Origin of the sequence: Veillonella sp. 3891 (assembly GCF_003992315.1) — a bacterium.
In the GTDB taxonomy this organism is placed as follows: domain Bacteria; phylum Bacillota; class Negativicutes; order Veillonellales; family Veillonellaceae; genus F0422.
Window position 1 is genome coordinate 1 of the sequence record NZ_RQVE01000003.1, and the last position, 115,343, is coordinate 115,343.

Below are 115,343 nucleotides of genomic sequence, written 5' to 3' on the forward strand. Positions count from 1 at the left end.
TTTAGATGTCTTTGCAAACACTATTTTATCAGAAAGCTATGAATCTTTTTTAGTTGCACTTAGATCATAAATTCAAGACTAAAAAAAATGTATAAAGCAGGGAAATTGGGTGAAGAACGATTAAAAGAGATAGTAGCATTAAATGAATCTGCTGTTAATGCTGAATTTAACAGCATTGTAAGAGTATTAGTAAAGGAAATTATAGAGGTTGAATTTTCTAAAAAAATTAATAAAATAAGTTCTTATGAGCATGTTGTAGAAAATTTAAACATGGCTGGAAATACAGCGGAGTTCTTTTACGAAAAGCTCATTCAATCTTTATTAGAAGTAGAAACTACTCGTGCTAATATTCAACCCTATGAATTAGATGTGCTACGAGATTTAAATAAAGGGCACTGGGATGTATATGAAATGTTACAACGTCAAATGGAAGCGGATGATGTATTAATTCCTGTACCTAAGGATCAAACTTTAGTAGCTCGAGATCCTCTGGCAGATGTGAATACAAAAGCCACTTGTGCTATCGACTTTGGTACAAAAAGTACCGTAGTGGTCTATCATGATGGTAAATCATCACTATTACGTATTGGTGCCTCAGATCAGTGGGTAGAACCACGTATGGAAGACTATGAAAACCCAACGGCTTTACATATTATTGACTACAAACAATTTATGGAAGATTATCGCAGTAAAGAAGGTAGACCACCCACACGCTGGGAAGATATGACTGTGTCCCATCATGCAGCAGAAAAAATCTATCAAAAGAATATCAGCACTGACGTATATTATTCTGTATTTAATGAATTAAAACAATGGGCCAATGCAGTAGGTCGTCGTCAATTGTTGCAAGATAGTACAGGTAGAAAAATAGAATTAAAACCATATACTACATTGAAAGACGGTGATTTCGATCCTATTGAAATATATGCGTACTATCTTGGTTTATATATCAACAATATGCAACGTGGTATATGTCTAAAATACTATTTATCATTCCCTGTAAATTATGCCTTAGATATTCGTAATCGTATCCTTGAAAGCTTTGAACGAGGTCTTCGTAAGTCCTTACCAGAACGTGTTCTAAACCATGAGAATACAATGAAACGTTTTAAAGTAAAAGCTGGCGCTAGTGAACCTGCTGCCTATGCATTGAGTGCGTTAAAAGCTTATGGTGTTGAACCAGATGAGAAGGAAAAAGTTGAAGCACATACCTATGGGGTCTTTGACTTTGGTGGTGGTACCACAGATTTTGACTTTGGCAGTGAATATATTCCAGATAGTAATGATTATTTTTATGAAATTAAGCAATTTAATAATGGTGGTGACCCATTATTAGGTGGTGAAAATATCATCAATATCTTAGCCTATGAAGTGTTTAAAGAAAACCAACAAGTCATGAGGGACAACAAAATTACTATTGTCATCCCTAATGATAAATGTAAACGATTTGATGGTAGCCAAATGCTTGTTAAGGATATGAATGATGGAGATCAAGTTTCTTTTTTAAATCTAAAACTATTAGCTAGTTTCTTGCGTCCAATTTGGGAAGAAAAAGGCGATTTACGTAATGATTTTGGTAGTAGTAATGTAGTCATAGATTTATACAATACTAGCGAAGAAAAGAAACCTGTATCCATTAAGGTGAATGTACCTATGTTACAAGGTGTCATTACAGAGCATATAAAAGATGGTATAGATAACTTTATGGGTACCTTTAAACGAGCTTTTAAAGCAAATGAAAGTGAATGGACATGGCCTTTACATATCCTGCTAGCAGGTAACTCCTGTAAAGCTCGATTGTTACAAGAGCAATTAATTATACGTCTCCTACAAGAACTAGAAGATATGTCTCGATATTTACAAAAAGATGTATCTGACATTTTTCGTTTATATCCACCATTAGGCGTTTCTTTCAATGTAGAGGCACTAGTGAAATCTATTACTGCTTCGGGTGTAGAAATCACAGATGAGCAACGGGAAATTCTTGATACCATGCTTTATAAAGAACAATAAGAGCTTTCAGATAAAAGGAGACAGTTATGCAAAATTTTGAAACAATGCGCACTGGTAAAACAGGTGTTGCTTTTGGGCTCATTCGTAGTCGAGACGGTGCAGGTGATGTACATATTATTCCTTATGAGGCAGATGCAAGTGGTGAGATTCCGTTCCCATACTTATTAGGGATTAAAAGTAGAAAAGATAATTTTGAATGTTTAATTGGTGAAAATGTTACCTATGGTACATGGGCTGAATTTAGACGTTGTCATAGTGATGAAATGGATATTTACTATACAAAAGAGGCTCGTGCTCATTTGGGAACTATGCCTATAAGCGACGCCTCTTACGAAAATTTGTTTATAGAAGAAGATCATGCAGGTATAGACGACGGCTACGTTTTCATCCGTAAAATAGACCCTACTACTATCGAATGTGTAGTAGCTACTCATGATGAAATGAGAAAGAATCCGAATGTAGATGCATCTCGGATTTACAAATTAACATTAAAGGGATAATTTCATCAATTTCACTCTACGCAGTGCTCTTTCTCTATGTTATAATGTATATTACGTATCGAAAAATGCATTGTATATTATTCACGTAGAAGGGAAGACACAGTATGCCACCAGAGTTAGAAGAACCGCATCAAGGGCTCGGTTCAAGACAGAAAAAACGTATTATAGGAGTCAAACCAGGTCAGTTTGTGAAAGGCCTTGACGGGCTAAAAGGATTAGCCATTCTAGGCGTCACGATGTTTCATTTATTTCCCCATGCAGCCAGTGGCGGGTTCATGGGGGTTTCCCTTTTCTTTTTATTGTCGGGATATTTATTAGCTTTCACCACGAATCAACAATGGAAGTTGGGGAATTACAGCGTTTCAAAATTCTTTCAACGTAGGGCAGAGCGGATTCTCATTCCTTTAGTGTTGATGGTGGCAGTGGTGCTAGGACTGTGGCATTTGCTGTTACCTGACAAGTTAGCGGGCATACGCCCAGAAGTAATTTCCATTTTGCTAGGCTATAATAACTGGTGGCAAATCGCACAAAATGCAGATTATTTCACCCGTTTAGTGAATACATCGCCATTCACCCATATGTGGTTTATGGGCGTAGAAATTCAGTACATTGTCATCTGGCCCCTCTTATATTGGACCTATACAGCACTGAAAAAACAGTGGAGTTATACCGTTGGCCTTGTATGGATGCTAGCATTGGCGTTAGGCTCCTCAGTCATTATGCCATTACTATATACAGAGGGCATGGACGTATCTCGTTTCTATTACGGTACAGACACACGATTATTTGCCTTGCTATTGGGCGCCTTTTTGGGATTGCACCGTAGTGAACAAAAACTATATCCGTTGGGCACTATGAAAGGAAATATCCTCAGCAGTGTATTCCTATTGGCAGGAGTCATTGCAACTGTGTTAGGGTACATCTATGTAGATGGGCAAAGTCCTTCTCTTTACACTTATGGCATGGTAGCCTTTACCTGCTTATTTGGGTTCATGGTGTGGTTAGTAGAACGTCCTAATACACCACTTGGAAAGATAGTAGATATGCCACTTCTTGCGTGGTTTGGTAAACATAGTTATGGATTGTTTTTATGGCAATATCCCATGATTTACCTCTTTGAACATATGGGCTTCATGGAGTACTTTGCATCGCCTATTGCCTACTACTTAGTCTTAGTAGCGGTTATCATCGGCCTTACACTATGGTCCGAAGTGGTTACGAATTGGTGTGTTCGTCAAGATAGTTTCCGTGCCATTGTGGACGTAATCCGTTCTTACTATGTGAAAGTGGTATCTGTTGTTGGGGCGGTTTGCATTGTCCTAGGCGTGTATGCTTTCGCAACATCACCAGCAGAGAAGCAACAAGATGTGACAGAGTTACAAACACGATTGGCGAAGAATGCAGAATCTCAAGCTGCAGAGAATGCGAAGGTCATCGATCTTTCTACTGTCAGTGATCCACAAGATATGGTGCATATGGCAGCTATTGGTGATTCCGTCATGCTTGGTTCTGCTCACGCATTGCGACAAGACTTTGCAGGCATTCAAATTGATGCCAAAGTATCACGCTATGTAGGGGCAGGCTTAGGGATTGCAAAACAAATGGATGCAAACCAACAATTAGGCAATGCGGTCCTCATTGGTCTTGGTACCAATGGACCTATTACAGGTTATTATGAAGATGAAACAAAAGCATTGGTGGAATATTTAGGATCAAATCGTCAGATTTTCTGGATCAACAATTATGCGCCAGGCATCCAGTGGATTGAAGCCAATAATGAGTACTTAACTAAGCTTGCCAAAGAACATCCGAATGTGCATATCATCGACTGGGCTAGTTTAGCATCGAAACATCGAGATTGGCTCGGAGATGATGGCATTCATCCGAATGATACGGGTGTGAAAGAATACTCTAAATTCATCCACGATGAAGTGAAAAAAGTATTACTTCAACAAGGAGATGCTAATAAAAAACAGAAAAAACGCTAGGAACTTATCTTGAGATAAGGAGATTAGCTAAATATGCCAATACACAAGGGCTGTAACGAAATGTAGATTTACATTTTGTTACAGCCCTTTTTGTTTTATCATTGATAGTTTACGCTCAATATTCTCGAAAGTTTAATATGTAGTATTCCCATAAAAGATAAGAGCCATATCTCTCAATAGGGCTCTCGCAAAAGTATGGTTACTTTTTCTATATATACATACTAACTTAGACTAAACCAATTGTCAATGACAAGAGTATTTGATTCATATCGCCTAAAATAGCACTACCAGTCAAGGTTGACTGGTAGGAGTGTTTTCAAGGATTTTAGCGGATACATAGAGAAATCCTAAGTACGCAAGTAAAGGAGGTGAAATGATGTACCATGTGGAGATTGAACTGGATCATTTCTTTCAGCGTGCCTATGAAAGTGGAGCCAGTGATATGCATTTTGATACATCAGAAAAAGAGGTGCAAGTACGATTCCGCTTGGATGGTCGTCTGCAAGAGATAGCTCGGATTCCCATGCCAGAAGGTGAGCAAGTCATGAATCGTTTGAAAGTGTTAGGGTCTTTAGATATTAGTGAGAAAAGATTGCCTCAAGATGGGCGTTATATGTGGACTCATGAAAATCACTCAGGAACGATACGCATGTCTTCCTTGCCGTCCGTGTATGGTGAAAGTCTTGTATGTCGTCTCTTTTGGCATGATGAGCAGATAAAATCCTTAGAAGAGCTGGGAATGCCCGTGGATATCAGTGCAGAGGTGCGCAGGTTATTGGCACGCCCACATGGGTTACTGCTTGTGTGTGGGCCCACAGGGTCTGGTAAAAGTTCTACCTTGTATGCATTATTGCAAGAACTCAATGGAGAAGAGGAACAAATCATTACATTGGAGCATCCAGTGGAACGTATCGTAGAAAAAGCCGTTCAAATTGGTGTACAGCCACAGATTGGTATGACTTTCAGTAAGGGATTACGTGCGATTTTACGACATGACCCAGATACCATCGTGGTCGGTGAAATTCGTGACCAAGAAACGGCGCAACTAGCGGTACAGGCGGCGTTAACGGGGCACCGTGTGCTATCCACGATTCATACGAACCATGCCATAGGCGTGGTGGAACGATTGGTGGATATGGGGGTAGAAGACTATCTCGTGCGTGCTACTTTGACAGGTGTTATTTCGCAACGCTTGGTGCGAACTCTAGTAGATGGAGCGTATCGTGGTCGATGTGGATTGTATGAGTTACTAGCCATTCCTAGTCATGATTGTCATTGGGAAGAGTTAAATTCATACTTGCTTTGTTCTTTGGAAAACTCCGCACGTCAAGCCATCGAGCAAGGGTTGACTACGGAAGAGGAAGTTCGTCGAGTGGGGGTAGTACTATGATTTGGTCACAGGTATTGCATGAAGCTATAGAGCACGGAGCTACAGACATTCATGTACAAAGTGGGACAGTCTTTTGGCGCTCAGGTATGGACGTGGTGCCTACGGAATACCAATTATCTGATGAAGATATGATAACGTTCCTAACCGACCAAGTACCTACCATATCGGATACTATGATGTCCTATGATGGAGCCATGACCTTTGAAGGCTTACGTATTCGGGTACATCTATTCCGTTGGCGTTCTGGTTGGGGCGGTACCTTGCGTATTTTGTATCCACCTAAAACGGGCCTCGATACATCGGAAGAGGGCAATTTATTGCGCCGTATTTCTTCTTTCAAAGAGGGGCTAGTCATCATAGCTGGTGCCACTGGTTCAGGAAAATCGTATACCCTTACGTCTTGTTTAATGCATATTAATGAAAGTATGCGCCGTCATATTATTACGTTAGAAGATCCCATTGAATATGTCTTAGACCATCAACTGTCCTTGATACATCAACGGGAATTGCATACACACTTTCATCATATGGCGGACGGTATCCGAGATGCGTTGCGAGAAGATCCAGATGTGATTTTAATCGGTGAGGTACGGGATAGGGAAACCTTGGAAGCAGCATTACATGCGGCGGAAACGGGGCATCTCGTATTTGCTACTTTACATACGCAACGTGCTACTATGTCCATTAATCGGATGATTTCCATGTTTCCAGCACACCAACAAGAGGAAGTGCGGACGCAGCTTTCACAGATATTGCGCGCCGTCATTTGCCAACGATTGGTTGTCATAGAAGATAGATTTATCCCCGTACGAGACATTTTGATTAATACCCCAGCAGTGGCAAATTTGATACGACAACGAAAGGAACCGCAAATTGTATCTTTACAAGAAACGCAAAGACCGATGAAAACATTGGAAATGGCAGTCGCTGAGTTGCGGGCTATCTATGGTTCATCGCCAGTATTAGAGTCTGTATTACAGGTAAATTAGTGGAGAACATCTATGAGTTGGTATACCTATGAAGGATTTTCGACGGACAAAAAAATAGTGTCAGGCAAAGTATGGGGTGATTCAGAAGAAGAAGTGCAGGCAAAGCTAGCCTATCAATCCATAACGCCGATTCACTTGGAATGTGTTGTGGGGAAGGAAAAAAAGAAACAATGGAAAACAGCTCATATGATTCACTTTGCCTATCGATTGCATATGTTGTTGGGTGCAGGTATATCGTTACGAAAAGCCTTAGATATGATGACCAATACGAAAGGATCTACTATCCCCTATGAAGATATTCATGAAGATGTAGGACGTGGTATGGCATTGTCAAAAAGTTTAGCTAAGTACCATTGCCCTGTCATTGTTACAACTATACTGGAAGCGGGTGAAGCATCAGGGACTTTAGTGGAGTCCTTAGGGATGATTCAAAGCATGTACGAAGAGGAGCACCGATTGCGCCAACAATTAGTATCAGCCATTACATACCCATCATTTTTGGTGGTACTTATGATAGTATTTGTAGGTGTTGCAGTGGGTTTTATTTTACCGCAATTTAAATCTGTCTTTGAGAGCATGCAAATCGAATTGCCACCGATTACAGCAGCCCTTTTTGCAGGAGGTACATGGTTACAACAAAAAGGAGTGTATCTCTTGGTTGCTTTACTAGTATTGGGGATTGTTTTGTGGAAATCGTACCAACGAGACTCTGTGAAGTTCAGTGTGCATCGTAAGGTTTGGCTATATATGGCACGAAGAGAATGGCTTATGGCGTATACGATGGTACGGATGTGTCAGATTTGGAAGCTACTTTTACAAAGTGGTATACCCTTGTTACAGCTATTGGGCATGACGGAATCGTTGTGGGGCAACCGTTGGGCAAGCACCTTGCAAAGAGAGGTGAAAATACGTATCTCTCAAGGGCATGGATTTACGGATTCATTAGAAGAGGTGCAATTAGGAACTTCTTTTGTATGGGATTTGCTTCGTATTGGAGAAGAAACGGGGGACCTAGAAAGTATGTTAGGCCAAGGACATGTGTATTATAAAGGCATATTGGAACGGACCGTAAAACGAGGAGAACAATTATTAGAACCTATTATGCTCAGTATTATGGGCGGTATGATCGCCTTACTTGTGGTAGCAGTAATGTTACCGATGTTTAATTCAATTTCAGCTATTCAATAGGAGGAAGTATGGAAGCATTTCGACAACGTTTGTCCTTACGGCAACGGAAGCAACAAGATGGATTTACATTAGTAGAATTGATGGTGGTTGTGGCTGTCATTGCTATTTTAGCATCCTTGGCAATGCCACAGTTTTTAAATGCCTCAAACAAGGCGAAGGAAGCGAAAATTAAATCAGATGTGACAACCATTTCCAACGCAGCACAGCTGTATATGATGGAACAATCTACCGATACAGTACCGACTGTAGATACATTATACAAAGAAGGGTATTTGACAGAACATGTGAAAACTCCTAAAGGGGGAGAGTACACAATTACTAGTGTACAAAATGAAGGTGGTAAAGGTAAACATATTGCTGTCACAGCACCTGATGCGGACAAGTAATTAGTAGAAGGAAGAGGGAAATATGGAGTATGTGCTAGGAGGTATTGCTGGTGTCACAGGAGTTGCAAGCCTCTATCTCATTGTTTCTTGGACCTACATGAAAACACATAGTATGTGGTGCCTTATGTCCATCTTTGCTCATATCATAGGGACAGTAGGGCTTTGCTATGCCTATCAAATTGGATACATTACCAATATCTATGAACTGGGACTTCTTTATATGCTGGAGGTAACGCTCTTTTGGGGATCAACCATCGATAAGCTATATTACATTCTTCCCGATGAGGGAGCGATTCTAATTTGTATATGTGGATTTGTTTACCAGTGGATAGGTAATGGTGATGTACTAATGATAGTAGTCAATGCCCTCTGTATGGGCGGATTGTGGTGGTCATTGCGGTGGTTTAGTCATGGTGGTGTGGGACTAGGTGACATCAAATGGTTGATGGCCATTAGTTGTTGGCTCACATCGGTGGAATGCTTGGCATTATGCGGCCTTTCCTCTCTCATTGGCATCTTGTACAGTTGTGTGTGTCGTGTTACATCTCCGAATCATGCCTATATTCCCTTTGGTCCTTCTTTCAGTATGGCAACGATGCTACTCTTCATCTATCCTTTTGAGAGGTGGTTATGATGAAAGTACCTAGGAACTCAGAAGGTGGCTCGTTGTTAGTGGAAATCTTGCTGTATATGACGATTTGTTCTCTTATTATCGGTATGGTGTTGTTATTACATAATGGAGCGCAACGAAAGTACCACCAATTTGATCGGGAAGGACGTATTTTATTTGCCCATATCAAGCGTATGCAAATAGCTACCTTGTATGGGAATTTACAGCGTATTAGTGGTGGTAATCGTATAGTATTAGATGGAACTAGATATGGATATATTAATGAGTCCAGTGCTATGGTCTATCGAGAGTTACCTCCCTCTATGCATATTGAATTTACGGGTACATCTCAGGTGTTGCGCTTTGCAGGTCATAAGGGGGTAGGGAAAGTGTTTACCGTTACCTTAGTGGATTCTGTGATTCGCTATAAACGCACCTTTATATTTGCTCGACAATCTGGGCGTATACGTTGGGAGGAATCAAAATATTGAAAGCACAACAAGAGGGATTTCTCTACATGGATGTATTAGCTTCATTGTTTGTGATGAGTCTATTATGCTCTACTTTATTTGTACTCATGATGAGTAGCATCCAGCAATATGGGAAACTGATGGAAGAGGATAAAACCTTGCAAGCTATGATTTTGTATATGGAAGAGGGAAAATCAAACTGGGCAAATGGAACTAATTCTGAGTCTGATGAACCTCCAAGTGTAGGGACTACAAGCTTTCAGAGGATAGTGGAAGAACATCGAGATGGAATACATGTATTGACGGTAATCGCTTATCGGCATGGAGCGGAAATACATCGGTTCACTACCTATTTGTTGGAACCTAGTCAATGAGTTACATAATCGTGTGTGAAATATACAACATAGTGGGAGTCAAATAAAGGAAATATATGATGTGCTATAGAGCGATAACAAAAGATAAGCAGAGAATTGCAGGTTTTCTACTGGTGGAGGCATTAATAGGAAGCCTATTGTTAGTGACTATTATAACAGGTTTTTTCCTTATCACATCACATAGTGTGAAGTGGCTACATATGTTGCATCACCGTCATGAATTACTGTTAGATGCTAGGTTTAGTCGCATACAGATTATGAATCGTCTTCGGTATAGTGAGAAAAAACCACGAGTCAGTGAAGATGGCTCCTGGTTAGTATCTCCTTCAAATTGGCGGATACGGGTCTATCAAGATGCGTTCGTGACTATCCTATCTGATGGACAATTACAGGATATTACGGAAAGTGAGATCAGTCCTAAGATAGGGAAAATACATGTATTTCCAGAAGGTTCTACATTTTTTCAGGAACGATCAGATGGTCTCGTTGACTTACATTGGTACTCAGAGGTACGACCTTACTGGAGACGAGATCACATTCAACTTATGGAAGGTGGACAGAACCGATATCATGTACAGACAGGTATTTTGCCGTATGCCACCTATCTTCAGAGATTACACCATACAGCAAAGTAAGGTGGTACTTTGTCATAATAGATAGAAATACGCATATGAGCAGAAATACTGAGCATACATGTTACTATGCATAATCTATCTATAGGGGTGTGAATTAAGTCAGAAGCCGTAAAAATATATGCAAAAAAACAGTTAGTTAAAAATAGATGCTCGTAGAGCACTTATATTAGGTAATGTATGCGAGGTTAACTATTATGTTGTGCTGGAAAGCGCAAAAGAAAAATGGGCGAGGAAAGCAGTTGTAGTTAGAAATAGATATTGTAGAACGGTTATATTGAGGAATGCATGAGAGGTTAGCTAGTATGTTCCACTGGAAAGGGAGAAAGAAAAATGGTTTTGTATCGTACATGATTTTGCTGATAGCGATCATGACCATTGGTACTTGGGTTGCTTGGCAACATACGATGCAGATTACCTATCAAAGTATGATGGATGAATATCGTTTTGTTCGTTGTCAATATGGCATAGAGAGAGGTATCGTCTTGGGCACAAGCAAAGACTTCTTTTTAGAGCATCAAAAGGAAATAACTGGTAGTGGTTCACCAAAGTATGTACTGGAAGAAACGGATACGGAACGAATTGAAGCCATTATATATAAAGAGCGAGATCCGCAACGGTATTGTTTACGGCTCATATGTATAGATGCAGGCACAGAAACAAATGTGAAGCAAGATGTATACTTTAGAACTATGTATAAGGATGATGTGCTAGATACTATATGCATAGAAGGGGTACAAGAATAAGGAGGTAACTATGAAAACAAACTCAGTGATGGCAATTGCCATTGGACAGGATGAAATTGTGGGGGTGAAAGCCTATAAAATTGAAGGTACCAATGTGCTAGAAGATATAATCGTTCAAAAAAGACATAGTGATATGGGAACGGATATGAAAGAGTTTTTTGACTATTATGGAGAAACAGGCATATCCATTGGGTGTGTTTTTACATCGCCATTACAATCTGTGTACATGGAGACACCGATGATGCATAAAATAGATCAATACTTATTTGCCCAACGTGAGGGAAAACGAATTTTTCAGAATGAAAAGTTTCCTAATGCTATCGATTTTGCCTCTAGACCAGGTACGACGGAGGAGTTGATGTTCATTCTTATCGTAGCCTTAGAACGAAAACAAGTTAAACAGGTGGCGCGAGGAATTCACCAAGGAGGGGGCGATCTTCGTGTTATTGACTATTGGCCAGCACCGCTTGCGTTTAGCCGTGGTCAAGAATCGTCTATGCTTTGTATTACTCCAGAAGAAGATAAGGTACGAGTATCCTTGTGGAATTATAAATTCTGTACCGCCCATGTCTTGGTGTCATTAGATGTAAACGAAGTATTGACTGCTTGTAAGAAAGTCTATGAAGATAGCAAACAATTTAACGTGCCCTATCCAAAGGGAGCTTTTGTAGTTGGTTTTGATGAAACGAGAACTAAAGAGTTTGAGCCTATCCTAGAAACCTATGGAACTATCGATCAGGTACCTCTCCATATAGTGGATAAAGGAGAAGGTTACAATCCGCAGAATATAAATCATGAAATGGCATGGGGTTTAGCGATTAGGTTACTTGTCGATGGAAAATGAAGAGAATGTTAATTTTATAGGACCAGATATACAGTGGATGTGTTGGTATATTCGGTATCAAAAAGCATGGTGGATCCTCTTGGCTCTAATGATTGTTCTTTTAGTAGGTTCTGTGACGATAGGTACAAAAGCGTATATACAGTATCAAGATATAATAGAAAAACAAACAGAGGTAACATCACACCATATTGATGCTAAAGAGGCTCATAGTGTGTATGAAGCTATAGTTCATGAAAATAAAAAAGATGAACTATCATCGCAGGGAACGTTGAAGGAATGTATATACTTATTAGATGCATCGAACACCTATCATATCCAATTGGTCGAGTGGTCTACCACGAATCAATGGTATGTGGAAGCTAGAGGGACTAATGAAAATGAATTACATCAGTTTAGTTCGGTGTTAGGTCGATTAGGAGGTCACCGTCACTATGATGAAGTGGTGGAAAAAGAATCCGGAACTACACTATACCGTAGTCGTATTACAGGCACTGTGGAAAGCCCTGCCCACTCCCAAAAGAAGTCTGCTCCTAGTCACTAGTGTATACAGTTGTGTAGTAGTTTTGGGCATCGGCATGACTGTGTACTTTCAAGGAGAAAGAGCGCGTATTTCCGCAGAGATTGATGAAGAAATACTTTCACAGGAGGCGGAAACAACATTTTTAAACAGTGAAAGTTATCAATTTGTCAAACAACTAGATGACAACATGTTAGATCTAGAAGGTTTGTATCATTTGGTGTTGTCCTCTGTAGGAGATACGCCTTTAGTGGTGGTCAGCACGCACAAAGAAGAGGAAGTCCTAGATGTGGTAGTGCAGGGGTCTACCATAGATATGGTGCAGTGGTTGGTGGGGATGCAAAAGGTACACCCTACCTTGCGTTTTAGGATGGAAAAAATAACTCACGCACAAGGTGTGACTACATTACAATGTAAGATTCATGAAAATACTAAAAAATAGCCTTAATGGTTTGTCAAAGTAAGTCGAGTATAGTAAAATAAAATTAAAATTTACTACTAGATGGAAGAATGAGATATTATACAACATGAAAACGACTATCAAGAGAAACATTATCCTCATTGGTTCGATGGGGAGCGGAAAAAGTCACTTAGGTCGAAATTTAGCGGATGCCAAAGGCTGGCAATTTGTTGACACGGATCGAATCTTAGAGAAACGATATAATATGCCTATTGCTGATATTTTTAAGACAATTGGTGAAAAGGCATTTCGTCGTGCAGAATTTGAAGTGATTAAAAAGGTGGCCATGTATCATGAAGCGGTGATTTCCGTAGGTGGAAATTTCCCAGTGGATATGCGTACACTACGATATATGCAAAAGTATTCCTTTATTGTGGGCATACGTGCCTCACACTATCGGATTGTCAATCGTGTGAATCGTTGGATTGGTAAACGACCAACTATGAATTATGATGATGTATCTGGGTATGTAGCATGGATGATGCGTAGGTGGAAACCATTGTATCGGAAATGTGACCATGTGTTAGATACCACATACAGCCATACCGATGAACTGGTGACAAGTATTGACGGATCTATAAAGTCTAAGGGCATATATTTTAAGCGGCGAAAAGTACACCAAGGTGAATAATATGAAACGTATAGCTATTTTGACAAGTGGTGGAGATGCACCAGGAATGAATGCAGTCATTCGTTCCATTACAAGAAGTGCAATATATGAAGGCCTCGATGTAGTAGGAATACAACGAGGCTTTTTGGGCGTTTTAGAAGAAGACTTTATTCCTTTGACTCGACGCAGTGTAGGGAATATTGTGAACAAGGGAGGAACGATTCTAAAATCTTCCCGTTGTCTTGAGTTTAAAGAACCTGAGCATCAACAGAGAGGTTATGATAATTTACGGCGTCATGGTATTGACGGGCTCGTTGTTGTTGGTGGTGATGGGTCCATGTGTGGTGCCAAAGTGTTGTCTGAGTTAGGGCTACCTACGGTGACAATTCCAGGTACTATTGATAAAGATATGAATGGTACCGATTATACAATCGGTTTTGATACAGCGCTTAATACCATCATTGATGGAGTGAGCAAAATTCGTGATACCTCTACGGCTCATGACCGTGTAGCCATTGTAGAAGTAATGGGACGACATGCAGGTCATATTGCTGTGTACGCTGGCGTTGCATGTGGTGCTGAGGTGGTACTGACACCAGAGGTGCCAATGACATTAGAAGAGGTAAAAGAATCATTAGAAAATACGACTCGTAATGGTAAAAAGAATAGTATTATCATCGTGGCAGAAGGCGCGTACAGCGCCTTTGAAGTGGCCCAATATATTAAAGAGCATACATCCTATGCACCTTCTGTTACTGTATTAGGGTATTTACAACGTGGTGGCTCACCGTCTGCCTATGATGCACTAATGGCTGCTCGTTTAGGAGAGGCAGGAGTACGTGCTTTATTAGAGGGGCATACCCATCATCTGATAGGCGTTCATTGTAATCATATTGATGCCATAGCCTATGAGGAAGCTGTAACGTGTGAGTATCCGTTAGATACGTCTTTATACCAACTAATACGTGTATTAGGACAATAATTTCATAGTAGTTTCATCATCGTATTGTATAAGATAAAGAAAACTAACCTTAGTTTTCTTTTCTTTTTATCCTTGGTATATTGCACTTTATACTATTTTTTAAAGCCTATTTATATTAAGAACTTATATCAGCAGATGTAAGCCAGTTTATGGAGATGAAAGTCTATACGCCATGTTCAAGCTTACGATTATTAGAGTAAGGGAACACTATGTTGGTGGTATTTTATATACAATCAATGAACGAAAGGAGATATTTCATGTGGAAAAATAAAAAATTATGGATTGCCATCGTAGCTATTTTGGTAGTAGCTATTGGTGGATGGCAATGGTACAGTAGTGCGCAAATAAAAGAGGCACCTACTTATACAACGGGTAAAGTAGGAAAAGGTAGTATTTCATCTACTATTAGTGCAACGGGAACAATTAATCCTGTTCGTTATGTAGATGTATCTACGAATATTCCTGGTAAATTAGAATCTGTGTTGGTGAAAGCCAATCAGCATGTAACTGCAGGTCAAGTGATTGCTACCATTGATTCTCGTCAACTACAGGCTTCCGTAGATAATGCAAGAGCTACATTGAATCAAACAGCTACAGATTTGGATCGCTATCGTACGCTAGTATCGCAAGGTGCCATTTCGCAGCAAACTTATGACAATGCCTTAGCTGCTTATGAAAAAGCGAAAGCAAGTTATGACCAGGTGGCAGCTAATTTAACAGATAGTACGATTACAGCACCTATGGATGGGACGATTATTGGAGAGCCTTTAAAAGCAGGTCAAACCATTGCTACAGGTATTTCTACACAAATGATCATTGCCACCATTGCGGATTTATCTGACTTGGAAATCTATCTAACAGTTGACGAAACAGATATTGGGAATGTAAAAGAAGGTGCCAAAGTAGATTTTACAGTAGATGCACATCCAGGTCAGACTTTTACAGGTACTGTTAAAAGTATTTCTTTAGGCACAAAAGGTAGTATGGGAACGACTAGCTCGTCCGTGGTGTACTATACAGTGCGTGTAGCAATTCCAGCAAGCGATGTAAGTCATTTCTTCCCATCTATGACAGCACGTGCTACGATTCATGGGGAAGAACGACAAAATGTGTTGGTAGTACCATTGGCAGCAGTACGTTCTGACAAAGTAGGAGAATTTGTATATGTCATCAAAGATGGAAAACCTGTTAGAACTAGTGTAAAAACAGGAATGACAGGGGATTCTACGATTGAAATTATATCTGGTGTAGAAGAAGGCGATGAAATCATTATCAGTGGTGATGTCAATGCGGCGAAAAAACAACAACAGAGAGGGCCATTCTAATGGAAACTTCTAAAAAAGCGGTTATCACCTTGGAGGGGATTACGAAAACCTATGTGAATGGAAAGTTGACGGTACCTGTCTTACATGGTATTGATTTGTCCATTTATGAAGGGGAGTTTACTTCTATCATGGGACCGTCTGGTTCTGGTAAATCTACGTTTATGAATATCTTAGGATGTTTGGATAGACCTACCAGTGGTTCCTATCGATTAGATGGGGAAGAAGTAGCTCACCTTGGTGACGATGAATTAGCCTATGTTCGGAATAAACGAATTGGGTTCGTGTTCCAAAGTTTTAATTTATTGCCGAAGCTAACAGCTTTAGATAATGTAGCATTACCTATGGTCTATGCAGGCGTATCCAAAGCAGAGCGCACAGCTAGGGCGAGTCAATTATTGACAGAGTTGGGGCTCGGTACTCGGTTGGATCATATGCCAGCAGAACTATCCGGAGGGCAACGACAACGGGTAGCCATTGCCAGGGCCTTGGCCAATGACCCAGCTATCATCATGGCCGATGAGCCTACTGGTAACCTTGATTCAAAAGCGAGTTTAGATGTGATGCATATCTTCACAGAATTATATCAAGAAGGACGGACCATCATTTTGGTTACTCATGAGCCAGACATTGCTGAATATGCAGGTCGCAATGTGGTCTTAAAAGATGGACTCATTGTGGAAGATAGAATAAATCTACATATGAAAGGATTGCAGCTAGGAGGTGAAAGCCATGTATAAAGAAGGCTTTTTAATGGCTTGGTCCTCTCTAATTGCCAATAAGATGCGATCATTATTGACGATGCTAGGTATCATCATTGGTGTCGCAGCTGTGATTGCTCTGGTATCAATTGGATATGGAGTACGTCAACAAATAACAGAATCTATTTCGAGTTTGGGTAGTAATCTGTTAATGGTCTATCCAGGAGCTCCGAGAACACCAGGGGTACGTCCTGTGGCAGGTGCTAATAAAACGATAAAATTGAGTGATTATGAAGCTATTTCTAAGATGGATAGTGTGCAAGCAGCTTCACCAGTAGCAGCTAACTCGTATTTGACAGTGTATATGAGCAAGAATTGGACCACAACGGTGAATGGTGCCAATGCAGACTTTCAGTATGTGAATAATTGGACTATGAAATCAGGTCGTTTTATTACAGATAGTCAAATTGAACGCCGTGAACGGGTAGCGGTTATAGGTGCCACAGTGGCAAAAAATTTATTTGGTAATGAAGATCCTATTGGCAAGGACATTCGGATTCATAAAAATTCCTTTAAAATTGTAGGCGTTCTTGATGAAAAAGGTTCTGGTGCTATGGGCAATGATCAAGATGATGTCATTGTAGTACCTTATACGACCATGATGGAACGAGTGATGGGTGTTGATTATTTGCGTATGATCTACATTCAAGCGAAAGAAGGTCAGGATTTAGAGCGTGTCCAAGCAGATATAGAAAATATTTTACGTGTCCGTCATGGTATCAAAAATCCAGACCTCGATGATTTTAATGTGAATAATATGGCGTCCATTATGAAGGCGGTAGAAGAAAATACAGCCACAATGACTTTATTCCTAGGAGCTGTGGCAGCGATTTCCTTATTAGTTGGTGGTATTGGTATTATGAACATTATGCTCGTATCTGTAACGGAACGGACTCGAGAAATTGGTGTTCGTAAAGCTTTAGGTGCTACGTATCGAACGATTATTACACAGTTTTTAATTGAAGCTGTCGTTATTTCTCTCGTAGGCGGTGCTATCGGTATTGTAGTAGGAATTGGTGCTTCACAGCTGATTGCTACCGTTGCTAAGCTAAAAACTGTAGTGACCACAGGTCCTATTTTATTATCCTTTGGATTCTCTATGTCTATAGGTCTTGTATTTGGTTTGTATCCAGCTAGAAAAGCGGCTAAGTTAAATCCTATTGATGCTTTACATTATGAATAGATGATTAAATACCAATATGCATAGGAAAGCAGGCCTTTTGTATATTGGTATTTTTCTTTTTCCCAGGAGAGTATGGTATAATATATAAATTGAAAGGATGTGTGTCTATGAAAATTAGTCAAGAGGAAATTAAGAATATTGCCTTATTATCCCGATTAGAAATTAAAGATTTAGAGGCTGCTGAAAAAGCCTTAAGTAATATCCTTACTTATGTTGAGGAATTAGAAGAATTAGATTTAACAGATGTAGAGCCAATGGCTCATGCAGTGCCATTACAAAATGTATATCGTCCTGATGAAATGAAACCATCATTGCCACGAGAAGAAGCATTGCAAAATGCACCAGAAGAAGAGAATGGGTATTTCAGAGTACCTCGTGTTGTACAAAACTAGGAGAAGATACATGACTCTTTTTGAATTACATCAAAAATTAGTAAATAAAGAAATTTCTGCCGTAGAGCTTACGAAAGCTGTATTGGCACATAAAGACAATGTAGAGCCTACAGTACATGCGTACTTATCAGACTCTCACGAAGCGGCATTAGCACAAGCTGAGGCTGTGGATGCTAAAATTGCAAAAGGAGAAACTATTTCTCCATTAGCAGGGATTCCTGGAGCGATTAAAGATAATATTTGCACGAAAGGTGTGGCCACTACTTGTGGATCCCACATGTTGGAAAACTTTGTGCCTCCGTACAATGCTACTGTTATCGAAAAATTAGAATCTCAAGATGCTGTTATTTTGGGTAAATTAAATATGGATGAGTTTGCTATGGGTAGCTCCACAGAGAACTCTGCTTTAGGCAAAACCACAAATCCATGGAATCCAGACTACGTACCAGGCGGTTCTTCCGGTGGTAGTGCAGCAGCTGTTGCCAGCGGTAGCGCTATTTGGGCATTGGGTTCCGATACAGGTGGATCCATTCGTCAACCAGCATCCTATTGTGGCGTGGTTGGTTTGAAACCAACTTACGGTAATGTATCTCGCTATGGCTTGATTGCCTATGCATCTTCTTTGGACCAAATTGGACCTGTAACGAGAGATGTACGTGATGCAGCCATCGTGCTAAATGCCATTACTGGGCATGATTTCCACGATTCTACATCCATCCCAGGGGATCGTGTAGATTATACAAAAGCTCTTGTGAAAGATGTAAAAGGATTACGTATTGGTGTTCCAAAAGAATATTTTGGTGAAGGCTTACATCCTGAGGTGCGTGCAGCTTTGGAGAAAGCTATTGAAACCTATCGCAATATGGGTGCCACTATTGTGGATATTTCCTTGCCAACTACAAAATATGCCTTGTCTGCATACTATATCATCGCCTTAGCAGAAGCTAGTTCTAACTTAGCTCGTTATGATGGAGTTAGCTATGGTCTTCGAGTGCCAGCTGACAATTTAGTAGAAATGTCTACAAAAACTCGTACCCAAGGCTTTGGCGAAGAAGTGCAACGTCGGATCTTGTTAGGTACCTATGTATTGAGCTCTGGCTATTATGATGCGTACTATTTAAAAGCCTTAAAAGCTCGTCGTTTGATTAAAAATGAGTTTGATGCAGCGTTCCAAGAATGCGATGTATTATTAACACCAACAGCTCCGAATACAGCTTTTAAATTTGGTGAAAAAATTAATGATCCTTTGACAATGTATTTAGAAGACGTATGTACAGTGCCAGTTAACTTGGCTGGTATCCCAGGTATCAGTATTCCAGCTGGATTTGGCTCTAATGGTATGCCTATCGGTATGCAATTATTGGCGCCAGCTATGGGTGAAAGTACATTGTTACAAGCTGCGTATAGCTTTGAACAAGAATGTCCTGAATTTACAAAATTGCCAACTATGGGAGAATTGAAACTATGAAATATGAAACAGTCGTAGGCCTTGAAGTTCATACTGAACTGAAAACAAATTCAAAAATATTCTGCTCCTGTACAACGGCCTTCGGGGGCGACCACAATACACATGTATGCCCAACTTGCTTAGGTTTGCCAGGAACTATGCCTGTGTTTAACCAAAAAGTATTGGAATATGCTATTAAAGTTGGTTTGGCATTGAATTGTGAAATTGTACTATTTAATAAATTTGACCGTAAAAACTATTATTATCCAGATTTGCCTAAAAACTGGCAAACATCTCAATTTGATTTGCCTATCTGCGTGAATGGTCATCTTGATGTAGAAGTGAATGGCGAAACTCGTCGTATTCGTATTAATCGTATCCATATGGAAGAAGATGCTGGTAAATTAGTGCATAGTGGTGCTACTATTTCTAGCTCTGATAGCTCTAATGTCGACTACAACCGTACAGGTGTACCATTATTGGAAATCGTATCTGAACCAGATCTTCGTTCTGGTGAAGAAGCACGCCAATATGTGGATAAAATTCGTGCCATTGTACAATACTTAGGCGTTTCCGATGGACGTATGGAAGAAGGTAGCTTGCGTTGTGATGCGAACATTTCTATCCGCCCTGTAGGGGAAATGAAGTTAGGTACAAAAACTGAAATCAAAAATATGAACTCCTTAACAGGAATCCAAAAAGGTATCGAATACGAAGCACTTCGTCAAGCGGAAGCATTGGAAGATGGAGAAGCCATCGTACAAGAAACTCGTACTTGGGACGATAGCAAAGGGATTACTCTTTCTATGCGTAAAAAAGAGAAAGAAAATGACTACCGTTTCTTCCCAGAGCCAGATTTGGTACCTATCGTAGTGGACCCTAACTATGTAGAAGAGATTCGTCAATCCTTACCAGAGTTACCAGAAGCGAAACAACAACGCTTTATGGAATCCTATGGATTGTCCAGTGAAGATGCTCGCACATTGACAAGTCAACGTGCCACAGCGGACTATTTCGATGCTGTCGTAGAGGCTGGAGCTGATGCAAAAACAGCATCTAACTGGATCATTGGTGATTTAGCAAAACTTGTGAATGATACTGGTATTTCCTATGCAGACAGCAAGGTACAGCCAGATCAATTAGCTGCAATGATTAGCCTAATTGAAAAAGGTACAATTTCTGGTAAAATTGCCAAACAAGTCATTGTAAAAATGTTTGAAACTGGTAAAAACCCAGATAAAATCGTAGAAGAAGAAGGCTTAGTTCAAATTACCGATACAGGAGCTATTGAAGAAATTGTAAAACAAGTCATTGCAGATAATCCTAAATCTGTGGAAGATTTCAAATCTGGTAAAGGTAAAGCTATCGGATTCTTGGTAGGCCAAGTGATGCGTGCCTCCAAGGGTAAAGCAAATCCTGGCGTCGTGAATGAATTGTTGGAAAAACATTTACAAGCTCTATAGGAGTTACTATGAGTCAAGAACAAAAGTATGAAGAAGGAACACGCGTTCTTTCAGAAGAAGAAGTACGTGATTTTGACGGAACAACTATTGATGAAGAGGGGCGTACATATGACGCTCCTCATCACCAATCTTCTCAACAGGAACAACAGGGTTTTCAAACTATTCCTAATATGAAGGTATTCTTGTGGAATGCCCTTAATTGGAAGTGGAAAGCAGGCTTAGCAGTAGGGGCAGCAGTGGTGATTTTAGTGCTATTCACGTTAGCTAAATTTATCATTGCTGGTGCCTTTGTGATTATCCTAGCTTGGTTAGTGATGCGCTTGTTGGGAAAACTATTTTTTTAAATCTGAATACAGAGGTTGTATTGCTATGGAACAAACATTTTCATGGAGACGGTTTGTATGGCTAGGGATGGGAACATTCTTGTTCTACCTGTTTATGGCATGGGCATTGCCTGTGACGGATACAGTGGAATCAAACTATGCTTTGTCTGCCGTGACCATGATGAAACATGGAGAGTTTTTGTCTCCTATGATTTATGACATGTATTGGTATGATAAACCAATTATGGCATATTGGGGGCTTATACTGTCCTACTCTTTGTTTGGTATCTCTGATTTGGCTGCTCGATTGCCATCCATTGTCGTTTCTACTTGTACAGTATTAGCGATGTATCGGATGGCTTTCAGTATATATCAAATAGAACGAGTTGCCATGTGGAGTGCCATTGCCCTAGGAACGGCGTTAGAATTCTGGTACATCGGTCACGCTGTCGTAACGGATGGATATTTATTTCTCTTTTCCATGGGTATTTTTTATTATGTTTACCGAGGTATCACTGGTGAAAGTCATCGCCATATGATCTATGCGTATATTTTTGCTGGATTAGCGGTGCTTACCAAAGGTCCTGTAGGAATTGTGTTGCCAGGGATTATTTTAATTCTTTACGTGGCCTTGAATCGCCGTATGGATTGGTTCAAATATGTTTTTTCTTGGAAAGGTATCCTTGCCTTTATTTTAGTCGTAGCACCTTGGTATGGCTATATGTACCATGTTCATGGTGATGCTTTTATACATGGTTTTTTAGGGCTCCATAATGTGACGAGAGCCACAGTACCAGAGCATCCTGAACATAATTGGTGGTATTTGTATTTTGCTTTGTTACCAATCTGCATGATGCCATGGACTAGTTTTGTGGTTCGTGGTATTAATGAACAGAAACATGCCTATATTTGGTATTGGTCTATTTTCTGGCTTGTAGGCACGGTTCTGTTCTATACGTGTATGGCCACTAAATATATTACGTACACATTCATTATGCTGATTCCGTTGGCATTATGGGCAGGCATGGGCATTCATGCTTGTATAGAAGGATACAAAGAACGTAAGATGACCTGGAAGGTGTTTATCCTATATGCGCTGGGTGGAGTTCCATTTTTACTAGGATTAGTCATAGCGGGATTGAGCATGTCTTTGTCACATAGTGCGTATCTTTGGATAAGTTTAGCGGTAACAGTGGTGAGTTGTATCTATGCCGCTAGTAAACGAACAGGGCATGTCTTAGTGTGTAGTATGGCAACTAGTGCTATCGTATTCTATTTAGCGTTAGTTCCTAATTTAGTACCAATTATGGAAGACCAATCTGGAAAAGTATTAGCTAATGAAGTGATGGCATTGGAGGGGGCTACGCCACTAGATGTGTATCAATATGGCAATTATCGCACGTCTTTGTCCTATTATCTAGGGCGGACGACTTCCTATATTCATTACAAAGAACATGAAAGTGTTTGGGAAGATGGGAAGAATATTATGCCTATGGTAAAACCTACTGAATTGGCAAAAGATAGAGAGAAACTATCTCGGGCTTTAATTTATGTGCCCAATAAATACACAACGTATTTTAAAGAAACAAGTATTTATGACCAGGTTCAGCCAGTAGAAAGAGATTCTCGAGGAGTCTTCTACAGAGTGAAATAATGATGATGATAGTATTGGGGATGCTCCTAACGAGTGTCCTCAGTATTTTTTGTGCATACAATAGACATAAAACAGGCACCAACTGCAATAGCTGGTGCCTGTTTTGCGCCTGTACATTTTATTTTGCCTCAGGATCTAAGGATAATGGTTGTGTACCTAACATTGTAGTTAAGTTATTCACATTAAAGCGATAAGCTTTGTTAGAGAAATCTCTTGTGGCATCGTAATTACCAGAAGGAGCATGTATGATGCCCACTAGCATATCATACAATAAGTCATTAGTAAAATATTGTTGCTCATGATTGCGTAGGGTATTTGCCGTTTCTGGATACGCAGTACGATACGTAGGAGATAAGTACACCCACATTGGGATCCGTGTCATTCCAAAGTTGAAAATATCTGGATTATGCGATGTTTTTATATTTTCTCCGTGGTCAGAGAAGTAGACCATGGCTTGTAAGTTTAAGTTATCTTTAGCATAGGTATAAATTTCTTGTAACAACCAATCTGTATAGAGTTGGCTATTAGCATAGGCCTCAATGCCTTCTGGATTTGGACCTTGTTTCCATTTGCTAAACTCGTGTGGATATCTATCATTGTAGTAAATATGGCTACCCATAATATGAATGACGATGAAATTATTTTGGTTCTTTGGTACGTCTTTTAAAAGTGGTAATAAAGCGCCATCATATTGATCGGAGAAGGCGTAGGATTCATGCGCCCATCGAGGGGTGTCACTAGCTTTTGCGATAAGGGAGATAGCAGTATCATACTCGCCATATACACCTTGGTTAGACAACCAAGAGGTATGATATCCAGCTTTTTTTGCTACATCGATAATAGTCGTAGCATCAAAGAATGGTTTATCATCATATTGATTACGCTCTGTTAAGGCTCTTTCTAAAGTTGGTACTGTTTGTACATAGGAAGAGTAAGCGTGCTTAAAGACATTGAAGTTTGGGTTTTGATACAAGGAACCTTGCCATGGCGTATCATCATAAGGGAAGTCTGGTGTGTACATTTTCATGTAATCTCTAGAAGAAGATTCTCCGATGACTAAGATGACAGTACCCGGTGTTTTTTGTGCCGCTGTTTCTGTAGTGCTTAATTGTAAATTGTTGAAGACACTCACATGCTTATCGTTATAAGATTGCAATTCTTTCATATAAGCTCTTACTTCTAACCAGTTGCTGACGATATCGGTACGAGGGAACAAATAATATCCACCATATACAATGAGTGCAATGGACACTATCCACTTCATATCATTTTGATAGCGCTGAAAGAAAGAGGAAATAAATGTAGTAGGCTCATCATTTATTTGAGCTTTCACATTGGCGAAGTAGAAAAGACCAAGAATGATAGCGATGCCAACGATAGCTCCTCCAATGCCACCTACGCCGATGATGTTTTTGACAAAGCCTAAGGCTTCCTCAGGGTTTGTTTGGTATAAAGCCATCATAGTTGCAGGCGTAATGCAATGCCAAGTGGATAGATAGTATCCGATTTGACCTGCTGGAATGAGAAGTAATACTACATCAAGAAGGCTATATAGACTAGCCCAAATTCGTTTTGCTTTTCCCCATTGTAGTAACCAATAGTGTGTAACACTAAGGCCACAGAAGAGAACGAGACCGAAGAGATAGTCGTTGGCAAATTCATAGAAGTAAAATGGTTTTTCATAGGACCAATGGAATAAGAGGGGAAATGTTAATGCCCAACTGATACCCACGATACCATGACCGATAAGATACCCTTTTGTAAAGGAACTACGAATAATCGATTGTAAGACGGTTAGACCTACAATAGTAGGAACGAATAAGGTAAGTACATCTTCTATGTCAAACCCTAAGGTTATAGGTTCGTAGATATAAAATAGTGCCACTGCGATGATAGTGGACACGATGGTATACAGTCCTAGCTGTTTCCATCTTTGACGATGCATAGTGTCGCCTCTCTTTCTGGGTGTAGCAATTTTTGCCTATTTCATTTATAATACATATAGATACATACGTTGGTATGTCTATGTATTATTCTAACTGTTTCTAATAGGAAATGCAATTTTTTCATACAAGGTGTGGTGAAAGCCATACCTTTATTTTTGGTAGAAAGGAGTTTTCATGAATACCTACGATTTTAAACTGGATATTTTTGAAGGCCCTTTGGATCTTTTGTTGCATTTGATTGAAAAGAATCAGATTGATATATACGATATTCCTATTGTGCATATCACTTCACAATATATGGACATTCTGAAAACTTGGAATCAATTCGATATTGCCTATAGTAGTGAGTTTTTAGTGATGGCAGCTACTTTGTTGCAGATTAAGTCACGCCTTTTGTTGCCTAAAGTCAATCATAAGGATGAAAGTGATACAGAAGATCCACGAGATGAGTTGGTGAATCGATTGGTGGAGTTCAAACGTATCAAAGAATTGACGGGTCTCTTAGAAGAACGTGTATCCGATGGTTCCTATGTATTCAATAGACCAGAAGAACTTAGCCAAGTGGGATTAGATCTTGTTTGCACTGTGGAGTGGGATGCTCTAGTGGCGTGCTTTCAGAAAGTGCAAGAAAGGTATCATCGTCCTGAGGTAGAAGCCCCTAAAGTCATGATGGAACGAGAAGAATATACATTAGACCGAGGAATTGAAGATGTATTACTAGCGACGAGACAGCAACAAGTGCCCTGTGTCAATTTGTTTGCAAAGGCACAAACAAAGGAAGAAAGCGTGGTTACATTTTTGGCGTTACTAGAGTTGATGAAACGTCAACTGTTGCGGATTATTGTGGGCAATCACGATGTATATAGTGTGATTGTAGAAGGTATAGAAGAAGGAGAGGCCCTGTGAGTAGCATTGAATTTCAGCAGTTAGAAGCCGTTTTATTTGCAGCGGCTACCCCTTTAACAGTAGATACATTAGCAGATATTTTTGAAGTCTATGTACCAGAAGTTGAAAGAGCTATCAAAGCTTATGAAGAAAGTTTGATACAAGAGCGACGAGGTATTCGGATTCGTAAAAGTGCATCAGGCATAGAATTGGTGAGTGCTCAAGAATGCAGTGAATTTGTTACCAAAATTCGCCACAGAGATGAAAAGCTATCTGGAGCAGCCATGGAAACGTTGGCAGTAATTGCTTTCAAACAGCCTATCACAAAAGGTGAAGTAGAAGAGTTTCGCGGTGTAAACTGTGAAAAAGTACTAAAACAATTATTGGCCCGTGACATGATTGTGGAGTTAGGACGAAAGGAAACTATAGGACGTCCTGTGATTTATGGAACGTCGGATAACTTTTTAAGGACTGTAGGTGCCAATTCTATTGAAGAGTTGCAACAGTCTATGCCTCTTTCAGAGGGGTTATCCATAGATATAGAAGGAGAATAATATGGAACTAGAACGTTTGCAAAAATATATTGCCCGTTGTGGTGTGGCATCACGACGAAAAGCAGAAGAATTAATTACCTCTGGCAAAGTACTTGTGAATGGTAAATATGTAAAAGAATTGGGCGCTAAGGTAAATCCTACACGTGACCGTGTCAAAGTGGATGGACAATTGTTGGAGCCAGAGGCGTTGGAATATTATATTTTCAACAAGCCCAAAGGGGTGATTACATCCATCACAGATCCTGAAGGACGCAAAACTGTCATGGACTATATTAATTCTGTAAAAGTTCGTATTTATCCTGTAGGTCGATTAGATTACCATACAGAAGGATTATTGCTATTGACGAATGATGGAGCTATGGCGCAAAACTTAGCGCATCCATCAAAAGGCGTGACAAAAACCTACGAAGTAAAAGTAAAAGATCGTGTGTTGGATGAACATTTGGAACAGTTAGCAGTAGGTGTCAAACTAGAAGATGGTGTAACTGCACCTTGCGAAATTACAGACTATGGATTCAATGGAAAAACAGGTCTTACCACTGTAGAAATTACAATCCATGAAGGTCGTAATCGTCAAGTACGTCGTATGTTTGAATACTTTGGGTATTCCATTCATAATTTGAAACGTATTAATTATGCAGGTTTGACATTAAAAGGTTTGAAACGTGGAGCATTCCGCAAATTGACGCGAGAAGAAGTGAAACAATTACAGACTATCAAATAAGGGTGAATATGAAACGAATTATTGTCATCGGTGGTGGCGCCGCAGGTCTTATGGCTGGTGTTCGTGCAGCACAATTGGGTGCCTCCGTGCGCATCATTGAAAAAATGAAAATGGTAGGCCTTAAAATGGGGATTACAGGTAAAGGGCGTTGTAACGTGACTAATGCGGCTCCCATAGAAGATTTTATTAAGCAAACGCCTGGAAATGGTAAATTTCTATATAGTGCGTACCAACAATGGACGAATGAAGATATGATTCATTTGCTCAATAGCTGGGGTGTCCCTACTAAGGTTGAGCGCGGTGGTCGTGTATTTCCAGAATCCGATAAAGCTACAGATGTACGCAATGCTTTTATCGACACATACCGCAAATTAGGTGGACAACTTCATTTAGAAGAAGTTGTTAAGGATTTGACTGTAAAAGACGGCGCTATTACTGGTGTTATTACAGATAAAGGAACCTATGAATGTGATGCAGCCATTATTGCTACAGGGGGGATGTCGTATCCATTGACTGGGTCTACTGGCGATGGCTATGAATTAGCCTCTTCTGTGGGACATTCCATTGTGGAACTTCGGCCATCCTTAATTCCTTTGGAAACAAAAGAACATTGGGTAAAAGACTTAATGGGGCTAAGTTTAAAAAATGTAGAAGTCTCTATTATTGCGAAAAATAAAGTCCAAGCAAAACAATTTGGAGAAATGCTATTCGCCCATTTTGGGGTGACAGGACCAATTATTTTATCTGCCTCGCATACAGTGACAAAGTTACTCAAGAAACAAGTAGCTCCTATTATCATTGAAATCAATTTAAAACCAGCCTTATCTCGAGAAGTACTAGATAAGCGTGTACAACGTGATTTCAGTGAATCTCAAAATAAGCAATTAGTAAATGTATTGAAAGGTTTATTGCCATCCAAATTAATTCCAGTTATATGTCAATTAGCAGAATTGGAAGGAACTAAGGCTATTCACGATATTACGAAAGAGGAACGCTTGCGTTTAGTGGATACTATACAACATATGCGACTCACCGTACATAAACCTCGCCCTATAGCGGAGGCCATTGTGACAGCTGGTGGCATTTCTGTAAAAGAAGTAGATCCAAAAACGATGCAATCTAAATTGGTGAATGGTTTATATATGGCAGGAGAAGTCTTGGATGTGGATGCTTTCACAGGAGGCTATAATCTGCAAGTTGCATTTTCCACAGCCTATGTAGCTGCCACTCATGCAGCAGAAGGAGGAGTCTAATATGAATCGACGAATTTCTGTAGCTATTGATGGTCCTGCTGGTGCAGGTAAAAGTAGTATTTCTAAAGTAGTGGCCAAGGAATTAGGCTATTTATATATTGATACAGGGGCTATGTATCGTGGTATTACATGGGCTTTATTAGATATGGGTGTATCCATTGATGATACTGAGTCTGTGGCACAAGCGTTACCTCATATTCAATTGGAATTACAAGCTACTGAAAGTGGCCTTGTGGTATTGGTAAATGGTCGTGATGTATCTCAGGAAATCCGCACACAATATGTAACTAGTCATGTATCACAAGTGGCAGCGCAAAAAGCAGTGCGCACCAAATTGGTAGATATGCAACGACAGATGGCAGCTGCGGGAGGTGTCATTTTAGACGGTCGTGATATTGGTTCCGTGGTATTACCTAATGCGGAATTAAAAGTTTATTTAACAGCATCTGTGGAAACTCGTGGTCATCGACGTTGGTTGGAATTGAAAGATTCCGAGAACATTTCTTTAGAAGAGGTATGTCGCACAGTAGCTGAGCGAGATGCGATGGATATGAACCGGGAGGAATCTCCTCTTGTATGTGTCGATGATGCAGTGGTTGTAGAAACTGATCATCTCAGCATAGAAGAAACTGTGCAAACTCTTATCGACTTAATTCGCAAAGCGGAATTAGGAGGCCATCATGGATAAATTTTCTGAATGCTTATGGCGTTCTGCGTTTACCATCGTCTATGGATGGTGGTATAGAACAAAGGTATATGGGAAAGAAAATGTGCCTAAAGAAGGACCGGTTATTATTTCGCCAAATCATAAGAGTAATAATGATCCTCCTTTATGTGGATTTGCATTGCCACGGCATGTAAACTTCATGGCAAAAGAAGAATTATTTAGCAATCCAATTTCTAAATTAGTTTGTACTTGGTTGGGAGCCTTTCCCGTACGACGAGGTGGCGTGGATAAATTAGCCATTCGTCATGCCATGAATTTGTTGAAAGATAATTTAATGCTAGGTATTTTCCCAGAAGGGACACGACAAAAGGGTGACACCCTAGGGCGCTTTCACGATGGAGTGGCTTCGATGGCATTGCGCACAGGCGTACCAGTAGTACCGGTGGCGATTGTGGGTAGTGATAAAATGATTCGTGGAGAAGTAGCTGTTATTATTGGAAAGCCCATTGCCGTAGAAAAAGCAAAAGCAACAGTAGAAGCGATTGCAGAGGTAAATGATGTGGTAAAAACAGCCATCCAAACTATGATTGATGAGTATAAAGCAGGTAAGTATAAATAGGGGAATGCTATGTTTACAATACGATTAGCAGAAAATTGTGGCTTTTGCTACGGCGTAAAGCGTGCTGTTACGATGGCAGAAAAAGCTGCAGATTCAAAAGATGTGAGTTATACATTGGGACCTATTATTCATAACCCTCAAGTTGTGGGTCGACTAGAGGATAATGGTGTATATGCCATTAATGAATTAAGTGATGTAGAAGAAGGTACTGTTATCATTCGATCCCATGGAGTTGGTCCAGAAGTATATGAAGAAGCAGAAACACGGGGTTTACCGGTGATTGATGCTACTTGCCCGCATGTACAGAAGGCACAGCGCGATGCAAAGTCTGTAGTGGATGAAGGATTAACCTTAGTCATCCTGGGGGAAAAGAAACATCCTGAGGTTAAGAGTATTAATCTGTGGGCAGGTAATAAAGGTATTATCGTAGAAACAGAAGAAGACGCTAAAAATATTCAATTCGTGGAAAAAATTGGGGTTGTAGTACAAACTACCTTTTCACAATTTAAGTTTCAAAGTATAATAAAAATATTAGAACAAAAATCTAAGGATCAAAAGATCTTCAAAACCATTTGTCAGGCTACAGAAGAACGTCAAAACTCTGCAGTGGCATTGGCGAAAGAAGTGGATCTTATGATCGTGGTAGGTGGGAAGAACTCTGGCAACACGACTAGATTAGCAGAAGTATGTCGTGATGTAGGTTGTACTACATACCACATCGAAACTGCTACTGAAATACAAATGACGTGGTTGAAGGACGTCACAACAGTAGGAGTCACGGCTGGTGCATCGACACCAGACTGGATAATTAAGGAGGTCATTCAGACGATGGAAAATTTTGCAGAATTATTTGCAGCATCAGAAGCGCAAGCAGAAGAATTTAAGAAAGGTAATGTGATTGAAGGGGAAGTTGTACAAATCGACGACGAACGTGCCTATGTATCCTTTGGCTACAAAACTGAAGCACAATTAGAAAGAAAAGAAATGGCATACCCTACACCAGCTTCTGCTAAAGATGTATTAAAGGAAGGCGACAAAATTAAAGCTGTTATCCTTAACCACATCAAAGAAGATAGCCCTATTTATCTTTCTATCACTCGTTTGGCTAAAGATGAAGATTGGCAATATGTTATTGAAGCACAAGAAAAAGATGAACCAATCATCTGTAAAGGTGTGGATGCAATTCCTGCAGGTTTAGTCGTAACTGTTAAGTCTTTACGTGGTTTCATTCCACTTTCCCAAGGTGACATTCACTTCGTGAAATCCCTTGATAACTTAGTAGGTACAGAATTCGAAGCTAAAGTACTTGAAGTTGAAGAAAAGAAAAACCGTTTGGTTCTTTCCCGTCGTGAAGTACTTGAAGTGGAACGCCAAGCTAAATTAAAAGAAGCGTTAGCAAATGTAGAAGTTGGCGGTACTTACAAAGGTACTGTTCGCAAAATCATGCCTTACGGCGCATTCGTTGATATCGGAGGAATCGAAGGTTTACTTCACATTTCCGACATCTCTTGGCAAAAAATTAAACGCGTCGAAGACGTGTTAGCAGTTGGTCAAGAAATCGACGTTAAATTACAATCCTTTGATGAAGAAAACAGCAAAATCTCTTTATCTTTAAAAGCATTATCCAAAAGCCCATGGGACGTTGCAGAAGAAACAATCCATGTAGGTGATGTAGTAACTGGTAAAGTAGTTCGCACAGTTCAATACGGTGCATTCGTTGCTATCAACGATGATATCCAAGGTTTACTTCACATCTCTCAAGTGACTAAACAACGCAATGCAAAAGTAGAAGACTACTTGAGCCGCGGTCAAGAAGTAGAAGTAGAAGTAATTTCTTTCAACAAAGACGAAAAGAAATTAGGTTTAAAATTAACTGAGTTAATGGAACCAGTAGCAACTGAAGAAGAAGCTGAATAATTTCTACATAATAGAAGAACAGTAGGTCCAATGGACTTACTGTTCTTTTTTTGCTTTCGTTTATGTGATACAATATAAGTTGATAAACTATGTGTTCTTACTCTTCCTTGGGGAAGTTGAAATATGAGGTGAAAGTATGTCAAAACCATTAGTTGCGGTCGTAGGGAGACCAAATGTAGGGAAGTCTACCTTATTTAATGCCATTGTAAATAAACGAATTTCTATTGTAGAAGATATTCCAGGTGTAACACGAGACAGGATTTATTTCGATGCAGAGTGGTTACAACGTGAATTTACCATGATCGACACAGGGGGGATTGAGTTCATCACTGCGGAAAGTCATGAAATCCCTAAGATGATGCGTTTTCAAGCTCAATTAGCCATTGAAGAAGCGGATGTAATCCTCTTTGTTGTAGATGGTAAGCAAGGGATTACCATTGCTGATGAAGAAGTGGCCAACTTGTTGCGTGCTAGTGGTAAGCCTGTGATTTTAGTAGTTAACAAAATCGATAGTGTAAATCAAGAGGCTAATATTTATGAGTTCTATAATTTAGGTATTGGTGACCCAATTGGTATTTCTGCTAAAAATTTGATGAATTTAGGTGATTTACTTGATGATGTAGTGAAACATTTTCCTCCACAAAGTGCTAGTGAGGAAGATGAAGATACAATCCATGTAGCCTTGATTGGGCGTCCTAATGTGGGTAAATCATCTCTAACAAATGCCTTATTAGGTCAAGAACGTGTTATTGTTAGTGATGTGGCTGGTACAACACGTGATTCTATCGACACCCATTGGAGTCATGATGGACAGGATTTTGTATTAATCGATACAGCAGGTATGCGACGTAAATCTCGTATTGATGCACCTGTAGAAAGATATAGTATTGTTCGTTCTCTTCGTGCTATTGATCGCTCTGATATTGTTGTTTTAGTATTAGATGCTACCGATGGAGTAACTGAACAAGATAAAAAAATTGTTGGCTATGCTCATGAATCTGGAAAAGGTTTAGTCATCGTTGTCAATAAATGGGATTTGATTGAAAAAGACGATAAAACTACATTGCGATTCACAGAAGATATATATGATGAAATGGGATTTTTGCGTTATGCTCCGATCTTGTTTGCTTCAGCTTTAACGAAACAACGTGTTCATCGCTTAGCAGAATTAATTAAATATGTGTCTGAGCAACAACATATGCGTATTTCTACGAGTGTATTGAACCAACTGTTATCAGATGCACAAACAGTGAACCCAGTGCCATCTCGTGGTGGACGGATTCCTAAAATTTACTATATGACACAGGCAAGCGTAAAACCGCCTACGTTCATTTTGTTTGTGAATGAACCAGAATTAATCCATTTCTCCTATATGCGTTTCTTGGAGAACCGACTTCGTGAATCATTTGGCTTTGAAGGGACTCCAATTCGATTAGTACTTCGTGGTAAGAAGGGAACTGATGAAGAATGATAACGATGGAAATTGCTGTATTAGTTTTGGTAGCGTACTTAGTAGGGTCTATTCCTACAGGTTTAATTATTGGAAAACTTTGTTTTCAGACTGATGTGCGCCAATATGGTAGTAAAAACATCGGCGCTACTAATACCTATCGAGTATTAGGTATGAAAGCTGCCTTACCTGTGTTCTTGGGTGATGCTGGAAAAGGTGCCATTGGTGTACTCTTGTTTTCGCCGAATCCAGAATGGATGATTGTCGGTGGATTATGTGCTATGGTTGGTCATAATTGGTCTATTTTTCTTGGGTTTTCTGGCGGTAGAGGAGTGGCTACAGGATTGGGTGTGCTCATTGCATTATCACCGATAGCAGCATTAATTTGCTTTGCTGTATGGGCCGTCATTGTTAAGTTTACTTCCTATGTATCCTTGGGATCCATTGTAGCAGCTACACTGGTGCCTATCGTGATGTACTGTTTATCTGAACCATTGCCATATATTATCTTTGGTGCTGTAGCGGCATTGTTCGTTGTATTCCGTCATAGAGAAAATATTATGCGTCTTTTACAAGGAAAAGAGCTAGCTGTGAAACGTATTACAAAGGATGAGTAATTATGAAAATTGCAGTTATTGGATCAGGTAGTTGGGGTACTGCACTAGCTCTGAAAGGGATAGAGGCAGGTCACCAGGTGACTATGTATTGCCGTACGGAAGAGAAAGCAAATTACTTGCGTGAATATCGTATTAATCCTTATTTGCCAGAAGTTGTATTGCCTAGCTCACTAGAGTTTCAACATTCTTATGAAGCTACCCTGGCAGATGCAGAAGTGGTGTTACTGGTAACGCCATCCAGCTATGTGCGAAGTACTTTACAGGAGCTGAAACAATATTTAAAACCATCTATGATTATCGTAGGATGCTCTAAAGGGTTGGAAAAAGATAGTGAAAAACGATTATCCTTGGTTATTGAAGAAGAAGTTCAAGGTTTAGTGAAAGCGACGGCTATTTTATCGGGTCCTAACCATGCGGAAGAAGTAGGTCGTAATTTGCCAGCTGCTACAGTGGTAGCAAGTCAACATGAAGGGGCGATTTGCACATTGCAAAAAGCCTTGGGTGGACCGAGCTTTCGAGTATACGGTAATACAGATGTAATCGGCGTAGAGCTAGGTGGAGCCACAAAAAATATTATCGCCTTAGCAGCAGGGATTGCCCATGGTATGCAATTAGGTGATAATTTATTGGCAGCTTTACTAACTCGTGGACTTCATGAAATGACGAAGTTTGGCGTTGCCATGGGAGCAAAAGCAGAAACTTATGCAGGACTTTCAGGAATGGGTGATTTAATTGCTACCTGTATGAGTCCTCATAGTCGAAATCGTCGAGCAGGTCAAAAGTTAGCCGATGGAGAGACTATGGAAGATATCATCAACCATTCCCAAATGGTGGTGGAAGGATTTTTTGCTGTTCGTATCATTTATGACTTAGCCAAAGCAAAGGAGATTGATATGCCTATCACCAATGCTCTGTATGAGGTGTTATATCATCAAGTTCCTCCTGCTGAGGTGTTGATGCAGTTGATGATGCGTGATGTAAAACAAGAAGTTTGTAATGAGTCATAGACTATGAGGAAGATTTCATAAAAAATCTATTGTACCCCATAGTAAAATCATGTAGAATATACAAGTATAGGTAGTAAATCGTATGAGAATTATTTCAGGGACAGCTAAAGGGCATACCATACAAGCTCCGAAAGGTATGGATACAAGACCGACACAAGATCGTGTGCGTGAGAGTATTTGTAATGTCATACAAAGTCGAAGAGGATTTTTTGAGACTCAGGTGCTAGATTTATTTTCGGGGACAGGTGCGCTAGCTATCGAATCTTTGAGTCGTGGGGCTAGTCATGCTATTGCTGTAGATACGCGTACTGATACGTGTATTAAGAAGAATGCACAACATTGTAAGGTAGAAGACCGATTGGAAATTATGAAATGCAGTATGGAATCGGCACTTTCACGGTTACAAGGAAAGCAGTTTCAGTTGATATTTTCAGATCCCCCTTATGAGAAAGGGTATATCCAAAAAACATTGGATTTAGTGGAAGAGTTACAATTACTTACCGAAGATGGCTTTTTGATTTTAGAACGCCATAAGAATGAAACATTAGAATTATTGCCCAAGTGGGTGCTTGTGAAAGCTTTATCCTTTGGGTATACTCGCGTTGGCATTCTGTGTCGAGAACCGTAGAAAGGGGCTTATATCGTGAGAATTGGAGTTTGTCCAGGTAGTTTTGATCCTGTTACAAATGGACATATAGATATATTTGAGCGTGCCAGTAAATTAGTGGACAAGCTGATCGTAGTGATTTTAGAAAATCCGAATAAGAAGTACTTGTTTACCTTGGATGAACGGGCTGAGTTAATTCGTCAATCTGTGTCACATATTCCTAATGTTGAAGTGGATTTTGGAGCGGGATTGTTGAATGATTATGTAAAATCAAGAGATAGTCATATTATCATTCGTGGTCTCCGTGCGCTGAGCGACTTTGAATATGAATTTCAACGAGCGTTATTTTCAAAATATTTAGATGATGAGATTGAAACTGTATTTATTATGACTAATAATAAATATGCCTTTGTCAGCTCTACAGGAATACGGGAATTAGCTAAATTCGGTGGTAAATTAGATGGTTTAGTACCAGCTGTTGTGAAACAAGCATTAGAAGATAAATTTAAAGCAGTACAATATAAATAGGAGGACGCCATGAGAACAGAAAAATTATTAGAAGAATTAGAAAATTTGATTGTTACTAGTAACAATATGATTATGACAAATAAAAAGTTAATTGAAGAAGAAGAGATTATGCGCATTGTAGATGCGTTGACAGAATCTTTGCCTCTTGAATTAGAAGAATCTCGTCGTATTGTGGCAGAACGTGACCGCATTGTAGCAGAAGGCCAAAAACAAGCGGATGCATTGATTGAGCAAGCAAAAGAATATATTCAAAAACTAACAGAAGAAAGTGAATTAGTGAAACAAGCACAAGAGCATGCTAATCATATTATCACAGAAGCTAATAAATCTTCTGAGGAGCTTAAGAATAGCTCTATCCAATATGCTAGTGATGTATTCAAATATGTAGAATCTAATTTAGAACGTACATTAGAAGCATTACAAGAAAATCGTCAAACATTATATAAATAAGTACATTAAGACTGTAAGGAATATATTTCTTGCAGTCTTTTTTGTATATACAACAGATACTATACAGTTGTGGTTTTTACTGTATTAGAAGTGCTATGTTAGGTACCGTCGATTTAAAGTACAATGTACCTATGTCAGTAAGGGATAATTCATAATTAAAATTTTGAAAGAAATTAAAAGGATTTTTTATAACTTCGTCGAATACTAACAATATCAGTTTCATATAATACTAAGAGGAGGTATACTATGAATTTTGAAATTCGTAATGGCCACGATTATATTGATGAAGTAAAAGATTTATTTGTAGAGTATGTACAATCCTTAGGTGTATCTGCTAGTGTAAGAGAGTTTCATGGACTGGAAGATAAGTACAAAGGTGAAGGTGAAGCTTTGTATATTGCTTTCATTGATAACAAGCCAGCAGGCTGTGTTGCGTTGCGTTATGTAGATAGTAAGACAGCGGCTATGAAACGTTTATACGTTCGTCCTGCTTTTCGGCATAGCTCTTTAGGTACAAATATGGCAAAGTTAGTAGTGGAAGATGCCCGTGAATTTGGGTATAAAACATTGCTCTTAGATAGTTTACCTAGCATGGAAAATGCAAAAGAGTTATATACTAATTTAGGGTTCAAAAAATTAGATGGAACGAAGAAATCAGTGAAAACTGTCGTTCATTTATCATTACCTTTATAGAGGCCGAGACTTGATGGATTTGTCATCCATTCTATACATATGTGAAAAGCTGTAACAAATTATGTATATTTTAATTTGTTTACAGCTTTTTTCGCAGAGAGAGTATCTTGAACTTTCATAGTTTAAAATAAAGATGTATTACTGAGTCAGATACTGTATAATAGGGTAAGTATAGATAGTCTATTAATCGAATTAGTTCTATAGGAAGGTGAGACCTTTGAAGGGTAAGCATATTGTAGTAGGTGTAACAGCAGGAATAGCAGCCTATAAAGCAGTAGAGTTAGTAAGCCGTTTATATAAAGCGGGAGCAGAAGTAAAAGTGGTAATGACGAGAAATGCCACTAAATTTGTGAGTCCCCTTGTGTTTGGTGAAATTAGTAAACACAAAGTGGCTGTGGAAATGTTTGAAAATGTACAGGATTGGAATGTAGAGCATATTGCCTATGCAACTTGGGCGGATGCCTATGTAGTAGCACCAGCTACGGCTAATATGCTTGCTAAGATGGCCCATGGTATTGCAGATGATATGTTATCGACACAATTGTTAGCTACAACCGCTCCAGTATTTGTATGTCCAGCTATGAATAGTAATATGTATGCACATCCAACTGTGCAAGAAAATTTAACTATCTTGCGTGGTAGAGGAGTCCATGTGTTAGAACCTGACAGTGGACTCCTAGCATGTGGGGTAGAAGGAAAAGGTCGTTTACCAGAACCGCAAAAAATTATGGACTGGGTGGACTTTCATTTAGGAAAAACACAATTAGTAGAAGGTAAAACTGTGATTGTCAGTGCTGGTGGCACGCAAGAAGCTATTGATCCAGTTCGATACATTACGAATCGTTCCAGTGGAAAAATGGGATATGCAGTGGCTCTAAAAGCGGCTCAGGCAGGAGCTAAGACAATATTGGTGTCCGCGCCCACAGATCTTTCTGTGCCAATTGGTGTAGAACGTATCATAGTTCGTTCTGCTACGGAGATGAAAGCGGTAATCGATAGTTACTATGACTCTGCAGATGCTGTGATTATGGCCGCAGCTGTGGCAGATTATCGTGTAGCTGAAGTAGCGGACAATAAAATAAAAAAACAAGAAACTATGACATTAGAGTTAGTAAAAAATCCGGATATATTAGCAAGCTTAGGGGACCGTAAAAGACATCAAAAATTAATTGGATTTGCTGCGGAAACGCAAGATGTCATTACCTATGGAAAAGAAAAAGTGCGCAAAAAGAATTTGGACATGTTAGTGGCTAATGATGTGAGTAAATCCAATGCTGGATTTGATGTGGATACCAATGAAGTGACCTTTATTTATCCTGGAGATCAAATTGTAAATTTACCGAATATGTCAAAACTTGATGTGGCAGAATGTATTATTCAAGCCTTGGCAGACCTATAAATGTGTGCTATAATGACATGTAGTGGTTTTAAACTAAGTATTATATGTATGATACAAGTCTCATCAAGAGTAGTGGAGGGAGAGGCCCTTTGAAGCTACAGCAACCATTCCTTAGGGGAGAAGGTGCTAAATCCAACGATCTTTGATCGGAAGATGGGGATATGATTCCTCATCTTGTGATGAGGAATTTTTTTATTGGAGGTTTTATTCATGGCAGAAAAACATGTATTTTTCACTTCTGAATCTGTAACAGAAGGTCATCCAGACAAAATTGCTGACCAAATTTCAGATGCTGTATTGGATGCTATTTTAGAAAAAGATCCAACAGCACACGTTGCCTGTGAAACATTAGTAACTACAGGCCAAGTTCATGTTGTAGGCGAAATTACTACAAAAACGTATGTAGATATTCCTCATATTGTTCGTGATACAATTCGTGAAATCGGATATACACGTGCAAAATTTGGCTTTGATGCGGATACTTGTGGCGTTAATGTAGCGATTGATGAACAATCTGCAGATATCGCAATGGGCGTAGATGAAGCATTAGAATCTCGTGAAGGCGGCAGTGATGCGTTCGATAAAATCGGTGCTGGTGACCAAGGTATGATGTTTGGTTTCGCATCTAATGAAACTGAAGAGTTAATGCCTATGCCTATTAGCTTAGCGCATCGTTTATCTCGTCAATTAACAAAAGTTCGTAAAGATGGTACATTGCCTTACCTTCGTCCAGATGGTAAAACACAAGTAACAGTAGAATATGTTGATGGCAAGCCAAAACGTATTGAGACTATCGTTATTTCTACACAACATGGTCCAGAAGTATCTTTGGAACAAATCCAAGCAGATATTAAAAAATACGTGATTGACCCAGTGCTTCCAGAAGGATTCATTGATGAAAATACTAAATATTTCATCAACCCAACTGGTCGTTTCGTAATCGGTGGTCCACAAGGTGATGCTGGTTTGACTGGTCGTAAAATTATAGTAGATACGTATGGCGGTATGGCTCGTCATGGTGGCGGAGCTTTCTCTGGTAAAGATCCTACAAAAGTTGACCGTTCTGCAGCATATGCAGCTCGTTACGTAGCTAAAAATATCGTAGCAGCTGGTCTTGCTGATAAATGTGAAGTACAAGTAGCTTATGCAATTGGTGTAGCAAAACCTGTATCTATCATGGTGGAAACATTCGGTACTGCAAAAATCGAAGAAGAAAAAATCTCTGCATTAGTAAGCAAACATTTTGACCTTCGTCCAGCAGGCATCATCGAAATGTTAGATTTGTTGAAACCACATTACAAAAAAACAGCTGCCTATGGTCATTTCGGTCGTACAGATGTAGACCTTCCATGGGAACGTACAGATAAAGCAGAAGTACTTCGTAAAGAAGCTGGTTTATAATCGGTAAAAGATTTGTCATTCGCTTTTGAGTGATACATATATAGAGGATAAAGACGTATGTCTTTGTCCTCTATTTTTGTTATTCCAGTATTAATTATGAGAGTTTAGGTTGTCTTGTAGACACTTCTTATAAGGGGAGTGGATTAGTGTGCCAACTCATTTGCTTCTGTACCCTCATATATATTCGCCTTAAAAGAAATGCCATGACGTGAAAATGTGTAGGACTAGGGTATGAAATAGTATGAATCATAGGTATAAACGTGGTATAATGAAGAGTGTTTAGTCAGGAGGTTATGATGCGTTTAGGTGAAATTATTATCAATCGTTCTGCGAAACAATTGAATAAACCTTTAACCTATGAAATACCTGACTCATTCGGGGACGTACCTATTGGAACTCGTGTGGCAGTTCCCTTAGGAGCCTCCAAAGAAGAGGGAATCCTTGTAGGTTATTGTGACATAGAAAATCCGCCATTTGTGATTAAACCCATATTAGCCGTGTTAGATCCAACGCCTTGGTTTTCATCGGAAATGCTGAGTACAGCTCGTAAGCTAAGTGAGTATTACCTATGCACCTTTGCAGAGGCATTAAGCTTATTTACTGTGGATAAAAGTAAATTAAAATCTTATGACAGACCCAAAATGGAATGGCTTGTGCCTAAGGATTCCTTTCATGTAGAACTATTCGGAGTGAGGAAACAAAAGCAGCGTTTGTTGGCGAAATATTTAGTAGAGCATGGAGCAACTTCGGTGAGTGCCTTGCGACTGGCAGGATTTAGTTTGCCTGTCATTAAGCAAGTAAAAGAATCTTCTCATATCGATGTAGAATGGCGCTATGCAATGACGAAAACACGCTATGAGGAAGTTGCAGGTAGCATAGACATTCCTCTGACAGAGGCACAGCAGTCTGTATATGATCCTATTCAGGAATGCATTGCTAATCATACAAATAAATCCTTTTTGCTCCATGGTGTAACGGGTAGCGGAAAAACACAAGTGTATCTAAAAGCTGCGCAAGAAACAATTCGACAAGATAAGATTGCTATTATTTTAGTTCCAGAAATTGCTTTAACGACGCAAATTGTAAGACGATTTGTAGAAAAGTTTGGACAAGAAGTTGTGGTCTTCCATAGTCAGTTAACAAAATCAGAACGTTACAATAATTGGGAGCGATTACGCCGGAAGGATAGCCATATTATCATAGGTGCCCGTTCTGCCGTGTTTGCACCAACAGAAGATATCGGTCTCATTGTAGTTGATGAGGAGCATGATCCATCCTATAAGCAACAAGATATGACTCGTTATGACGCACGTATGGTGGCAAGATGGCGCAGTGAAAGTCATCAATGTCCAATTATATTTGGTTCTGCCACACCGTCTATAGAGGCCTATTATTTAGCTAACCAAGGCATGTATCAATTATTATCTTTGGAACATCGAATTTTTCATCAACCAATGCCTAAGGTAAATGTTGTGGATATGAAAGAGGAAATGTTCTATGGGAATTACTCAGTATTTTCTATGGCCTTGGATACGTTAATCCAAGAAACGTTGCAGAAACGGGAGCAAATGATTCTCTTGTTGAATCGTCGAGGACATAGTACCTTTGTGATGTGTCGAGACTGTGGTAAACCTATCCAATGCCCTCACTGTGATATCTCAATGGTGTATCATCAAGTGGGACAGGATTTGCGTTGCCATTATTGCGACTATCATGAAAAAGTACCTCAAATCTGCCCTCATTGTGGTAGCCGTAAGATTAAATTTTTCGGTACAGGTACACAAAAGGTTGAAGAAGAATTAGCCAAACGATTTCCCCAAGCTAGAATTGCTCGTCTAGATCAAGATACGACATCTAAAAAGGGTGAATCACAGCGTATTTTGGAAGCCTTTGGTGCAGGTCAATATGATATTTTATTGGGCACGCAAATGGTGGCAAAAGGACATGATTTTTCAAATGTTACCGCAGTAGGAATTATTACAGCTGATTCTGTCTTGCACATTCCTGTGTATACGGCCTCTGAAAGAACGTTTAATTTATTAACACAAGCAGCTGGCCGTGCTGGCCGTGGCGATAAACTAGGAAACGTAGTAGTACAAACCTATAGTCCTGAACATTACGCGATTCAGCATAGTACACACCATAATTATGTTAGCTTTTATCAAGAAGAAATAGAAGCTCGAAAAGCCTTGTTGTATCCACCCATCGGCGAAATGATACAAATAACCTTGTTGGATGAAAAGCTTTCAGTAGTGCGAACAAGAGCGACAGAATTAGTCAATACGTTGCGTCAGGCCTGTACAGGTCAGCGCATAGATATACTAGGGCCCTATGAAAATGGTGCCGCAAAGATACGAGATATGTATCGACTTTGTATTATGATTCGTGGAATTGATTTATCAGAATTAAAATCATACATGTATCATTCAGATATATTTACATTGCCCCATATCTATATAGATGTGGATCCAGTATAGGAGGGAATATGGCAGTTTTAGAAGTAATGAAAACAGGTCATCCTGTATTAAAGCAAATTGCAGAACCAGTAGAGTTTGTAAATAAAAAGATTCGTCAATTATTAGATGATATGGCGGAAACGATGTATAAAACAGATGGTGTAGGCTTAGCAGCACCGCAAGTTAATGTATCCAAACGAATCATTGTCTTAGATGATGGAAATGGCTTAATAGAAGTAATTAACCCAGAAATCGTGAAAAAAGAAGGCTCTCAAATAGGTTTGGAAGGTTGCTTGAGCGTACCTGAACTATTTGGCGATGTAGAACGATACGATAAAATTGAAGTGCATGGTATCAATCGAAATAATAAAAAGATTAGAATTAAAGCAGAAGGATTTTTAGCACGTATTTTTCAACATGAAATTGACCATTTGAATGGTATTTTATTTGTGGAAAAGTTAGTGAATCCCAATGAGATTTTTATCCATAAAAAGGAATAACAATAATGAATCCATTACGTATAGTGTTTATGGGAACGCCAGATATAGCAGTTCCTACGTTACAGGCTTTAATTGACAGTACCCATTCAGTAGTAGGTGTTTTTTGCCAACCAGATAAGCCGAAAGGTCGAGGCAATAAGTTGCAAATGCCACCGACGAAGGAATTGGCGTTACAGTATGACATTCCGGTATACCAACCGAAATCCTTGCGCAATGAGGAAGCAGAGGAATTATTACAGACTTTGGCTCCTGATATTGTCGTAGTCATTGCGTATGGTAAGATTTTACCTCCTTGGCTCATTCACCAGCCTCCATTGGGGTGCATTAATTTACATGCCTCTTTATTACCAAAGTTTAGAGGTGCGGCGCCTATCCAATATGCGATTCTTCATGAAGAGTCAGAAACTGGTATGACGATTATGCATATGGATGAAGGCTTAGATACAGGTGATATTCTGCTTATGGAACGCATTCCAGTGACAGAAGAAGATACATCTGGTACGATTTTTACCGCCTTAGCACAATTAGGGGCACAAATGATTGTACCAGCCGTAGATGCTTTACAAGCAGGTACATTAACTAGAATCACTCAAAATCATGAAGAAGCCATTGAAACAGGAAAAATTACGAAAGAGATGGGGTATCTTAATTTTACAGAACCAGCACATACATTAGCTGCGAAAATTAGAGCTTTCAATCCAAGCCCTGGGTGTTATACATTCTTAGAGGGAAAACGGATTAAGTTCTGGCATGCGAAAGTGGATCCTACATCCAAATATGCTCCTGAGCATTTACAAGGGGCCTGCGGATATCCAAAAGAGGGAACTATAGTAAATGTAGATAAAGAGTCTTTCAGTATTTTTACTGGTCATGGCGTCTTACGTGTCACTGAAGTGCAGCCTGAAAATAAAAAGCGAATGAATGCCGGTGATTTTGCTCGTGGTCATCAGTTAGCAGTAGGAGCTTGCTTTGGCGATGAATAAATCCTATCGTTTGTATTTAACGGTGACGGCTGTGGCAATGCTATTAATATCACTGGTATGGGGTTGGATAGTTTGGATGATGCATCCTAGCTTATCTCAATGGGGACCTGTTGTCGGGCCTATCGGAGAGAGTGCGCTACTATTCCCCATATTGATTGGGTGGTCCATGTGGATATATATGGCATTAGTTACCATGTATCCTATACAACATCCGATTTTATTGCGATTATCTAATCGAGGTTTATATTTCTTATTTCCGTTGGTAACAGTCTTAGCTAGATGCTTTGGATATACTAAGGATGAAGTGAGTCAATCCTTGATTGCGTTAATCAATCATCTTGTGAGCACTCAAGTATATCGGGTGGAACCAAAACGGTTATTACTGCTCACGCCTCATTGCATACAATTATCTAGTTGCGTACATAAAGTGACTACAGATGTGCATAATTGTAAGCGTTGTGGCGGGTGCCAAGTAGGAACCTTGCTAGATATTGCAGATACCTATGGATGTCATTTTGTGGTCGTTACAGGTGGCACATTAGCACGTTTGAAAATCAAGGAAATTCGTCCTCAAGCTATTGTGGCAATTGCCTGTGAAAGAGATTTAGTCAGTGGCATGGCAGATGTGTTTCCCATTCCCGTAATAGGTGTCTTAAATGAACGACCTTGTGGTCCTTGTTGTAATACGAGAGTCAATACAGAAGACATTAGACTTGTCATAGAAAGGTTACTGTATGGAAACGAAACAAAAGAAAGAACATAAAAATATTCGACGCCTAGCTATGAAAGCCTTGGTAGATATACATAGAGATAAAAAGTATGCCAATATTGTATTGCCTCAGTATATGATACAAGAAAGATTAGAAGATTTAGATCGTAGATTCTTTACAGAGTTAGTCTATGGTGTTGTACGACGTCAAAACTATTTAGATGCGGTTATCGTTCATTTTACCAAGAAGCCAGTTAAAAAATTATCTCCTTTTGTTTTAGAGATTCTTAGACTTGGAGTGTACCAATTACTCTATATGGATAAGGTACCATCTAGTGCTGCTGTGAATGAAAGTGTAAAACTAGCGAAAAAAGTAGCACCTGGAACAGACCGATTTGTTAATGCAGTACTTCGTAATGTAGATAGACAGCGTGAAGATATTGGTGTAGATGCCCTAGCGACTTCAGAAGAGGAACGGATTTCCTATATTTATAATCAACCTCTTTGGCTAGTCCGTTTATGGATGGACCAACGAGGAATAGAAGAAACGGTGGATCTCTGTGAATGGTTTAATGAAACACCTCTGTTGACGGCACGAGTAAATACATTACGAATCAGTCGTCAAGATTTATTAGACGAGCTTTCACAGGCAAACTGGGTAGTAGAGCCTAGTCATATGATTCCAGATGCGATTATCATCAAATCTCACAAAGGACAATTGCAGGAAGCAAAATGGGTACAAGAGGGATTGATGACATTCATGGACGAAGCCTCTATGGCTGTAGCTTATGCAGTACAACCTAAACAACATATGCAGATTTTAGATATCTGTGCAGCACCGGGTGGCAAAACATTGCATATGGCAACCCTTATGGGCAATACAGGAACCATCGTAGCTACGGATATTCATGAACATAAAGTAGAACTGTTGCAGGCAAATGCAAAACGTATGGGTGTGTCCAATGTGCAGGCTCAGCAAGGGGATGCTACAGTAAATGAAGAACAATGGAAAGGTTCTTTTGATGTGGTACTAGTAGATGCACCATGTTCAGGACTAGGAATCTTGCAGAAGAAATTAGATATGCGTTGGCGAAAAGAGGAATCCCAATTACAAGAATTGCCAATGTTACAGCAACAAATATTGCAAAATGCTAGTTCCTATGTCAAAGTAGGAGGGCACTTGGTATATTCTACGTGTACTATAAATACGTTGGAAAATGAAGGGGTTGTTGAAAGATTTCTACAAGAAAACCCTAATTTCCTCTTAGAAGATGTGGCTCCTTTGTTACCGTTTGTAGCAGAAGGGCCTATGGTTACTTTATTGCCACATGTATATGATATGGACGGATTTTTTATAGCCCGTTTACGTAAGGAGAGAGCATGATAGAATTAATTGGACTTTCATTGCCAGCTTTAAGTAAAGTTGTGACAGATGGAGGGTTTCCGAAATTTAGAGCGAAACAGATTATGGATTATATCTATCAACGTCACGTATTCTCTATGGAAGATATGTTACAGCTTCCACAGACAATGCGTGAATGGCTCGGCACACACTGTACGATTACACTTCCTACAGTGGTACGAGAATCTACTAGTTCTGATGGAAATACAAAAAAGTTATTGCTCAGATATTCTGATGGGCATCAAGTAGAAACAGTACTGATGAAGCAACATTATGGTAACTCTGTGTGTTTATCTTCCCAAGTGGGATGTGCGATGGGATGTATTTTTTGTGCATCTACTACAGAAGGTTTATTTCGTAATCTAACGGTAGCTGAAATTGTAGGGCAGTTATTACTCTTTGAAAGCATCATTAAAGAAGAAGTGCACTCTATCGTTGTCATGGGATCAGGAGAGCCATTACAAAACTTCGACCATACTATGGAAGCATTGCAATTTATTCATGAAAAAGAAAGCTTTAATATAGGTTATCGTCGTATGACGGTGTCCACTTGTGGATTAGTACCGAATATTTATCGTTTTGCGGAACTGGGCTTGCCTATCACATTGGCATTATCCTTGCATGCTACGACAGATGAAAGTCGAAAGAAAATTATGCCTATAGGCGCCACCTATGCGTTACAAGATGTACTAGATGCCGTGGCGGAGTATTATCGACAGACGGATCGCCGTGTGACCTTTGAATATATTTTGATTCAAGATGTGAATGCCTCTGAAAAGGAAGCTCATGAACTAGGTATGATTGCAAAAGAGTTTCCTCATTGTAATGTCAACTTAATTCCTGTCAATGGAAATGAACATATTAATTTATATAAACCGTCATTAAAAGCTATGCAAGAATTTAAGTCCATTGTCGAATCCTACGGAGTGTCTGTGACGATTCGTAAAGAAATGGGTGATGAGATTCAAGCAGCTTGTGGACAGTTGAAAATACAACATCAACAATCTTTGAAAGAAGGGATGTTATGATTAGTTTAGGAATCAGTAAAACTGGATTAGTTCGCCAACGTAATGAAGATCGTTTTTATGCCCAAGGGCCTCTGCTAATTGTAGCAGATGGTATGGGTGGTTATACAGGTGGAGAATATGCTAGTACCATGGTAGTCGATACTATTGTAGAAGTAGTCAATGAGGCTACTGAAATATCTACCGAAGTATTAGAGAGTGCCATTCTAAAAGCAAATCGTATGGTCTATGAAAAGAGCCAATCCTACAAAGAGTTGGAAGGTATGGGGACTACAGCAGTTGTTGCATATGTACAAGAAGATACCCTGTATTGGGCTCATGTAGGAGATAGCCGCTTGTACCTATATGGACAGGAAGGCTTACATCGGATGACGAAAGATCATTCTATGGTACAGCAATTAGTGGAAGCAGGCACGATTACTGAAGATGAAGTGATTCATCATCCGAAACGAAATATGTTGACTCGAGCCATCGGAGTGTATGAAACTGTAGAAGTAGATACAGGCGTAGTTGAAGTGCATCAGAATGACCGTATCCTATTATGTAGTGATGGTTTGTCTGGTTATATTGAAGAATCTAAGATTGAACAAGTACTTTCAGAAGAAAACAATGAAAGTAGAGCTTTGGAAGATTTAGTGCACCTTGTGTATGATGCGGGAGCACGAGATAATGTAACAATCGTACTTGGACGTATATAAAGAGGTGACTTATGGATAGACATGCATTAGTAGGATTGGTCTTTGACCATCGCTATGAGGTACAACAGAAGATAGGCGTTGGTGGTATGGCCGATGTATATCGTGGGAAAGATACGCTATTAGGACGACCTGTGGCTATTAAAATTCTGCATCAAAATTTTGGTAGTGATCAAGATTTTGTAGCTCGTTTTAAACGTGAAGCACAAGCAGCTGGGAAACTAAATCATCCAAATGTAGTGAGCATGTACGATGTTGGATTTGATCAAGGCTTTCATTACATTATTATGGAATATGTATCTGGATGTACGTTGAAAGAATACATTCAGCATCATGGTGATCAGGTGACAGTGCAAGAAGCGGTAAAAATTACAGTAGCTATTGCAGAGGGGCTAGAGCACGCCCACATGATGGGAATTGTCCACTGTGATGTAAAGCCACATAATATATTGATTACTGATTCTGGACGTGTGAAAGTGACGGATTTTGGTATTGCTAGAGCTATTAACTCTGCTACTACTATGATGTATACCAACTCTGTGATGGGGTCAGCTCATTATATTTCCCCAGAACAAGCTAGCGGTAAGAGCATCAATGTGAGCACAGATATTTATTCATTAGGGGTTGTTCTTTATGAATTATTAACGGGAGAAGTTCCTTTCAGAGGGGAAACACCTGTTAGTGTAGCCTTACAACATGTGAAAGATCGTGTGGTGGCGCCGCGAATCAAGAACCCTATGATTCCACCACAGTTAGAGCAAGTGGTATTGATGGCTCTAGAAAAAGAACCAGGCAAACGTTTTGGATCCATTTCTGAAATGATTCAAGCCTTACGTATGTCATTGGGCTATCGTGGTGGTACTTCAGCACGACCAATGCAGCATGATTTTGCTACACAAGTGTTGCCACCTATGGAAGCAGACGTTATGGAAGAAGAGGATGAACCACAAGAAGGTATATTGGCAAAATTAGGTAGTTTACCACAAAAATATGTGATCGGTGGTGCCGTGTTTGCCTTCTTATTAGCCTTTTTATGGGCATTTTTGAACTTTGGTAACTTCTGGAGTAACTCTACTGTGGACGTGCCGAATGTGGTAGGTAAACAGTTAAGTGTAGCTACGAGATTATTGGAAGAGCGACATCTTCGAGTCTCTAGTTCAGAAGTAACTAATTCGGATGTGCCAGCAGGACAGGTCATTTCACAAAGCCCTGAACCAGGGGAATCTGTAAAAGAACAACGTATGGTGCATTTAGTTGTCAGCAAAGGTGCTGGAAATATTACTATACCGGACTTGCAAGGTATGAGCTTTGATCAGGCTAGAGAAAAATTAAAAGCCTTAGGCTTATCGATTGGTAAAATATCTTATGAAAGTGATTCTAGTAAAGACGATGGTGTAGTCATTAGCCAAGGCTTACAAGCAGGAGGGAAAGCCTCCAAAGGGGCTACTGTAGATATTACGATTAATCAAACTAAGTCGACTACCGTAGAGATTCCGAATGTTGTGGGGATGACCATTAAAGAAGCAAAAGAAGCCTTAGGAAATTTAGGCTTAAGTATTAGTAAGATTTCTGGATCCAATGAAGATTCTGCCGTTGTTACAGCTATCAGTCCAGCACCAGGTTCTTCGGTGAAACGGGATGAAAGCATTACTTTGGTGGGACAACCAAAAGATGGCAAAAAAGATGAATCTAATGCGAAACAAAGTGGTACTACTAAAGGTGTTGTAGATGTGACGGTACCGAATGGACGTGCTTCTCAACATGTGAAATTAGTAGTCATCGATGATGATGGTGGACGTGTTGTCTATGATGGCACTAATGCGCCAGGAGACCGCATTGTGAAAAGTGTATCTGGCTCTGGTAATGTACGAGTTCAAATCTACTTAAATAATGCATTAGTACAAGAGCAATCCTTATAGGAGAGACTATGAAACAAGGTGTTGTAATTAAGAATATGAATGGCTATTTTTATGTGCAAACTCCAAGTGGAGATGTACATGAATGTAAGGTTCGAGGACGGTTAAAGAAAGAACGATATTCTCTCTTAGTAGGAGATACGGTGAGCATTACAGACGACGGTTGGATTGATTCTATCGAAGAGAGAAGAAACTCATTACGTAGACCAGCTATTGCCAATATTGACCAAGTCATTGTAGTAGTAGCCGCACGAGAGCCAGATATTCATCCTTTATTATTGGATCGTCTATTAGTGATGATTCATCATAGTCATATACCTCCCATACTAGTGATTAATAAATACGATTTGCATACAGAAGACACGGTGAAACTGAAATCCATCTATGAAAAGATCGGTTACACTGTACTGTGTACATCGACGTATACTAGTGAAGGTATTGATGAGTTACGCCATGTATTACATGGTAAAATCAGTGCCTTTGCCGGCCCTTCTGGGGTAGGTAAAAGTAGTTTACTCAATGCAGTAGATCCGAACTTTGCCTTTCAAACAGGAGCAGTTAGCGATAAGATTAAACGTGGACGCCATACGACGCGGCATGCCTCTTTATACAGTTTAGATGAAAGTTCATTTATCATGGATACACCAGGTTTTTCGGCGTTGGATCATACTGGGATAGATGTGGAAGAGTTAGTGCACACGTTCCCCGAGTTTGGTGACCATGATAAAGGATGTAAATTTAGTCCTTGTTCCCATAGCCATGAACCAATTTGTTCTGTAAAAGATGCCTTAGCTAGTGGTCAGATTAGTGAGCAACGATATCAGTCCTATTTGACTATAAAATCAGAACTTGAAGATCAAAGGAGACGATAAAATGATTCAAATTGCCCCATCTATGTTATCGGCAGATTTTTCTAATTTACGAGAAGATATTCGTACTATTGAAGAAGGTGGTGCGGACTTATTACATATTGACGTGATGGATGGACATTTTGTACCAAACCTAACATTTGGAGCTCCTGTGGTAAAAGCGTTGCGTCCGCATACGAAACTGCCTTTTGATGTGCATTTAATGGTAGAAAACCCGGGCGATTATGTAGAAGAATATGCCAAGATAGGCGTGGAATATTTCACCTTTCATTGGGAGGCGGTACCACATGCACATCGTTTGATTCAAGCTATCAAAGCAACTGGTATGAAAGCCGGTGTTTCTCTAAATCCATCTACGCCAGTATCTTTGTTGGAAGATATTGCAGAAGATCTAGATTTAATTTTAATTATGAGCGTCAACCCAGGCTTTGGAGGTCAATCGTTCATTCATAATGCAGTGAAAAAAGTAAAACAAGCTCGAGAATTGTTGGACTCCGTAGGAAATACAAAAGCTGTTGTAGAAGTAGATGGTGGTATTAACTTAGAAACTGCCCCACTAGTGCGTGAAGCAGGAGCTACTTTACTAGTGGCTGGTTCTGCTGTATTCGGAGCAGAAGATAGAGCGATGATGATTGCCAAATTACGAGGCTAATATGATTCGAGTAGGCACAGATATTATCGAAATTCATCGCATGGAACAAGCCATTGGACGAGATAGTTTTTTACAACGAGTATTTACGGATTATGAACGAAACTATGCGTGGGGACGTAACAAACAGGCGGCTGCATCTTTTGCAGGTATCTTCGCAGCCAAAGAAGCTTGTGTAAAAGCCTTAGGAACAGGGTTTCGCCATGGTTCTTGGCAGGATATTGAGATTACTCACGATGCATGGGGGGCACCAGTCCTTACCTGTACAGGCTATTTTGGACAACAAATGAAAGCCTTAGGATATGAAACGATGCAAGTTTCCATTAGCCATTGTCGTGAATATGCTACGAGCACTGTCATTGTATATTAGAGGATAGACCTATGCGACTATTAACACCAAAGCAAGTTAACATGGTAGATCAATATATCGAAAGTTTAGGACTTCCAGTATCTCATTTAATGGAACAAGCGGGACGATCTGTGTTTGAGATTATACACAGATATATACAAGGTATAAATGGACCTAAGGGAGTTTTATTTCTTTGTGGCATTGGCAATAACGGTGGTGATGCCTTAGTGGCAGCACGTTTGCTAACAGAAGTGCCTGAAGTGACGCCCTATGTTGTTGTGTGTGGGAATCCAGAAGAAGGATCTCCTTTGTTTCAACAACAATGGAAGGTGGTACATACTCTAGAAGATACGATTACTATTGTGACTGATGAGATGATGCAGTCTAATGGAAACCTAATACCCTCCCATATATTACAGGATGTCAGTCTTGTGGTAGATGGTGTGTTTGGCACAGGCTTTCACGGTGTATTACCAGAACAAATAGCATCTATTTTTGAACAATGTAAAGCATGGCGTTCTACTAGTGATACACGAACATGTATCGCCATCGATATTCCTAGTGGTGTAAATGGCTTAACAGGAAATGCTGACGTCTCTTCATTCAGGGCAGATGAAACAATTACGTTATTAGCTCCAAAAGTGGGAATGCTTTTCTATCCGGGCAGAGAACATGTAGGACATATGAGTATTGGCAGTATCGGATACCCTTTTCCCCATCATGCCTTAAGGGAATCGGGTAATAGTTGGCAAGAAATCTATTGGAATGATGCAGAGTCTTTGCATGTAGTTCCTCGTTCACCTATTGCTCATAAAGGGACCAATGGTCACGTCTATATTGTGGGTGGCTCTCCAGGGATTTATGGAGCCCCCATATTAAGCGCCGAAGGAGCTTTACGCAGTGGAGCTGGAAAAGTCACTATACTGTCTGGTACAAATGAGTTAGATGCCTTGCGGTCCTTGAGTCGCCCTGAAATGATGATACGTAGTAGTGATGTAGAACAACTAGATGGGAATAGTACAGTAGTCATTGGCCCTGGTGGTGGCAGAAGCAATAGTGATAAGAAACATTTACTTCAATGGATGCAATCTATTACAGAAAGCCACATGGTAATTGATGCAGACGGGCTCATGGCGGTTGCTAGTCATCTATCAGTGTTAAAACAGTGCTCCTACGCATTAGGTAAAGAAGAGCGAGTGGTTGTACTAACACCGCATTTAGGTGAATTCTCTGCACTTACAGGAAAAAGTATCGGAGAGCTTAACAAAGATCCTATTGGATATGCTAGTGCATTTGCGAAAGAGCATAGTGTCTATGTTATTCTAAAAGGACAACCAACGATTCTGGCGACTCCATTTGGTAGAGTATACATAACGACAACAGGTAACCCCTATATGGGAACTGGGGGCATGGGTGATGTATTGGCTGGTATTATTGGTTCTATGTTAAATCAAGAACAAAACCTTATACATGCTATAAATGTTGCTATATATGCACATAGTCGTGCTGGAGATCTAGCACTAGAGGATTGTGGTCCAGGCTTTACTCCTACAGAGGTGGCACAACGAATTGGTCGTGTACTACGAACAATCGATGGATACAAGCCAGTTTTACCACTGTAATAACTGTTGTAATATATAGAGGTTAGAAAGTATTTAACTATGAAAAAAACAATATATAAATATCTACTTTTGTTAGGTGTGTTGGTGGTAGCACTACTAAGTCTAGTGGGCTGTGGAAAAGAACTTTCACAGGTGAATGCAAACTCTACAAAGGCAGAAGTTAGTCAATCTACGCAAGCACCAACGGGAACCATGAAGGTTCATGTATTGGATATCGGACAAGGAGATGCAATTTTACTCCAAATTGGGGATAAATTTTCTATGATCGATACTGGTGATATTGAACATAGACCACAGGTGGTAGCCTTATTAAAAAAATATGGTGTGAAAGAATTAGAAAATGTCATTTTGACACATCCTCATGCGGATCATATTGGTGGTTTCTATGCCATAGCCAAAGCAATCCCTATAAAGCACGTCTATGATAATGGCATCGATATCGATAGTGGTACCTATAGAACCTATTTAAAAACGATAGAGACAAAACAGATTCATCGTGAAACACTTCATAAAGGTGATCGGTTAGACTTAGGAAATGGAGCGTATTTTGAGGTCTATGCCCCTTGGAAAGGGGAAGTGATGGCTGACAAAAAAGGTGAAGTTCATCAAAATAATAACTCCATTGTAGGTAAGCTGACATTTGGTAAGTTTTCTATGCTTATGACTGGTGATGCGGAAAAAGAAGAAGAAGCGCGTCTCATTAAAGAGCAAAATACAAAAATGTCTAGTAAAGTCTTAAAAGTGGGACATCATGGTAGTAATGGTTCCAGTCAAAAAGATTTTATTCGTTCTGTTCGACCAGAAGCAGCTGTTATTTCTGCAGGTTTACATAATTCGTATGGACATCCTGGTGAGAAAGCTATGGCACGTTTATTGGAGGAATATGTAGATATCTATCGTACAGATACGATGGGGACTGTTACCATTCGGACAAATGGTACAGACTATGATATCCAACGAGAACGATAATAGAGTGTACTATATAAGTATCTAAATTAGGGGAGGTATAGAAATGAAAAACATTTTAATTGTAACAGGTCATACCCACGAAGAAAATTCTGTGGCAAACAAAGAGATTCTCGCGTTGCTTAAAGAAAAATATCCTAATGCCGAGTTTGATCGTTTGGAAGTGCTCTACGGAGATTACAAGATCAATGTAGAAGCAGAACGTGAGAAGTTGTTATGGGCGGATACGATTGTGATTCAGTCTCCTTTATTTTGGTACTCTTTAACATCTCTGATTATGAGATGGTTTGAAGAAGTGTTTGCTTATGGTTGGGCCTATGGAGCAGATACCTATGCAGTAGCCGGTAAGGATATGGTTGTTGGTCTTACCGCTGCTTGTGGTAATGATGAATATACATTGCAAGGTGATAAAGGCATTACCATTGATGAAATCTTTAAAACTTGTGAAGCTACTTGTAAGTTCTGTAAAATGAATTTTAAAGGTGGTGTTTTCACTGGTAATATGCTGTATACAGGTGAAGATGTACAGCTACAAGTGATTCATAGACAAGCAAAAGAGCACTGTGAACAATTAGTTCAGTATATAGAAGCATAAGTGGACCATCGGTTACATACTATTGTGCTAGATTAAATACGGTGTATAATTTACATTACTAAGATAGTCATTGATACAGGAATGAGGAATATGAATATGAATATAATTGTAACAGGCGGTGCCGGTTTCATTGGATCACATCTAGTAGACAGATTGATTCAAGAGGGACATCGAGTACTTGTCATTGACAATTTAAGCAGTGGATTGCGGACATTTGTGAATGAAGAAGCTGAATTTTTAGAACTAGATATACGAGATACAAAGATACATGATGTGTTTGAAGACTTTCAACCGGACTATGTATTTCATGAGGCAGCGCAAACAGTAGTAGCAGAATCTATGGTACATCCAACATTAGATTGTGATATTAATCTAATGGGACTATTGAACTTATTACAAGCCTCAGTTAAAGTGGGTGTAAAAAAATTCCTTATGCCATCCTCTGCTGCAGTATATGGTGATTTAGAGGTATTACCTCTTACGGAGGAATTGGCAGGAGTGCCTCGTTCTTGCTATGGATTGACAAAATTAACTACGGAAGGTTATTTGCGTATTTACCAAGAATCTTTTGGATTACCCTATATTTGCTATCGCTATTCTAATGTATATGGACCACGTCAAGGCAATGGCGGTGAAGGTGGTGTTGTTAGCATTTTCTGCGAACATGTGGCAAATGGCGAATCTATCAAAATTTTTGGCGATGGTGAGCAAACACGTGACTTTGTCTATGTGGATGACGTAGTGGAAGCTAATATATTGGGGTTAGATAATGATGTAACAGGAGTCATCAATGTAAGTACAGAAACTGGAATTTCTGTGAATGATTTAATCGACACATTAGAAGATATTGCTGGCACAACGGTAGAACGTCATTATGAAGAGCCGCGCATTGGTGATATTAAACATTCTTTATTGAGCACTGCAAAAGCAAAACAATGTTTAGGGTATATGCCTAAATGGACATTACAAAAAGGACTGGAAAATACCTATCAGTATGTGAAAGATAATAGATAATATCATAAGAGCTTTGCGAAGGCAAAGCTCTTTGTTATTGAGGAGGAACTATGCAAATTAATGCAGCTGTACTAGAAGTGTTTGACTTTACGTCGTCTATGTCGGCCTATTCAGATCATCCTATGGATATTACTGAACCAGAGATACAGAGCTATCTTGAAATGCATGTGATGAAAGCGTTACAAGATCCTGGAGCCAGAACTGGTTATATCTCGGACCAAACCCCATGGGGGCGAAAGATTAAACAATTGGAGAATCAAGAAGTAAGCCTTGTAGAGTTTGGTAAAGAACTAGGTGAGACTTTATTTATCTATATGGCACAAGCAATGGACCCTTGTGTACTAGATATGATTGTCTGTGAAGCACAAGGAGAGCAAGCTTACCTTTGTGTTCTTCTTTGTAAAGCCCATGATGGATATACTCACCAATTATATTCAGAAGAGGATGGTTCATTAGCAACAAAATTAGTAGAGCATAGAGTCGTATTACCAACAGTGACACAAAAACTATATGCTTTTGCAAGTATTAAACTTTCTGATTTATCCATTCGTCTCTTTGAGCCGAAAGGAGAATATGATGGAGAGAAAATGCACTTCTTGGAAGAACGAATCTTTCAGGTTACCACGAATCCGTCTTCTAAAGATACAGTGAAAAAAGTACGTACAGTGGTAGATCGAATTTCTAAAGCTCATGAGCAAGATGGTGTGGCAGCTATGGCTAAAACAAAAGAATTACTAGCTAAGAATGCAGAAGTTTCTGATACATTAGAAGCACGACATATTATTGAGCAAGTGTTTAGTACGAACCCCATTCAGCGAGAAGCAGCTATGAAAGAGCTAGCAGAAGAAGATTTACTTGAACCATTGCCAGTGAGTCGGACCTATGCTACAAAAGTGGGGAAGCAACATAAAATTAAAACAGATACTGGTATTGAACTTTCATTTCCAGTAGAATATATGAATGATCGTGAGTTTATAGAAATTTCAACGAATGAAAATGGTACCTTGCGCATTGAATTAAAAAATATTTCAAAGATTACCAACAAATAGGGGGTCTAATGAGTAAAAAAGGACATAAAAAAACAAATGCATTACGCATACTAGATACTCACCATATTGACTATGAAGTGTTCACCTACGAATGGTCTGAAGAACGCGGAGCTGGTATACATGTTGCTGAATCTTTGCATATTCCGCCTGAACAAGTGTTTAAAACATTGGTTGGGAAAGGCAATGTAACAGGTCATGTAGTATTCTGTATTCCTGTAGAAGGGGAACTAGATATGAAACAAGCCGCACGAGTGAGCGGAAATAAATCGGTAGAATTGATTGCGGTAAAAGACTTATTACCGTTAACAGGATACTTACGTGGCGGTTGCTCTCCATTAGGGATGAAAAAAGCATTTTCTACCTATTTTGATGATAGCATTACATCCATTCCTATGGTCTATGTCAGTGCAGGACTTAGAGGGATGCAAGTACAGGTTAATCCACAAGCATTAGTAGATGTAGTAGGTGGCACGATAGCGCCACTGACAATGGGGTAAGTATGGCAAAGAAGTATTATGCTGTTCGAGTAGGGCACAATCCAGGAATCTACGTGACATGGTCTGACTGTGAAGTGCAAGTAAAAGGATTTCCTGGTGCGCAGTATAAGTCATTCCCTACAGAAGCAGAAGCAAAAGCCTATATGGGCTCTATCGATTTACCTAAGAGTGCAGGGATTAAACCGACTAGAACTGGTACAAAGAAAACATCTGCTAGTGCGTCTAAACGTATGAGCGTAGGTGAATACCTTAAGACACAGACTGATAACATAAGTCAAATCGTAGAATCAGATCCTTGTGAAATTCGTGCTTTTATCGACGGCAGTTTTGATAAGCGAAAAGGTGTGGTTGCCTCTGGAGGGGTTATCCTTCTTGGTACAGAAGAAGTAGAGTTTTCTCTTTCCAATACAGAACCGAATCATGTGGCATATTGGAATGTATCTGGGGAATTATTAGCAGCCCTTCATGTAGTGGACTATGCATTAGACCATGGATATACCTCATGCTCCCTCTATTATGATTATATGGGCATTGAAATGTGGGCCACAGGTAGATGGAAGACAAATAATCCATTAACAACAAATTATGCGAAGCGAATGAAAGAAGCCAGTAAACAACTTCGTATTGATTTTCATAAGGTAAAAGCTCACTCGGGTATTGCTTATAATGATCGTGCAGATGCATTAGCAAAGAAAGGAACGCTACTAAAATAACACTGGTAGGAAATTTCTCATAAAATTCCTTTAATCTCTCCATGATTTGATGTACAATAAAAGTACAATTACAATCATACTGTACATAGGAGGAAACTATGAAACGGATTCAATTAGACTCTGGTTTTGTTTATGATTATACAAATATGATGTTACCTGGTGGGGTGACGGAAGCAGATGTAACAAACTTAGGCACTGCCATTTCTGATGCCTTAGCAGCAGCGGAAGAAACACGTCATCATGGTGTTGTGAAAGGCCATTTATCTAAAGATGGAGAACCTGAATTGGTGTTATTTCCGCAATTACCATATGTAGAAGAAGGTCATATTAATAATCCAACAGTGATGGCTAGATTAGATGATTTAAGAAACAAGAAAGTAAGCACTGTGGTAAGCTTTGGTATTGGTGGCTCTTTCTTAGGTGGGAAAGTACTATTTGATGTACATTGTGGGGAGTTTTGGAACTCCATGAGTGATGAAGAGCGTAATTATCGCCCACGCATGTATTTCAGTGGCAATAATGTTGACCCTGTACGTACCCAAGAATTAATCAAGCAATTACAAAGAGAATGGAAAGAACAGCAATTTTTAGAAGACCACGCTCATGTACCTAATGAGTATAAAGTGCTTTTGGTACTGATTTCTAAATCTGGTTCTACCATTGAACCAATGACAAACTTTATGATTGTTAAAGAAGCCTTAGAAGTAGCTATGATTGATTATGAAGTATTGGTTGTGACAGATCCTAGAGAGGATGAAAAAGAAACTTTACTTCATAAATTAGCGGTTGCAGAAGGTTGGGGAGATTCTATTTTCGCAGTACCAGATGGTATCGGTGGCAGATTCTCTGTATTCTCTGAAGTAGGATTGGTCATTGGGGCTTTGTTAGGTTTTGATATTCATGCCTATTTGGAAGGTGCTAAAGCTGCAGATATAGCAGCTCAAGAGCAAGATGTTTGGAAAAACCCAGCCTTGTTAAGTGCTGTATTAAAATATATTGGTTCTGAACAATATGGTCGTCATATTGAAGTATTTATGCCTTATGCGGATCGTTTGAAGTCCTTGTCTGAATGGTATGTACAATTATTAGCGGAGTCATTGGGTAAGGAAAAGACCGACAAATCTGGACATTATGGTCGTACTCCAATTGTAGCGGTAGGTACTACCGATATGCATGCACAAACACAGGAACATCAAGAAGGACGCTATGATAAAGTTGTGTCTTTTATCGATGTAGAAGATTGGCATGTCTCTTTAACAGTGCCACATATGTATGATCAATATAATAAATTGGAAGCTCTAGCAGGTCTTGATTTAGGGTTTATCAATCGTGCTGCCTTGGCATCGAATGCAGAGTCCTTAGCAAGCGATGGACGATTTAATGGAACCTACCAAGTGCCAACGATGAATGCCTTCCACTTGGGAGAACTGATGTTCACGATGTGTTGGGCTATCTATTTTGAAGGTCAATTGGCAGGTGTGGATGCTTTTAACCAACCAGGCGTAGAAGTGTATAAAAAATTGTTAGGACCTAAACTTTCAAAAGCATAGGAGAAGTAAGAATGAATATTTTAGTGACAGGTGGCGCAGGATATATTGGTAGCCATACAGTACGTGCTCTATTGGGAGCAGGTCATACAGTGGTGATTGTGGATAACTTATCCAGAGGGCATAAGGAATCTATTCTAGCAGGGGTACCATTCTATGAAATGGATATTACAGACCCTACATTAGGTGAAGTTCTTGAAACACATCACATTGATGGTATTATGCACTTTGCAGCACACTCTCAAGTGGGCGAATCCATGGTAAATCCATCTATCTATTATGAAAATAACGTAGTAGGTTCTTACCGTTTGGTAGAAACAGCTCGTAAACATGGTGTGAATCGTTTGGTATTCTCTTCTACAGCAGCTGTGTATGGTGAACCAGAAGTCGTACCTATTACGGAAGATGCGAAATGGAATCCAACGAATGTGTATGGCCGCACAAAATTGATGATTGAAGATATGCTTCGTGATTATAGTAACATCTATGGATTTCAATTTGTAGCACTGCGGTATTTCAATGCAGCCGGTGCTGATCCATCTGGTGAAATTGGTGAAGATCATACACCAGAAACACATCTAATTCCGCTTATCATCGATGCAGCTTTAGGTAAGCGTGAATCCATCACTGTATTTGGTACAGATTATGATACAGCAGATGGTACATGCGTACGTGACTATGTACATGTAAATGATTTGGCATCAGCTCATATTTTAGCTATGGAATATCTTTACAATGGTGGAGAATCAGACGTATTTAACTTAGGTTCAGGTAATGGTTTCAGTGTAAATGAAATCGTAGCAGCTACTAAAGAAGTGACAGGTGTAGATTTCCGTGTTGATTATGGTGAACGCCGTGCTGGGGATCCAGGTACATTGATTGCATCTTCTGAAAAAATTCATGCTAAACTTGGCTGGAAACCTGTTCATAGTACAGTACAAGAAGTGATTCGTGATGCTTGGAATTGGCATCAATTACATCCTAAAGGATATTAATTGTATATAGGAGGGCATGATGAAAGTTTCATCTACACAAGACCTCTACAATTGCATAATGAAGTATATACGTACACACGGTCGTCTCGTTTTCGGGGCGACCGTTTTATTGTGCCTCATTTGCTATCTAGGTTGGAGAGAGTCCGCATGGTCAGAAGTAGAACATTTAGAAAGTCCTGTGCAAGCCCATCGTGAAAAGGATGTAATAGGACAAAATAAAAATGTAAAAGCTGATAATGGGATAGAAGATAGCAAAACTAAATCAGCACAAAGTGGGAAAAAACATAAAGAACGTCAACAAGAGAAAAGTTCTCCTCTAGAGGAAGAGAAAGATAAGGGCAAACTTATCTTTCCTATACGGAATGTAGTGCGTCCCAATCCTTTATTAGATACGTTTGCACAGGAGTTAACAGGAGCTAGTCTAAAAGCTGTAGTAGGTGCAGATACGAATAGCATGAGCAACATGAAAAGGAAAGGAAACGGTAATAAAAACAGTATGGAAGGATATTCTGTCCATGCCTATGGCGGTGATACAGGTAGAAACATGTATGAGAGACATGCAGTAAAGGCTGTAAAAGCGGTGCAAGTACAATTGTTGGGGATTATACAAGGAGAGGTACCTGTAGCTGTGTTAGATATTAATGGAAGTACTCATACAGTGTATGAAGGAGATGTAGTTGATGGTGTGCAGGTGTACACGATCCATGATACAAAGATACAAATTCAAGTGAACGGTTCTACGCAGTGGATAGAATAAAGGAAAGTTGGTAATACCAGTTGAAGTAAGAGCTAGAAATAGGAAGAAAGGAGATACTTATGTGGCTTAGAATAGTAAATTGTCTTAAAAGGAAGCTAGAAATTCCTATCTATCAATCTATGTATCGATGGGGGACGGCATATGTATTAATAATGATACTCTTAGGAATCATTCCAGTAGAGGCAGTCCATATTATGGCTAAAGATATGCCGTTACGAACGTTGGTACAAACCATAGCTAGGACGGAAAAACTTTCAGTGGTAGGACTAGATACATTAGAGGGAAAGGTTACTTTGGAAGTCCGAGAAAATTCTGGGAGAGAGGCTATTAATAAATTGGGTTCACAGTTAGGTTTTTTAGTGTATGAAGAAGATGGAACATTTATCGTAGAAGGGAAACATGAAGAAAAAGAACGACGGCATGTGCGACGAATTGTAGCTGAGACGGCTACCCCTGAAGAATTGAGCAATCTTGTTCAGTCCGTCGTACCTAAAGAACATGTACAAGTGATGCAAAGCACGAATGAAGTCATCTATTATGGAACCGTTAATGAAATTTTAGAAGTTGAAAAACTACTTAGATCTTGGCATAGCACACCGAAGCAGGTTCAGTTAGATGTGGCAGTATTGGCTATGGAAAAAGGCTATGCTAAAGAACTTGGAATACAATGGTCATTTCCGGGGTTACAAATTTCAGGACTTTCTATGCATGGAAAATCTGAGTCTGGTATAGAAGGAAATGTGCATATCGGCCATATTCCCAAAGGGACATCGTACTCTTTTTTAGCCCACCCGGAATTGTCTGCTAAAGAAGGAAGTAGCCATATGGCATTGATTGCAAGGCCTAGTATTGTGGCTGTTAATGGAGAGGAAGCGGCTATTTTAATTGGTGAACGCGTACCGGTGACAGTAGAATCCATTCAAAATGGTGTGACGAGAACCAGTATTCGTTATGAAGAGGCAGGTATACGACTACGATGTAAACCCTATGTGTTACAGGGAAATCACATTGATACCATTGTAGAAGCGGAAGTGAGTAATCCTACTTTAGTACCTGAAATGAAAGCCTATCGTATTACCACGCGACAAGCAAAGACGAGAGTACGCATACCTGATGGTGAAACTTTAGTGATTGGTGGATTGATGGATCGACGTACCATGCGCCAATGGCAAAAGGTACCGATTTTGGGAGATATTCCTCTTCTTGGGAAACTATTTCAACATAGTCGTAAAACAAAAGATGAAGTAGAATTATATATTTTAGTTATGGCTAGGGTAATTCCGGAAATTCCCTAATTTGCCTTGCAAAAGGTGGGGATTATTACTATAATAAAGGATAGATTAAAATGTTTCTTTCACAGGAGGTTACCATGAGCTATGTAAAACAGCAAGACCCTAAAGTTCAAGAAATGATTGAATTAGAGTTGGGTCGTCAACGCAACAAATTAGAAATGATTGCATCGGAAAACTTTGTGTCTCAGGCTGTGATGGAAGCACAAGGTAGCGTATTGACAAATAAATACGCAGAAGGATATCCACATAAACGCTATTATGGTGGATGTGAATATGTCGACATGGTAGAAGAGTTGGCAATTGAAAGAGCGAAAGAACTATTTGACGCAGAACATGTGAATGTGCAACCTCATTCTGGTTCTCAAGCAAACTTTGGCGTATACTTTGCCTTATTAGAGCCAGGAGACACTATTATGGGGATGAATTTAGCCCATGGTGGACATTTAACACATGGCTCTCCAGTGAATGTATCTGGTAAGTATTTTAATATTATTCCTTATGGCGTAGATGCAGAGACAGGTCGCATTGATTATGATGAAATGCGTAAAATCGCACAAGAGCATAAGCCAAAAATGATTATCGGTGGTGGCAGTGCCTACTCCCGTCAAATCGACTTCAAAACCATGGCGGATATCGCTCATGAAGTAGGAGCTATTTTCATGGTAGATATGGCGCATTTTGCTGGTTTAGTGGCAGCAGGATTGCATCCAAATCCAGTGGAATATGCTGATATTGTAACTACCACTACACATAAAACATTGCGTGGACCACGTGGTGGCATGATTATGTGTAAAGAAGAATATGCAAAAGCCATTGATAAATCTATTTTCCCTGGTATTCAAGGTGGTCCTTTGATGCATGTCATCGCTGCTAAAGCAGTAGCATTTGGTGAAGCCTTGCAACCAGAATTTAAGGAATATGCAAAACAAGTCATTGTAAATGCGCAAACATTAGCAGATGCATTACAACAAGAAGGATTTACTATCGTATCTGGTGGCACTGATACACATGTATTATTGGTTGACTTACGTGCTGTTGGTTTAACTGGTAAAGTGGCTGAGCATGTGTTGGATGAAGTGGGTATTACATGTAACAAAAATACAATCCCATTTGACCCAGAAAGCCCATTTGTTACATCTGGTATCCGTCTAGGTACACCAGCATTAACAACTCGTGGTCTTAATGCTGAGGATATGAAAGAAATTGCAAGCATCATTTCTTTAGTCTTAAAACAGCCAGAAAATACTGCTGTATTAGCAGAGGCTAAACAACGTGTAGCAACACTTTGTGAAAAATACCCAATGTATGCTTAATTAGTAAAAAGGAAGTAAATAAGATGAACGTAAATGTAATGACACATCCTTTGATTCAACATAAAGTAACGTTGATTCGCTCCGTAGAAACTGGTACAAAAGATTTCCGCCAATTATTAGAAGAAATTGCATTATTAATGGGATATGAAATCACACGTGATTTACCATTAGAAGATGTAGAAGTACAAACTCCATTGGTGAAAGCTATTGGTAAACAAATTGCAGGTAAAAAGTTGGGTATTGTTCCCATCCTTCGTGCTGGTTTAGGTATGGTGAATGGTTTGTTAGAATTAATGCCAATGGCAAAAGTAGGTCATGTAGGTATGTATCGTGACCCAGAAACATTAAAGCCAGTAGAGTACTATTGCAAATTACCATCTGACTTAGCAGAGCGTCGCATTATCGTAACAGACCCAATGTTGGCTACAGGTGGTAGTGCAGCAGCAGCGATTTCTTTGTTAAAAGAAAAAGGTGCTAAAGACATTCAATTAATGTGTTTAGTGGCAGCCCCAGAAGGTGTAGAAGTTGTGAATAAAGCGCATCCTGACGTACGCATCTATGTAGCTGCATTAGATGAAAAATTAAATGACCATGGATATATTTTACCTGGTCTTGGTGATGCGGGAGATCGTATTTTCGGTACGAAATAAACGGTGTTGCCCGAAGAGTAGTGCGCGTTTCTTTTCAGTGACGCGCATTATTTTTATAAGAAAGGGTATATATGGCAAAAAAGAAAACAGTTTTTTTCTGTTCTGAATGTGGAAATGAGTCATCGAAATGGTTTGGTCGTTGTACGGCCTGTGGTGCTTGGAATACGGCAGTAGAAGAAGAGCTGCAACCGGAAGTTAAAACAAAACATGTAGCGTCTTATCGACCAGTACAAGATGAAGATAACAAGCCAAAGGCTTTGACAGATATTGAGGTAGGAGCGATTGCCCGAATTACTTCTGGATACGGAGAAATTGACCGTGTTCTTGGTGGTGGTATCGTACCAGGTGCATTGATTTTGCTAGGTGGGGACCCAGGTATTGGTAAGTCTACCTTACTATTGCAAGTATCTGGTCGTATTGCAGAAGAGTCTGGTAAGGTGCTATATGCATCTGGAGAAGAATCAGATATGCAGTTAAAGTTGAGAGCGCATCGACTAGGTATCAATTCTTCCAATCTATTAGTGCAGGCAGAAACTAATTTAGATACCATATTGAATGAAGCCAAACGAAGTCAACCAATGCTGCTTGTGATTGACTCCATCCAAACCATGTATGTAGGCTCTGTAGAATCTGCACCGGGCAGTGTTAGTCAAGTTCGTGAATGTACGGCTAGATTGTTGCGCTTTGCAAAAGATCAAGATATTCCCGTGATCATTATTGGTCATGTAACAAAAGACGGTACCATTGCAGGCCCTCGTATGTTAGAGCATATGGTGGACGTAGTACTATATTTTGAAGGGGAACGGTCTTATCAATTTCGTATTTTACGGGGCATTAAAAATCGATTTGGCTCTACTTCTGAATCAGGGCTATTTACTATGGAAGAAGAAGGCTTAGGAGAACTGCTTAATCCATCAGCAACTTTATTAGCAGAACGGTCAGAAGAGGAAACAGGATCTGCCATTATGGCATACCTAGAAGGAGTACGACCTATCTTAGTAGAAGTACAAAGTTTAGTGGTATCTACGGCATTTGGCATGCCACGTCGAACTGCGATTGGTTATGATTTAAATAAGCTGATTTTGCTCCTAGCAGTATTAGAAAAACGCTGTGGCTTTACTTTGGGGAATAAAGATGTGTATGTCACTATTATTGGTGGCTTAAAAGTCAATGAACCGGCATGTGATTTAGCGATGGCAGTGGCGATTATCTCTAATTTGAAAAACAAGCCAGTACCTCCAGATATGGTGATCTTAGGTGAAGTAGGATTGACCGGCAATATTCGTAGTATTCCACGCATAGAACAACGGATAGGTGAAGCCAAAAAACTTGGATTTAAACAATTTATTATCCCTGCTGGAAATGTAAAACAATTAAAAGGAATACAAGACGGTATCTCCATACAAGGCGTTACCAGTATTCAAGAAGTAATGAAAAGTATATTCTAAACCTATTTGCTGAGCTCTTATTATGATTCATTCATGAGAATCACAGATAGGTATAGTATACTTTTATAAAAAGGAGGCGGTGACCATATGATCTATAAATTATTGCGCTATGTTATTGCTATCTTATTTGGTAGTATGGGATACGTCGGTGCGGATGCTCTATCAACGCTTATGGTATCTGTATGGGATGAAAAGATGCTACAGATGGGCGTATTTGGAATCTCTGTAGTGATGATATTGTACTACACCATAAGTATTTTATTGGCTGTGATTATTGGTTATTTAGTGTCCCAGTATATTTTACGTATAGGCTTAAGCGTAGCAAAACAAATTGAACGTATTTTAAGTCGAGTTCCTAGTCAACAATTAGTGGCGGGCACGATAGGATTATTATTTGGACTCATTATTGCTAATTTAATTGGTGTGGCTTTTGAGCGGGTACCAATTATTGGCTCATACTTACCTATCGTGCTTAGTGCCGTATTAGGCTATATTGGGATTCGTTTAGGGATGGATAAAGGACCAGATTTATATAAAGCTACGGTATCCTATACGTTTAGAGGATTACTTAATAAGGGGAGAAAACCTAAGGAATCAAAGGTAAAAGAAGTCCGAACTGCTTCTGCTAAGGTCTTAGATACATCGGTTGTCATTGATGGTCGAATTTTAGATATTGTAAATACGGGATTTTTAGAAGGCCCTTTCATAGTACCTGTATTTGTTCTAGAAGAATTGCAAAAACTGTCTGATTCTGCGGATACTATGAAACGGAATAGAGGTAGACGAGGGCTAGACTTACTACAGACAATGCGTGAAAAATTAAAAGAATCTATGGAAATCATTGATGTTGACTATGAAGATTTGTCAGAAGTAGATTTGAAATTGATTCGCCTTAGTATGGATAAACATTGGAAACTGATAACTAATGATTTTAATCTTAATAAAATAGCTACCTTGCAAGGTGTTGAGGTGTTGAACCTAAATGATTTAGCAAATGCGATTAAGCCGAAAATGATGAGCGGTGAAACCTTACAAGTACGCATTATGAAAGCTGGTAAAGAACCACATCAAGGAGTTGCTTATTTAGATGACGGTACTATGATTGTTGTAGAAAATGGTGTAGACTATGTGGATCAAACAGTGAATGTAGTAGTTACTTCTGTATTACAAACTAGTGCGGGACGAATGATTTTTGCCCGTGTAGAGGAACCAAATTCCTAGAAAGGGAGTACCATGATCAGTTGTATCTTATTAGCTGCAGGTGCAGGACGCCGAATGGGCTATACAGAGAATAAAGTATGTATGCCATTGGGACAGTATACAGTGTTACAATGGAATTTACATCATATGAAGCAATGGGAAGGCTTAGAAGAAGTCATAGTGGTTGTATCGGAAGGCGATCAATTGTCTATTCAAGAACAAGTAGAAGCTATGCAGGTACCGTGGGTGATACAATATGTTATTGGTGGAGCAGAACGACAAGATTCTGTAGCAGCAGGACTTTCACAGGTGGCGAGTGGAGCAGACATCATTCTGGTTCATGATGGAGCAAGACCATTGGCGAATCAAGAGTTAGCTCGTCGAGTGGTTGAGGGGGCTAAAGCATATGGAGCAGCGGTGCCAGCCATTCCTGTGGTAGATACGATAAAACGAGTGAATGCAGAGGGATATGTAGAAGAAACCTTACTACGTTCTGAGCTATATGGAATGCAAACACCACAAGGGTTTCAAACAGCGGTTTTATTAGATGCCTATGTATATGCGGAAGAACACAGATACAAAGGAACTGATGATGTATCCTTAGTAGAGTTTCAAGGAAAGCCAGTGCACATTGTGGAAGGGGATAGAAAAAATATTAAATTAACAGTCCCTGAAGATGTAGCGATTGCTAAGAAATATTTAGGAGTGGAACCGATGATGCGAATTGGTTATGGTTATGATGTTCACCGTTTCAAAGAGGGGCGACCTTGTGTATTAGGTGGTGTCTCTATCGATAGCCCTATTGGTCCTGATGGCCATTCTGATGCGGATGTGTTGATTCATGCCCTTATGGATGCCATGTTGGGGGCAGCAGGAATGCGAGATATTGGGTATTATTTTCCTCCAGAAGATGATGCTTTCAAAGGGATTTCTAGTAGGCTATTATTAGAAAAAGTGGTACAATTATTAAAGGACTCAAATTTTGGAATCTACAATGCAGATATCATGGTCATTGCAGAAGCTCCTAAATTGAAGCCTCATATTGAAGAGATGAAAAAAAATCTAAGTGAGGATTTAGGTATCCCACTTAGTAGAATTAGTATTAAAGCAACGACAAATGAAGGGTTAGGTGCCTTGGGAAGAACAGAAGGTATAGCCGCACAAGCTGTTGTTTCAATGTATGAAAGAGAGGAGTTATAACTCATGAAAGTTCGTTTTGCACCGAGTCCAACCGGTCCATTTCATATTGGTGGAGCTCGCTCCGCATTATTTAACTATTTATTAGCTCGTAAAGAGCAAGGTACATTCTTATTGCGCGTAGAGGATACAGACCAAGCTCGTTCTACTCGTGAAAGTGAAGAAAATATCAAGGCTGCTCTAAAATGGCTTGGTATGGATTGGGATGAAGGTGTTGACGTAGGGGGTGAACATGGCCCATATCGCCAAACAGAACGTTTAGATATTTACGAAAAAGTAACACAACAATTATTAGAATCTGGTCATGCTTACGAATGTTATTGTTCTCAAGAAGAATTAGATTCTGTTCGTGAAGAGCAATTAGGTCGTGGTGAAACACCTAAATATAATGGACATTGCCATCATTTAACAGAAGAACAAAAGGCTGCGTACAAAGCTGAAGGTCGCAAACCGACCATTCGTTTGCGTGTTCCATTGCATGAAACAGTAGCTTTTGATGACATGGTTCGTGGTCATGTATCCTTTGAATCTAATGGCATTGGTGATTTCGTTATCGTAAAATCCGATGGAATTCCTGTCTATAACTATGCCGTAGTAGTGGACGATCACACAATGGGAATTTCTCATGTTATCCGTGCAGAAGAACATTTATCGAACACACCACGCCAAATCGTAATCTACAAAGCCTTAGGTTGGGATGTACCAACATTTGGGCATATCTCCTTGATCATGGGCAAAGATGGCAAAAAAATGAGTAAACGTCATGGTGCTACCTCTGTAGAACAATACCGTGAATTAGGTTATTTGCCAGAAGCGATTGTGAATTTCTTGGCTCTATTGGGCTGGGCTCCTGAAGGAGAAGACGAGCTATTCACTATGGATGAGTTAACAAAACAATTCTCCATGGATCGAGTGGCAAAAAATCCTGCAGTCTTCGACATTGATAAATTGAATTATATTAATTTTAATTATATGAAACAATTAACACCAGAGGCATTGTATGAATTATGCTTGCCTCACTTGGTGAAAGCTGGTTATGCTAGTGAAAGTCCATCTGTGGAGGAACAAGCATGGTTCACAATGCTTTGTACTTGCGTGAAAGACCATATTAGTTATGGTGCTCAAATCGTAGATGAAGTAAATATGTTCTTCCAAGATGATATCCTAGAAGATGCAGAACATGCAGAACATGCAGAAGAGATTGCAGCTGTGAAAGCAGAAGAATCGTATCCAACAGTAATTGGGGCTTTCAAAGAAAAAATTGAAGCTATGGATGAAATTACTCCAGAGGCTGTAAAAGCAGCTATCAAAGCGATTATGAAAGAAACTGGATTGAAAGGCAAATTTGTATTTATGCCAATTCGTATTGCTACGACAGGTCAAATGCATGGCCCAGATTTGAATTATATTATTACCTTATTTGGCAAAGAAAAGGTACTTCGCCGTTTAGGCTAAGTGCATACAAGGAGGCTATTTCTAATGAGAGAACTGACAGTTTTCAATACGATGACCCGCGAAAAATCAGTGTTCCAACCTGTGAAAGAAGGGGAAGTTAGCATCTACGTATGCGGTGTAACACCATATAATCATCCTCATATTGGTAATGCACGTCCTTTTGTGACTTGGGATACCATTCGTCGTTATTTGAGCCACGTGGGCTACAAAGTAACATATATCCAAAATTTTACAGATGTGGATGATAAAATCATTAATACATCCAATGGCGAAGGAGTAGCATGGAATGTGATTTCCGATCGCTATATTGATGCCTATTATGATGTAATGGATGCATTACATGTGCGTCGTGCTGATGTATATCCTCGTGTATCTACACATATGGATGAAATCATTGCTATGATTAGCACATTAATTGACAATGGCTATGCCTATGCAGTAGATGGTGATGTGTACTATCGTGTAGAGAAATTTGAGCATTATGGTAAGCTATCTGGTCGTACTTTAGACGATATGGAAGCTGGTGCTCGTGTAGATGTAGATGACCGTAAGGAAAATCCAATGGACTTTGCTTTATGGAAAGCGGCAAAACCAGGCGAACCATTCTGGGAAAGCCCTTGGGGGCAAGGCCGACCAGGTTGGCACATTGAATGTTCTGCCATGAGTCAAAAATATTTGGGCGAAGAATTTGACTTCCATGGTGGTGGATCTGACTTAATTTTCCCACACCATGAAAATGAAATTGCCCAATCCGAAGGTTGCTCTGAACATCATCCAGCGGTGCGTTATTGGGTGCACAATGGATTTATTACGATCAACCAAGAAAAAATGAGTAAATCTTTGAATAACTTCTTCTTGGTGAAAGACATTTTAGAGCAATATAGTGCGGATGCATTGCGTTTCTTCTTGTTGAGCACACATTATCGTAGTCCATTGGACTTTAGTGATGAACGCTTAGATGAAGCGACTAAGGCTATTGAACGATTCCAAACGGTGATTGACAATTTATTGTACTTAGAGAGTCGTCCAGAAGGATTATGTGAACTTGAAGCAGCAGAATTATTGAAAAATGCTCGTAACTATAAAGAAGAGTTCGAAGCAGCTATGAGCGATGATTTCAATACAGCTCTTGCCACAGCTCCTATCTACGGATTGGCGAAAGAAATTAACATTTACTATCAATCTGTTCAAAGCTGTGATGGCACTGTATGCCATAGCACAATTGGGGAAGTGAAAGAAATCTTTAAATTGATGTTAGATATTCTTGGTTTATTAGAAGAGGGCTGGAAAGGTCAAGAAACTAGTAACGAAGAATACAATCAATTGATGGATGTGATCTTGAATATTCGTCAATGTGCACGTGAGCAGAAACAATGGGGCATTGCAGACTCCATTCGTGATGAATTGGCAAATATTGGCATTGTCATCGAAGACTCCCCACAAGGGGCACGGTGGAAAAAACGTGAACTTTAATCGATATAAACAGCTACGATCTATGGCGATTGATAAATTAAAATCTTCAGTGAAAGTAGAAGCAAATGGAGAGGGTCCTTTAGAGGACTCTCTTATGCTTGCTTATATTGGCGACGGTGTGTATACTTTATTTATCAGAAATCGTGTAGTAGAAACGGGCATTACAAAAACACAAATACTTCATGATGTAGTGACATCATTTATTAATGCAAAAGCACAAGCTAAGGTGTTGTTAGCATTAGAACCTAGCCTTACAGAAGAAGAATTACTTGTAGCAAAACGGGCTCGCAATAGTAATGTGCATGTACCTAAAAGCGCTAGTGTGCAGGAATACCGCATGAGTACAGCCTTTGAGGCGTTATTGGGGTATACCTATCGCAAAGGGGATGAAGAGAGGCTGCAATTCCTCATGCAATTTGCTTTTGCTGAAACGTTGTCACGTATGTAGCATTACTGTAACGTGCGATATATTCTGGTGTGCTTTGTCACGTTCATAACCGGTATTTAGAATAAGGGAAGAGCACGGCATACCCCCTCTCAAACGGTATTTCATAATGTTTGTTCGGGGGTATACCGTGCTCTTCTTGTATTTTCTAGATTAGAGAAAATTGAACGTGACATCCCTAGAATATGTCGCACTTTTTCGGTATGTATTAGTTTGAGTGACAACGTTACAGCGGATGGTGCTCAGAGGAGAGAGAAGACCGCCACACATTCCTCCACAAACTGATCCTAGGGTAGGTTTGCTCCGGAACATGTGGCGTTCTTCTAGTTTTTTGTCTAACCATCAAAAAACCACAGACTTCTTATAGCAGATATAAATATATCTTTATAGAAGGCTATGGCATATTTTTCTAAATGTGTATAGGGTGACAACGTTACAGCGGATGGTGCTCATGTGTTATTTTGGGGTTCTTATCTTTTAATGGTATAATGAAGTGATAGCTTAGTTATTTCTAGGCTTTGGTATTGGTTTTAATCTTAATAATATAAGAAGATATTTTGTAATATTAATGCTTTGTAGTATTGATATGGTTAGTATATGTATCACGATATATTTGCTAATAAGTTACTACGTATTGTTAGGTTTGCTTTTAGGAAAGTTTGAGGTTTTCATGGATACGTTTATTGTGGGTCGTAATGCTGTACGTGAGGCACTAAAATCAGATCGTGGGATTCATCGTATTTTAGTGGCGGAAGGTAAGCAAGGGGGCTCTCTTTCAGAGATATTGGGTTTGGCAAAGTCTAAGGGTGTAGAAATTCGTCGTGTGAAGGAACGGGAGTTACAAAAATATCCTAGTGATGTGCCTAATCAAGGTGTGGTTGCATTAGTAAATGCTGTGAAGTTTAAAGAATTGCAAGATGTATTACTGCAATGTACGGAAGAACATCCATTGTTAATTTTAACGGATGGTGTGGAAGATCCTCATAATATGGGAGCCATCATTCGTACGGCGGAATGTGTGGGAGCTACGGCAGTGCTCATTCCCAAACGCCATAATGCGCCAATTAATGCGACTGTAAGTAAAACATCTGCAGGGGCTGTGGAATCGATTCCACTGGTGCAAATTGGTAATGTAGCGCAGACTATTGAGCAATTAAAAAGCCAAGGTTTCTGGGTGATGGGTGCCCATATGGATGGGACTGTAATGTACGATGTGAATATGACAGGCCCTATTGTATTGGTCATAGGGAATGAAGGGAAAGGCTTAAGCCGTTTAACAAAAGAGTTATGCGATGTATTGGTAACGATTCCGATGTTTGGAACGATTAACTCATTAAATGCATCGGTAGCAGCAGCGATTCTTTTATACGAAGCGAGACGTCAACGATAGTAGGTATACTATGAAAAAAGATATTTTAATTGTAGATGGATATAATGTTATTTTTGACTGGGCTGATTTAAAGTCTCTTAGCAAGGAGTCTTTAGAACATGCTAGATTAGAACTACGTCATCGTTTACTCAATTATGGTAGTTATAAGGGATATAAGATTATTTTAGTGTTTGATGGTAAGCATGCCCCCTTTACAGCGGATGAACAACGTATATCATCTGACTTTATTGAAGTATTCACAGGAACGCATGAAACAGCAGATGCTTATATTGAACGAGAAGTCTTTAGCAAGAAAGGTCAATATAAGACGATTTATGTTGTCACAAGTGATGGAGAAGAGCAAAATCAAATTTTAGGGTTTGGCGGTCTTCGTATATCTGCTCGTGAATTGCGGCATCAAATTGAGTTGGCAAAACAGGAAGAGCGTAAACGCTATACAGGACATCATAGACGAGATGCTATGACATTACAACGTAATGAATTGGGCGCGCATATTGATGGAGATGTGGCTGAAAAATTAGAACGCATGAGACGAGGGGAGCTATGAGAGTAGCTCCTTTTGTTATAAGTGATTTGATAAGCTCTATAGAGGAATGCCCAAATACATAGTGGTATCCTATGGTAGATTCAAATAATGATGATATATAAAAAAGAGGGTTAACTAAGAGAAATAGTATTTCTCCTTGTTAACCCTCTTTTAGAGTTCATTATAGAGCATTTACTTTAGCTGCTAAGTTGGATTTTTTGCGAGCTGCAGTATTTTTATGAAGAACGCCTTTGGAGGCTGCTTTATCAATTACGCTTGTAGCATGAACTAGTGCTTTTTTAGCTTCTTCTACAGCGCCTGCTTGAGCAGCTTCTACAGTCTTACGAGTAGCTGTACGAATTTGAGATTTTACAGCAGAGTTTTTCGCACGACGTTCAGCATCCGTTTTTACGCTTCTAATACTGGATTTAATATTTGGCAATTGAGTCACCTCCTTGTGATTTACTGTATTATTACTAAAGTAGTATATCATAGGGCGTACAGTTTTGCAACTGTTTTTATATATATCCTAAGGAATATTGGCTTATACAGCAAGGGTTTACACAGGAATACCCTCTATTTTCATCACTCATAAGAGTAGGAAATATGGTATAATTAAGGATACGTAGATCAGTCAATAGGAGAGTAAACTATGAAAAAATTAATGGTTATAGATGGCAGTAGCTTATTATATCGTGCATTCTTTGCACTACCACCACTACAAAATGCATTAGGGGTTCCTACGAATGCAGTATATGGTTTTTTAACTATGTTAACAAAGCTCTATGAAGAAATCAATCCTGATTACATTGCAGTGGCATTTGATAAGGGAAAGCAAACGTTCCGTATGGATATTTACGAAGACTATAAAGGAACTCGTCAAAGTGCACCAGATGAATTGCGTCCACAATTTAGCTTGATCCGTGAAGTATTAGAATCTTTGGGGATTATTGTGATTGAAGAAGAAGGCTTTGAAGGTGACGATATCATTGGTTCTTTAAGTAAAAAATGGGGTTCTACTGACTTACAAGTCCACATTATTACTGGAGATAGAGATAATTTGCAATTAGTAGATGAGTATACTAGTGTGTTCTTAACGAAAAAGGGCATCACTGATATGCTTCATGTGACTATGTCTAATATGGAAGAACTCTATGGGTACGGTCCACAAATGGTCATTGAAATGAAGTCTCTCATGGGGGACTCTTCAGATAATATCCCTGGTGTGCCCGGTGTTGGTGAAAAAACAGCTCTTAAACTATTGACACAATATGGTACGTTAGAGGGCGTGTATGAGCATATTGAGGAACAAAAGGGAAAACTGAAAGAACGATTAGTAGACAATAAAGACTTAGCGTTCATTTCTCATCAACTAGCTACTATCAAAACAGACATGGATATGCCTTATGAACTAGATCAATTTGTTCCTGTAGTACATCGTAGTGAAGTGACTCCATTATTTGAAAAATTAGGCTTTCACGCAGTAACACCAAGATTACTAAAAGCAATGGGCGTGGCAGAAGAAGGAACTTTATTCGATCAGTTCTTAGTTCCACCAGCAGACGAAATTGAATTAACGCATGTCACAGAAGTGCCACGAGAATTTTATGAAGATAAAATCATCAGTGTAATTCTAAAAGAGGCTGGAACACATCCATTCAGAACCATAGAAGCTTTATATCTATATAATGGGGATACTCAATTAGTTGTGAATGGATTTGTAGATGTAGCACATGTGGAAACAGTGTTTGAAGGGGCTACAGAAGTTGTTACAGACAATGCTAAGTTGCTATTTGAAGTGTTAGGTACTGACACAACAGGTAACATTTCTATTATGAAAGAAGATACTGTTCATATTAAAGATGTAACATTAATGGCTTACTTATTAGATCCTACACGAGCAAATTATGGTATGACCTATTTATGTGAGCGTTTCAGTCAACCATCTATTCCAGCTACAGAAAATGAAATGGAATGGGCTCTACAAACGCAAGGTTTATATCGAATGAATGACATCGCTACGGAAGAGATGAAGACGGCTGGTGTATGGGACTTATATAAAACTATTGAATTGCCATTATTACGTACACTCTGTGTATTAGAAAAAAATGGTATTTACATGGATGTAGACCAGTTACATACTACATTGGAACGTTTCAAAGCAGAGGTTACTGAACTGCAAGAGAAAATCTATGCTTTAGCAGGGGAAATTTTCAATATTAACTCCCCAAAACAATTGGGTGTTATTCTTTTTGAAAAGCTACAATTACCAGTCATTAAGAAAACAAAAACAGGCTATTCTACGGATGCAGAAGTTTTAGATATGCTCAAAAATGACCATGAAATTGTAGAACAAATTTTAGCGTATCGTTCTGTTGTGAAATTAGTATCCACCTATCTAGAAGGATTTGAAGGACTAGTAAATGCTCATACAAATCGGATTCATACTTCGTTTAATCAAATGGTAACGGCTACGGGACGTTTAAGTAGTTCAGATCCGAATTTACAAAATATTCCGGTGCGCAGTGAAAAAGGCCGCGAAATTCGTGCGCTATTCAAACCAAACGATGGATATGATATGTTTATGAGTGCAGACTATTCACAAATTGAACTTCGTATTTTGGCTCACTTGTCGGAAGACCCTGCTTTAATTCAAGCGTTCCAAAACGGAGAAGATATTCACCGTTTTACAGCAGCAGAAGTATTGGGTAAAGCGTTAGATGAGGTAACGCCTCTAGAACGTTCTCATGCGAAAGCCATCAATTTTGGTATTATCTATGGCATTAGTGATTTTGGTTTGTCTCGTGACTTAGGCATTACGAGAGCAGAAGCAAAAGAATATATTGAGCTATATTTCAGTCGATATCCACAAATTAAAGGGTACATGGATCGTATGGTGCAAGAAGCACATGAAGCAGGTTCCGTACGAACTATGTTTGGTCGTGTTCGTCCATTACCTGATATTAATAGTCGTAACTTTAATCGTCGATCCTTTGCGGAGCGTACAGCTATGAATACTCCAATTCAAGGGACGGCTGCAGATATCATTAAATTAGCTATGAATCATGTAGAAGAAGCGCTAGAAGAGCAAGGCTTACAATCTCGTATTTTGTTACAGGTACATGATGAACTAGTGCTAGAAGTGATAGAATCAGAACAAGAACAAGTAGAAACATTGTTGCGCAATTGTATGGAACAAGTAGTGACATTACGAGTGCCATTGCAGGTAGATGTGCACAGTGCAAATAACTGGGCAGATGTAAAATAGTAGGTTCATAGAATTTCTATCCAATATGAATTGTGAATAATAATAGTTTATATGAATAGAATCAAATGTGGGGTGAAAATATGTACAAAATCGGACTCACAGGGGGTATTGCCTCTGGTAAAAGTACAGTGTTACGATGGTTACAAAAAAAAGGTGTTCCCTATATTGATGCAGATGTAGTGGCTAGAGAAGTAGTTGAGCCAGGAACACCAGGATTGCAAGAATTGGTACAGGCTTTTGGTCCTAATACAGTGCTAGAAGATGGTACGTTACATCGTGCTTATATTGGTAGTCTCGTATTTTCTAATTCTAAAGCCTTAGAGACGATTAATTATATATTGCAACCTCATATTAGACGGCGTATACAGGAATTGACAGAAGAATGGGAAGCTAAAGGAAAACAGGCTGTCATCTATGATATACCATTGCTGTTTGAAACAGATTGGCATACACAAATGGATGAGATTTGGCTTGTCTATGTCAATCCTGTGACACAGCTAGAACGTTTGATGAAACGAAATTCTTATAGTGAACAAGAGGCACTTGATCGTATTCATAGTCAAATGAGTTTAGATGAAAAGCGAAAATTAAGTGCTGTAGTGATAGATAATTCTGGGACTATGCAACAATTAGAAAAACAATTACGTAAATTGTGGAAAACAGCGAAAATTCACTTTCAGAAGGAGGAAGTATGAGGGTATCCACAGCATTTGCTTGGTTAATCGTTGTCCTAACGGCCTACTATGTACAATACGGACAACCCTATTTAGCCAGACAATATGCGTATCCGTTAGCATATGAAAGCACGGTAATGAAAAATGCATCCACTTATCATGTAAGACCATCTATGGTGGCGGCTGTGATCTACACAGAAAGTAAATTTGATGCAAATGCAAAATCTTTACCAGGCGCTTTAGGATTGATGCAGTTAATGCCAGACACAGCACACTGGATCGGAGAACAATTGAATCAACCGAGCCTGTCCGACCAAGATATTAAGGAACCACACACGAATATACAATTAGGGACTTGGTATTTAGCGCATTTATTAGATGAGTTCAAGGGCAATGAAATCTTAGCCTTAGCAGCCTATAATGCAGGGCGTGGTCATGTGGAGGAATGGATGCAAACCTATGGTTGGGATGATAATTTTGACGATATAGATAAAATTCCGTTTCCAGAAACAAAAGATTACGTGAAACGGGTGATGGCTCATGAAGCACAGTATCAGTCATTGTATAGTCAATTACGATAAGGAACAAATCCATGGATGCAATTATAAAAGAATGTGAAGACCTCGATTTAGCTTGGTTAGAACCCACTATTGGAGACTTTCACTTAGTGGTGGAACAAAAAGCTATATCGTCAACTATATATAGTCTCTTTTACTATACAAATGATAAAAATTGGCGGTGGTCCGTCCTCTATGATACAGAAGTAGGGGATTATATGGTGCGTATTACAGTGCCTTTAGTAGAGTTTGTAGATATTGCTTTCATACGAGAGTCATTAACGCCATTTATGGAGAATTTAAAAGCCAACTATAAAGCATCTATCACAATGCGCTTTATGGAGCCTCAAGAAGGATTTGCCTACGAATACAAGAAAAAGGGTATACCTCAGTGGAATTATGGAGAGGTATTACCACAAACCGTCGAAGGATACCATTTAGATGTGACGCCTCATACTGCATTAGATATGATTAATGGTTCCTATATTATTGGCACCTATATCAAAGATAATGAGGAAACAGGAGTCGTCTTGTTTTATAACACATTCCGAGATGAATTTTTTGGTGAAACTAGACAGAAAGGCTACCCAGGAATTACTCATGACTTGGATGCGACCACGATAGATAAATTTGAGCAAGCTTTGACGAATCATTTACAAGATGTATTACTGAGTTTATAACTTACCTATGGAATTCATTTAAATGAATGTTGCTATACTCTAGGTAGCAGATCATGGTAATACTCTTGTATTGTAAATACAATTAGGATAGGAGTAGTATTTTGGAACAGATCCGAATAGAAAAACTAGGAAAATCCTTTGGGATACGAGAAATCTTTTCCAATGTATCCTTTACCATACGACAAGGAGAACGTCTCGCTTTAGTGGGCCCTAATGGGGCTGGTAAATCGACGTTGATGAAATGTATACTAGGCATAGAAGAACATGATGCGGGAATCATTGTGAAAGACAGTAGTATTACTATTGGCTATTTACAGCAAGACGTGAATTTAGGTGATGCTAGTTTAGAAGAAGAGATTCAAACTGCTTGGGCTGATGTACAGCATCTAGAATCCCAATTACAAGCGTTAACAACAGAATTAGAATATCGAGACGCCACAGAACAGGACATGCGTCGATTATCTTACTTACAAGAGCGATTGGAATGGCTTGGTGGGTATGATTATGAAAAACAAAGCCAACGTATTGCTTATGGTTTAGGATTTAGTGACGAAGATTTAAAGAAGAAAGCGAGTGAATTTTCTGGGGGACAAAAAACGCGTATTAATTTGGCTAAAGCCTTAGTGCGTCGTCCGGACTTTCTATTTCTTGACGAGCCTACTAACCATTTAGATATGCCAATGTTAGAGTGGTTAGAAGGATATTTAAAGTCCTATAAAGGTGGCATTGTCATCATCAGTCATGACCGCTATTTCTTAGATCAAGTGGCTACAGAAGTGGTAGAATTGGCTCATCATAAGGTACATACCTATAAAGGTAATTATAGTCAGTTCTTGAAACAACGGGAACAGCAACGAGTAGCATATCAACGTGCTTACGAAAAGCAACAGGAGCACATTCGTAAAACTGAAGAATATATTGATAAATATAGAGCAGGGATTAAATCTAAAATGGCTCGTGGTCGTCAATCACAGTTAGATAGACTAGAGCGATTAGAGGCACCAGACCAGAATAGAGAGTTTTCCTTTACCTTTCCTAAGCCAGAAATGAGTGCAGACCGTGTATTGATGGTAGAAGATGTGTCTATTGGGTATGATGCAGAACATCCTGTAGCTACACATATAACCACAACATTACGTCGAGGAGACGTTGTAGGATTAATTGGTGCCAATGGAGCTGGAAAATCTACTTTTGTCAAAACGATTATGGGAGAACTCGATACACTAGATGGGACAATTACCACTGGTAATCGAGTGCAGACAGGGTATTTCTCGCAAGAACATGAAGAGTTGCATCCTTCTTGGTCTGTCTTACAAGAGATTATGGCTCCTTACGATATGTCAGAAGAGTCTGCTCGTAGTGTGCTGGGAGCCTTTCAATTCAGAGGGGATGATGTATTCAAGTTAGTAGGAGATTTATCAGGTGGAGAACGTGCGAGAGTAGCTTTATTACAGCTATTTTTAGAAGGGCGCAACTTTTTAATCCTTGATGAACCGACAAACCATTTAGATATTCCTACTCGAGAAACAGTGGAGCAAGCATTACAGCAGTTTGATGGCACTTTATTAATCATCTCCCATGACCGGTATTTGCTAGATGCGGTAGCAAAACGAATTGTGGTCTTAGATAATGGTGGTATTGAAGAGTTCCATGGCAATTATTCGTATTATAAAGAAAAGATGTTGGAACGATCTGTGTTAGCTGCACAACAATTAGAAGCGGAACAGATGAAGCGCAACAATACGCCTAGTAATACAGCAGTTAAGGGGAACACTCCTATAGATACAGCAGTGAGTGCTGATTCTTATGCTGACGTACTTCAAAGTACATCAGAGATGACTATGACTGCGGAACAAGAAACTGGTCATTCAGAACCAATATCAATTCCTAAAAAGAAAACAAATTCTTTTATGCTTGAAAAAGAACTAGCTAAAGTAGAATCAGACATTGCACGGTATGAAGCGACAGTTAAAATGTATACGGTACAGCTACAGGACCCATCTATACAGGGAGATATATCAGAATATGAACGATTATCTCAAGAGTTAGCCAATACAACATCACAACTAGAGTCCCTCTATGAGCGGTGGGAACACCTTAGTGAAGAGGCTTAGGAGGTTTCTATGAAAGGTCGTTTTGCACCCAGTCCTACAGGACATATGCATATAGGAAATTTATGGGTAGCATTTTTGTCCTATTGGTCTGTGCGACGCCAAAATGGAGAGTATATTGTTCGCATCGAAGATGTGGATACGCAACGTTCTAAACAGATCTATGCAGATCATATATTAGAAGATTTAGCTTGGTTAGGATTTACTTGGGACGAAGCACCTACGTATCAATCTCAACGTTTGGATATATATGAAAGATATTTACAAGACTTACGTACTCAAAAACGCCTATATCCATGCTATTGTAATCGAGCTCGCTTACAGCAAATCAGCAGTGCCCCCCATCAGGGGGAAGCCCATCATGTGTACGATGGATATTGTTTAACACATACACCAAGCATCAGTGAAAGGGCACCATCTTGGCGGTGTCATATGGAGAATACAAGAGGATCCTTTCAGGATCTGTATCGAGGTGTGGTAGACTATGAAATACAGTCTTGTAGTGATGATATTGTATTAAAACGGTGGGATGGCATGATTGCCTATCATCTGGCAGTGGTCATTGATGATTATGAAATGGGTGTCACCGAGGTCATTCGTGGCAATGATTTGTTACCTGTCACAGGGCATCAAATTGTTTTAGGGCAGACATTAGGTTTTCCTGAATTAGAATATGGTCATGTCCCTATGCTAGTGGATACAGAAGAGTATCGCTTGTCTAAACGGCAACAAAGTATCACCATACGTGATTTACAGAACCAAGGATCTACACCAGAAACGCTGTGGGCATGGTTCGCACTAGAAACAGGATTGCTCACAAAGGGGGACTTACCAATTAATGGTAAAATAGGGCTTTCAGAATTATTAGAGATTACCATTCCAAAGAAACTATTAGAACAAGATACAATTAAATTGACAAATTTCGATGTTATGGTATGATAGTACAGTAATGAGGTGATACGTATGTCAATGGAAACAGCGATCAAAGAAAAAACGTGGGCCGTATTAGGCGCCACAACAAGAACCGATAAGTTCGGATATAAGATTTTCAAACATCTTGTCAATAAAGGATATACAGTGTATCCAGTGAATCCTAATATTACGTCTATCGATGGCGTACAATGCTATCCAAGCTTGCATGAGTTGCCAGTGGTACCTACCGTAGTCGACTTTGTGGTGCCTGAAAAAGTTGGGTTAGAAGCTCTAGATAGTTGTAAAGAGTTAGGAGTTCAGACCGTTTGGCTACAACCAGGTGCGGATAAACCGGCAGTAGTGAAAAAGGCAACTGAATTAGGTCTTGAAGTGATTCAAGATTGTGTATTGATTCAAATTTAATAGGAGGCTTACATGAGCGCAATTATTGATGTAACATCTGCAAATTTTAAAGAAGTGGTAGCAACAAATGATAAAGTAACTATTGTGGATTTCTGGGCACCATGGTGTGGATACTGTGTTCGCATGATGCCAGTATATGATGAATTAGCTGCTGCATTGGGTGACAAAGTGACATTGACAAAAGTAAACACTGACGAGCAACCTGAATTGGCACAATTCTTCAAAATTGAAATTCTTCCTACATTTGCTATCTTCAAAAATGGTGAAATCGTAGATCGCAAAATTGGTTTCATTCCATTAGAAGAATTAAAAGCAGCTGTAGAAGCACATCTATAATAGATACTAAGGACTGATGCATTCAGTCCTTTTTCTTTACCTTATTTAAGTTTGTATTTCTATCATCATAATAGGTATGCAATAAGTAACAATATGTATTAGAAAAAATAGTTAAACTACTATTCAGTGTATGTTATGCAAAAAGCATGTATCTCATTGACAGTGCGTCAAAAGATACATGCTTTTTTAGGAATATCGTTTATCTAATAAACTTTCTAATTTTTTTTCTTTTCGAGCATCTAATACTTTACCTGCCAAATTAGATGGTATAGCTACGCCTACACCAATAGAGATAATGATAAGGATGGCGGTAACACCACTTTGAATTGCTTCTACGAGTGTAGTAGAAGTAAGTGAGTTAATGTGCAACATGGCATATAAGAATCGATAAATGAATACACCAGGTACAAGTGGTATGGCGGAAGGTATAGCCAACACAAGAGATGATGTTTTGGCATATCGGGCTGCTTTCAAACAGAATAAACTCACCATGGCTGCAGCGATAAAGGTAGCGCCAAATACGGAGAATCCTAGGTGTAAAATTAATGTGTTTTTGACTAGGATGGCGATGAGTCCACCGATACCTATGAGAGGTAATAGCCGTTTTGGTGTATAAAACATGACGGCATAGCCCGCAGCACCCACAATTGCAGCTCCTAACAAGACAGGTGAAATGCTGTCTGGCACAATGCTTAAATGGGTGAAATCATAAGAATGATTAAAATATTGGGCCATACTAATGCCTACGGTCATACTACCTACGATGAGTAGAGTATGTACCGCTCTAGAAATACCTGCCAAAATATGATTATTTAACAAGTCATCCACCGTATTGATAAGAGGAATACCGGGCACCATGAATAAGGTGCAGGCAATCATGGCATAGATTACATCGGCTGACTCAAATACACAACCTGATAAAAACGCTAGTCCAGAAGATACGGCTCCTGCGCTGGCAATACCAATATATCCATTAATTTGAAAACGCCTTAAGATTAATAAGACGATAAAGCCAAGAAGAGCACAAAATGTTGTAATCCAAGCAGAAATAATACTTCCACCAAATAATATAGGGAAAGCTCCACAGGCAAAGCCAGCAAAGATAGCAGAGGTTGCATTGGAATAGGGTGGATCTTTTTTTGCAATTTCTTCTAACTGTTGGGAAAACTCATCTAAGGTATATACTTTTCGTAAAGCAGTCCAGGTTAATACGCTGATGGCTGAAATAACTTCCATATTGGCGCCCATATATTGCACCTTACGGAATGAGGTAATACATTCGCTTTCACCATGAATGTTGATGAGAATATTAGAATATGCAATATGAATATGCAAATAGTCTTTAGAAATTCCCATATAAGCAGCAGCACGGCGCATATCACGAACAATTTGATTCGCATTAGCACCATTTTCAGATAACAAACAGCCCATGCGTAATAAGATAGTTACCTTTTTACGAATCTCTACAAAAGGTTCTTCTAAAATCTGTAGGTCTTGCTCTGTATACTGCGCCATCTTAATGAGACTTTCTTAAATATTGGGTATTTAAATCTACATCTACTTCAACTGTATCTGCTTCTGGCTCTGCATCCACAAATTCAATAGATTCTAAATGTTGTACGACTTGAGCACGGATGAACCCTAAGTAGACTTCATATAAATCTTTTTTTTCTGCTAATTCTTCTTCTGTTAAAGCTTGACCAGATTTCTTTTTTGCAGCCAATGCATTAATGCGAGTTAAGGCTTCTTCCATAGTCATATCTTTTTTTTCTTGTTCTGTCATATATAATCTCCTTATTTGTTAGCGCACACCCTTTATGGTATGATACACTATATATTAGTGTTAGATGAAAGTATCTAACCTATGGTAATCATTGTAGATTTATATTATAACACGTTTTATATAGTTTTTTCATCTTATAGGAGAAGGCTCCGATGCGAATCACAAAAGCCATTAAGGCAGAGCAAATACGAATATTGGGAGAAGTTTACCACGATGCAAAACCGGCACTAGAGTTTACTACACCTTTTGAATTACTAGTAGCGGTAGCATTATCTGCACAATGTACGGACGAACGGGTCAACATTGTAACCAAACGACTCTTTCCAAAATATAGCGATCCCAAAGATATGTATGAATTAGGGATTCCAGGATTAGAGGCATTGATTAAAGATTGTGGATTATATCGCTCCAAAGCGAAACATATCCATGAAACATGCAAGATTTTAGTAGAACAATACAATAGTGAAGTGCCTCGAGATTTTGATATCTTAGTGACACTTCCAGGAGTTGGTCGTAAAACAGCTAATGTATTGGTATCTATCTTATTTGATACGCCAGCTATTGCGGTAGATACTCATGTATTCCGCGTATCTAATCGGTTAGGGATTGCTAAGGGGAAAACACCTGACGAAGTAGAAAAGAAACTAAAAAAAGCGATTCCTATGGAACATTGGAGTGCTGCACATCATTGGATGATTTGGCACGGTCGAAAAATTTGTAAAGCACGAAAACCATTATGTAATGAATGTCCTTTATATGATGTATGCCAATCGGCAGGGAAGGTATAGTATGACAGAACAAATGAGGCGTCTCATTGAGACTTTTACCAAGGTAGGGGTTACAGGACCTGCTATCGTACAAGAAATCGCAAGATTTCGAGTGTTAGATCAAATTATCACCCAAAGTGGCGAAGTTCGTGAGTGGGGAATTACCCCAAAAGAATTATTTGAGCTTGCTCAAACATCTACAGTAGATATGTTTGGACCCTTGCCATATAATGAAGCAGGGTTCAAGGAAATTTATGGAATTTCCTTTAGTGTAGAGCTAATGGATTTCATCAGTGCTACTGGCTATTATGAAGGTGTGTCTGCAGGTCGTCAATGGACTGTACCGATGCAAGAAGTGATTGACTTTCATAAGAATACAGAGGGGATTATTCTCTTTGCCTATTTTGAGGAATATGCAGCCATTGCAGAAGAAATTATGCAAACCCTTCCAACCGATCGTTTGCTCTTCTATACAGCTTCTGAAAGTTGCTATAACCTCTTCCGTAGTTTATATCCATTAGCACCAGTGATCAACGAATGGCCAGAAGATGTTATCTTTGATCATATTGTAGCGGCTACATCTGGTATGTTTACAGCACCGGTAACTACGATGGAACAAATGGCAGCTCGTGTGAATAATGTGAGCGAAAGAGGTACAGTACGTTACTTCATTCCAGTGTCTGCTGTACAAGATCAATTGAATATGAATCGAGTAGCCTTGCAGTTCATGATTCTTCAAAACCATTTAGAAGTAGTTCGAGAATGGGCGCCATTGCAAACCTATGAATTCCGTTATGGCTTAGGTCCTGTGAAAAAAGTAGATCTTTCTATTTGTGAAATTGTTGAAGATGGATATAAACAAACAAACTTTATTCCACTACCGCATGAAGTATTAGCATCTATGGAAACATTTAGCTTAGCTCATTATGGACTTTCACTATATGGTGTACAAGTAAGTATGAATCCGAAGCATCCAACTATGGGTGAGGATGGATACATGCATGGCGATTATCGGATTCCAACCTATATGCAACGCATGTTTGAAGCCTTGGAAGGATACTATTTACAAGTGTCTATGAAAGGTATCGATGTATCGGTTACATTGGAACACAAACAGGGTATTCCATTAGGTGCTTCTCCAGAAGATGCAACTGTACAAGAAACAATGGAACAATCAATTTTACAGGATGATACAGTAGCATATCATTGGTATTTTAATCATCTAAGTGCACCATTCTTGTGGTATACCTATTTCAACAGTGAAGAAGGAAAACAAGTAGTACGTACATTAGCATCCATGGTAACTACTACACCAGCCTTATTGCAATTAATGGGTAGTTGTCGTCGCCAAGTGGTGAAAGAAGAGGCGCTAGCTACATTTACTACAAGCTTTACCAATTCATTACAACAATATGAAACAGAAAAAGCGCAAGCTGAAATAAACTGGGCTAGTGCATTAGCTACATTAGCTACTGAGATTGTACCAGTACCAACAGAAACAAATACAGAAGTAGGGGAGGACTAATCATGGCTGTTGTGAATTATTCAATTTATAAAGTATTAGGTACACTTTCAGAAAATAAAGATGGTATGAAAAAACAATTAACATGCACAAGCTGGGGACGTTACAATCCTAAATTCGATATCCGTGCATGGGATGAAGATTACTCGCAAATGACGAAAGGTGTAACCTTAACATTAGAAGAAATTTTAGAATTAAAAGAAATCTTAAACTCTGTAGATTTAGAAGAAGCCTTAGAAGAAGCAAAACAAGAACGGGCTGAGGCTAAAAAATTAGAAGCAGAAAAATCTGAATAAGTCATAGTCCCTAGTATTGCATAGTTACTGGGATTCGTGTTATAATCTTTAGGAATAGTTTAGACGTTGAAAAGAGGTGTATATACATGAAAGAAGGAATTCATCCAAATTATGTGGAAGCAACTGTAACTTGCGGTTGTGGTAACACATTCAAAACAGGCTCTGTTAAAGGTGATCTTCGCGTGGACGTTTGCTCCAACTGCCATCCATTCTTCACAGGCCAACAACGTGCGGCTAAAGCTCGCGGTCGTATCGAACAATTTAACAAACGTTACGGCAAATAATTGCGTACACAAACTATACAAATTAAATGGCAGAGCTAAGGCTCTGCCTATATTTGTTTTACAGGAGAACCTATGACTCAACAACGATTAAAGAAATTTGTCGGAGGTCAAGCAGTGATTGAAGGGGTTATGATGCGTGGTCCTAAAATAATGGCCACAGCTTGTCGTAAACCGGATGGAACCATAACGGTGAAGGAAGAACCAACGAAATCTATCCAAGACAAATATCCCGTTTTAAAACTGCCTTTCTTACGTGGAACTGTAGCTTTGTTTGAATCCTTAGTGATTGGTATGAAAGCATTATCGTTTTCGGCACAAGCCTCTGGAGAAGAAGAGGAAGAGGTCACAAATAAGGAAATCGCTATCACTATGGCTGTATCTGTGCTCATTGCAGCAGCATTATTTATTGCCTTGCCAACGTGGCTAGCAAAATTTATGCCTGGTGCTGGCTCAGATCATATGATATTGAATCTATATGAAGGAACCATTCGATTAGTTCTTTTTTTACTATATATTTTTGCTATCGGATTAACCCCAGATATTAAGCGTGTCTTTCAGTATCATGGGGCGGAGCATAAAACCATTCATACTTATGAAAATGATAGACCATTAACGGTAGAAGAAGTGCGAAACCATTCGAGATTACATGCTCGGTGCGGGACAAACTTTTTGCTATTTGTGATGGTTGTGAGTATATTTGTATTCGCTTTTCTAGGGTGGCCAAATTTAGTGGAACGCATCATTTCTAGATTAGCCCTTATGCCTGTAGTAGCGGGCATTTCTTATGAGCTTATCCGTTTTGCTGGACGCTCCCAAAACCCACTAGTGAAAGCCATGATTGCTCCGGGTCTTGTGTTGCAATACATGACAACACGTGAACCAGATGACGATCAAATTGAAGTGGCCATTCGTGCCTTAACATCGGTGCGACCTAGTGAAGAAGATGCTTACGAAGAAGAATAGAAAGGAGTCACCGTGTTAGTAGATAAACTGCAAGTGATTGAAGATAAATTTTTAGACTTGGAACAGCGCATTTCTGACCCAGACGTGATTGCTCGTCAAGAAGAATGGCGTAAATTGACTCGTCAACATGCGTCATTAACGGATACAGTGAACACATTCCGCCAATATAAACAAGTCCTAGCCGGTATCGAAGAAGCATTGGAAGTATTAGGTGATAAAAGCCTAGATGAGGACTTCCGTGCCATGGCGCAAGAAGAATTGAATGAATTAAAAGTTCGACGTGACGAATTAGAAGCAGAATTACATATTTTGCTATTACCAAAAGATCCGAATGATGATAAAAATATTATCGTCGAAATTCGTGGCGGTGCTGGTGGTGATGAAGCAGCTTTGTTTGCAGGCGATTTATTCCGTATGTTTACAAAATATGCAGAAACACAAGGCTGGAGATGTACTATCATCGATGCCAATGAGCCTGAATTGGGAGGCTTTAAAGAGGTAGTATTCTCTATCGAAGGTGACAGTGTATATTCTAAGTTAAAATTTGAAAGTGGTGTACATCGTGTACAACGTGTGCCAGATACAGAATCTTCTGGACGTATTCATACGTCTACGGTAACTGTTGCGGTATTGCCGGAAGCAGAGGACATCGATATCGAAATCAACGAAAAAGATCTAGAAATTGATACGTACCGTGCATCTGGTGCAGGTGGACAGCACATTAATAAAACGGAGTCTGCCGTTCGTATTACTCATAAACCATCTGGGATTGTAGTAGCGTGTCAGGACGAGCGTTCACAGCTTAAAAACCGTGAAAAAGCCATGCGTGTATTGCGTGCTAAATTACAGGATAAAGCGGAGCAAGAAGCAACTTCCGCTATGGCAGCAGACCGTAAAAGCCAAGTGGGTACAGGGGATCGCTCTGAGCGTATTCGCACGTACAACTATCCACAAGGTCGTGTCACAGACCATCGCATTAACTTAACTTTATACAAACTAAATGCTGTATTAAATGGGGATATGGATGAATTAATCCAAGCTTTAATCACAGCAGAACAAGCCGCTAAAATGCAAGAGGCAAATCAACATGGATAATGAGTTATGGACAATTAGTCGCATGCTCCAATGGACAGAGCAGTATTTTCGCTCCAAAGGCATAGAATCAAGCCGCTTGGATGGGGAAGTACTGCTTTCTCATAGTTTGGGCTGTGACCGCATGTATTTATATGTCAATTTTGACCGTCCGTTGGACAAGGCTGAATTAGATGCCTATCGACCTCTAGTGGTACAGCGTGCGAAGGGATATAGTGTAGCCGCTATTACAGGGCATAAAGAATTTATGGGGTTAGACTTTCATGTAAATGAACATGTGTTGATTCCCCGTCCTGATACAGAAACATTGATTGAGGATATCTTAGAACTCTATGATGTGGATGCATCTCCACGCATCTTAGACTTATGCACAGGTCCTGGTACTATTTTGTTAAGTCTATTACATTATTTGCCGAATGCCAAGGGGATAGGTGTAGATATTTCCGATAAAACATTAGCAGTAGCTGAGGAGAATAGCATATCTTTAGAATTAGCCGACCCTTCAAGGTTCTGTGAAAGTGACGTAAAACAATTGTTAGAACAGGTGACAATAGGCAAAGGTACTGAATATACTACGCTAATGGATGCTTGTAAATCTCTATATGAAGAACCACTCACATCCTTAGAAGGTCTATTTGATGTACTTGTGTCGAATCCGCCGTATATCACAACAGCAGATATGAAAGCATTATCTCAAGAGGTATTACACGAACCTCATATTGCACTTCATGGAGGGGATACGGGATTAGAGTTCTATGTTCCTATTATTCGTGAAGGCTGGCGTTTTGTAAAAGACGGTGGATACCTAGCTATCGAAATTGGACAGGGTCAAGAAGAGGCAGTATCTAAACTAGCTAAGGAAACAGGACAATATGGAGAGCCAGTGTACCAACGAGACATAGCTGGTATCATTCGTGAAGTACGTTGGGAAGTACGACGCTCTTCTATATAAACTTGTATCCTATGGATTTGTTGTTGGGAATAGCGCGCCATATACTTCTCCACAAATTTACGTTCCACTGAGATTTGCTCCAAAGTATATGACGCTCTATCTTTGGTAATCAACAGCAGTATGTATAAATAAAAGTTTATATAGTGCTCGCTTTGGGGAGAGAGTCTAAGATTCAAGAGTAGAACCTCATATATTTTAAAAATAAATTAGGTATTAAGTGATATAATATTATAATAAGAAGGGAGGGACGATATGGAAGCATTAGATCCTATTGAGACACAGGTATTAACAACTGACGATGTGGAATTAGCAGGAACCTTGCTCCGGGTAGGAGATTTGGTGGCTATACCTACGGAGACGGTGTATGGCTTAGGAGCTAATGGGCTGGCAGCGGATGCGATGGATCGAATTTATGCAGCCAAGGGAAGGCCTTCTGACAATCCATTAATCTTACATGTATGCAACCAGTCTATGGTACATCGTTTAGTACGACATATCACTCCTTTAGAGCAAACCTTAATGGATACCTTTTGGCCAGGGCCATTGACGATCACCTTTGAAAAGTCTGCGCTAGTGCCAGAACGAGCGACTGGTGGACTTTCACGGGTGGCACTACGATGTCCAGCCCACGAAGTATGTCGTGAGATGATACGCATTGCTGGTGTACCTATTGCAGCACCTAGCGCTAATCGCTCAGGGCGACCGAGCCCGACTACGGCAGAAGCCGTCCTACACGATATGAAAGGACGCATTCATGCTGTAGTAGATGCAGGACCCTGTGAAATTGGTGTAGAATCTACAGTAGTACAAGTAGAAGGTGATACGGTAATTATCCTACGTCCCGGCGGTGTTACAAAAGAGATGCTGGAAATGGTGGCGGACCATGTGGTGTATGATACAGCCTTGCATGACCCGACAGAAGCGCCCAAAGCACCAGGAATGAAATATCGACATTATGCACCAGATATGCCTGTGCAGGTGTTGGTGGGTTCTTCATCGGCTGTGGTGGAATCTATACAATCCAAGGTACCTATGTATAAACGGATTGGTTTATTTCTATCCCAACAAACTTGGGACATACTAATAGAGGCATTAGGTATAAAACCAACCACTATATCTGAAGATACACATGTCAGTCAGCTAGCTTCATTCGGGGTAGGTGCTGACACTCAAGATATTGTTACGATTATTTTTGGTGAAACAGCGGAGCCCGTATCTTTGGCAAATCAATTGTATGAGGGGTTATTAGCTTTTAATGAAAAAGATGTGGACCTACTCATTGTAGAAGGTTGTAAAAAAGAAGGATTAGGCGTAGCTGTTATGAACCGCTTGGAAAAAGCTAGTGGCGGTCAAATATATATCATTGAGTAAGTTTTGAGTATTGTAATTTTAGAGTATTTTTATCTTTATAGTTTTATAGAAATCCTTAAAGAGCACATAGTGTTTATATCTTTGTGAGTGTTGCGATTCAATTAAAAATCCAGTGCTATTTAAAGGAGTATAAGAACTTTATATAATTATAATAGAGGTAGTAAATGAATTTATTATTTGTTTGTACAGGGAATACCTGTCGTAGTCCCATGGGGGAAGGAATTGCTCGTGCTGTTGGACGTGACCTTGGTATAGAGGTGGTAACTTTATCCACAGGTTTATTTTGTGTGCCAGGGGCTAAGGTGAGTGACGAAGCTGTGGAGGCAGTTCGAGAATTAGTAGGCGAAGATATTAGCGAGCACAGTTCTCGACCATTAAAAGTAGATTTTGTGAAAGCCGCAGATTATGTATTGGCGATGACAGAGGACCATAAAAAAATATTACTTCGCCAATTTCCTTTCGACAGTAAAAAAATTATGACCCTTGCTGAATTTGCTGGCGAAGTAGGCGATGTAGAAGACCCATTTGGACAATCTCAAGAAGTATATACAAAAACAGCGGAACAGATTGTGCGGTATGTACAACAAGGGCTTGCATTACATAAATAAGAATGTTCAATTTGGGTCATCAAATAGATTGGATACCATAGTATATAAAGAATACTATAATTGGTTGTATGTATACATCAACAATGCGGATATGTATCCATAATAGAGGCATGTATGAACAATATACGCGTATAGAGGTATTATTGATAAGATACTGTTTTATGAACCTAGTATTACATAAAGGAGGACAAAATGAAAGTAGCAGTTGGTTGTGATCATGGTGGATTTCATTTGAAAGAGGCTATTAAAAGCTTACTAGAAAAACAAGGTATTGAGTACAAAGATTTTGGAACATACTCCACAGATTCTATGGATTATCCAGATGTGGCTAAACCATTGGCAGAAGCAGTAGCAGCAGGTGAATTTGACCGTGGTATTTTGACATGTGGTACAGGTATTGGAATCGGTATTGCAGCGAATAAGGTAAAAGGCATTCGTGCTGCATTATGTCATGATACATTCTCTGCCCATGCTAGCCGTGAGCATAACAATGCAAATGTGCTCACTATGGGTGAACGTGTTATTGGTCAAGGCTTGGCATTAGATATCGTCGACATTTGGTTACATACTGAATTTGAAGGCGGTCGTCATGCAAAACGTGTGGATAAAATCTCCGCTATTGAAGAATAATACAAAATAATAATATCGAACAAAATAACGGCTAGTCCTAAAATGGGACTAGTCGTTTTTATGTTCGATGTAAGATGTACCTAGTCAATTCTTTTGGTTTGTACATGGTAGTACTACCAAAGAAACTACTACAAAAACTACCACGAAATCTACTACGAAAACTATCACCAAAACTATCACCAAAACTATTACTAAACAATCTTAAAAAAACAATATTTTATCTATAAACCTATTTACAATGACAAAATATGTCATTCTGCTTTTGTATAGTATACATATAGAAGTTGCCAAACCCTATTACATGAGAGAATAAGCTTTCATAAAGAAGAGGTGGCAAACGATAGGTTTAGGGTTCTGAGAAACCAAGTTATTTGTATAATACAGGAGGCTAGTATGAGTCGTAACAATGAAAGTGTAGACATTTCAGCAATTTTAGATGCCATTAAGGAAGCAAAAAGTTCTTTACAGGACATTATTGATGATATTCAAGATTCTGATTCAATAGAAGAAACTGTAAATGATGAAGTGTACTATTCTGGTTTAGATGTACCGTATGATGTATTAGACGAAGAGTTTAAAGAAAAGAAAGAGGCTAAGAAAGTAGCGGCTAAGGTGTTACAAGACTCTGTTTTTGAACCGATGATGTCCGAATTGAAACAATCTATTATCAATTATGTAAATCATACTGTATGGTATTATGAAGGTCGATTAGGAGATTGGATGAATAAGGTTTCTAAATACAGTATCTTACAAGATCTTGTGGATAGTGCTAGGTCGGAATGTTTTGATTTAGTAAATCGAAGAGATTATTATGAAAGCTTCAATGAACGAGTTGAAGACGTGTTAAGTGAATTACGTAAAGCAATTATGCTTGAATCAGACGGTAGTATCGTATTGGATGCCTCTTTCAAAACCTGTGATATTACAGTGGATGCGGAAGAAAGCTTAGAGGCTCTGGAGGCATTATATAAGGGAGAAGGATGGATTCAAGAGTTTATGGCTACAGTACGGAAAGAGAATGAGCTTTTAGATACTCAAATTGACAATATATTAGAATCGGACACGGAGTTTGATGATGACGATGCACAGATACATATTTGGAAAATCTCACAAACGATGCTTGAATATGAATATGAAAGTTTACAACAAGATTTAGAGTTTACATCTATTATGGGATTTGAGCCATTACAAGATATGGTGGATGACTTAATTCGGGTAAAACCTGCTAAAGAATATGAAGAAAAATTAGAAGCCCTATTAAGAGACCGATTTGCACTAGTGAATGAAAAAATCCAAGAATTGCGCATGGATGTGTCTTGGTAATAATTGTATATAAGCATTTGGTACATGTACTCTAGTTAGGAACCATGAAGAGTATCGTTGATATTCTAAATAGGGTATATAGAGATGATTACCTATGTAACATCTAGTAGAAGTAATAGTCGTCTTGCTCTAGATATGTATCTTGAGCAAGACCATTTTAAGAGAAGGAGAAATTAGCATGTGGGGTACATTAGAAACGATAGGATGTACAATTTTACGGTCTTGGGGTGTGAAAGTGATTTCAGAAAATGAACGGGTAGAAGCGTATGCAAAAGGAGAGGCTGAAGCAGAACGAATCTTTAAGCCGATTTATGAACAAATTCTTAGAGCATACGATAAAGAAGACTTTCAGATTGAATTGAACCGCAAAGAGTTTGAACATAAAGAATCGGTATTGAAAGATATACATATGGACTTGGGTATGAGCTCCATAACATCGGTAGGTGCTTTGTCTAACTTTTGTAAAACCCCTGAGTATATGAACGTTAAATTTATTGGCAAAGAAGATGTCCAAGAGTACAAAGAGGCTAAAGAAGAAGGGTATCGTAATAAAATTTCTGAGTACGAAAAGAGCATACAAGATGCTACCGATCGATTGACTGAGTTAATTACAAAAAAAGTGATGAAAAAACATGAACAAGATGCCAAAATAGAAGAATATAAAAAAGCTATACGAGACTATGTGAAAGAGTTGGAAAAGCAGGCGGTGCAGAATGTGGTGGGGAAGTTATAAGAGGGACTTTATAGTTTTTATGTATAATATGTATGAGTAAACATAAAGTATGTATGATATAATGAAAATAATAATGAAGTTTTAAAGTTTTATGAGAGCGCAAACCTATAATATAAGGGGGAGAGAAAAACTAATATATTTTTATTAATTTTTTACAAAAAGGAATTGGGTTAGTGTATGGATATTAATAAATTAGTTTTAAGTCAATATATCAAATCGCATCCTATAACTAGTGCGAAGAAGTATATGAGAAGAAATTACTTTTTAACTTTACAGTATCTTGTTACCTCAAGTGAACAGCAAGATTTATGGTCGAATAAGGTTATGGAACTCTATAGGAGTCAATGGAATCAATCTGATCAAACAGAACCGTATAAATCTGTGGGATTTATAACTAGAATGATTATAAGGAAATATAAGTTCAATCTATTGTTAGATGCTCTTTTCATATCAGCATTTTCAGATAGAAAATTTGGAGAGAATTTAGCTCATTCGTTTTTACTTATTTATGGAAAGAAATATTCTAAAAAAGTAAATATGATATTGTCAGTATTCTATAGTGGATATGAGGATTTTCTTAAAACTAAGATAAAAGAGATTGATAAAATTCTACCTATACTTTGCAAAAATCGAGATTTTTACAATCGTATAGCTAAAAAAGTCATCATTACAGCGAATATGAGTGCTGGAAAGTCTACCCTTTTGAATGCATTAGTTGGAAAAAATATAAATAAAGTTCAAAATATGGCTTGTACAGCAAAAGTACATTATATTTATAATAAATCTAATGAAGATGATTTAATTTATGAGTGGGATCACGATTTAGAATTAGATGCAACCTATGAAATTTTAATGGATGATAACCATAGTAATGAAACTTCTGACATTCATGTGGGAACTAGGTTTAGGTCTATAGTTGATGTTGATGAAAAAGTGTGCTTTATAGATACACCAGGTGTAAATTTTTCTATGGATGAGTCACATAAAGAGATTGCTAATATAGCGATACAAACAATGGAGTGTGATTTGCTGATATATTTGTTAAATGGTGAAAACTTATGCGCAGAAGACGATTTAGAACATTTAGAGTTTGTACATAAGAACTATAAAGGACCTATTATATTTCTAGTTAATAAAATGGATACGTATAGAAAAGGTGATGACTCTATTTCAGATACTATAAAGAAAGTAACGAGCTTTTTATCTGAAATAGGCTATGTAGACCCTAAGGTTTATCCAATATCTGCATATGCAGCACAACTGGGAAAACAAGCGATTTTTGAAGGCATAGAAGATGAAGAAGAGCAAGATTCGTTAAATACATTCCATAGAAAACTAAAAAAACCAGAATTTTCTTATTATACATATTATCCAGTAGAGGTCGATATATCGGAATATGAAAATAGAGAAGAGTATGAGCTATTAAAAAATAGTGGAATCTTACATTTAGAAAAAATGATTTATGGGTAAAACAAAGGAGAAGTATTATGCGTGAAGTTTATATCCAGTATAATCCTTACAAGGTAATGACAGAAGTATTGATTGATGGACAACCGGTAAAACAAAATAGTAAGTTGAGAATCTCGGAGGGAAAGAGATTACAAGAGTGGGTGGATGAATTACCTAATAGATTAGTAGATGAATGTGCAACTAAACAATTTAACTTAACATTTCATGGTACAACATTTGATTATGAAGATGTTGTATGTATTGCAAATGAGGCAAAAAAAAGGAATATTGACATACATTTGAATCATAAACCAGCAAAGGAAATTGCACAAAAAGAAGAGCAGATTGCAAAGATATTTGAAAAAATTAAAACAGGACCTATAGATTCATTAAGAGAAAAGTCTGTTATTAATGCGTTTGAAAAGGCCTTCTCAAGTGATTTTGAGGTCAATGTAATTGCGACTATGAGTTCAGGTAAATCCACATTAGTTAATGCATTATTAGGTGAAGATTTAATGCCATCTAAAAATGCTGCTTGTACGGCAATTATTACAAAGATTAAAGATAATGATAAGGACGAATTTACAGCTTCTGTATATAATAAGGAAGGTAAGTTAATAGAAGAGGTTCCTAACTTAACAAGAGATGATATGGAGAAGTTTAATGCCGATACATCTGTTGGAACGATTGAAATAGAAGGAAATATACCGTTTGTAGGGGCTGATGATATGGCATTAGTTCTTATTGACACACCTGGTACGAATAACTCTCAAGATAGAGCTCATAAAGAAACAACTTATACATTATTGGATGAGTCATCAAAGACGTTAATATTGTATATTTTAAATGCAACACAATTACAAACGAACGATGACAAAACGTTGCTTTCTGATGTAGCTAAAAGTATGAAAAGTGGTGGAAAGCAATCTAGGGATCGATTTATCTTTGTATTAAATAAAGCAGATGCATATGATATAAAAAAAGAACCTCTTGATATTATATTAGAGGATGCTAAATTATACTTAGAAAATCAAGGCATTGAAAATCCAGCTATTTATCCAATTTCTGCAAAAACAGCACTAGATATTAGAACTATATTAGGAAAGTCTGATGATGAGGAAGATATAGAAACTGTAAATAGTTTAATGAAAAAATATACTGTATTTAATAAAGATAACCAACGCAGCTTTGAACTACGTGCACCACTTCCTAAATCAGTTAAAGATAATATTCAAGAAAGACTTGATTCTGCAATAAAAAATGAAGATATTCCTATGCAATCTCTTATTCATTGCGGTATGATTTCTTTAGAAGAGGCTATTCGATTGTATGTTTTAAAATATGCAAAAACTGCAAAAATAAAAAATGTAGTTGACTCTTTCCGTGGAAAACTTGAAAGCCAACAAGCTATGGATAATTTGGCGAAAGAAATTCGGGAGAATAAGTCTGAACGAGAAGAAATAAAAAAACAGATTAATTCTGTAAAAGAAAAGCTAAATGATGGTAAGAAAGCCAATGAGTTCAAGTCGACAATTAGCACTTTAAATGAGAAAACAATTACAGCGGTAGTAGAAGATGCACAGCATATTTTAAGTGAGGCTGCGGGTCAAGTAAGAAGTTATATTGATCAATATAGAGGTCAAAATCGAGTAGGAAAAAGAGAGGCAGCGAAAAAAGCAAGAGAACTGAAAAAGAGTGTTGAAGATATTCAAGTTAAAGTAAAGGTCGCATTAGATAACTTAATTTCTAATCAATTTCAAGGCGAATTAGAATATGTTTTTGTAGAATATCAAAATAGACTTAAAGGTCTCGTTGAAGGTGTTGGGGACTACAAATTAGATTTAAACCTTACAACTATTATGAAGGATCAATTAGAAGTTGATTTAGACCAAGTTTTAGATAATTCAACTAGAGTCGTTCGTGAAGTTGTTGAAGAAAGATGGGTAGCAAACACTAATAAGAAATGGTATAAACCCTGGACATGGTTTGATGATGCTGGATACTATGAAGATGTTTATGATAATGTTGAATATGTAGATTTAGGGCAATTTGCTGATACGTATTTAGAACCATTTGAAACTTCATTGTATAAAAATGTTGAAGATACTATTGCATATGCTAAAGATGAAAGTGAAAAACTAAGAGTTAATTGTCTGAAAAAATTTGAAGACTTAGATAAGGTGTTGGAACAAAAATTGGAAGAGTTAGAAAGTTACACAAAAGATGATGAATCTTTAAAAGTTAAAATTCAGGAAGCAGAATCTCGTCTTGAATGGATTAAAGGGATATTAAAAGAAGTTGATGCGATTCTAGAAATTTAGGAAAAATATGGAAATTTCAAATAAATTTAAAGATGCGGTAAGAGAAAAAGATATAGTAAAGATTCGGGTTATGTTAAAAAATGGTTTACTTATAGATACTACTTTTCGCGTATTTGAAAGTATGAAATTATATGCCGAATCCCAAAATGTGAATTTTTGGGCAGTACCTCAACAACCGGTAAATAAAAAAATAGAATCTTCATGGTCTAAATCTCTTTTGGATGAAGAATTAGCAATTTTAATTCGAGACTTTACAGAAGAACGATTGGAATATATAAAGTTACTTATTAGACATTTATATGGGGCAGAACAAATAGCGGAAACTAAAAATATATCTAATAGTCCATATAGATCTATAAATCAAAAGTACGACCCAGTAAAGAGGGGGAAAAAAGATAATCGTCCATATTATAACGTGCTCGAGAGAAAAGCTAAATCTATTCAACGAATTATTAATGAATCTACAAGAATAAAGGCTTGGAAAAAAGAAGATATTAGGAATATTTTAAAATATGCTAATGAAATAGAGGCTGCATGTGTTGAGATTTTAAAGGAGGAATAATTATGGCAATTTCAGAAGAAGTAATAAAAGCCGTTCAAGAAGGCAATCGAACAAAGGTAAAAGTTATGTTGAAGAATAGACTATTAATTGATTTAGGTGGCAATGTATTTCAAGAGCATTTGGAATATGTGAAACGTAACATGCCTAGTTTAATTGTGGAACATGATGGAGAAGTATTAAAGAAATCTGAAGAGTGGACTGATGATTATGCTAATATTCAGCTTGCAAAATTAATTACCAATTTTTCATTGGAACGAATTGATCTATTAGTAAGAATGTTACCGATACTAGATGCCAAAAAAGCTCAGACTCAATCTACAAATAGTATCAATAATGGAAAGAAGTCAACACGAACTGTGGTACGAAGACCATCTACAAAAAGAGATGCAGGATTAGCGATGTGTGTACTAGGTACAATTGCCGCAGCTACTGGAATAGCATTAAAAACATCTATTGCAGTACCATTAGTAGGAGGTGCAGCTGTAGTGGCAGGTGTTGCAATGTGCTTATCTGAAGATGAGGAAAAATAATTAAGGTATTTCATTTAGATGTTTGAATGCTACCGTTTGATAGGGAGAGTAGTGTATGAGTAGTGAATTAATGAATAGGGTAGAAACATCAGTTGCACCAAATAAAGAGGCTCTCAGAGAAGGCTATAATAGAGCTCTAACTATGGTTGATGATATTATTTTAAAAAATTATATGAATGATTTATCTACGTTAGAAGTAGTTCCTCTTAATGAAGACTTGGTAAAGCGTAATTTATACGATAATGTTAGACTTTTTAAAATCACAAAGATGGTATATGAAAAAGATGAGTTTTCATCGTATAAGTTTGCTAGCGTTTTTAATACATTAACATCTTCAGACGCCTCAATCTTTATTATTATTGATAGTAATGGGGAAAACACAGATTTCTATATGGGGATACGTGCTATTGATTCTAATAAATCACCAAGTAGTTTGTGTGAAACTCTTAAACAAGCGATGGTCGGGCAATTTCCTGGTATTCATACTGAGTTTTGTGACTTAGATGATACGAAAAGAATGCTAGAAAACTTAAAAGTTAATAGTATTTCTGCTGTATCTACAGTTGCAAATAACCGTGATGAAGGTTTGAATACTAACCAAAATTTTGTACAAGGTTTAGAAAAGTTAATGTACTCTATGCAAGGCCATACCTATACAGGGGTTATTTTGGCAAAGGGCACTGATCAAAAGCAAATTCGAGAACTTAGAAAATCATATGAATGCTTATACACTCAATTGTCACCCTTTGCTAGCATGCAAATTAATTATGGAGAAAATTCTGTTAAAGGAATAAATGAAAGTCGTAGTATAGGGAAAAATACAACTAAATCTGATACTAAAAGTAATTCCAAATCATATAGTTATAGTGAGTCCAAAAGTACTTCAGAAGAGAATAAAACATCCAAAATTCTAAAAGCAACGGGGGCGGCCATTGGTATTGTTGGAGGGTTATTAGCACCTATGACAGGTGGAGCTAGCTTAGGTCTGATAGGTGCAGTCGGTGCAGTTTCAGGTAGTTTAACAATAGCAGGAGGGGCGTTATCTAAGACAACAAATAATGGAACTTCTAGCACAAGCTCAAATTCAGAAAGCTATAGTGAATCTATATCAGAAGGAACCTCTGATACTAAAACTGTAGGATCAAACTTGTCATTAGGTTTATCGTCAGCTATGACATTAACTGCGCATGATAAAACTGTTGAAGGGATATTAGAACGTATAGATAAGCAGTTGGAACGTATGGATGAGTTCGAAAGTTTAGGGATGTATGAATGTGCAGCGTATTTTATATCTGAAGAAGAATATGTGGCAGAAATGGCAGCGACAACATACAAATCGATTATGCGAGGTGAAAACTCCGGAATAGAAGTTTCAACAACTAATACATGGAATATTTCTAATCAGGAATATGAAACGAGACAAATAGAATCCTATGTTAAGAATTTCATTCATCCAGTTTTTATTTATCCTAATGAATATAATAATATAGAAGTAACTCCATGTGCGTTAGTGAGTGGTAATGAACTTGCTATACATATGGGTCTACCAAGAAAGTCTGTTCGTGGATTGCCAGTCGTAGAGCATGCAGATTTTGCTAAAGAAATAGTTACTTATGAGAGACGAGATGAAGACTCAGGGATCGTATTAGGAAAAATATATTCTATGGGGCAAGAAACTGCTAGTAAGGTAAGGATTGATGTTCCTAGTCTTGCAATGCATACTTTTGTGACGGGATCTACTGGTTCTGGTAAAAGCAATACGATGTATGGCTTGATAAAACAAGCACAAATGAATGGAGCTACATTCATGGTTATAGAGCCAGCTAAGGGTGAATACAAGCATATATTTGGAAATCAGGCTAATGTTCATGTATTTGGTACTAACCCAGCATTTAGTGAGTTATTAAAAATTAATCCTTTTAAATTTCCTGATAATATTCATGTTTTAGAGCACATAGATCGTTTAATTGAAATATTTAATGTATGCTGGCCCATGTATGCGGCTATGCCAGCTGTGTTAAAAGATGCTGTATTAAAATCTTACCAAGACTGTGGTTGGAATCTTGAGACGTCTAAAAATAAATATAATATTACTATGTATCCTACTTTCAAGGATTTAGAGGATGCCTTAATTCATGTTATAAATGAATCGGCATATTCTGGTGAAATGAAAAGTAATTATATTGGTTCTTTAGTGACACGTGTCAAGTCGTTAACAAATGGATTAAATGGACAAATATTTACTGATAAAAATATTCCTTCTGAAATACTATACGATGAAAATGTCATTATTGATTTAAGTCGAGTAGGCTCAATGGAAACCAAATCCCTAATTATCGGGTTATTGATTATGGGACTTAGTGAATATAGAATTTCTTCATCTAATTCTATGAATATTCCTTTTAAGCATATGGCTGTATTAGAAGAAGCTCATAATATTTTAAAGCGAACATCTACGGAACAAAATAACGAAAGTCCTAGTTTAATGGGTAAATCTGTTGAAATGATTAGTAATGCTATTGCTGAAATGAGGACTTATGGGGAAGGGTTTGTTATAGTTGATCAATCTCCTAGTGCGGTAGATATAACTGCAATACGTAACACTAATACAAAAATTATTATGAGATTACCTGACGAAAATGATAGAAGATTTGTAGGAAAAGCAGCGGGATTAGATGATGACCAAATAGATGAAATTGCTAAGTTACCTAGAGGAGTTGCAGCTGTTTATCAAAATGATTGGATAGAGCCAGTTTTGTGTAAAATTAGCCTTTATAAGGCTAAAGATGAAATTTATCAGTATCAAGCTGTTACTAAATTAAACACTTCTACAAACTATGTAAAAAAACATATGATAGAATTATTGTTTCAAAAACGTATGCACTCAAGTATCAAAGTGGATATTGAAAAACTCGTTGTAGAACTCAATAAGGCAGATATAAGGAATAAAAATAAAATTTGGATATTAGACTTAGCAAAAGAGTATAAGAAGAATAAGAGTTTGAATATATGGAAAGATATTTATTATTTACATCTAGCTGAAAGAGTCTTTCGTTTACTTGAAGCAAGGGAATGGTTTGGTATAACTCTGAAAAAAAATATAGATATTAGTAATTTGCATAAGCAGCTAATAGAGGAAGTTGATGCAAGGATTTATAGCTTATCGCAGGAATATAAAATTGAAGTATTAAAAAGTTTATTTTCTTATATTGCATCATATGAGAATAGTATTGAGGAAAGATATAAAGAGTGGAGCACTTACATAGGGCAGAAAGGAAATAAATAAAATGAAAATCTCTGATGTGAAAGAAAATATAAATCTAGATATCCCAGATATCCCAGATATCCACGATTTCCCTGATTTACCATATATCCCTGATATACCAAATTTTCCTAAACTACCAGATTTACCAGATCCATTAGATGATTGGGAAGATAAACTTCCAAAACTTAATATTCCAAAAGATATTATTACTGAAGCTAGAGACTCAGCCATGGAATCCTCATATTTATCAGGTGAAGATAATCTTTATAATTATGGGATATTATATGAGAATACAATATATGATATAGAAGGAGATCTGTTTGAAACAGATGATAATGGTATAATTTATAAAAAGAATGGAGAATTATTACCTAATGTAATTTTTGAAAAAAATGGATATACCTATACAACAGATGAAAGAGGTCGACAAGTTTCCTGGGAGGGGGAATCAAAATATGCGCCGGATAACGAAAGAGATAATCAGGCACAAAGTGAAGCAGGTGGCATTGATAGACAAGAATATGATGATGGTGGTCACCTAGTGGCTAGAGTTTTAGGTGGCTCTGAAGGAAATGAAAATATAGTGGCTATGAGAGATACAATTAATCGAGGAGACTATAAACGTTCAGAGAATGAAATTGCTGAAGCTAAAAAATCTGGTAAAGAGGTATACGATTCTGGTAAGGTTATTTATGAAGGCGATTCTACGAGACCAAGTAAAATTGAAAGAACTTATACTATTGATGGAAAAAAAACAGAGCTAGTAGTTGATAATAAAGTAGGATCTAAGGAATTGTTGGATGACATTAGTGATGATATTTCTGTAGAAGATCAAGAATATTTAGAAACTGAATTTCATTTGCTGGAAGATGATGGTGATATTATTTCTATAACATCGATGAAACGGGAATATGATGCAGATGGTAATCTAAGCACGGTAATTTTGAGATTCAAGATTGAATCAACAGGTGAAAGAGGCATTGCTATAATTTCTGATGACGAAAATTAAATAAAAGGGAAAATAATGGAAAATACAATTATAAATGAATTAAAAAAAATCAGTTTAAGTGGAATTCATTCAGTTTATCTCCTTGGAATCGTTACAAAAACAAGAAGTGAAATTATTTTTTATGCAGAATATAACGGTATTATGAAGCAAGGTACCGAGTTAGCTGAAGAGGGGGTAATTCCTTTACTACTTGAAGAAGGATTATATAAAAATATTACTGCTGCAATTCGTAGTAATGAAAACTTTGATAGTAGTGTAACGAATGTTGTTGTTGTTAATAAAAATATAATAAAATTTACCTATAAAGATATAAAAGAATCAGCGGTGTCTATAAAGAAAGAATGGAAAAAAACTTTAGGTTTATAAAACTACCTATATAGCAATAATAGTCATTTTCCTATACAATAGTAGATATATTATTACTATGTAGATAGGAGACACTATGCATATTTTATTAACAAATGACGATGGCTTATGGGCCCCAGGGATACAAGGATTAGCACAGGAGTTAGCAAAGCACCATCGAGTAACAATGGTGGCACCTAAGGTGGAGCAAAGTGCAAAATCTAGTGCGTTAACGGTACAAGTGCCGATTCGAGCAAAAGAGATGAGTGAAGAGGGTGACAATCCAAGAATGCTCTTTGTAGAGGGCACGCCAGTAGACTGCGTGAAGTTTTCTTTATCTTATTTATTAAAAAATGATCGTCCTAATCTAGTTGTATCTGGTATTAATCATGGATTTAATTTAGGATCTGATGCGGTGTATTCAGGTACTGTCGGTGCCGCGTTAGAAGGGTTGATGTACGATATTCCATCTTTGGCTTTATCGCTTGAGAAATATAGTGTCAAACGTATGGAAGAGATATTACCATTTATTACTGATTTTATCAAAGTCATGTATGAAGTGGGCAAATACCAAGGGTTGTTAAATGTTAACTTCTTAAAAGAGGGGCCTGTTGGTTGGGACCAAGTAAAAGTATTCCATCAAGGTTTTCAAGAGTACACGAATGTTATCGATGTTCGTAAGGATGCCAAAGGCAGAGAGTACTATTGGATTGTAGGAGACCAAGGTTTTCTTAAAGAAGATAAACCAACCGATGTAGGACATATCAAGGAAGGGTATATCTCTGTGGTGCCTTTGACGTGGAAACAAGAAGATACAGATCAAATTCCAGTAGTAGAAGGGTTAATCGCAAATAAATAGCGTGCAGTCATAAAAGTTTTACATCCCTATGGAGGTTGTATTAACTTTTACATATGTTTATAGTCTATTTATACATTTGGGGTATATCTAGTAATATAGAAACGATCTATATATCAAAGTAAATGATATATTAGGTCGTTTCTTTTTATTGTAAACTCCTAGTAATTATATTGGAGTTGACAATGAAAAATAATAGTGATTTAATACTACTTGAAAGACATTTTTTATCATCTTATGTTGTCGATCAAGGGAGGATCGTATCATGAAAGAAGAAACAAATGTAACAGGAACGATGAGTGCAAGACAGATTACGATGACTGCATTATTTGTAGCATTGGTAGCAGTAGGAGCGTTTATTAAGATTCCTATCCCGAATTTACCATTTACCTTGCAATTACTCTTTACTACATTAGCTGGTCTCATTTTAGGAAGTCGTTTAGGTGGTATGAGCGTAGCAATGTACATTATTCTTGGACTTGTCGGGGTGCCGGTATTTACAGAAGGTGGCGGGTTCATGTACATCTTCAAACCGACATTTGGCTATCTTGTAGGCTTCGCTATTGGTGCTTTTGTGGCAGGTCGCATGATAGAAAATGCAGGGGTAGTTACTTTCAAAAAATTATTAACCGCATCCTTTGTGAACTTACTTATCGTGTATGCTCTAGGTATGGTTTACTTGTATGAAATCATGGATTTATATCTAGCAAAACCAATTGGTCTAGAAACATTATTTATCTATTGCTTTGCATTGCCAGTGATTCCAGATATTTTCCTTTGCATCTTGGCAGCTTTCATTGCAAAACGATTACTTCCGATTTTAAAACGATAGTGAACATAACAGATTTAATATAAGGTGCATATACACGTTGGTATGCACCTTATGTTGATACTTGTAAAATTCACCGCAGGTGATGAAGAACGTAGGAAAGGACAAAATCATGACAACAACTCAAAGCCCAAAAGGCTTATATATATTAGGCACAGGAACAGATGTAGGCAAAACATATATTACTGCCTTATGGCTCAAAAAAATTCGTGAAGCAGGTCACGATGTGGCGTATTATAAAGCGGCAGTTAGTGGTGCTTCTAGTATTTCTGAAAGTGATGCAGGGTATGTGAAACAAGTGGCAGGACTTTCACAAGCAGATGAGACTTTATTATCCTATGTATTTGATGAGGCCGTATCTCCCCATTTGGCGGCTCGTCATGAAGGAAAGGTTATCGATAGGACTGTAGTGAATCGAAATTTCTGTCACGTTGCTAACACACATGCATACACAACTGTAGAAGGTAGTGGAGGAATTATTTGCCCATTGCATGTGACAGATACAGAGTTGTACATGCTAGAAGATGTGGTAAAGGATTTACAGCTGCCAACCATAGTGGTAGCCACAGCAGCACTTGGCACGATTAATAGCACGGTATTGACAATTCATTATTTGCAATCCAAAGGTATCTCTGTAAAAGGGATTATTGTAAATCAATATACAGGAAATCCTATGGAAGAAGATAATTGTATAATGATAGAACGATTGACAGGCATTCCTGTATTAGATCGAGTAGGACCTGGTGAAACAGCATTACATATGGATGTGGAGACTATGCTAGCGTGCTACGAGGATATTGTGAATCCACATGCATAAGTAGTTATATAGGAGATATGTTTTTTTAGTAATGTAATGTTAGTGTTAAACTTTATTTTAGAAGTTTATATAATTACGGATAGATACATTTAAAAGATACATTATTGAAATGTATAGTTAATACAATTACTAATGGTGCTATATATGAGATATACATATCTGAAACATCGTTTAAAAATTATAATATAAATGTACGAGAGGTATAGGTATACACATGAAAGATTGGGCAAAAAAGGATTTAGAATTAATTTGGCATCCATGTTCTCAAATGAAAGATTATGAAACATTGCCACCTATTGTGATCGACCATGCAAAAGGTTGTTATTTATATGATGTAGAGGGAAAAGAATACATAGATATCATCAGTTCTTGGTGGTGTAATTTATTGGGTCATTGCCATCCAAAGGTAAATGAGGCTATTAAACACCAATTAGATACATTAGAACATGTTATTTTCGCAAACTTCAGCCATCGTCCAGCCATCACATTGGCGGAACGATTGAAAGAAGTGGTGCCAGAAGGATTAACACGCTTTCATTTCAGTGATAATGGTTCTGGCGCTGTAGAATGTGCCTTGAAAATGGCGTTCCAATATCATTATCAAACAGGTCATCCAGAACGTCAAAAATTCTTATGTCTCAGTGAAAGTTACCATGGTGAGACCATTGGTGCTTTATCTGTAGGCAGTATGGATCTATTTGCAGAAATTTACAAACCAATGTTGATGGATCAAACAATCCATACACAAGGACCAGACTGTTATCGTTGCCCTTATGATAAAACTCGTGAGACTTGTTCCTGTGAATGTTTTGAGCATATGGAAAAAGATTTTGCAGCACATGGTTCCACATTGGCAGCGGTTATTGTAGAACCGTTGATTCAAGGTTGCGCAGGAATGAAAATGTATCCTCCAGAGTATTTACGTAAGTTACGTGATCTTTGCGATCGTTACGGAGTATTGCTAATTGCTGATGAAATTGCAACAGGCTTTGGTCGTACAGGTAAATTATTTGCCTTTGACCATGCAGGAGTGTCGCCAGATATCATGACTGTCTCTAAAGCTTTGACTGGTGGTTACATGCCGATGTCTATTACAGTAGTATCTGAAAAAATTTACCAAGCTTTCTACGATGATTACCATACGATGAAAGCGTTCATGCATAGCCATACCTATAGTGGTAACCCATTGGGATGTGCGGCAGCCTTAGCGGTGTTAGATACTTTGCGAGATGAACATATTTTAGAACAAGCGGAAGAAATGGGTAACTATTTACATGATGCCTTAATAAAAGCATTAGGAAATCACCCAAATGTAGGTGAAATTCGTTGCATGGGATTAATTAACGCTATCGAACTTGTTACCAACAAAGAAACAAAAGAAGGCTTTGATGGCTCCTTACGCATGGGATATCAAATCTATAAAAAAGCATTGGATAGAGGATTACTGCTACGTCCATTAGGCAATGTTATCTATTTCAATCCTCCTTTAACCATTGATAAAGAGACCATTGATGTCGCTATCGAACGAACAGTACAAGCTATGGCAGATGTATTAAGTTAGTATTCAAAAATCAAAATATAACTCGTTAATCCATCATCTTTGTGCTATAATTTAGGTAGAAAAAGGAGTGTGAATCCTATGTCTATCAAACCTTATGAAGAACTTACGATACAAGATAATTTTATCTTTCAGAAAGTTATGCGTAATAAACGCATTTGTAAGCAAACACTAGAAAGACTTTTAGATATTGATATTAAGGATATAGAATATCTAGAAGAAGAGAAAACTATTGATGTTCGCTTGGATAGCAAGAGTGTGCGACTAGATGTATTTGTGAATGATGATAAAGGAACTATCTTTAACATCGAAATGCAAACTAGCAAAGATATGAAGGAGCTTATTAAAAGAGCCCGATATTATCAGAGTGCAATAGATATTGATAGTTTAGAAAAGGGGCAGCACTATTCAGAACTAAATGATGCATACGTTATTTTTATATGTACATTTGAAGTATATCCAGATAAACTTCATAAGTATGACTTTAAAAATGTATGCCTGCAGAATACGCGTAGACACCTGAATGATGGGACTCATAAGATTTTCTTGAGTACTAAGGGTGAATTAGATGATATATCTAAACCCCTAAAATATTTTTTAGATTATATAGATGGAAAAGAGCCTGAAGATAGTCTGATGTGTGAGATTGATAGTGAAGTTCATACGATAAAACAATGTGATGAATGGAGGCGAGATTATATGACTTTGGCATTTGAAATGGAGAATAAATTAAAAGAAGGAATTGAAATAGGTAGAGAAGAAGGTAGAGAAGAAGGTAGAGAAGAAGGCCGAACTGAAGGTAAGGTAGAAGCTGTTATTGGAATGCTTAAGGAGAAGCTGTCCGTAGAGATGATTTCTCGTATTACAAAATTAACAGCGGAGCAAATTACTGAAATTGGCAAAATGAATGCATTGTTATAGTAGTGCCATATATAATGAATTAGAATAATAAAAGGCTGTAAGCAAAAAATACGAATGCTTACAGCCTTTTTCTACAATGTGTATAAACTTTTATGTAATCGTTAAATATATTGCATATCTGAATGAATCAAAGTATAGCGTGTTGAGATTATACACAAATAATCAATTGTTGTGGTTATTTTCTGTATACCCTTCAGGTGCTTTAGGTTCTACTACAATGTCGTTATGGGTGTTAAAGATGACATACCCCAAAGGTGATCCAGGTGGCTTTTTAATATGTTTCACTAAGGTGTAGTCCACGGTTACTTTAGACGTATCTTTTCCTTTGCTAAAGTACGCAGCGATTTGCGCAGCGGCTTCAATCATTTTAATATCTGGCTCTATATCTGAACGTAAGATAACATGAGATCCTTGAATATGCTGTGTATGTAACCATAGGTCATTAGGTTTAGCCCAACGGTTGGTGAGGTATTCATTTTGTTGGTTATTTTGTCCTACATATACGTCACCATTAGGAATAGTAAAATGCAAGAAATTATCTTTTTTAATCTTGAAAGGAATTGGTTTTTTCGATTGTCGCAAAATGCCTGCACTTTCACATTCACTGCGAATTTCTTGAACAGACTGTTTGGTCGTAGCTAAAGATAAACTGTATTGTATGGATTCCAAATAAGAAAGGCGCATGGTGCTTTGTTCTAGTTGGTATTGACCATTTTTCGTGCGATTTTTCATCTTCCGATATAGTTTATAATAAGCTTGCGCATTTTCTGTAATGGATAATGGAGGATCCAATGGGATTGTAATATCTTCAGCCGAGTCAGATAATACATTTTGCACTGTTACTTCCGACTCATAGTGGTGAGGCAAGTAGCTATAAATCATGAGCAAATCCCCATAGGATTTATACATATCAGCTTTGGATGTGTCATCTAGCTCAGCTTGAATTTTTTCGTGACGACCTTCTTCTTTTTTGATAGCGGCGGCGATAATTTTTTCTAACTCTTTTCCTGCCGTATGAATGGCTCCTAGTTTTGCCACATCCTGTGAAAGGGCCTCAGAAATTGTTGGATACTGGATAGTATCAACAATGGTGTGGGGGGAACATTCACAGAGTGGAATAGGCGTTAACAAGCGTTTACCAGTAGCCGTGGTGTATTGGAATAATCCTTGTGCCCTAAGAAGTTGGGATTGCAAATTAGTAAGTCCTTCGGTGATGCTATTGATGAACTCCGCTGTCATCGGTGTCGTAGGAGTTAGCCCCATACGATAACATAGATTATCTAATAGGACAGGACCAAAACCATTGAAGATGTGACGAATCGTATTGCCCACTGTATCTTGGGAAAAGGATAGTAGCAACTGCGTTATTTCATGACTAGAGAATTGCATGAGGTCAACACGAGATGTATTAGGCGGTAATTCATAGGGTAATTTAGGTGCCACTGAACGCACACGATTCATAAGTGGTGTGACATGAACAAGGGATTCTAAAATGATGCCATCTTGTACGAAAATGCAGTTGGAATATTTACCCATTAGTTCTACATAGATTTCATTTACAACGATGGAACCATCTAAGCCTAATTTGTCGGCAGTGATGCGGATGATACGGTCTCCGTGAAGTTGCTCGATATTGGTAATGCGAGCTCCTTCAATGTGTTTCCGTAAATACATAATGAGGGAGGTGGGCTCCTTTGGAGCATCTACTATTTTATCTGTTACATAGATAGAGGGAGCACTACCTACGGTAATCACTAAGTAGGGACTTGTGGTAGGTGTATTAATTTTTAAAAGTATACTTGTTTTATCAATCTGCTGAATACGTTGGATCTGACCGTTTCCGACTTGCTCGTTCAGTTCTCGTATTAATACAGACAATGTTAAACCATCTAAATTCATGGGAATCCTTTCGTTATAGGTGTATTGTTATATCTGAAAGTGTAACGTATCAGTGAAATCATACTTCGATACTATACAAAAGACATAGCTATTTATTTATAAGATTACATAAATGATTGATATTACATGGTATATTACTAAGGATACCATGCGTATGTACTATTGATTAAGAAGGGGATAAATTTTAAAAACCATCCCTATACTAGTATACACTAATCTAGTACTAGTAGATATAGGTAGGTTTTGAATTAAAGGTATGACACCCAAAATATAGCTGAATAGAGACATGGTTAAACTTGATGTTTCATTGAGATAAATCTATAAGAGAAGGATAATGCATATCTGGATTAGCAGTGAATTAAAATTTCTAACTATATTAACCTTATGCTAGATATAGATTAGAGCAAATAAAACGTTTTATTTTTAGTCTTACCGTGCTATACTGAAAGGTAAGAAATAGAACGGAAACGCGAGGTAAATCCATGAACAGTATGACAGGCTTTGGTCGCGGCATAGTGACTACAGAAACAGGAAGTTTCCAAGTAGAGATTAAAACGGTAAACACAAGGTATTGTGATATTACAATTAAAAGTCCTAAACAATTTAATATCTTTGAAGACAAAGTACGACGGTTGATCCAATCTGCCTTTCAACGTGGTAAGGTAGAGGTGTCTATTTTATACAAAGAGTCCGGTGAGCAAGAGAAAGAATTATCTATGAATCGTGCTTTATGTGGACAGATTAAACAATTTTTGGTAGACGAGGGATTCTATACAGATGTGAAAGAGGTTCCTCTATCGGCGATTATGTCCATTTCTTCGGATTGGATCTCTGTAGAAGAACCACCTACTGATGAAGAGGCGATGGGACGAGCCTTAGAAGAGGCAACAAAATTAGCCATAGACGGTGTTCTTGCGATGCGTGCCAAAGAAGGTATTGCGATGAAAGAAGATATTACGAAGCGACTACAAGGGATTGAAACATTATTCGCTTATATGGAAAGTCGAAGAGATGTAGCTTTAGCGCACCATGAAGAGCGATTATTGCAACGAATCCAAACTATGCTAGATAAAGTGGGCGTAGATTTTCAAGAAGAACGGTTTATGCAAGAAGTGGCTATACTTTCAGATAAGGTAGATATTTCAGAAGAGATTGCCCGATTTGCATCACATGTGGTACAATTAAAGGAAATCCTTGAGGAAGAAGGGCCTATTGGACGCAAGCTAGATTTCTTGTTACAAGAAATGAACCGTGAGGTTAATACTATGGGATCTAAGGGGAATGAAATTACAATTGTAGATACAGTTGTACAATTGAAAGTAGAGTTAGAAAAAGTAAGAGAGCAAATTCAGAATATAGAATAATGTGTAAGTAGTACTGGAGTTATCATGTCTGATAAAGGAATATTAATCGTCATTTCAGGACCATCTGGGGCAGGAAAAGGCACGATTTGTGCAGAACTCCGCAAACAAATGCCGAATTTGGTCTATTCTGTATCAATGACCACACGTCAACCACGAGTGGGTGAAGAAGAGGGTATTAGCTATTTCTTCCGAGATGTAGAGACATTTGAAAAACTAATCAAAGAAGATGCATTCTTAGAATATGCAAAAGTGTATGATAATTATTATGGTACACCAAAAGAGCACGTGATGAACTTATTAGAAGAAGGCAAAAGCGTGATTTTAGAGATTGATATTCAAGGTGCTATGAAGGTAAAAGAATCCTACAGTGATGCGGTCTTTATCTACGTTGTACCGCCATCATTAGATGTGCTGACATCTCGTCTGCATGGTCGTGGTACAGATGATAAAGAAGTCATTCATAAACGTTTATCTTTGGCTTGTTCTGAGCTGGCTTTGGCACATCGTTACGATTATATTGTCGTCAATGATGATTTAGAAGATGCCATTGAAAGAACGGCCTCAATTTTGCGCGCTGAAACTTGTAAAATCAGCCGCAACAAAGAAAAGATTCAATACATTTATAAACGGTATAGCAATGAGCAAGGACAGCAATAATATAGTAAGTAGACAAAGGAGACTTTCATTATGATGGTAGAACCGCATTTAAAAGATTTGGAAAAACAAGTGGACAGCAAGTACACATTGGTCACATTAGCTGCTAAGCGTGCTCGTGAATTGACAGATGGAGATCCATCTTTGGTAGGAGAAGTAGGAACAGAAAACCCTGTATCTATTGCTTTGTATGAAATCGCTGCGGAACAAGTAGGTTTTGAACGCACGAAAGATGGCGTGAAATAATTTGATATAATTTGATATAATAACAGATGCCTAATGAGTAGAGAAATCAAAGCTGTATTCATTAGGTATTTTTTTAACGTATACTACATTCCTAAAAGCTATAATAAAAGGCACTACAAAGGTAGAAAATATAAGGGAAGTAGGGTATAATTGAACTGTTCATGTAAATATATATTGGAGGTTTATATGGCTAAAGATTGTTCATTTGACGTAGTATCCGAAGTGGATATGCAAGAAGTAGATAATGCAGTAAATCAAGCGAAGAAAGAAATCGGCACACGATACGATTTTCGTAATAGCAAAGCAGATATAGAACACGATGGTGACACGATTAAAATTCATTGCGATGATGAATATAAATTAGGGGCTATCATTGATGTACTAAAAGGAAAAATGGTTAAACGTAATGTAGCTATTAAAAATTTAGAGTATGGCAAAATTGAACCAGCATCTGGCGGTACTGTTCGCCAAGTTGTGACCATCAAAAATGGTATCTCTAAAGAGGTGGCTAAGGATGTTGTCAAATTAATTAAAAATATGAAATTAAAAGTGACGGCTCAAATTATGGAAGACCAAGTACGTGTAGCAGGAAAAGATAAAGATCAGTTGCAAGCAGTGATTACCATGCTTCGTGAACAAGATTTACCTGTGGAATTACAATTTGTGAACTTCCGTTCTTAATCAAATAGAGGAGCATCACCCAATAGATGCTCCTATTTTATCATGTGAGGGACTATGAACGTAGAAGATATGCGTGGTGGATACACCACTGGTTCCTGTGCAACAGCAGGGGTGAAAGCTGGACTCTTAGCCCTAATCGAAGAAGAAATTGTTGATGAAGTTTCTATACGAAACCCTCAAGATGCTTTCATTGATGTACCCATTGCTAAGGTAGAAGTAGTATCGCCAACAGAAGCGATGGTGACGGTTGTGAAAGATGGTGGTGACGACCCCGATGTCACACATGGCACAGATATTGTGACTACGGTGACACTCAATCAATCGGGTGCCATCACCTACGAAGCTGGCTTTGGTGTTGGTACAGTGACGAAACCAGGATTGGCATTATCCGTAGGAGAGCCTGCCATCAATCCAGGTCCTAGAACGATGATTTCCTATGTGTTTGATGAGTTGGTACCGAAGGGCATGGGTATCCATGTGAGAGTCTCTGTTCCAGCGGGAGAAACCTTAGCTAGAAAAACCCTGAATGGCACTCTTGGTATTGAAGGTGGTATTTCTATCATTGGCACTACAGGTATTGTAAAACCTATGAGTGAAGAAGGGTTTAAAAACTCCTTAGTACCGCAATTGCGTGTCATGAAAGAAGCAGGTTATGCGACAGCTATCTTAGTTCCGGGCCGCATTGGTCAAGAAATCGCTAAGGAACAACTAGGTATTTCTATTAATCAAATGGCAGAAACCAGTAATTTTATTGGCTTTATGCTAGAACAATGTGTAAAAATTGGTTTTAAAAATATTCTTATCATTGGTCATATTGGTAAAATTATTAAGCTCGCTAGCGGTAGCTTTCACACCCATAATCGCATGAGTGATGGTCGTATGGAAACGATCGTTGCCTATGCAGCCTTAGAAGGAGCATCCCAACAGGTGTGTGAAGAATTAATGGAATGTCGCACAACAGAGGCTGCCATGCCAATTATCGAACGAGAACACTTGGAAGGTATTTACCAGCGTGTAGCGGATCGAGCATCCTTACGTTCTATGCGCTATATTGCTCAAGAGGCAAAAGTTGGTATTATCATATCTACCTTAGA

Annotated in this window: 115 protein-coding genes and 1 riboswitch (1 of these 116 running past the window's edge); of the genes, 110 read left to right on the top strand and 5 right to left on the bottom strand. The window is 38.5% G+C overall.

Translation table 11 applies throughout. The annotated features are described in order from the left end of the window. Nucleotides 1-87 precede the first annotated feature (87 nt). From EO118_RS02090 to EO118_RS02210, 25 genes are all read left to right on the top strand, one after another. Nucleotides 88-2,013 carry a hypothetical protein gene (locus EO118_RS02090; RefSeq protein ID WP_127068407.1) on the top strand — a complete coding sequence of 642 codons (1,926 nt, stop codon included), beginning with the start codon at nt 88-90 and terminating at the stop codon, nt 2,011-2,013. 26 nt (nt 2,014-2,039) lie between these two features. Next, nucleotides 2,040-2,513, top strand: a complete 474-nt coding sequence (locus tag EO118_RS02095) for a hypothetical protein (RefSeq protein WP_127068408.1) — start codon at nt 2,040-2,042, stop codon at nt 2,511-2,513. A gap of 104 nt (nt 2,514-2,617) precedes the next feature. Beyond that, complete coding sequence (locus EO118_RS02100) at nt 2,618-4,501, top strand: acyltransferase family protein (protein WP_127068409.1); 1,884 nt, start codon at nt 2,618-2,620, stop codon at nt 4,499-4,501. Nucleotides 4,502-4,877: 376 nt separating this feature from the next. Further along, nucleotides 4,878-5,891 carry a GspE/PulE family protein gene (locus tag EO118_RS02105; RefSeq protein WP_127068566.1) on the top strand — a complete coding sequence of 338 codons (1,014 nt, stop codon included), beginning with the start codon at nt 4,878-4,880 and terminating at the stop codon, nt 5,889-5,891. Beyond that, complete coding sequence (locus EO118_RS02110; protein ID WP_127068410.1) at nt 5,888-6,880, top strand: type IV pilus twitching motility protein PilT; 993 nt, start codon at nt 5,888-5,890, stop codon at nt 6,878-6,880. The genes EO118_RS02105 and EO118_RS02110 overlap by 4 nt, the downstream gene beginning before the upstream one ends. 12 nt (nt 6,881-6,892) lie before the next feature. After that, on the top strand, nt 6,893-8,068 hold the full coding sequence (locus EO118_RS02115) for a type II secretion system F family protein (protein WP_127068411.1): 1,176 nt from the start codon (nt 6,893-6,895) through the stop codon (nt 8,066-8,068). Between the two features lie 8 nt (nt 8,069-8,076). Next, nucleotides 8,077-8,454, top strand: a complete 378-nt coding sequence (locus EO118_RS02120; protein ID WP_127068412.1) for a competence type IV pilus major pilin ComGC — start codon at nt 8,077-8,079, stop codon at nt 8,452-8,454. 22 nt (nt 8,455-8,476) lie between these two features. Then, nucleotides 8,477-9,088: a prepilin peptidase gene (locus EO118_RS02125; RefSeq protein ID WP_127068413.1), complete on the top strand. Its 612-nt coding sequence runs from the start codon at nt 8,477-8,479 to the stop codon at nt 9,086-9,088. Further along, nucleotides 9,085-9,555 carry a hypothetical protein gene (locus EO118_RS02130; protein WP_127068414.1) on the top strand — a complete coding sequence of 157 codons (471 nt, stop codon included), beginning with the start codon at nt 9,085-9,087 and terminating at the stop codon, nt 9,553-9,555. The genes EO118_RS02125 and EO118_RS02130 overlap by 4 nt, the downstream gene beginning before the upstream one ends. Next, nucleotides 9,552-9,908: a hypothetical protein gene (locus EO118_RS02135; RefSeq protein ID WP_127068415.1), complete on the top strand. Its 357-nt coding sequence runs from the start codon at nt 9,552-9,554 to the stop codon at nt 9,906-9,908. The genes EO118_RS02130 and EO118_RS02135 overlap by 4 nt, the downstream gene beginning before the upstream one ends. Before the next feature lie 200 nt (nt 9,909-10,108). Continuing rightward, nucleotides 10,109-10,543, top strand: coding sequence for a hypothetical protein (locus EO118_RS02140; RefSeq protein ID WP_164723843.1), 435 nt, complete (start codon nt 10,109-10,111; stop codon nt 10,541-10,543). Nucleotides 10,544-10,845: 302 nt separating this feature from the next. Next, nucleotides 10,846-11,286 carry a hypothetical protein gene (locus EO118_RS02145; protein WP_164723844.1) on the top strand — a complete coding sequence of 147 codons (441 nt, stop codon included), beginning with the start codon at nt 10,846-10,848 and terminating at the stop codon, nt 11,284-11,286. A gap of 10 nt (nt 11,287-11,296) precedes the next feature. Continuing rightward, a complete protein-coding gene (locus EO118_RS02150) occupies nt 11,297-12,130 on the top strand; it encodes a hypothetical protein (RefSeq protein WP_127068418.1) in 834 nt (277 codons plus the stop codon). Next, on the top strand, nt 12,120-12,671 hold the full coding sequence (locus tag EO118_RS02155) for a hypothetical protein (protein WP_127068419.1): 552 nt from the start codon (nt 12,120-12,122) through the stop codon (nt 12,669-12,671). The genes EO118_RS02150 and EO118_RS02155 overlap by 11 nt, the downstream gene beginning before the upstream one ends. A gap of 34 nt (nt 12,672-12,705) precedes the next feature. Then, nucleotides 12,706-13,089, top strand: a complete 384-nt coding sequence (locus tag EO118_RS02160; RefSeq protein WP_127068420.1) for a hypothetical protein — start codon at nt 12,706-12,708, stop codon at nt 13,087-13,089. 85 nt (nt 13,090-13,174) lie between these two features. Then, a complete protein-coding gene (locus tag EO118_RS02165) occupies nt 13,175-13,738 on the top strand; it encodes a shikimate kinase (RefSeq protein ID WP_127068421.1) in 564 nt (187 codons plus the stop codon). 1 nt (nt 13,739) lies between these two features. Continuing rightward, nucleotides 13,740-14,699 carry a 6-phosphofructokinase gene (gene pfkA, locus EO118_RS02170; RefSeq protein WP_127068422.1) on the top strand — a complete coding sequence of 320 codons (960 nt, stop codon included), beginning with the start codon at nt 13,740-13,742 and terminating at the stop codon, nt 14,697-14,699. A 257-nt stretch (nt 14,700-14,956) separates the two neighbouring features. Next, nucleotides 14,957-16,024, top strand: coding sequence for an efflux RND transporter periplasmic adaptor subunit (locus tag EO118_RS02175; RefSeq protein WP_127068423.1), 1,068 nt, complete (start codon nt 14,957-14,959; stop codon nt 16,022-16,024). Then, nucleotides 16,024-16,761 carry an ABC transporter ATP-binding protein gene (locus EO118_RS02180; protein ID WP_127068424.1) on the top strand — a complete coding sequence of 246 codons (738 nt, stop codon included), beginning with the start codon at nt 16,024-16,026 and terminating at the stop codon, nt 16,759-16,761. The genes EO118_RS02175 and EO118_RS02180 overlap by 1 nt, the downstream gene beginning before the upstream one ends. After that, a complete protein-coding gene (locus EO118_RS02185) occupies nt 16,754-17,965 on the top strand; it encodes an ABC transporter permease (protein WP_127068425.1) in 1,212 nt (403 codons plus the stop codon). Before EO118_RS02180 ends, EO118_RS02185 begins: the two co-directional genes overlap by 8 nt. 107 nt (nt 17,966-18,072) lie before the next feature. Then, nucleotides 18,073-18,357 carry an Asp-tRNA(Asn)/Glu-tRNA(Gln) amidotransferase subunit GatC gene (gene gatC / locus EO118_RS02190; protein WP_127068426.1) on the top strand — a complete coding sequence of 95 codons (285 nt, stop codon included), beginning with the start codon at nt 18,073-18,075 and terminating at the stop codon, nt 18,355-18,357. A gap of 10 nt (nt 18,358-18,367) precedes the next feature. After that, the gene (gene gatA, locus EO118_RS02195) at nt 18,368-19,825 is read left to right on the top strand and encodes an Asp-tRNA(Asn)/Glu-tRNA(Gln) amidotransferase subunit GatA (protein WP_127068427.1); all 1,458 of its coding nucleotides are present in this window, start codon (nt 18,368-18,370) and stop codon (nt 19,823-19,825) included. After that, nucleotides 19,822-21,267, top strand: coding sequence for an Asp-tRNA(Asn)/Glu-tRNA(Gln) amidotransferase subunit GatB (gene gatB / locus EO118_RS02200; RefSeq protein ID WP_127068428.1), 1,446 nt, complete (start codon nt 19,822-19,824; stop codon nt 21,265-21,267). The genes gatA and gatB overlap by 4 nt, the downstream gene beginning before the upstream one ends. An 8-nt stretch (nt 21,268-21,275) precedes the next feature. Continuing rightward, complete coding sequence (locus tag EO118_RS02205) at nt 21,276-21,611, top strand: hypothetical protein (RefSeq protein WP_127068429.1); 336 nt, start codon at nt 21,276-21,278, stop codon at nt 21,609-21,611. Nucleotides 21,612-21,636: 25 nt separating this feature from the next. After that, on the top strand, nt 21,637-23,244 hold the full coding sequence (locus tag EO118_RS02210; RefSeq protein WP_127068430.1) for a glycosyltransferase family 39 protein: 1,608 nt from the start codon (nt 21,637-21,639) through the stop codon (nt 23,242-23,244). 118 nt (nt 23,245-23,362) lie between these two features. On the opposite strand, the gene EO118_RS02215 is transcribed toward EO118_RS02210, so the two are convergent. Then, complete coding sequence (locus EO118_RS02215; protein ID WP_127068431.1) at nt 23,363-25,189, bottom strand: phosphoethanolamine transferase; 1,827 nt, start codon at nt 25,187-25,189, stop codon at nt 23,363-23,365. 175 nt (nt 25,190-25,364) lie between these two features. Here EO118_RS02215 and EO118_RS02220 point away from each other — a divergent pair, with 175 nt between their 5' ends. From EO118_RS02220 to EO118_RS02455, 48 genes are all read left to right on the top strand, one after another. Then, a complete protein-coding gene (locus EO118_RS02220; protein WP_127068432.1) occupies nt 25,365-26,096 on the top strand; it encodes a ScpA family protein in 732 nt (243 codons plus the stop codon). Then, a complete protein-coding gene (scpB, locus tag EO118_RS02225; RefSeq protein WP_127068433.1) occupies nt 26,093-26,629 on the top strand; it encodes an SMC-Scp complex subunit ScpB in 537 nt (178 codons plus the stop codon). Before EO118_RS02220 ends, scpB begins: the two co-directional genes overlap by 4 nt. Before the next feature lies 1 nt (nt 26,630). Then, a complete protein-coding gene (locus tag EO118_RS02230) occupies nt 26,631-27,353 on the top strand; it encodes a pseudouridine synthase (RefSeq protein ID WP_127068434.1) in 723 nt (240 codons plus the stop codon). A gap of 8 nt (nt 27,354-27,361) precedes the next feature. Next, entirely contained in the window at nt 27,362-28,606 is a 1,245-nt protein-coding gene (locus EO118_RS02235; protein WP_127068435.1) for an NAD(P)/FAD-dependent oxidoreductase, read from the top strand. A gap of 1 nt (nt 28,607) precedes the next feature. After that, nucleotides 28,608-29,294, top strand: a complete 687-nt coding sequence (gene cmk, locus EO118_RS02240) for a (d)CMP kinase (protein WP_127068436.1) — start codon at nt 28,608-28,610, stop codon at nt 29,292-29,294. After that, complete coding sequence (locus EO118_RS02245; RefSeq protein WP_127068437.1) at nt 29,287-29,892, top strand: 1-acyl-sn-glycerol-3-phosphate acyltransferase; 606 nt, start codon at nt 29,287-29,289, stop codon at nt 29,890-29,892. The genes cmk and EO118_RS02245 overlap by 8 nt, the downstream gene beginning before the upstream one ends. Before the next feature lie 9 nt (nt 29,893-29,901). Then, on the top strand, nt 29,902-31,809 hold the full coding sequence (locus EO118_RS02250; RefSeq protein ID WP_127068438.1) for a bifunctional 4-hydroxy-3-methylbut-2-enyl diphosphate reductase/30S ribosomal protein S1: 1,908 nt from the start codon (nt 29,902-29,904) through the stop codon (nt 31,807-31,809). Nucleotides 31,810-31,945: 136 nt separating this feature from the next. Continuing rightward, nucleotides 31,946-33,280, top strand: a complete 1,335-nt coding sequence (gene der, locus EO118_RS02255; RefSeq protein WP_127068439.1) for a ribosome biogenesis GTPase Der — start codon at nt 31,946-31,948, stop codon at nt 33,278-33,280. Nucleotides 33,281-33,285: 5 nt separating this feature from the next. Next, nucleotides 33,286-33,876, top strand: coding sequence for a glycerol-3-phosphate 1-O-acyltransferase PlsY (gene plsY, locus EO118_RS02260; protein ID WP_127068567.1), 591 nt, complete (start codon nt 33,286-33,288; stop codon nt 33,874-33,876). A 2-nt stretch (nt 33,877-33,878) separates the two neighbouring features. Then, nucleotides 33,879-34,883: an NAD(P)H-dependent glycerol-3-phosphate dehydrogenase gene (locus EO118_RS02265; RefSeq protein ID WP_127068440.1), complete on the top strand. Its 1,005-nt coding sequence runs from the start codon at nt 33,879-33,881 to the stop codon at nt 34,881-34,883. 82 nt (nt 34,884-34,965) lie between these two features. Continuing rightward, entirely contained in the window at nt 34,966-35,511 is a 546-nt protein-coding gene (rsmD, locus tag EO118_RS02270; RefSeq protein WP_127068441.1) for a 16S rRNA (guanine(966)-N(2))-methyltransferase RsmD, read from the top strand. A gap of 15 nt (nt 35,512-35,526) precedes the next feature. After that, entirely contained in the window at nt 35,527-36,018 is a 492-nt protein-coding gene (gene coaD / locus EO118_RS02275) for a pantetheine-phosphate adenylyltransferase (RefSeq protein WP_127068442.1), read from the top strand. A gap of 9 nt (nt 36,019-36,027) precedes the next feature. After that, nucleotides 36,028-36,468: an ATPase gene (locus EO118_RS02280; RefSeq protein WP_127068443.1), complete on the top strand. Its 441-nt coding sequence runs from the start codon at nt 36,028-36,030 to the stop codon at nt 36,466-36,468. A gap of 246 nt (nt 36,469-36,714) precedes the next feature. Then, nucleotides 36,715-37,161, top strand: a complete 447-nt coding sequence (locus EO118_RS02285; protein WP_127068444.1) for a GNAT family N-acetyltransferase — start codon at nt 36,715-36,717, stop codon at nt 37,159-37,161. A gap of 217 nt (nt 37,162-37,378) precedes the next feature. After that, entirely contained in the window at nt 37,379-38,560 is a 1,182-nt protein-coding gene (gene coaBC, locus EO118_RS02290) for a bifunctional phosphopantothenoylcysteine decarboxylase/phosphopantothenate--cysteine ligase CoaBC (RefSeq protein ID WP_127068445.1), read from the top strand. 57 nt (nt 38,561-38,617) lie between these two features. Further along, a riboswitch (SAM riboswitch) is annotated at nt 38,618-38,720 on the top strand. A 50-nt stretch (nt 38,721-38,770) separates the two neighbouring features. Beyond that, nucleotides 38,771-39,961, top strand: a complete 1,191-nt coding sequence (gene metK, locus EO118_RS02295; RefSeq protein ID WP_127068446.1) for a methionine adenosyltransferase — start codon at nt 38,771-38,773, stop codon at nt 39,959-39,961. A 296-nt stretch (nt 39,962-40,257) separates the two neighbouring features. Next, nucleotides 40,258-42,438 carry a primosomal protein N' gene (gene priA / locus EO118_RS02300; RefSeq protein ID WP_127068568.1) on the top strand — a complete coding sequence of 727 codons (2,181 nt, stop codon included), beginning with the start codon at nt 40,258-40,260 and terminating at the stop codon, nt 42,436-42,438. An 8-nt stretch (nt 42,439-42,446) separates the two neighbouring features. Next, a complete protein-coding gene (gene def, locus EO118_RS02305) occupies nt 42,447-42,917 on the top strand; it encodes a peptide deformylase (protein ID WP_127068447.1) in 471 nt (156 codons plus the stop codon). Between the two features lie 5 nt (nt 42,918-42,922). Continuing rightward, nucleotides 42,923-43,900 (top strand): methionyl-tRNA formyltransferase, encoded by a 978-nt coding sequence (gene fmt / locus EO118_RS02310; protein ID WP_127068448.1) that lies wholly within the window; start codon nt 42,923-42,925, stop codon nt 43,898-43,900. Then, complete coding sequence (locus tag EO118_RS02315) at nt 43,893-44,663, top strand: DUF116 domain-containing protein (protein ID WP_127068569.1); 771 nt, start codon at nt 43,893-43,895, stop codon at nt 44,661-44,663. Before fmt ends, EO118_RS02315 begins: the two co-directional genes overlap by 8 nt. Continuing rightward, on the top strand, nt 44,635-45,993 hold the full coding sequence (gene rsmB, locus EO118_RS02320; protein WP_127068449.1) for a 16S rRNA (cytosine(967)-C(5))-methyltransferase RsmB: 1,359 nt from the start codon (nt 44,635-44,637) through the stop codon (nt 45,991-45,993). Before EO118_RS02315 ends, rsmB begins: the two co-directional genes overlap by 29 nt. Next, the gene (gene rlmN, locus EO118_RS02325; RefSeq protein ID WP_127068450.1) at nt 45,990-47,039 is read left to right on the top strand and encodes a 23S rRNA (adenine(2503)-C(2))-methyltransferase RlmN; all 1,050 of its coding nucleotides are present in this window, start codon (nt 45,990-45,992) and stop codon (nt 47,037-47,039) included. The genes rsmB and rlmN overlap by 4 nt, the downstream gene beginning before the upstream one ends. Next, nucleotides 47,036-47,734, top strand: a complete 699-nt coding sequence (locus EO118_RS02330; RefSeq protein ID WP_127068451.1) for a Stp1/IreP family PP2C-type Ser/Thr phosphatase — start codon at nt 47,036-47,038, stop codon at nt 47,732-47,734. The genes rlmN and EO118_RS02330 overlap by 4 nt, the downstream gene beginning before the upstream one ends. 11 nt (nt 47,735-47,745) lie before the next feature. After that, nucleotides 47,746-49,650 carry a Stk1 family PASTA domain-containing Ser/Thr kinase gene (gene pknB, locus EO118_RS02335; RefSeq protein WP_127068452.1) on the top strand — a complete coding sequence of 635 codons (1,905 nt, stop codon included), beginning with the start codon at nt 47,746-47,748 and terminating at the stop codon, nt 49,648-49,650. 8 nt (nt 49,651-49,658) lie between these two features. Next, entirely contained in the window at nt 49,659-50,519 is an 861-nt protein-coding gene (gene rsgA, locus EO118_RS02340; RefSeq protein ID WP_127068453.1) for a ribosome small subunit-dependent GTPase A, read from the top strand. Nucleotide 50,520: 1 nt separating this feature from the next. Then, nucleotides 50,521-51,168 (top strand): ribulose-phosphate 3-epimerase, encoded by a 648-nt coding sequence (gene rpe / locus EO118_RS02345; RefSeq protein ID WP_127068454.1) that lies wholly within the window; start codon nt 50,521-50,523, stop codon nt 51,166-51,168. A 4-nt stretch (nt 51,169-51,172) separates the two neighbouring features. Beyond that, nucleotides 51,173-51,535: a holo-ACP synthase gene (acpS, locus tag EO118_RS02350; protein WP_164723847.1), complete on the top strand. Its 363-nt coding sequence runs from the start codon at nt 51,173-51,175 to the stop codon at nt 51,533-51,535. 11 nt (nt 51,536-51,546) lie between these two features. Then, a complete protein-coding gene (locus tag EO118_RS02355; RefSeq protein WP_127068456.1) occupies nt 51,547-53,136 on the top strand; it encodes an NAD(P)H-hydrate dehydratase in 1,590 nt (529 codons plus the stop codon). A gap of 39 nt (nt 53,137-53,175) precedes the next feature. Then, nucleotides 53,176-54,105, top strand: coding sequence for a ComEC/Rec2 family competence protein (locus EO118_RS02360; protein ID WP_127068457.1), 930 nt, complete (start codon nt 53,176-53,178; stop codon nt 54,103-54,105). 43 nt (nt 54,106-54,148) lie between these two features. Continuing rightward, nucleotides 54,149-54,697, top strand: coding sequence for an NAD(P)H-dependent oxidoreductase (locus EO118_RS02365; RefSeq protein ID WP_127068458.1), 549 nt, complete (start codon nt 54,149-54,151; stop codon nt 54,695-54,697). Nucleotides 54,698-54,793: 96 nt separating this feature from the next. Continuing rightward, on the top strand, nt 54,794-55,711 hold the full coding sequence (locus EO118_RS02370) for an NAD-dependent epimerase/dehydratase family protein (protein WP_127068459.1): 918 nt from the start codon (nt 54,794-54,796) through the stop codon (nt 55,709-55,711). A gap of 50 nt (nt 55,712-55,761) precedes the next feature. Then, nucleotides 55,762-56,760 carry a nucleoid-associated protein gene (locus tag EO118_RS02375; RefSeq protein WP_127068460.1) on the top strand — a complete coding sequence of 333 codons (999 nt, stop codon included), beginning with the start codon at nt 55,762-55,764 and terminating at the stop codon, nt 56,758-56,760. An 8-nt stretch (nt 56,761-56,768) separates the two neighbouring features. Next, nucleotides 56,769-57,257, top strand: coding sequence for a Cys-tRNA(Pro) deacylase (gene ybaK / locus EO118_RS02380; protein WP_127068461.1), 489 nt, complete (start codon nt 56,769-56,771; stop codon nt 57,255-57,257). A gap of 2 nt (nt 57,258-57,259) precedes the next feature. Beyond that, nucleotides 57,260-57,970, top strand: a complete 711-nt coding sequence (locus tag EO118_RS02385; RefSeq protein ID WP_127068462.1) for a viroplasmin family protein — start codon at nt 57,260-57,262, stop codon at nt 57,968-57,970. A gap of 98 nt (nt 57,971-58,068) precedes the next feature. Next, nucleotides 58,069-59,520 carry a glucose-6-phosphate isomerase gene (locus tag EO118_RS02390; RefSeq protein ID WP_127068463.1) on the top strand — a complete coding sequence of 484 codons (1,452 nt, stop codon included), beginning with the start codon at nt 58,069-58,071 and terminating at the stop codon, nt 59,518-59,520. Nucleotides 59,521-59,531: 11 nt separating this feature from the next. Then, nucleotides 59,532-60,512 (top strand): UDP-glucose 4-epimerase GalE, encoded by a 981-nt coding sequence (gene galE, locus EO118_RS02395; RefSeq protein ID WP_127068464.1) that lies wholly within the window; start codon nt 59,532-59,534, stop codon nt 60,510-60,512. 16 nt (nt 60,513-60,528) lie between these two features. Next, the gene (locus EO118_RS02400; RefSeq protein WP_164726237.1) at nt 60,529-61,269 is read left to right on the top strand and encodes a hypothetical protein; all 741 of its coding nucleotides are present in this window, start codon (nt 60,529-60,531) and stop codon (nt 61,267-61,269) included. A 59-nt stretch (nt 61,270-61,328) separates the two neighbouring features. Further along, nucleotides 61,329-62,564, top strand: a complete 1,236-nt coding sequence (locus tag EO118_RS02405; RefSeq protein ID WP_127068466.1) for a type II secretion system protein GspD — start codon at nt 61,329-61,331, stop codon at nt 62,562-62,564. A gap of 74 nt (nt 62,565-62,638) precedes the next feature. After that, nucleotides 62,639-63,874 (top strand): serine hydroxymethyltransferase, encoded by a 1,236-nt coding sequence (gene glyA / locus EO118_RS02410; RefSeq protein ID WP_127068467.1) that lies wholly within the window; start codon nt 62,639-62,641, stop codon nt 63,872-63,874. 23 nt (nt 63,875-63,897) lie between these two features. Beyond that, on the top strand, nt 63,898-64,524 hold the full coding sequence (gene upp, locus EO118_RS02415; RefSeq protein ID WP_127068468.1) for a uracil phosphoribosyltransferase: 627 nt from the start codon (nt 63,898-63,900) through the stop codon (nt 64,522-64,524). A gap of 71 nt (nt 64,525-64,595) precedes the next feature. Then, entirely contained in the window at nt 64,596-65,972 is a 1,377-nt protein-coding gene (gene radA, locus EO118_RS02420; protein ID WP_127068469.1) for a DNA repair protein RadA, read from the top strand. A gap of 87 nt (nt 65,973-66,059) precedes the next feature. Then, on the top strand, nt 66,060-67,193 hold the full coding sequence (locus EO118_RS02425; protein WP_127068470.1) for a PIN/TRAM domain-containing protein: 1,134 nt from the start codon (nt 66,060-66,062) through the stop codon (nt 67,191-67,193). A 12-nt stretch (nt 67,194-67,205) separates the two neighbouring features. Beyond that, complete coding sequence (ispD, locus tag EO118_RS02430) at nt 67,206-68,372, top strand: 2-C-methyl-D-erythritol 4-phosphate cytidylyltransferase (protein ID WP_127068471.1); 1,167 nt, start codon at nt 67,206-67,208, stop codon at nt 68,370-68,372. 3 nt (nt 68,373-68,375) lie between these two features. Then, entirely contained in the window at nt 68,376-69,824 is a 1,449-nt protein-coding gene (gene gltX, locus EO118_RS02435; protein ID WP_127068472.1) for a glutamate--tRNA ligase, read from the top strand. 24 nt (nt 69,825-69,848) lie between these two features. Continuing rightward, nucleotides 69,849-71,297, top strand: a complete 1,449-nt coding sequence (gene cysS / locus EO118_RS02440; protein WP_127068473.1) for a cysteine--tRNA ligase — start codon at nt 69,849-69,851, stop codon at nt 71,295-71,297. Beyond that, nucleotides 71,287-71,745 (top strand): Mini-ribonuclease 3, encoded by a 459-nt coding sequence (locus EO118_RS02445; RefSeq protein ID WP_164723846.1) that lies wholly within the window; start codon nt 71,287-71,289, stop codon nt 71,743-71,745. The genes cysS and EO118_RS02445 overlap by 11 nt, the downstream gene beginning before the upstream one ends. Before the next feature lie 667 nt (nt 71,746-72,412). Continuing rightward, entirely contained in the window at nt 72,413-73,132 is a 720-nt protein-coding gene (gene rlmB, locus EO118_RS02450; protein ID WP_127068474.1) for a 23S rRNA (guanosine(2251)-2'-O)-methyltransferase RlmB, read from the top strand. Between the two features lie 10 nt (nt 73,133-73,142). Beyond that, nucleotides 73,143-73,679 (top strand): NYN domain-containing protein, encoded by a 537-nt coding sequence (locus EO118_RS02455; RefSeq protein ID WP_127068475.1) that lies wholly within the window; start codon nt 73,143-73,145, stop codon nt 73,677-73,679. 160 nt (nt 73,680-73,839) lie between these two features. On the opposite strand, the gene rpsT is transcribed toward EO118_RS02455, so the two are convergent. Next, nucleotides 73,840-74,100, bottom strand: a complete 261-nt coding sequence (rpsT, locus tag EO118_RS02460; RefSeq protein WP_009354152.1) for a 30S ribosomal protein S20 — start codon at nt 74,098-74,100, stop codon at nt 73,840-73,842. Nucleotides 74,101-74,310: 210 nt separating this feature from the next. Between rpsT and polA the strand changes: the two genes are divergently transcribed. The 8 genes from polA to trxA all read left to right on the top strand — a co-directional run bounded on the left by polA (nt 74,311) and on the right by trxA (nt 82,619). Then, nucleotides 74,311-76,926 carry a DNA polymerase I gene (gene polA / locus EO118_RS02465; protein ID WP_127068476.1) on the top strand — a complete coding sequence of 872 codons (2,616 nt, stop codon included), beginning with the start codon at nt 74,311-74,313 and terminating at the stop codon, nt 76,924-76,926. Nucleotides 76,927-77,006: 80 nt separating this feature from the next. Further along, nucleotides 77,007-77,621: a dephospho-CoA kinase gene (coaE, locus tag EO118_RS02470; protein WP_127068477.1), complete on the top strand. Its 615-nt coding sequence runs from the start codon at nt 77,007-77,009 to the stop codon at nt 77,619-77,621. Continuing rightward, complete coding sequence (locus tag EO118_RS02475) at nt 77,618-78,181, top strand: lytic transglycosylase domain-containing protein (protein ID WP_127068478.1); 564 nt, start codon at nt 77,618-77,620, stop codon at nt 78,179-78,181. The genes coaE and EO118_RS02475 overlap by 4 nt, the downstream gene beginning before the upstream one ends. Nucleotides 78,182-78,192: 11 nt before the next feature. Continuing rightward, a complete protein-coding gene (locus EO118_RS02480) occupies nt 78,193-78,837 on the top strand; it encodes a hypothetical protein (RefSeq protein ID WP_127068479.1) in 645 nt (214 codons plus the stop codon). A gap of 101 nt (nt 78,838-78,938) precedes the next feature. Continuing rightward, the gene (locus EO118_RS02485) at nt 78,939-80,951 is read left to right on the top strand and encodes an ABC-F family ATP-binding cassette domain-containing protein (RefSeq protein WP_127068480.1); all 2,013 of its coding nucleotides are present in this window, start codon (nt 78,939-78,941) and stop codon (nt 80,949-80,951) included. 9 nt (nt 80,952-80,960) lie between these two features. Then, a complete protein-coding gene (gene gluQRS / locus EO118_RS02490) occupies nt 80,961-81,887 on the top strand; it encodes a tRNA glutamyl-Q(34) synthetase GluQRS (protein WP_127068481.1) in 927 nt (308 codons plus the stop codon). Between the two features lie 24 nt (nt 81,888-81,911). Further along, complete coding sequence (locus EO118_RS02495) at nt 81,912-82,283, top strand: CoA-binding protein (protein WP_127068482.1); 372 nt, start codon at nt 81,912-81,914, stop codon at nt 82,281-82,283. A gap of 12 nt (nt 82,284-82,295) precedes the next feature. Next, nucleotides 82,296-82,619, top strand: a complete 324-nt coding sequence (trxA, locus tag EO118_RS02500; protein ID WP_127068483.1) for a thioredoxin — start codon at nt 82,296-82,298, stop codon at nt 82,617-82,619. A gap of 186 nt (nt 82,620-82,805) precedes the next feature. Here the strand turns inward: trxA and EO118_RS02505 are convergent, their stop codons facing one another. Next, nucleotides 82,806-84,134, bottom strand: coding sequence for a threonine/serine exporter ThrE family protein (locus EO118_RS02505; RefSeq protein WP_127068484.1), 1,329 nt, complete (start codon nt 84,132-84,134; stop codon nt 82,806-82,808). Between the two features lies 1 nt (nt 84,135). Further along, nucleotides 84,136-84,402: a DUF896 domain-containing protein gene (locus tag EO118_RS02510; protein ID WP_240633518.1), complete on the bottom strand. Its 267-nt coding sequence runs from the start codon at nt 84,400-84,402 to the stop codon at nt 84,136-84,138. A gap of 152 nt (nt 84,403-84,554) precedes the next feature. Here EO118_RS02510 and nth point away from each other — a divergent pair, with 152 nt between their 5' ends. The 24 genes from nth (at nt 84,555) to EO118_RS02630 (ending at nt 109,405) form a co-directional block, all read left to right on the top strand. Further along, the gene (gene nth / locus EO118_RS02515; protein WP_127068485.1) at nt 84,555-85,190 is read left to right on the top strand and encodes an endonuclease III; all 636 of its coding nucleotides are present in this window, start codon (nt 84,555-84,557) and stop codon (nt 85,188-85,190) included. 1 nt (nt 85,191) lies between these two features. After that, on the top strand, nt 85,192-86,694 hold the full coding sequence (locus EO118_RS02520) for a hypothetical protein (RefSeq protein WP_127068486.1): 1,503 nt from the start codon (nt 85,192-85,194) through the stop codon (nt 86,692-86,694). 2 nt (nt 86,695-86,696) lie between these two features. Continuing rightward, complete coding sequence (locus EO118_RS02525; RefSeq protein ID WP_009354108.1) at nt 86,697-86,987, top strand: YdbC family protein; 291 nt, start codon at nt 86,697-86,699, stop codon at nt 86,985-86,987. 86 nt (nt 86,988-87,073) lie between these two features. Continuing rightward, complete coding sequence (gene rpmE, locus EO118_RS02530) at nt 87,074-87,271, top strand: 50S ribosomal protein L31 (protein ID WP_127068487.1); 198 nt, start codon at nt 87,074-87,076, stop codon at nt 87,269-87,271. A 72-nt stretch (nt 87,272-87,343) separates the two neighbouring features. Beyond that, nucleotides 87,344-88,234, top strand: coding sequence for a DUF1385 domain-containing protein (locus tag EO118_RS02535; RefSeq protein WP_127068488.1), 891 nt, complete (start codon nt 87,344-87,346; stop codon nt 88,232-88,234). Nucleotides 88,235-88,246: 12 nt separating this feature from the next. Beyond that, nucleotides 88,247-89,329: a peptide chain release factor 1 gene (gene prfA, locus EO118_RS02540; protein ID WP_062402531.1), complete on the top strand. Its 1,083-nt coding sequence runs from the start codon at nt 88,247-88,249 to the stop codon at nt 89,327-89,329. Then, complete coding sequence (gene prmC, locus EO118_RS02545; RefSeq protein WP_127068489.1) at nt 89,322-90,278, top strand: peptide chain release factor N(5)-glutamine methyltransferase; 957 nt, start codon at nt 89,322-89,324, stop codon at nt 90,276-90,278. Before prfA ends, prmC begins: the two co-directional genes overlap by 8 nt. A gap of 252 nt (nt 90,279-90,530) precedes the next feature. Beyond that, a complete protein-coding gene (locus EO118_RS02550) occupies nt 90,531-91,649 on the top strand; it encodes an L-threonylcarbamoyladenylate synthase (protein ID WP_127068490.1) in 1,119 nt (372 codons plus the stop codon). A 164-nt stretch (nt 91,650-91,813) separates the two neighbouring features. Continuing rightward, a complete protein-coding gene (locus EO118_RS02555; protein WP_127068491.1) occupies nt 91,814-92,257 on the top strand; it encodes a low molecular weight protein arginine phosphatase in 444 nt (147 codons plus the stop codon). Between the two features lie 192 nt (nt 92,258-92,449). Then, a complete protein-coding gene (gene rpiB, locus EO118_RS02560; RefSeq protein ID WP_127068492.1) occupies nt 92,450-92,887 on the top strand; it encodes a ribose 5-phosphate isomerase B in 438 nt (145 codons plus the stop codon). Nucleotides 92,888-93,280: 393 nt separating this feature from the next. Then, nucleotides 93,281-94,210 (top strand): hypothetical protein, encoded by a 930-nt coding sequence (locus tag EO118_RS02565; protein WP_127068493.1) that lies wholly within the window; start codon nt 93,281-93,283, stop codon nt 94,208-94,210. Nucleotides 94,211-94,388: 178 nt separating this feature from the next. After that, the gene (locus EO118_RS02570) at nt 94,389-94,943 is read left to right on the top strand and encodes a hypothetical protein (RefSeq protein ID WP_127068494.1); all 555 of its coding nucleotides are present in this window, start codon (nt 94,389-94,391) and stop codon (nt 94,941-94,943) included. A 177-nt stretch (nt 94,944-95,120) separates the two neighbouring features. Continuing rightward, the gene (locus EO118_RS02575) at nt 95,121-96,413 is read left to right on the top strand and encodes a dynamin family protein (protein WP_127068495.1); all 1,293 of its coding nucleotides are present in this window, start codon (nt 95,121-95,123) and stop codon (nt 96,411-96,413) included. A 17-nt stretch (nt 96,414-96,430) separates the two neighbouring features. Further along, complete coding sequence (locus tag EO118_RS02580) at nt 96,431-98,713, top strand: dynamin family protein (RefSeq protein ID WP_127068496.1); 2,283 nt, start codon at nt 96,431-96,433, stop codon at nt 98,711-98,713. A gap of 7 nt (nt 98,714-98,720) precedes the next feature. Beyond that, entirely contained in the window at nt 98,721-99,275 is a 555-nt protein-coding gene (locus EO118_RS02585; RefSeq protein WP_127068497.1) for a hypothetical protein, read from the top strand. Between the two features lie 2 nt (nt 99,276-99,277). After that, nucleotides 99,278-99,805, top strand: a complete 528-nt coding sequence (locus tag EO118_RS02590; protein WP_127068498.1) for a hypothetical protein — start codon at nt 99,278-99,280, stop codon at nt 99,803-99,805. A 55-nt stretch (nt 99,806-99,860) separates the two neighbouring features. After that, nucleotides 99,861-103,091, top strand: a complete 3,231-nt coding sequence (locus EO118_RS02595; RefSeq protein ID WP_127068499.1) for an ATP-binding protein — start codon at nt 99,861-99,863, stop codon at nt 103,089-103,091. Nucleotide 103,092: 1 nt separating this feature from the next. Beyond that, nucleotides 103,093-104,079: a DNA/RNA non-specific endonuclease gene (locus EO118_RS02600; RefSeq protein WP_127068500.1), complete on the top strand. Its 987-nt coding sequence runs from the start codon at nt 103,093-103,095 to the stop codon at nt 104,077-104,079. 15 nt (nt 104,080-104,094) lie between these two features. Continuing rightward, nucleotides 104,095-104,445 carry a hypothetical protein gene (locus tag EO118_RS02605; RefSeq protein WP_127068501.1) on the top strand — a complete coding sequence of 117 codons (351 nt, stop codon included), beginning with the start codon at nt 104,095-104,097 and terminating at the stop codon, nt 104,443-104,445. A gap of 76 nt (nt 104,446-104,521) precedes the next feature. Continuing rightward, on the top strand, nt 104,522-105,283 hold the full coding sequence (gene surE, locus EO118_RS02610) for a 5'/3'-nucleotidase SurE (protein WP_127068502.1): 762 nt from the start codon (nt 104,522-104,524) through the stop codon (nt 105,281-105,283). Nucleotides 105,284-105,545: 262 nt separating this feature from the next. Further along, complete coding sequence (locus EO118_RS02615; protein ID WP_127068503.1) at nt 105,546-106,112, top strand: biotin transporter BioY; 567 nt, start codon at nt 105,546-105,548, stop codon at nt 106,110-106,112. A gap of 109 nt (nt 106,113-106,221) precedes the next feature. Next, a complete protein-coding gene (gene bioD, locus EO118_RS02620) occupies nt 106,222-106,926 on the top strand; it encodes a dethiobiotin synthase (protein ID WP_127068504.1) in 705 nt (234 codons plus the stop codon). Between the two features lie 214 nt (nt 106,927-107,140). Next, nucleotides 107,141-108,487, top strand: a complete 1,347-nt coding sequence (gene bioA, locus EO118_RS02625) for an adenosylmethionine--8-amino-7-oxononanoate transaminase (RefSeq protein WP_206168283.1) — start codon at nt 107,141-107,143, stop codon at nt 108,485-108,487. Nucleotides 108,488-108,565: 78 nt separating this feature from the next. Continuing rightward, nucleotides 108,566-109,405 carry an Rpn family recombination-promoting nuclease/putative transposase gene (locus EO118_RS02630; protein ID WP_127068506.1) on the top strand — a complete coding sequence of 280 codons (840 nt, stop codon included), beginning with the start codon at nt 108,566-108,568 and terminating at the stop codon, nt 109,403-109,405. 162 nt (nt 109,406-109,567) lie between these two features. Here EO118_RS02630 and EO118_RS02635 read toward each other — a convergent pair whose 3' ends face one another. Beyond that, on the bottom strand, nt 109,568-111,304 hold the full coding sequence (locus tag EO118_RS02635) for an NFACT family protein (protein WP_127068507.1): 1,737 nt from the start codon (nt 111,302-111,304) through the stop codon (nt 109,568-109,570). Nucleotides 111,305-111,786: 482 nt separating this feature from the next. On the opposite strand from EO118_RS02635, the gene EO118_RS02640 reads away from it, so the two are divergent. The 5 genes from EO118_RS02640 to cbiD form a co-directional block, all read left to right on the top strand. Next, nucleotides 111,787-112,668 carry a YicC/YloC family endoribonuclease gene (locus EO118_RS02640; RefSeq protein WP_127068508.1) on the top strand — a complete coding sequence of 294 codons (882 nt, stop codon included), beginning with the start codon at nt 111,787-111,789 and terminating at the stop codon, nt 112,666-112,668. A 24-nt stretch (nt 112,669-112,692) separates the two neighbouring features. Then, nucleotides 112,693-113,325 carry a guanylate kinase gene (gene gmk, locus EO118_RS02645; RefSeq protein WP_127061051.1) on the top strand — a complete coding sequence of 211 codons (633 nt, stop codon included), beginning with the start codon at nt 112,693-112,695 and terminating at the stop codon, nt 113,323-113,325. A 30-nt stretch (nt 113,326-113,355) separates the two neighbouring features. Beyond that, nucleotides 113,356-113,568: a DNA-directed RNA polymerase subunit omega gene (rpoZ, locus tag EO118_RS02650; protein WP_009354099.1), complete on the top strand. Its 213-nt coding sequence runs from the start codon at nt 113,356-113,358 to the stop codon at nt 113,566-113,568. Between the two features lie 186 nt (nt 113,569-113,754). Continuing rightward, nucleotides 113,755-114,249, top strand: a complete 495-nt coding sequence (locus EO118_RS02655) for a YajQ family cyclic di-GMP-binding protein (RefSeq protein ID WP_062402554.1) — start codon at nt 113,755-113,757, stop codon at nt 114,247-114,249. Between the two features lie 54 nt (nt 114,250-114,303). Further along, nucleotides 114,304-115,343: the 5' portion of a cobalt-precorrin-5B (C(1))-methyltransferase CbiD gene (gene cbiD / locus EO118_RS02660; protein WP_127068509.1), read on the top strand. The gene runs 79 nt beyond the window's last position; the window shows 1,040 of its 1,119 coding nt (coding positions 1-1,040); its start codon is at nt 114,304-114,306; its stop codon lies off the right edge, out of view.

Excerpts from the sequence above, each read along its gene's own strand:
- EO118_RS02370 (WP_127068459.1), top strand. The coding sequence starts at position 54,794 with ATGAATATAATTGTAACAGGCGGTGCCGGTTTCATTGGATCACATCTA.
- EO118_RS02525 (WP_009354108.1), top strand. The coding sequence starts at position 86,697 with ATGGCTGTTGTGAATTATTCAATTTATAAAGTATTAGGTACACTTTCA.
- EO118_RS02520 (WP_127068486.1), top strand. The coding sequence starts at position 85,192 with ATGACAGAACAAATGAGGCGTCTCATTGAGACTTTTACCAAGGTAGGG.
- cmk (WP_127068436.1), top strand. The coding sequence starts at position 28,608 with ATGAATCGACGAATTTCTGTAGCTATTGATGGTCCTGCTGGTGCAGGT.
- rsmB (WP_127068449.1), top strand. The coding sequence starts at position 44,635 with ATGGAAACGAAACAAAAGAAAGAACATAAAAATATTCGACGCCTAGCT.
- EO118_RS02590 (WP_127068498.1), top strand. The coding sequence starts at position 99,278 with ATGGCAATTTCAGAAGAAGTAATAAAAGCCGTTCAAGAAGGCAATCGA.
- nth (WP_127068485.1), top strand. The coding sequence starts at position 84,555 with ATGCGAATCACAAAAGCCATTAAGGCAGAGCAAATACGAATATTGGGA.
- gatC (WP_127068426.1), top strand. The coding sequence starts at position 18,073 with ATGAAAATTAGTCAAGAGGAAATTAAGAATATTGCCTTATTATCCCGA.
- upp (WP_127068468.1), top strand. The coding sequence starts at position 63,898 with ATGAACGTAAATGTAATGACACATCCTTTGATTCAACATAAAGTAACG.
- EO118_RS02595 (WP_127068499.1), top strand. The coding sequence starts at position 99,861 with ATGAGTAGTGAATTAATGAATAGGGTAGAAACATCAGTTGCACCAAAT.
- EO118_RS02220 (WP_127068432.1), top strand. The coding sequence starts at position 25,365 with ATGAATACCTACGATTTTAAACTGGATATTTTTGAAGGCCCTTTGGAT.
- EO118_RS02605 (WP_127068501.1), top strand. The coding sequence starts at position 104,095 with ATGGAAAATACAATTATAAATGAATTAAAAAAAATCAGTTTAAGTGGA.
- EO118_RS02105 (WP_127068566.1), top strand. The coding sequence starts at position 4,878 with ATGTACCATGTGGAGATTGAACTGGATCATTTCTTTCAGCGTGCCTAT.
- EO118_RS02630 (WP_127068506.1), top strand. The coding sequence starts at position 108,566 with ATGTCTATCAAACCTTATGAAGAACTTACGATACAAGATAATTTTATC.
- EO118_RS02535 (WP_127068488.1), top strand. The coding sequence starts at position 87,344 with ATGACTCAACAACGATTAAAGAAATTTGTCGGAGGTCAAGCAGTGATT.
- EO118_RS02165 (WP_127068421.1), top strand. The coding sequence starts at position 13,175 with ATGAAAACGACTATCAAGAGAAACATTATCCTCATTGGTTCGATGGGG.
- rsgA (WP_127068453.1), top strand. The coding sequence starts at position 49,659 with ATGAAACAAGGTGTTGTAATTAAGAATATGAATGGCTATTTTTATGTG.
- EO118_RS02115 (WP_127068411.1), top strand. The coding sequence starts at position 6,893 with ATGAGTTGGTATACCTATGAAGGATTTTCGACGGACAAAAAAATAGTG.
- EO118_RS02155 (WP_127068419.1), top strand. The coding sequence starts at position 12,120 with ATGGAAAATGAAGAGAATGTTAATTTTATAGGACCAGATATACAGTGG.
- def (WP_127068447.1), top strand. The coding sequence starts at position 42,447 with ATGGCAGTTTTAGAAGTAATGAAAACAGGTCATCCTGTATTAAAGCAA.
- EO118_RS02385 (WP_127068462.1), top strand. The coding sequence starts at position 57,260 with ATGGCAAAGAAGTATTATGCTGTTCGAGTAGGGCACAATCCAGGAATC.
- ybaK (WP_127068461.1), top strand. The coding sequence starts at position 56,769 with ATGAGTAAAAAAGGACATAAAAAAACAAATGCATTACGCATACTAGAT.
- gltX (WP_127068472.1), top strand. The coding sequence starts at position 68,376 with ATGAAAGTTCGTTTTGCACCGAGTCCAACCGGTCCATTTCATATTGGT.
- EO118_RS02640 (WP_127068508.1), top strand. The coding sequence starts at position 111,787 with ATGAACAGTATGACAGGCTTTGGTCGCGGCATAGTGACTACAGAAACA.
- EO118_RS02315 (WP_127068569.1), top strand. The coding sequence starts at position 43,893 with ATGAATAAATCCTATCGTTTGTATTTAACGGTGACGGCTGTGGCAATG.
- EO118_RS02655 (WP_062402554.1), top strand. The coding sequence starts at position 113,755 with ATGGCTAAAGATTGTTCATTTGACGTAGTATCCGAAGTGGATATGCAA.
- EO118_RS02160 (WP_127068420.1), top strand. The coding sequence starts at position 12,706 with ATGACTGTGTACTTTCAAGGAGAAAGAGCGCGTATTTCCGCAGAGATT.
- gmk (WP_127061051.1), top strand. The coding sequence starts at position 112,693 with ATGTCTGATAAAGGAATATTAATCGTCATTTCAGGACCATCTGGGGCA.
- EO118_RS02480 (WP_127068479.1), top strand. The coding sequence starts at position 78,193 with ATGGATGCAATTATAAAAGAATGTGAAGACCTCGATTTAGCTTGGTTA.
- galE (WP_127068464.1), top strand. The coding sequence starts at position 59,532 with ATGAATATTTTAGTGACAGGTGGCGCAGGATATATTGGTAGCCATACA.
- EO118_RS02210 (WP_127068430.1), top strand. The coding sequence starts at position 21,637 with ATGGAACAAACATTTTCATGGAGACGGTTTGTATGGCTAGGGATGGGA.
- EO118_RS02575 (WP_127068495.1), top strand. The coding sequence starts at position 95,121 with ATGGATATTAATAAATTAGTTTTAAGTCAATATATCAAATCGCATCCT.
- EO118_RS02125 (WP_127068413.1), top strand. The coding sequence starts at position 8,477 with ATGGAGTATGTGCTAGGAGGTATTGCTGGTGTCACAGGAGTTGCAAGC.
- EO118_RS02570 (WP_127068494.1), top strand. The coding sequence starts at position 94,389 with ATGTGGGGTACATTAGAAACGATAGGATGTACAATTTTACGGTCTTGG.
- bioD (WP_127068504.1), top strand. The coding sequence starts at position 106,222 with ATGACAACAACTCAAAGCCCAAAAGGCTTATATATATTAGGCACAGGA.
- EO118_RS02090 (WP_127068407.1), top strand. The coding sequence starts at position 88 with ATGTATAAAGCAGGGAAATTGGGTGAAGAACGATTAAAAGAGATAGTA.
- rpiB (WP_127068492.1), top strand. The coding sequence starts at position 92,450 with ATGAAAGTAGCAGTTGGTTGTGATCATGGTGGATTTCATTTGAAAGAG.
- EO118_RS02375 (WP_127068460.1), top strand. The coding sequence starts at position 55,762 with ATGCAAATTAATGCAGCTGTACTAGAAGTGTTTGACTTTACGTCGTCT.
- EO118_RS02555 (WP_127068491.1), top strand. The coding sequence starts at position 91,814 with ATGAATTTATTATTTGTTTGTACAGGGAATACCTGTCGTAGTCCCATG.
- EO118_RS02130 (WP_127068414.1), top strand. The coding sequence starts at position 9,085 with ATGATGAAAGTACCTAGGAACTCAGAAGGTGGCTCGTTGTTAGTGGAA.
- EO118_RS02615 (WP_127068503.1), top strand. The coding sequence starts at position 105,546 with ATGAAAGAAGAAACAAATGTAACAGGAACGATGAGTGCAAGACAGATT.
- EO118_RS02580 (WP_127068496.1), top strand. The coding sequence starts at position 96,431 with ATGCGTGAAGTTTATATCCAGTATAATCCTTACAAGGTAATGACAGAA.
- plsY (WP_127068567.1), top strand. The coding sequence starts at position 33,286 with ATGGAAATTGCTGTATTAGTTTTGGTAGCGTACTTAGTAGGGTCTATT.
- EO118_RS02110 (WP_127068410.1), top strand. The coding sequence starts at position 5,888 with ATGATTTGGTCACAGGTATTGCATGAAGCTATAGAGCACGGAGCTACA.
- gluQRS (WP_127068481.1), top strand. The coding sequence starts at position 80,961 with ATGAAAGGTCGTTTTGCACCCAGTCCTACAGGACATATGCATATAGGA.
- EO118_RS02205 (WP_127068429.1), top strand. The coding sequence starts at position 21,276 with ATGAGTCAAGAACAAAAGTATGAAGAAGGAACACGCGTTCTTTCAGAA.
- EO118_RS02180 (WP_127068424.1), top strand. The coding sequence starts at position 16,024 with ATGGAAACTTCTAAAAAAGCGGTTATCACCTTGGAGGGGATTACGAAA.
- polA (WP_127068476.1), top strand. The coding sequence starts at position 74,311 with ATGAAAAAATTAATGGTTATAGATGGCAGTAGCTTATTATATCGTGCA.
- EO118_RS02585 (WP_127068497.1), top strand. The coding sequence starts at position 98,721 with ATGGAAATTTCAAATAAATTTAAAGATGCGGTAAGAGAAAAAGATATA.
- EO118_RS02175 (WP_127068423.1), top strand. The coding sequence starts at position 14,957 with ATGTGGAAAAATAAAAAATTATGGATTGCCATCGTAGCTATTTTGGTA.
- EO118_RS02250 (WP_127068438.1), top strand. The coding sequence starts at position 29,902 with ATGTTTACAATACGATTAGCAGAAAATTGTGGCTTTTGCTACGGCGTA.
- coaE (WP_127068477.1), top strand. The coding sequence starts at position 77,007 with ATGTACAAAATCGGACTCACAGGGGGTATTGCCTCTGGTAAAAGTACA.
- gatB (WP_127068428.1), top strand. The coding sequence starts at position 19,822 with ATGAAATATGAAACAGTCGTAGGCCTTGAAGTTCATACTGAACTGAAA.
- EO118_RS02280 (WP_127068443.1), top strand. The coding sequence starts at position 36,028 with ATGAGAACAGAAAAATTATTAGAAGAATTAGAAAATTTGATTGTTACT.
- rsmD (WP_127068441.1), top strand. The coding sequence starts at position 34,966 with ATGAGAATTATTTCAGGGACAGCTAAAGGGCATACCATACAAGCTCCG.
- fmt (WP_127068448.1), top strand. The coding sequence starts at position 42,923 with ATGAATCCATTACGTATAGTGTTTATGGGAACGCCAGATATAGCAGTT.
- EO118_RS02355 (WP_127068456.1), top strand. The coding sequence starts at position 51,547 with ATGCGACTATTAACACCAAAGCAAGTTAACATGGTAGATCAATATATC.
- pfkA (WP_127068422.1), top strand. The coding sequence starts at position 13,740 with ATGAAACGTATAGCTATTTTGACAAGTGGTGGAGATGCACCAGGAATG.
- metK (WP_127068446.1), top strand. The coding sequence starts at position 38,771 with ATGGCAGAAAAACATGTATTTTTCACTTCTGAATCTGTAACAGAAGGT.
- EO118_RS02425 (WP_127068470.1), top strand. The coding sequence starts at position 66,060 with ATGATCTATAAATTATTGCGCTATGTTATTGCTATCTTATTTGGTAGT.
- trxA (WP_127068483.1), top strand. The coding sequence starts at position 82,296 with ATGAGCGCAATTATTGATGTAACATCTGCAAATTTTAAAGAAGTGGTA.
- pknB (WP_127068452.1), top strand. The coding sequence starts at position 47,746 with ATGGATAGACATGCATTAGTAGGATTGGTCTTTGACCATCGCTATGAG.
- bioA (WP_206168283.1), top strand. The coding sequence starts at position 107,141 with ATGAAAGATTGGGCAAAAAAGGATTTAGAATTAATTTGGCATCCATGT.
- EO118_RS02185 (WP_127068425.1), top strand. The coding sequence starts at position 16,754 with ATGTATAAAGAAGGCTTTTTAATGGCTTGGTCCTCTCTAATTGCCAAT.
- EO118_RS02150 (WP_127068418.1), top strand. The coding sequence starts at position 11,297 with ATGAAAACAAACTCAGTGATGGCAATTGCCATTGGACAGGATGAAATT.
- EO118_RS02565 (WP_127068493.1), top strand. The coding sequence starts at position 93,281 with ATGAGTCGTAACAATGAAAGTGTAGACATTTCAGCAATTTTAGATGCC.
- EO118_RS02495 (WP_127068482.1), top strand. The coding sequence starts at position 81,912 with ATGTCAATGGAAACAGCGATCAAAGAAAAAACGTGGGCCGTATTAGGC.
- glyA (WP_127068467.1), top strand. The coding sequence starts at position 62,639 with ATGAGCTATGTAAAACAGCAAGACCCTAAAGTTCAAGAAATGATTGAA.
- EO118_RS02550 (WP_127068490.1), top strand. The coding sequence starts at position 90,531 with ATGGAAGCATTAGATCCTATTGAGACACAGGTATTAACAACTGACGAT.
- EO118_RS02245 (WP_127068437.1), top strand. The coding sequence starts at position 29,287 with ATGGATAAATTTTCTGAATGCTTATGGCGTTCTGCGTTTACCATCGTC.
- der (WP_127068439.1), top strand. The coding sequence starts at position 31,946 with ATGTCAAAACCATTAGTTGCGGTCGTAGGGAGACCAAATGTAGGGAAG.
- EO118_RS02095 (WP_127068408.1), top strand. The coding sequence starts at position 2,040 with ATGCAAAATTTTGAAACAATGCGCACTGGTAAAACAGGTGTTGCTTTT.
- EO118_RS02230 (WP_127068434.1), top strand. The coding sequence starts at position 26,631 with ATGGAACTAGAACGTTTGCAAAAATATATTGCCCGTTGTGGTGTGGCA.
- EO118_RS02285 (WP_127068444.1), top strand. The coding sequence starts at position 36,715 with ATGAATTTTGAAATTCGTAATGGCCACGATTATATTGATGAAGTAAAA.
- EO118_RS02145 (WP_164723844.1), top strand. The coding sequence starts at position 10,846 with ATGTTCCACTGGAAAGGGAGAAAGAAAAATGGTTTTGTATCGTACATG.
- rlmB (WP_127068474.1), top strand. The coding sequence starts at position 72,413 with ATGGATACGTTTATTGTGGGTCGTAATGCTGTACGTGAGGCACTAAAA.
- EO118_RS02510 (WP_240633518.1), bottom strand. The coding sequence starts at position 84,402 with ATGACAGAACAAGAAAAAAAAGATATGACTATGGAAGAAGCCTTAACT.
- ispD (WP_127068471.1), top strand. The coding sequence starts at position 67,206 with ATGATCAGTTGTATCTTATTAGCTGCAGGTGCAGGACGCCGAATGGGC.
- EO118_RS02365 (WP_127068458.1), top strand. The coding sequence starts at position 54,149 with ATGAAAAACATTTTAATTGTAACAGGTCATACCCACGAAGAAAATTCT.
- EO118_RS02405 (WP_127068466.1), top strand. The coding sequence starts at position 61,329 with ATGTGGCTTAGAATAGTAAATTGTCTTAAAAGGAAGCTAGAAATTCCT.
- priA (WP_127068568.1), top strand. The coding sequence starts at position 40,258 with ATGCGTTTAGGTGAAATTATTATCAATCGTTCTGCGAAACAATTGAAT.
- EO118_RS02505 (WP_127068484.1), bottom strand. The coding sequence starts at position 84,134 with ATGGCGCAGTATACAGAGCAAGACCTACAGATTTTAGAAGAACCTTTT.
- gatA (WP_127068427.1), top strand. The coding sequence starts at position 18,368 with ATGACTCTTTTTGAATTACATCAAAAATTAGTAAATAAAGAAATTTCT.
- surE (WP_127068502.1), top strand. The coding sequence starts at position 104,522 with ATGCATATTTTATTAACAAATGACGATGGCTTATGGGCCCCAGGGATA.
- EO118_RS02120 (WP_127068412.1), top strand. The coding sequence starts at position 8,077 with ATGGAAGCATTTCGACAACGTTTGTCCTTACGGCAACGGAAGCAACAA.
- EO118_RS02475 (WP_127068478.1), top strand. The coding sequence starts at position 77,618 with ATGAGGGTATCCACAGCATTTGCTTGGTTAATCGTTGTCCTAACGGCC.
- EO118_RS02265 (WP_127068440.1), top strand. The coding sequence starts at position 33,879 with ATGAAAATTGCAGTTATTGGATCAGGTAGTTGGGGTACTGCACTAGCT.
- rlmN (WP_127068450.1), top strand. The coding sequence starts at position 45,990 with ATGATAGAATTAATTGGACTTTCATTGCCAGCTTTAAGTAAAGTTGTG.
- EO118_RS02360 (WP_127068457.1), top strand. The coding sequence starts at position 53,176 with ATGAAAAAAACAATATATAAATATCTACTTTTGTTAGGTGTGTTGGTG.
- EO118_RS02215 (WP_127068431.1), bottom strand. The coding sequence starts at position 25,189 with ATGCATCGTCAAAGATGGAAACAGCTAGGACTGTATACCATCGTGTCC.
- EO118_RS02330 (WP_127068451.1), top strand. The coding sequence starts at position 47,036 with ATGATTAGTTTAGGAATCAGTAAAACTGGATTAGTTCGCCAACGTAAT.
- rpoZ (WP_009354099.1), top strand. The coding sequence starts at position 113,356 with ATGATGGTAGAACCGCATTTAAAAGATTTGGAAAAACAAGTGGACAGC.
- EO118_RS02455 (WP_127068475.1), top strand. The coding sequence starts at position 73,143 with ATGAAAAAAGATATTTTAATTGTAGATGGATATAATGTTATTTTTGAC.
- EO118_RS02400 (WP_164726237.1), top strand. The coding sequence starts at position 60,529 with ATGATGAAAGTTTCATCTACACAAGACCTCTACAATTGCATAATGAAG.
- EO118_RS02140 (WP_164723843.1), top strand. The coding sequence starts at position 10,109 with ATGTTGCATCACCGTCATGAATTACTGTTAGATGCTAGGTTTAGTCGC.
- EO118_RS02390 (WP_127068463.1), top strand. The coding sequence starts at position 58,069 with ATGAAACGGATTCAATTAGACTCTGGTTTTGTTTATGATTATACAAAT.
- radA (WP_127068469.1), top strand. The coding sequence starts at position 64,596 with ATGGCAAAAAAGAAAACAGTTTTTTTCTGTTCTGAATGTGGAAATGAG.
- EO118_RS02635 (WP_127068507.1), bottom strand. The coding sequence starts at position 111,304 with ATGAATTTAGATGGTTTAACATTGTCTGTATTAATACGAGAACTGAAC.
- EO118_RS02235 (WP_127068435.1), top strand. The coding sequence starts at position 27,362 with ATGAAACGAATTATTGTCATCGGTGGTGGCGCCGCAGGTCTTATGGCT.
- rpe (WP_127068454.1), top strand. The coding sequence starts at position 50,521 with ATGATTCAAATTGCCCCATCTATGTTATCGGCAGATTTTTCTAATTTA.
- EO118_RS02600 (WP_127068500.1), top strand. The coding sequence starts at position 103,093 with ATGAAAATCTCTGATGTGAAAGAAAATATAAATCTAGATATCCCAGAT.
- rpmE (WP_127068487.1), top strand. The coding sequence starts at position 87,074 with ATGAAAGAAGGAATTCATCCAAATTATGTGGAAGCAACTGTAACTTGC.
- cysS (WP_127068473.1), top strand. The coding sequence starts at position 69,849 with ATGAGAGAACTGACAGTTTTCAATACGATGACCCGCGAAAAATCAGTG.
- EO118_RS02100 (WP_127068409.1), top strand. The coding sequence starts at position 2,618 with ATGCCACCAGAGTTAGAAGAACCGCATCAAGGGCTCGGTTCAAGACAG.
- prmC (WP_127068489.1), top strand. The coding sequence starts at position 89,322 with ATGGATAATGAGTTATGGACAATTAGTCGCATGCTCCAATGGACAGAG.